The sequence below is a fragment of the Colwellia sp. 12G3 genome, from assembly GCF_002836775.1.
GTDB lineage: Bacteria > Pseudomonadota > Gammaproteobacteria > Enterobacterales > Alteromonadaceae > Colwellia.
This window is the reverse complement of sequence record NZ_PJAQ01000043.1, coordinates 230687-339961: the sequence shown is the minus strand read 5'-3', so window position 1 is coordinate 339961 and position 109275 is coordinate 230687. Positions and strand designations below refer to the sequence as shown.

Here is a 109275-nt window from a genome sequence, read left to right as displayed (position 1 = left end):
TGTCCAGTAAACTAGCACTGATATAAAGCCTTAATAAAAATATCAGCAGCAGTGCTCGCTGTTGCATTTGTTTTTGTTTCTAATGCCCATTTGATCTTTATAATGTGCCCTTAACCTCCATTAAGTAAGAAATAACGTAATAGATTGGGGATTAGTTTTCTATTGCTCTATAAAGCTAAGCTATAACAGCGTAGGATCAATCTACTTTAGATAAAAACTTAGGTTTGCACTTATACCCATGGGTATTCGGTGCACTAACATAAAAAATTATGCAACTAACAGCAAAAGCATCACTCACTAACGCTTTACTTATTTCTATTTGTACTCCTGATTTTAAAGGTGATGAGGCAACAGAATCACTGGCAGAGCTTGCGCGTTTAGTGACTACACTCGGCTTTAAAGTAGTCGGCACCCAGTCACAAAAGCAGAGTTCGACTAAAAAAGTGAATGTACTGGGTTTAGGTAAACTGGCAGAAATAGCACACCTTACCGGTAATCAAGGTGTGGTTGACGGCGAAGACGATGAAGACTTTTTTGAAGAATTAGTTGATGAAACAGACTTTAGTGATATCCAATCAGACAATCTTCCGTTTGCTTGTGCTGATGTGGTGGTCTTTGATTGTGATTTAAGCCCCTCTCAGCTGCGTAATGTTGAGAATCAATTAGGCGTAGAGGTTTTTGACCGTACCGGCATTATTATTGAAATATTTAGTCGCCATGCCCGTACCAAAACCGCGAAATTACAAGTCGAAATTGCTCGCCTTAATTATGTAGCGCCCCGACTTCGTGAGTCATCATGTGGTGATAAAGAACGTCAAATGGGTAAAGGTGCTGGCGAAACTACGCTAGAGCTAAATCGCCGTGCAGTGCGCGATCAATTAGCAGAACTTAAACGCGAGTTGGCAAGTGTTCAACATGAAATGAAAGGCCGACGTACCCAACGTTCTGAGCTTTTTTGTGTCGCTTTGGTTGGTTATACCAATGCAGGCAAGTCATCAATGATGCGCGCGATCACCGGAAGTGATGTTGAAGGTGAAAACAAACTTTTTGCGACACTTGATACTACGGTTCGTGCATTGTACCCAACGACTCAACCGCGAATATTAGTGTCAGACACGGTTGGTTTTATTAAAAAGCTACCCCATGATCTAGTCGCCTCATTTCATTCAACCCTAGCAGAGGCACATGATGCTTCATTACTATTATATGTAGTAGATGCCTCGGATCCTTCATTTCGTTCACAACTTGATGTAGTGCATGGGGTATTGGAAGAAGTGGGTGTTGAGGACAGTAAAAAATTGCTGATACTAAACAAATCAGATCAATTGAGTACAGAGCAACAACAAGCACTGATGGAAGAATTTCCTGAAGCGATGATGACATCAACGCGTAACCCTGATGATGTTAGCAAATTACACCAATATATCGTTGAAGTTGCGCACCAGGAGATGATTGAAGAAGAGATAATTGTCCCTTATACCGCTAAAGGCATCATAGGTGAAATTCGATCGAGCATGAGTGTTACTAAAGAAGAATATGAATACAGTCATATTAAAGTCACAGTACGCTCAAACGCAATTGATTTAGCACGATTGAAAAAGCGCATGCTGAGTTTATAAAAAAGTTTGCATGAGTTAAGTCTGAAAATATTGTAGGCCTACTATTTATCGATAGAGGGCCTTTTTTGTTATTGGCTGAAATTTAACTACATAGTTAGCCGAGGTAAACTTAAGAAGTCTTTAGCGCAATAGCCTCTCTTGGAGTGGACATACAAAGTCTTAGCCAAGTATTCGCACTCAGATTATCAAAGAAAAAACGATGTTCCACGCCAGCCTCAATGTAAGCTTTTGTACACATGTCCTGAGTGGCTGAGGGAGTATTGGCATACTGCAAGTTAATAGCAACAGCACGTACTTGCAGTGTTTTTAAATAGTTGGTGAAGTATGCCATCGCTTCAGGTGTCGCAAGTGCCTCATCGCGGAATATGACTAAACAGGTATAATTGTCGATGTTTAGCTGTGGCCTAAAAGACGCTAACCTCTTTGCCATAAGTTCAAAAAACTCAGTATTACACGGCCCTTCAATATCCATAGAAATCAGGTCATTATCTAGCTTGATATCGAGACTTCCGTGTGGATAAAAATGAGGTTTCAGCATGTCATTCTCAAAAAGAAATAAAAATCAGATACAGTAAATTTAATAATATCAACAATGAGTTAATGTTACTCTGAAGTTAATATACTACCGATCTTCATTAAGTTCTAATTTTAAATAATTATAGCTAAAACAGTACTATAGCCGTTATCAATCAAGATGCATGTTTGAGAGTGCTTGAGCAATTTACTTCTCATTGAAATCTTGCATCCTCAATGGTAACGGGTATACATAAGAAATGTTACTTACTCAAACCTATATTTTATCCTTTATCCTTTATCGTAAGGACTGATGGAAGATAAAGAGATGACTTGTCGATTAAAAACCTTACCATCAACTTCTTTTAAGCTCAGGGTGATTTTTGGATCGACTTGTTGCCAATCAATCAGTAATTCACCGTAATTTACTTTGCTAATAAAATCCCCTACACGATGTATATTGGGGCTTACTTCTTTCCATTCTTCAGTTAAACCAGAGCTAGTCACTTCCCATAGTGGGTAGTCTAGATCAGTTGTTACCTTAGACATTTCTCCCCAATGGGTATCGCCACTAATGATAATAACGCCATTGACCTGATATTTTTTAATTAAGGCAAAAAGACGCTCTCTGTCATGAGGGAAATTTGCCCAAGATTCCCAACCGGTAAATTCAGGCAATAACTGTAAACTTGACGCAATTATTTTAATTTTGGATGGTTTTTGTAATTCGATTTCTAGCCACTGCCATTGGGTTTCACCTAACATTGAGGCATTTTTTGCTAAGTTAGGACTGTAAGGTCCCATATTTTTAGCCTTTCGTTTTGTTTGGTAATCGTACTTACCTACAGTAGTGAGGGCATCTCTGTTCCAACGTAAGTCAGGTAAAATAACATGCACGCTATTATTTGATTCGCCATACAGGTAAGCGGTGTAAATACCGTGTTGTTGGGTATAGCGGGGAGAATTTTTTGGCTCTTGCCAAAAATCTAACATTAATTTTCTTGATTGTTCTTTTTGTGCGTACTCTTTCCCCGCATCATTTTCACCAAAGTCATGATCATCCCAAATGGCGATGGCTGCCGTACTTAAGCGTAATGCTTGAATATCTGGGTTGTCACCTAACCGTTGATATTTATTGGCCATGTCCTGCATGTTTTCAGTGTCACCATAAATATTATCACCCAGAAAAATGAATAAATCAGCAGCCTCATTATTGATAGACTTTAAAATGGGCATGTCTTTATCTTGATTTGAGCATGAGCCAAACAGAATTTTATGTGGCGTAATGTCTAATTGAGATAAGGATGTTGCTTGAGCTGTTATGGAAAGACTCAAAGTGGCGGTGATAATTAGTGAATTGATAGAATGCTTCATTAGAAAACCTCTTTGATAATTGAACCAGTTTGGGGGTTGAATGCTTTGGGATCTTCACCTAACAAGGTTAACGCGGTAGCTGCAATTTGTTTTTGTTTAACCTCTGTTGTGGTTTGTATTTCACCGCGGGCATTAACACCAGGTCCCATAGCAGCAAACCAAATGTTTTCAGATCCAATTATGCCATTGGGGAATGAATTAAGATTTTTCATAGTAGTTTGTACGGCTAACTTTGAGGCATGGTGTTGCCAATCATCGCTATTACTACCTCGGCCATGATCGGTCGTTATCATTAAAACTGTATTGTCTTTATAGCCAGATGTTGTTTGCAGTGTGTGCCATAAGTCAGCGATAAAACTATCGGTTTGATGTGCAGAGGTAAGGTAGCTATCGTAATGGCCATCATGGGCAAAGTCATCGGTTTCACCAAGAGAAATTATCATTACTTTAGGCTTAACGGTTAATAAATAGTCTTTAGCGTAACGATAAGTAAAGCTATCTAAACGGACATTATGCCAAGGGCTAGGAATTTCTTTTTGTAAGTTATTTAGCAGTTTTGCTTCGTCAGATAAAGGGTAACCCTTAGCAGAGTCAAATCCGGCGTTAATATGGAGCTGGCTACGTTCTTTATTTAAAATATAGGGAAATACATCCCAGCTACCAAATGCTGCCAGTTTTTGTTGATAACCGTCTTTGTTATTTAGCCATTCTAGAAAAGAAACTTGCGGGTTTAATATTTTGTCATTGCTGTTGATTGAGGTGTCGACCACACCGGTAAAAATTTCACTGTATCCCGGTGAAGAAAAATGCCAAGGGTTTGCAATAGAGATGTTTGAGCCGATATTACGGTTGCCAATGATCATACCTTCTTTGGCAAGCGTATTCCAAACAAAAGGCATCAATAATTGACGTCGTTTTTCTTCATTATTATGCCAAAATTTTTCTTTAACGTGATGACCATCACGAACAAATTTTTCATTATTCAGTAGAACAGGATCAGCGCCAGAAAACAGTTCTTGCCAGCGAAGTCCGTCTATTGTCACCAATATTAAATTTGTTTTTGTTGCAGCATTATTATCGGTATTGTCGGTATTGTTGGTATTAGCGTTTGCATTAACAGTGCAAGTTAAGCAGCTAAGCAATAGTATTATTTTAGAGTGGGTTTTAAGCATGTTTAGATCCATTATTGAGTAGTGTCAATGCAACAAGCCAAATAATTACCTGAACTATCGGTATTACTTGGCTTGTGCATCAATGGTTATTGTTAATACTTAGAAGTTTGCGGCAAAAGTCATCGATGCGGTGCGAGGAGCACCAATGAAGAAAGTTGTGCCGTTACCTGTTCCCGTTGATAAATAACTTTCATCGGTGATATTGGTAATAACAAAAGAGATATCAATAGAGCTAATTGTGTGTCCGCTAAATGGGATAAAGTAACCCGCATTAAAATCAAAAGTGGTGTATGACGGGGCATCACCACGTTCACCGGTATATTTACCCGAGGCACCAACACGGAAATCACCTTGGGTATAATCGCTTGACAGTACAAACATGTCGTCAACGGAATCTAGCACTTTATCACCCGCGCTAAATCCAGGGGCGTCACCTACATAACGCGAATCATTATTGGTGTATGATGAATACAAGTTCCACTGTTCATTTAAACGGTAGTTTACACTTATTTCAAAACCGTCTGACTCAATACCACCTACATTAAGGTATGAGCCATTGGTGCCTATGTTGTAATCAATGCCATCGGTATCACTACCGGGGGCAATGAAAGTAATTCTATTTTCAAAATCAATGGTGTAATAAGTTGCCGAGAAACTAATGTCATCATTATTATAACGTAGGCCTAAATCAATATTTTCAGCCGTTTCTGGTTCAATATCTTCAAGGGTTGAAGCATCTCGCTCTAACACACCGTCTTTAATCGCAGAGAAATTTTCACTATAACCGGCAAATAATTCAATGTTATTATTTACTTGGTAAATAGCACCGGTACTAAAGAGTACATCTGAGTCGCTGTTAACTTTTCCTGTTTGTTGACCGGTAAAACCATCAGTTTTTTCAATATCGACTAAATATTTTTGTACACCGAGATTCAGTGATAAAGCACCAAAATCTAGGGTATCTTGAAGATAGAACTTTAAGGTGTCGGTTTGAAATTCATTATTATATTGTGTCCAGTAAGGCGTAGCATCAAAGTGATGATAAACACGCGCATCAATAACTTTATGCCAATCTCGCGACTCAGTACGTTCATTTGATTCGGCCCATAAACCTAATTTAATATCGTTCATGGCAATAGACCATTGTCCATTTGCCGTAAAACCGACACGGTCTTTTTCATAATGGGTATGACGATATGACATTACGGGTACAGCGCTATCATTGTAGCAAGCAGGGTGCAAGGCTGAACCAGAATCCCATGGCCATGTAAAACTTTGCTCACATCCTGTTGCAGGAGCTAATGGCGTGCCATTTTGATCGGTAAATCCATAAGAAGAGTCTATTGAGCCGCCTTCAGTAACAGGGTTGCCTTCACTATCAACGGCAGAAACTAAATACGGAGGGATCCAATCACCTCGCCCTTTATTTTTATGAAAGTAGGGCGTGATCTGAAAAGAGGCATTGTCAGATAGCTGATAATCAAACTTTACATAAGCTAACGTATTCTCGCGTAATGTTGACCAACCCTCGGCAAACATTTGATCAAAATGAGGAGTACCTGTCCAGTTCCAGGTTAATTGATCCCAATCAGGTGTTTGATTAAACTGATCTATGCTAACTGAATTATAGTTATCTTCATCAGCATCATCATAAGATAAACGGCCAGTAATGCTTAAGTTACCTAGCTCAGTGATAAATTTGACTTCAGCGTGTTCTCTTTGCATACCCCCGTTTGAACCCTCACCAACCCAGCGACTTGTTGAGGTTGATGAATAGCTCATGTAAGCGTAGGTATTATCGAAAATTCGGCCGGTGTCATGGCGAATAAAATAACGTGAGGCGTCATGGTCGCCATCGGTATAAGCCATTTTTGTTGCTTGTTCAAACAAAGGGTCTGCACTAACAAAGTTAAATGTGCCGCCCAACGCTTCAAGTGACGCGGAAGAAATATCAGAAGTTCCTTGTGACACTTCAATGGTATTCATATTCTCGCTATCTAAATAACGGTTCGCTTTAGCACCACCACCATAGTTAGAACCACCATTTGGAATGCCATCAATCGTCATGCCAAGCTGTTGTTGATTACCATCAATGGTGAAGCCGCGCATGGTAATTGATGTTGACCAATCATCACCACCAAAGGCATCACCTTCATTGATACTAATACCCGGTAGGTTATCCATAATTGCAAGTATGCTACTAGCAGGCGATTGTTGTCTGACCATCGACGCTTCAATTACGTGGTTGGCATGTGACAGCTTTTTAGCAACTACAGTCACTTCTTCCATTGTCTTGTCGTTTTGCTGAGATTCAGCTGCTACGACAGGTAATGATAAAGCTGAAGCAATAGCTAAGGTAATAAGGTTTTTTGAATAGTGAAAAGTCATGTTGTCCCCGCAATATAGGTTTATTGTTTTAATTGCGGGGAAGTATGCTTAATGTTTATGACGAATTATCGATGAAATAATGACTTAATCATGACCGTTTGACTGATAATTTGTGACAGGCTTCATTAAACAAGTTTGTAAAAGTTAACTAATACCAAGTTGATTAAGTTCTTTCCCACTCAGCGAGAATTAAAAGGCTTAGAGGCAAGGCATTGATTGAAGAGAATGGTTATTCCCTTATCAAAATCAATAACGCAGCATGTAAACCTTTTAAACTCGCCCTCTGGGAGCTTTCTCGATGTTCACTAACATCGTTAAGTTTATTTGATTTAGAATGACTAAACCGAAACAAATTTGCCTTGTTATTGAACATCGAGCAGAGCTCTGAGTTGGGAAGAAATTTAATCAAATTGGTATAAGGTGTAAGTGAGTATTATTAGAAATTAAAAAATACGGAATACAGGATAATTTCGATGGGGGGCCGGTTTATTGGTTAAACACATTTAGCATCTAACTCAAATAATATCGTTAGCGATTAACGTAGAGAGTAGCGGATGATTGAACAGGGTGGTTGTAAAATGAGCGATAACTTGTATTGATAAGCGTTACTTTTGATACATCAAGGTTTAGCTACTATTTTCCAGACGACGACTTAACACGTCTTAACCCTTCATCAAGTAAACTCATCATTTCTTTGGTGTCATTTATTTTGCTAAAGGCAACATAAATATCGCTCTGATGATTTATCTGTCCTTGCTTAATTGATGAATGTTTCAGGCCCATATTGGTCATGGTATCTTTGGCAACTTCATCAAACATTATCGCCATATCTACTCTTTTTTTAAGAATAAGCTGAACAATTTGTTCCTGAGTTCCTACTCTTACTTCGTTGAATCTATGTCTGTTTTGTTGGAAAGTATCACCATATTCATAACCCAATATTAGAGCTATTGTTGTGCCATCAGGAATGTTGGTGGCAGATGAAAAGTCAAACACTGAGTCCTTATAATAATAATATGAAGCTTTTGCTTGTAATAGGTACTCTTCACCAAAGTTAAAAACACGCTCGGTGTTAGCTTGTTTGGTGACATTAAATGCACCATCGGCACTGCCAATTTTAACCATATGTAATGCTCTTGCATATGGAACGACTATAAATTTAACCTCAACATTTACCGCGTGATAAGCTTTTTTTATTATCTCTTTAGATATGCCATTTCCTTGGTTGTTAGAATATGGAGGCCAGCTGTTTTCAACCGCAAGAGTCACTTTACTGCTTGAATAACTACTAAAACTTATACTGGCAAAGATAAGGAAAAATACTAGACGTGCTATCATATTAATTTGAATGCCATAACTTATATACCCATTCCACTTGAAGATGCTCGTTGCAGGAAGTCTGAGCGATTCATAATCAAGGCACATTTTTTTATTAAGGGTCATTCCCTTAAAAACAAATGTAACGACGAGTATGATTTGCTCAGCCTTCCCCAAAGGGCAGGTTTATAAACGCTTTAAGCTGCGTTATTAATTTCGACAATAGAATAACTATTCTCTTCAATCAATGCCTTGCCTAAAGGCGTTTCTAATTCCAGCTGAATCATGCATCTTCAAGTGGAATGGGTATATATAGTGAAATGTAAAATTGGGAAAGATAATAGCGTTTAATTGCTTGAAGGTTAACATTTAATTACAGGAATATTACTTAAATGGAATATTACTTAAATGTTAACTTTATACAAGTTAGCCCTGTGTGCTGTTGTTTATTTACTTTAGTTACCTCTAATAGTGATGTAACTAAAGTAATTGGCAGCTAACAGTTTAGTCTGCACGCTTAGTACAAGCGGCAATAGGATGAATCACCGCTTTGGTAATTTTACCGTATTGAAGTTTAACGAGAGGTTGGTTGATATAACCGTTAAATTTTTGTTTTCTCCATTGAGGTAATAAGTCAGCTTGCGTGGTTAAGTTTGCGATTAGGCCTGTGGATTTTTGTACTTTCACCTTATTTTTACCATAGATATTATGAGTTATAGGCTCAGTTGGTAATTCATTAGCAAAGTTTTTTTCGCGACTGGCGGCGACAATGCAAATTCTATTTTCAGCAGCACGAGATAACAAACTATAGTCAACCTCGCATGGCTCTTGAATATCAAAAGGTACCAGTAATAAGTGAATGCCAGCTAAAGCGGCAACTTTGACTATTTCAGGTATGTTAGCGTCATCCGCTGTTAGCATAGCAAGACTAATTTTTCCTTGCTCTAAGGGCAATTCAATAATATTTAATTCATTACCAAGTTCAGTCCATTGATACCTTTGGCAAAAATGTAATTGCTGTTGTGTTGCTAATAAACCCTCTTTGTTTATTAGCACAGCCTGATGTTTTCCCTCAATGACTAAACTAGTACATAGGTATTGAAAAGGTCTAAGTACTGCGCTGACTTGCTCAATTAACTGCTGGCTCAATTTTGCGATATCGGCTCTCTGTGCAGAATCATTAATAATGGTTTTATCGGCGATAAAGAATAATTCAGGCAATTGGATAATGTCAGAGAGGTTGTTTTCAATGTACTGACAAACATCTTCAATGGCCTGCTCGTTAGACTTGTATGTGGCAAATATTGCAACATTGGCCGTTACTGGAACCTGATTAGCACTACTCTGGAGTGATACTTCATTTATCCGTTTCGTTTTCTTTATCACTGCGGTTAATGCTTGATAAAGTTGAGGACGTAATTGCGTAATAAGCGGTGTGCCATCTGGGCGGAATTTGTTGTTCAGTCCGCATTTTTTTCCGACTTCAGTCATTGAGTCAGTTTCAGATAAGTCTATGTCAGCATACACAAAACCTTCTTCATGGTTATTGAGCTGTGCTAGCACCTTACCATCGGGAGACACAATTTGGCTTTGACCCGAGCCAACATCAGTACTAGCAAGGAGGTCTTGTGGTTGTTCATGTGTTAAATCAAGGGGGATTAGTGCGCCAACTTTATTTGCTGTAGCTAAAAACACATTATTTTCGAACGCTCTGGCAGCATTATGTAAGTGACTTTGATCTAGTGCGAATGAATTTATTGAATTACACAGTAATTGTGCGCCGCCTAAGGCCAATACACGTGCTGCCTCAAAGGTCATGCTATCGCTGCCTATTAACAGTCCAAGTTTCCCCACGGGTGTTGTTATCACCTCAGGTACTTTACCCGCGCTAATGAAAAACTTACTTTCCAGTGCTGATAACGTTTGTTTGTCTTCTTGATGAATCAGTTTTCCAAGCGGAGAATATAAGCATGAGGTGACACTTATATTTGATTTATGATTTGACCGAGCTAGTGAGTCTTGCACATTTCTTCGTAAGGTTACATTGATGACAATGAAACAATCATGCTTTATCGCTTGCTCTGCGATGGCTTGTAAAAAGGGTCCATCAATAGCTACAGCCTCATCCCAGGCCTGATCATGATCGGCGTAACAAGGTTGAGTATGACCAATAGGAGTATTCGAAAAAAGGGTATTGCAATAGTGAGGTAGTACGATTAACGATGGTTGGCACGTTGCCGCCTCATTAATTATACGAATACAGCTTGCTAGATTGTTTTGTGTATTTGAAGAAGTGGCAAACTGAGAAACGGCTACACGCATTATTTATATTTCCAGGTAACTGATGGTTGTCGAATTTAGCAATGTAAACGTATTGCATTTATTGGTGAGATTTTACCTTAAAAATCTATTGGGAGGCTATTTAAATGGCCATTTTGTCGTTTAATATCAATATCAATATCGTTAAGTTTAATATCTTGTTGTTCATAGGAAATAATTAGAGGGTAGGTGCTTGATCGACCAATAGCAGGCTATTGGAATTGAGAGCAACGTAGACGTTGTAGATTAATACCATTTGAAGATAGGCAATTAATTAGTACAATTGGTATATACCCATTCCACTTGAAGATGCTCGTTTCAGGACGTCTGAGCGATTCATAATCAAGGCACATTTTTTTATTAAGGGTCATTCAGGAGAATGTGCTCCTGCATTCTCTAACAACACCATCCATGTAGCGTCCTTAAAAACAAATGTAACGACGAGTATGATTTGCTCAGCCTTCCCCAAAGGGCTGGTTTATAAACGCTTTAAGCTGCGTTATTGATTTCGACAATAGAATAACTATTCTCTTCAATCAATGCCTTGCCTAAAGGCGTTTCTAATTCCAGCTGAATCATGCATCTTCAAGTGGAACGGGTATAAGTAACGACAAGGATAATTAATACAAATTAGTTTATCCGTGTATTTTCAAGTAACGCGATAGAGAAAAACTCAAGCACAGCACTTGGCCATGCTTGATAAGCATCGCTTAACCGAAATGATTAAAAGCAATCTTATTACCATCAAAATCACGAAAATAGGCTCCATAGAAGACATCAGGAATACGTTGTCCGGGTTCTCCATCACAGCTTGCACCCAAAGCTATTGCCTTATGGTACATTGAATCACATAGTTCTTTTGAACCAGGAGCAATAGCTAACATATTACCATTACCACAGTTTTGTTCTTCTTCGTTATGTGGAATACAAATGGCCAGCATAGGCTCAGCCATGCTTTTACCAATAAATATAATGCGCTCCATTTTTACTAGGGTTTTCGCGCCAAGGGGTGCCAATAGTTCATTATAAAAGGCTTCTGACTTTTCTAAATTGGTTACACCTATAGTTGCATAGCTGAGCATATTTATTCCTTTTTATTATGATTAATGTTGTTTATGTTACAGAGATGATTTAACTACAACAGGTTAGTTAAATCATGTCAATAATCGTGGTCAAATTGCTACCATAGCTAATTATTTACCCCTGAGTTTTAGTGCATTACTGGCTATAATATTTGGGGATATTAAAACGAGAAGTATCAATCAATATCAAAAGAATAATAGACATCAGTTGATTGTTCAATGCCACTCACGATTTCTAACCATAATCGATTAAGTAAATAGAGTCTTACCGTTAATTCATTTACCGGCTCATATACGCCAACAGCATATTTTAAATAGACACGACTACCAATATAACCACTAATTGTTGCTTGTGTGGTATCGCCTTCGCCCTCAGTGTCTATGGCAATATTACTAATGAGGGGTAACTTCTCTAATTGATCAAATAAACCGACACTATTAGTGACTCCAAACCCAATCAGCATACTTGCTGCTGCAGTGCTATTGCCGCCACCAGAATCTAAACCACGTCCTCTGGCTAAATAAGACAACATTTCAGGTCCCTCCATCGTTGGTGTTGAGAACAGTTGCATATTTAATGTATTGGCTAAGCCCGTTATTTGAAGTCCAACTTCAATATCTTCTGCTTTTATATGTCTACTTGCGCGCAAATTATAATAAGGGTTAGTGATTGGACCGTTAAATGTTAATTCACCTTTGTCGATAGTTAGCTTTTGCCCATAAGCTTGGTATGTACCTTTGTCTGATTGAATACTACCGAAAAGTTGTAAAGGCTTTGTCTTATCCTGGCTTACTTGTAATTGGCCAAATAAGTGACTTTCTAGTCCTTGTCCAATGACTTTAAATGCTTTTTCGATATTAACTCTCACATTGGTTTCAATATCAAAACCAGATTTTTCTTTAAAAATTTCTTTACCTTGTTGATCAACAATAATTACATCATCACTAACAGTAATACTACCTTCAGGAACTTTTTCAATATTATATGTACCGTCTAGCACTTCTAGATTGCCAGTGATTTTAAGTGCTTTTTCTTTTAGTGAAAAATTTAATGTCGGTGATATGTTTACAACTAATTGTGGAGGAAATACCAGTGGTAGTTGCTTAGCGTTAAGATCTACATTGATAGTAAGATCATCTTGCCAAGCAAGCTGACCAATGAGCGTAGCCGGATTACCTTTTATTTCAAAACCACCAAGCATTGTTGCCTGATTATTATCAATTACAATATCAGCACTAATTTTCTCAAGTTTATTCGGGTTTTGGCTTAATAATAGCTCGCCACCATCCAGCGCTAAACTACCATTAATAAGTGGTTTTTTTAGCGTACCGTTAACCGTTAGCTTCGAGGTTAAATTACCCCGTAAATTAACTACGTTGCTAATTACGGCTTGAAACGGTTGTAAATCGAACTCATTGAGCTCTATTTCAGCTGAAATAGGGAAATCATCAACAAGGTTAACCTTTGAGTTGAGGTTAATGAGCACTAAGTCTTCAATATTATGTAACTGAAATTTACTTGTGAATTGCTTTTCGTTTAGGTTGAAAGAAAGCTCGCCTTGATGCCACTGAGTAATTTGTTGTTCACTATAATCGTCATATACTTTTATGTTACCGGCTGACAACAATAAATTAGCCTTTGCCGATATTGCTTGGTTAGGGGACCATAACGCCTTTACTTCACCTGAAATTTTACTCTTTAGTTGCATTTCCTTAGGTAAAATCAACTCGTCTATTAATGATAAATCGACATTTAGCGCTAAGGTTACATCACCAGTTTCACCTGCCCAAGTATCAAAAGGTAAACATATCTCAACACCTTTACCTTGCCAACAGTGTTTATCGATTAAAAGTTGCTGTTTTTCACCGTCAAAATTTATCGAAAAAGTGTCTTCATTACGCCAAGTTTCTTGTTGATACGTTAAGGCTGCGTGTTCAATAGTGCTTTGCCAATGGTTTAATGCTTCATGCCATTGACCAGATAATTTTAACTTTCCAGCAAGTTCACCTTGCCAATCAAGAAGTAATTGTTGCTGATAAAGATCACCAGACAAATTGAGCGCTATATCATCAATACTCTTTATGAAACTTTTCCCTGTTATCTCTAACAATTTATTATTTACAGATAATTGAGTTTTATGATGATTAAAAGGCTGATAAATTGCGTCTATTTTCAATAGTGGACTATAAAGTTGCTGCCAATGAATATTATTTAGCTTGGTATTAAGGGTAATAACGGGATCTTTTTTACTACCTTTTATCGTAAATTCACTGCTGATAGAGCCACTTGCCTCATGATACCAATGAGAGATATCAGCAATAAATAACTCGCCGTTAACTTGCCAGTTATTATCGTTAATTGTTTGCAGTGTTAATCGGTTCTTATTAAAGGCCATTAACAACTGACCTTGTGCTAGCTCACCAGATGAAAAGTAACCGGATTGATTTAAGGCTATATCACCTTGAATGAGTAACGCCGAATCATTAATGTGGCCAGAAATATCAGTATCACTTACAGAGAGCGACCAATGCGACTCTGACCAATTACCTGTGCTGGCTATTTTCCCTAGCACTCGACCATTGTTAACGTCAGGCAACATTGTTTCAAGAACGTTAGTTTGAGCTTCAGTGTTTATATCTTTGTTATCGTTAGTATTGAGAACAGTGCTTACCTGACTTTTTTCTGGAAAAACTAATGCTTTAAGGTTAATTTTGGGCAAGCTAAAGCCTGAAGAATCAGCAAATAACTGCCAACTTGTTTGTTCTGATTGAAAATCAATATTGCCGTTTACGCTCAATTGACTGTTAGAGTTTTTCTCATTGAATAGTAATTTTTTAAGGGTTATTAAACCTTGCTGGTGTTTAGCTGCAAAGTTTACTTGGGCATTTTTATAACCGTAGCTATTGATAAGGCTACTTACATTCATTGTTTGCTGAATTAAATCACCATTGACGTCTACGGAGAGTGATGTAGGCTCCCCATATTGTGATAAAGATAATGGTAGTGGTAATTTATCGGCTGATAATTGTACGCTAAAAGGTAGTTGAGGGTGCATTAAGTTAACGTGTGCTTGGCTGTTCAAAACGACGCTACCACTACTGGTAACATTCGCAGTTAAATCATCAAAGTCGCCTTGGAGTGATATATCTATTACGGAGTTATCCGCTTCAGACCAATGTGGTATTTTATGTAATTGTGCCGCTATGGTCGCATTTATTTTATAAGGCGGAATAAGTTGGCTGTTTAGGGCTACATGGTTTATTGCATAGTCGGGTGTTGAGGTTTGAAAGTTCGTTATATTAACCGTACTTTTCACCCAAGTACCACTAAGATGGTTTTGTTGATAGGGCCATTGTTCATTATTTTTTAGCGCGCTATTTATGTTTGTTTCATGATCGATAATGCGTAACTCATCAACGAACAATTGTTGAATGTTTAACGATATAGGTAAATAGATTGTAGGTAGCGAACTAAAAATAGTATGCACTGTATTTGCGGTATCTTTTACACTGTTTTTTACTGTAGTGCTTTGACTGTTGTCGCTATTTTCGAGTGCGATGGTTAACTTGCTAGCATTGGGGTGCAATATGCTAAATTGACTGGTTTTAATCGCGACTTGAGCGGTAAATTGCTCAATATCTAGCACCGTTTGATTAATCATCAAATGACTTTTTGTAAAATCTATTGCTTGCGCCTCAATAGCAAAGGGCATAACAAACAAACTAGCGTCATTATCTACTTTAGTTTTCTCTTCGGAATTTTCCTCGGCACTATTATCAGCATAAGTTAATGAAAAACTACTGACTTTCAAAGCATCAATACATAACGTTCTGCGCCAGCTGCAAGAAAAATCAATATTGGCGCTTAAATCGGTAACACTAAGCTCAAGATTGTCTAAGCTAAGATTAAATGAATGCAGTTCAATATCTCTAATTAATGCACCGGCCTTGTAGTCCAAACGAATGCCGTCAATGTTGTTCAGTAAACTAACTGTTAATCTTGTTCCCCAAGGGGTGGTCACTAAAATAGTGAATAAGCAAAGTAATAGGGTTAACCACTTTGTTATTTTAAAACTTACTCTTCGCCAGATCACAGTTCAGCGCCTAAGTTGATATGAAGTCGCCAACGATTTTTTTTGTCATCATAATCATTAATGCCATAAGCCGCATCAAGTTTTATCGCGCCCACAGGCGAAAGATAGTGTAAGCCTGTGCCAAAAGAATACACCGGCTCAAATTCGCCTTTATTGGCGGCACTACCTCCATCAGAAAACAAAGCAATTCGCCATTTATTGTTCAGGTAATATTGATATTCTAAACTTGCCACCATTAGTCGAGTACTACCGACAATAATAGGAACTGCTTGTTCGGGGTCGGAAGAGGAGGGGATTGTCGAACCAATAGATTGATATGAAAAGCCCCGAATACTTTGATCACCACCAGCATAAAAACGTAAGGATGGTGCTAATTCGGCATCCCTATCAACATAAATAGCCCCCAGCTCTGCACGTGCAACAAATCGATGGTTAGCGGCTAAGGTGGTAATATAATTCCATCGTCCATGTAAGCGAAAGAAACTATTATCTGATCCTGTTTTTAAATGAGCCCCTTCTATATTATACATTTGGCGAAAGCCTTCACTTGGATCTACTGGCGAACCTGAGCGTACTGTTTTTGACCATGTAATACCTGGAATAAGATAACTTGCAGCATCTAACTCGGACCAATCAATATTTGGGGCATTCTCATCAAGTTCATACTTCCAGACTTCTTTATGATAGCGAGTATAAAGTTGTCTTTGCCAATTATTGTTACTTACCAACCGACCAACTTGAGTTGAATAAAATTTAGTTTTTAGGTCTGCATAGTCTTCAGTTTCAATGTTAATTTGAAATTGCAGTAAATCACGGTTTGGGTGACTTAACGGAATGCTATAAATGAATTTACCCGTTGGATTTAATGGAGAATGTTCAAATTTAGTTTCTTGAAAGTGTCCATATTTATTAATTAAAGGAGTACGCCAAACCGCGGAAAGACGAAATTTGGTATCGGTGGCGTAACCAACACCAAAATCAAATTGATGGCTTTTAGCAGGCGTTAGTGAAACATTAATTGGAACAGAATATTTATGATGAATTTCATCTTCAATTTTGTCACCCGGCACTGCGATTATGCTGCTAAAATACTGAGTAGATTGCAGTTGATGTTGTAGTTGGTGAAAAGTGCTAGTGCTATAATATTCGTTGGGTTGAAAGGGAATTAATCTTGATAATAACTCAGGTTCCAAATCAAAATCATTAAAGTTAACGTCGCCAAATTGATACCGTGGTCCACTTTTATAACGCAAGGTAATATCAGCGTATTGAAATCTTTTTTTGACCGCTATTTTGTTATCAGTTAATTCACCATTGAAATAACCACGTTGTAAAGCTAACGAAAGTAAATCAGCTTTTAAAGCTTCATAATTGCCATGATGAAGCTGCTCTCCTTGTTTAATTTTATTATTTTTAAGTAACGTTTGAAAAGCTGGATCCTGACTGGCGTCACCATCAACGACAATAATCACTTTATCCAACAAGGTAGGGGAGTTTAACGTAATGTTAAGTGTAAGCTGCCAGGGGGCTTGCTTGCTTTTGTCAGGACTTGTTTGATCGTTAATAACATTGATATGAATATCGGCTTGATAATAGCCTAACGCCTGCAGTGCCTGCTCGGTATTATCTTTGGCGCTATAAATAAAAGCAGAACGCTCTAGGTCAGTATCGGGTAATTTACCTAAATGAGAGAGGACATTATTATGAACAACTTTTGGCAGTTGACCACTGAGGGTTACCACTAAATTATTTGCGTAAACACCATGACTTAATATAAAAAGAATAAAGCCGCTTGTTAATATCTTGAAAGATAACATTATGCGCTGAGCCAATAATAAGTGGATATCATAATTCTAAGGGGGCTATTTTTATGCAAATGATTAATTAACTGTATTTTTTAGTTATTATCGCATAAATATAAAAGCGACTATAGCTCAATGAATCTAATTACCTATCTGAAAATCTTCAAATTCTTCTATCTATTTTTATATGCTAGTTGTACGTCAATTTCTCTCCCTTCAAAAGAGCATAACTAACGTAATACGATGTTAATTTGGCAACCTTATTTGGTCGAGGGAATAACTAAATATAAATATATTTAACGTGCGTGTTATCACTCAAGCTGTTTTAAATTTAAAATAGCTAAAATCAAACTGTTAGCTATAATTTATTTGTTTTCATCTGAGAATTCTATAAAAATCGATCTTAATAGGAGCATCAACGTAAAAAGATTTTTTGCTTTTTTACAATATTGATTACATTTGAAGTGGATTTGACCTTGAATAGACACACTAATGAAGGATAAACAGACTTAACCTTTATTTTTACTCCAGCGATAACTTTATTTATCAGGGAAGTGGTTTGAAAAAGATTTTATTCGTAGTCATAGCCTTTTGCATACATTTCTCATTAGTGAAATTTGGCTCCCAGTTTACTATCCCATTTGGCTTTGCTAGTCTAATTTGGCCGGTATCAGGTGTAATGCTTGGCTTATACCTATTATATGGCCGGACAATATTAATAGGCTCGCTACTATCCTCTCTGTTGACCATATACCAAGAAAACTTAACATCACCTATTCCAGATTATTTAATCGCTATTTTAGCTATTGTAAGTGTTACTCAATTGGTCATTAGTAAAAAATTAATTTCACGTTTTATGACCTTTCCTCTGAAAACACATATTCCTAATGAAATTATTAAGTTTTTAATATTAACAGGTCCAGTGTCAGCCTTGATAACTAGCCTTATGGTAGTGATATCACTTTGGATATCACTTACTCTTCCTACTGAAGTACTCTATTACATATGGGCATCAAAATGGATTGGCGACTTTATAGGCATTATATTTTTAACACCGGTAATTTTATTTATTGGTAAAAATATTTATGTAAAGAAATCAAAAAATCAAACAGCAGCCATTTCAACGACCCTTTGTGTATTAGGTGTTATTAGCTTCATTTATATTTTATCAAGTCATTATAAATATATGGAAAAAGAACAGCAGTTTATTAACGCCATTGAACCATTCGTAGCAGATATGGATGTTATCCAATCTAATATAAAACATCATTTAATTGCTTTAGAGGGATTATTTCAAGCAAGCGAAAAGGTTACAAGATCAGAGTTCAAAACCTTTACTAAGACAATTAGTCAATTAAATCTTAATCTAAGGGCATTGGCTTGGAACCCAGTGATAACGGATAAAAATAGAAAAGCATTTGAACTAACACTTGCAAAAGAGAGCTTTACCCAGCCTTATATCAAAACATTAACAGACCAAGGCTTTCAACCCTCGCCAAAACAAAGCTATTACATTCCCATTGCCTTTACTGAACCCCTGGAAGCCAATAAATCCGCAGTAGGTTTAGATGTGTCCACTCACCCTGCCGTAAGGGAAAGTGTAAATAAAGCCATTAACCTTAAAACACATGTTATTACGCCTTTATTATCGTTAGTTCAGCAACAAAATAAATTTACTGGTGTTATCGTCTATTACCCTGTTTATACAAAAGACGCTGAAACTGAATCATTAAAGGGCTTAGTTGAAGCCGTTTTTGAGTTAGATCTTTTACTATCCAATGTGTATAAAAAAATTGATGCGCGTGATTTTACTTATCAATTAAGCTATGGCGAGAGTAATATTTTTACCCATTCATCCTATGATAATCAGAGATTATTTCATTATGATATAGAGGTCGATATATTCGATAAAAAGGGGAGGTTATCGTTTTCAAGTACTGAAATATTTGAGCAAGGTCTTATAGATTGGACAAGCCTTGTTATTATGCTTGTAGTTTGTATCATTGGCATTGTTTGTGTCATGTTTGTTTTTTTTATCGTCACTTTTAATTACTCTCTTAGAAAAAAAGTGAAAGTAAATACCGCAAAATTAATCAAAAAGAATGATGAACTTGTTTTAGCTAATAAAGCAAAAAATTTATTTTTAGCCAATATTAGTCATGAATATAGAACTCCCTTGAATGCAATTGTCGGTTTTACCGAAATAGCCCAACGTGAATCCAAAGACGAAGTGGCCATTGATTATTTATCTAAAATACATCATTCATCAAACATTTTACTCAATATTGTTAATGATGTTTTAGACATATCTAAAATGCAAACAGGTGAATTAAATCTTGAAAGTAGATCCTTTAGCCCTACAATAGAAACGTTATCAGTGATCGAAATGTTAAACGAAAAAGCGATTGAAAAATCAATTTCAATTAGCCACAGTTTCTCTACAAACTTTGAACAATGGGTCGCGGGAGATGACTTTAGGTTTAAACAAATACTGATCAATTTACTTAATAATGCTATTAAATTTACTCATCAGGGTGTTATTAGTATCAATGGTGATTGTCAAAACACTGAAAATGACACCAGAATATTAACGTTAGTCATGAAAGATAGTGGGATAGGAATTGATGAGGAACAACAAGGGCACATATTCAATGCTTTTTCCCAAGCAGAGATATCTACCACTAGAAAATACGGTGGCACTGGATTAGGTTTATCAATCGTCAAACAATTATGCGCGCTAATGGGAGGCGATATAAAATTAACCAGTAAGAAAGGAAAAGGTAGTACATTTACTTTAACGTTGGAGTTACCTAAATCAACAAAGCCTGCTGAAATAAAATCAGATAATGAGACTAAATTACCACAATCTAATTACGAAGGCGTAAATATTTTGGTCGTTGAAGACAACAAAATAAATCAAATTATTGCACAAAAACAATTATCATCGTTAGGTGTAACTTGCGATCTAGCCAGTGATGGGCAACAAGCACTAACCTATCTTGAACAGCATAAACCCAAGTTAATATTAATGGATTTACAAATGCCCATTATGGACGGGTTTACCGCTTCACGTTTGATTAAAGCAGATAGTAGGCTAAAAGATATTCCCATTATCATCTTAAGTGCGAGTGTTGGCAAAGAAGATAAAAAAAAGGCGGCGGATTTAGGCATTGAAGACTTCATTAACAAGCCATTTCAGCAAGCTGATTTACACTACGTACTAAATAAGTATGTGTTGAGTAGTGAAGTGCAGAGTTAGACGCTATTATTTAACCAGCAAGCAGAGCTTACGATTATATTTTGACTGTTGTAATGGAGCCAAGAACGCATTGTAATCACGTTCTTTAGACCCCACTTAACAACTTAGACAGTGTTAACCAAGTTACCAGTTTCTCATTGATACATCTTAACGATAAAACGCCTCAACAGTGCCTTTTATCTTCATCATTAATGGCTGGCCGCGACGGTCTAGCGCTTTTTTAGACGGAACTTTCACCCAACCTTCACTGATGCAATATTCCTCGACATCGAAACGCTCTTTGCTGTTAAGCAAAATACCAATTTCGTGCTCAAAAACTTCTGCCGAGTGATGTGGGCTGCGTGAATCACCCGAAAGACGATCGGGTAAAGCTGGTTGTGGTTTAGTGTCGCTCATGTTCTTGACCTGTAGTAAATAAAAAGTGCGCTATTGTAGGCAATATAGACCTAGCGCTCAAGATCTATAGTAATAAATGTTAGCCTCAGTTTCTATTTTAAGAGGTACTGCACTTTGGGTTATATGTTTATTTCGTGCTAATTAACTACGAATTTTTAAGATAAGTGCTAATTTCTGTAAATTTGTCTTAATTTATAGAAAAAATTGGCTAATGTTAGCTATGCTTATAGTGGAAGTCTAAGAATAAAAACAGCTTCAAAGTCCTTTACGTTTAAATTTATTATTAGAAACCTAAAATCGATATAATTAACTAATGGTGTGATATGGAGACAGTGAGATTAAGAAAACTACTATCTCATCAACAAGATATATTATCTAAAATTGCATTAGGCACGCCTATAAATGTAATTCTTAACGACATTTGTTTATCCATTGAAGAAATTATTGATGATGAATCAGCAAAATGCTCAATATTATCGTTAAAGGGCGATCAACTTTTTCACTGTGCTGCGCCAAATATTGATGATAAATATTGTCAGTTGATAAATGGGGTACATATAGGCCCAAGTGTAGGATCATGTGGAACTGCAGCGTATTTAAAGTCTCGTATAATAGTTGAAGACATAGACAATTCACCTTTATGGACAGATTTTAAAGAACTCGCTTTAAGCTTTGGTCTTAAATCATGTTGGTCAACACCAATTCTTTCAACACAATCCAATATTCTTGGTACATTTGCCATCTATCATACTTCACCTAAAACGCCATCTACAAAAGATTTAGAATTAATAGATTACTTCGTTCATTTTTCCAGTATAGCCTTAGAAAAAAATGTTGAATCACTTATAGTAAAACAGTTAATAATTGACTTACAGCAAAGTAATGAAAAATTTAAAGCTTTTACCAAAGTAATGCCTGATTTGACCATAATTATAAGTGAAGAGGGGGTGTATACTGATATTTATGGCTCATCCGATGAATTGTTATATAGTTCGATGTGTATGCTCATTAACAAAAATGTAAAGGACGTGTTACCTAAAAATGATGCACTGCCAATTATGTCAGTAATCAAGAAAACGTTACTGACTAATGAAGTTCAAATTTTTGAATATCAGCTTGAAGTTCAAAAAGGTAAAATTATTTTTGAAGGAAGAACTGCCCCTATTACTCACTATCTGCCAAACAACCCATCTAAAAGGCACGTAGTATGGATGGCTAGAGATATTACGCTGCGCAAGCAGGCAGAAAAAGAAGTGGAAAGATTAGCTTTTTTTGACCCATTAACCAACCTTCCCAACAGGAGAATGCTTACTGAAAGGTTAAATATGTGCGTAGAGCGAATAAAGCGTACACATAAAACAGGCGCCTTATTATTTTTAGATTTAGATAACTTTAAAAGAATTAATGATTCCTTTGGGCATAGTGCCGGTGATGAACTTTTAGTTGATGTTTCTAAAAGACTAAATGCAGTGACAAGAGCATCAGATACTTTAGCGAGGGTTGGCGGCGATGAGTTCATTCTTTTATTGGAATATGTTGGTGATGATAATGAACAAGCTATCATTGAAGCAGAAATAGTTGCTCAAAAAATACAAAAGATATTCAATGTACAATTTGAGGTAGGGCGATTAGCATTTCAAGTGAGTTGTAGTATTGGTATTTGCTTAGTCGACAATAGTAACTCAGGAACCGATAAAATATTGAAGTTTGCGGATTCTGCAATGTACCGCGCTAAAAATAATGGCGGTAATCGATATAGTTTTTATGATCCCGAATTACAAACATTGGTAGAAAAACAAACTGAACTGAAAAATGATATTGTTAGAGCGATAGCTTGTGATGAATTTTGTGCTTACTTTCAACCCCAGATAAGTACAATAGGGAAAGTTATTGGCGCGGAGGCTCTTATTCGGTGGAACCATCCAAGTAAAGGGTTAATAGCACCAAATGACTTTATCCCCATTGCCGAACAGTATGGCTTAATGAATAAATTACAGAATATAGTACTGCACGATATTTGTGTTTTAATTAATAGGCTTAGTGCCGAAAACATTATTGATGAGTCATTTAGTGTTTCAATAAACATAAGTCACTGCCAATTTTGCTCATCCAACTTAAAATCTGAGTTAATTAACACTATTAATGACTTCAATATACGACCCTCACAAATTAAGTTGGAAATTACTGAGTCAATGTTGTCAGCTAATATTGAGAGTTCAACACAACAGATGAATGAACTTAAAGAAGAGGGATTTACCTTCTCAATAGATGATTTTGGTACAGGGTATTCTTGCTTAACTCACTTAAGCGCTTTTCCAGTCAATGAATTAAAAATTGATAAAAGTTTTATTGATAACGTTTTAGATGATGGTAAAGGGTTTCGTATCGTTCAAGCCATAATTAAGTTAGCAAACAGCCTGAACATGTCAGTGGTAGCTGAAGGGGTTGAAGCGTCAGAACAATTTGAAATACTAAAAGCTATCCATATTGATTCGATTCAGGGGTATTTAATTGCAAAACCAATGATTCAAAATGATTATGTCAAATGGCACAACCATAACGTAGATTTCATAAAATAATAGATAGCATTTTGAATTAGCTATCTTCAAGTAATTAGTGAAGTGTCTCTGCTTTACAGGCGATATGATTCTAGTCGTTTTATTATCGAAATAGCCCTTTAATGAGAATAGCATGCCTTTTTAAGACCATCTACATACCACTGTGTTCCAAATGTTCCCTCTACTTTTTCTCTGCTCATACCAACTCCATTAAGTGTTTTATTTTGCTGTGTGCACGCAAAACAATTCATGCTAGGCGCTTGATTGAGCAATAGCTGGCAATTAGGGGTGAGAGCAACTCAACCGACTAAATAACCAACGGCGTTAGTGTTGCAGGTATTAAAAACGGCTAATGTTCTTGGCGCATAGCATGGGTATTCGCTAATGATTTTTATCAAAATCAGTCAATATATTGTTTGCACTCCTTTTTACCTAGAAAATGTTATAGTCTATTAAATAATTTAACTTAACGAGGAGTAATAATGCAAATCAAATTAACCCAAGACCTAGTATGTGGCCCTGACACTTGTTTAATAGGCGAGGAATACGAGGCGGTATTGATATTACCTCGATCAACAACGGTAGAATTTGTTGCCAATTCAGGTAGAAAAATCAGAGCATTTAGTTATGAATACGTGAAAGTGACTTCTGAAACTAGCTCTTAGACAAATGACGAAGAACGTTGAGTTAAGCCAAAAGCATTAACTTAGCTGGTGAGTCGATACCCATTACCATTCAAAGTGATTAAAAAACTTTATATTGATTGGTAATGGATATAAACCCGCTGATCCCAATCCTACAATTTTTTGTAGGATTGGGATAAATACAATTGACAGATCAAGGGATAACGTTAGATATGCTTTCAGTGTTGTACGTTTAGGCCTTATGTATTTCAACTAAGGTAACCCTCACGATGTTTATGGTCGTGATATTCTTGCGGAAACAATGGGTTAAAATAATAGCAATATTGCACTCTTATTTTAAGAATAAAATTTAATTGTTAGCTATGGATAATACAACACAGGAAAAAGCCAACTTTACTATCGCCAATGCCTTTGATGGTATTGAAATAGTTCACGCCGATTATAAAGGTCAAGCATTCTCTAAACATGTGCATGAAGGTTATACCATAGGTGTGATTGAAAAAGGCGCACAACGTTTTTATCGCAGTGGCGAGATCCATACGGCGGATACCAATTCGATTATCTTGGTTAATGCTGATGATGTACACACGGGAGAGACAGCTACACCTGAAGGCTGGCAGTATCGTGCTATGTATCCTCTACCTGAGCATTTTGAAAATGTTTGCCTTGATCTATATGAAGGGAAAAAATGTGCACCGTATTTCAGTTCATCTGTAATTAACGATCCTTTACTCACGGAACAATTAAGATTGTTGTTTAATCAAGTAGATAACAATGCTTCCAAGTTACTCACAGAAACAATTCTGTATAGCTTAATGCTACGGTTAACCCTACGGCATTCCTCACTTCGTCATACGCCAAAAGATATCTCAGGCAGTAAAGAAAAGCTCATTCGGGTAAAAGAATATTTAGACTGCTATCCAGCGGAAGATATATCGTTAAAACAGTTGGCGATTATCGCTGGCCTAAGTCAATATCACTTTATTCGCCAATTTAAAAAAATGTTCGATCTTGCTCCTCATGGTTACCAGATACAGGCGAGATTAAAAAAAGCCAAAACCTTACTTAAAGCTGGTGTCAGGCCAGCTATGGTTGCAACCGATTGTGGTTTTCATGATCAAAGTCATTTCAATAGACATTTCAAAAAAGCACTAGGCACCACGCCAAGCAAGTTTCAAAAACAAGCAATTTTGTACAAGAACTGATAAAGATTACCCTTTACACTCGTTAAATAAATTGAAGGAGTGTTATATGCCAAGTAAAAGTGTTGTCGCGACAGAACCCATCTCAAGCGATTTTAAAATAATGAATCAAGCCATCGTAGATATTTCTCCTCTTGCACTCGCTACCGTGCCTTGGGGAGTGCTTTGTGGTTCATTAGCAATCACTGTAGGTCTTACGCCTTTACAAGCTCAGTTAATGTCTTTGTTAATTTTTGCTGGCGCGGCGCAATTAGCTGCACTGACTATTATGGGCTCTGTCGGTTCTATATCTTCAATGTTTTCTTCAACATTTGTCATCAGTTCGCGACATTTACTTTATTCAGCCGTATTTAGAGAACACGTTAGAAAAAGTTCTTTAGGGCTGCGTTGCAGTATTGCCTTTTTTCTAACAGATGAAATGTTTGCAGTTACTTGTGCTTATATGGAAAAACATAAAAACTTTAGTGCTGTATATGCGCTCAGTTCAGGCATTACCTTTTACGTTATTTGGAATATTTCAACCTTTGCAGGCATCATTGCGGGTCAGCATATTCCCAATTTAGAGCATTTAGGGCTTGAATTCGCTATTGCGGCGACATTCATAGCTATAGTCATCCCGAACATTAAAAATAGATCTACTTTGGTATCTGTTGTTAGTAGTGGTTTAAGCGCAATTATACTTTCAATATTTATGGAAGAATATGCGCTGATCATAGCAACTTTTATCGGTATGTTTTGTGGATACTTAACTAAAGATAACGATAAAAATAAGGACATAATTAATGAATAACTTCTGGTTAGCTTTACTAGGCATGACATGTATCACATTTTTCTGTCGATTCTGCTTTTTTTCTAAAACCGTACCTTTTGAACTTGGCCCAAAAGTAAAAAGAGTACTCAGCTATACAGCACCTTCTGTTATGACCGCTATGTGGGTACCGATTGTTTTTCTTGGACATCAAGGGAGTAGTGGCGATTTTATCACTAGCCCCTTTTTAATCGCAGGTATCGCGACGGTAGCATTTAGTCTTTTAATGAAAAACACCTTAGCTGTTGTTGTGTTTGGTATGAGTATTTTTGGGTTGTTGACGTTTTTTTTCTAATTCAATGCAGTAAGTTACTAGTATTGGCAATAATGTAGATGCTTTAGTTTTAACTGCAACAAGCTGAAAGTGATGTTTTTAAGAACAACTTGCTTTTAAAATGCTCTTTTTGCATACGAGCATAAATTTATTTAACAAATAATGCATTTAACGCTTTACAAATAGGCCTCCACTATTTAGAATTCGCCCACTTTTGAGGAATAGCAAAATATTTCTCTAAAAGTAACTTGGTGAGATGGCTGAGTGGTCGAAAGCACCGGTCTTGAAAACCGGCAAGGGTTTGTAGCCCTTCTAGAGTTCAAATCTCTATCTCACCGCCACATTTAAAGAATCCGCTAATCGAAAGGTTAGCGGATTTTTGCTTTTATAGCATTTAAAATTAAAGAAAACTATTGAACTTTGTTAATACTTAAGGACTTGAGCGCGATTATTATGGAGATTAATATAAATTTAAATAAGGTAAAGACCAATCCGATGAAATGTATTGCTTTAGTCATATCACTCGTAACATCTTGTTTATTACCTGTTCAATCTTTCGCTCAAGAGACAAATCCCCAAGAGTCAAATACATCACAACAAACAGAAAGTGAAGTTAAACTTAGTCCTGTGATTACCATTGAAAATATTGATGAAATCTATCGAGAAATGGCGACTAATACCCGTTTTGAAAACTTAACGCCAACCGCTAATTTTTTTGAATCGCCCTATCAAATATCAATATTTTCGCCGCAAAATGGTGAAGACGGCGCAAGACTTTGGTCACAAACCAGCTCCATTTTTGCTTACGGTTTTGGTGTTATCGGTTTAATTGCTTTATTACCTGAAGACATCTCGAACTGGGACAAAGAGCAGGGCGTTTTTAATAAATGGACTGAAAACGTGAAAGCTGGGCCAGTTTGGGATAGAGACACAGGCATGTTAAACCTAGTCGGTCATCCTTATTTCGGTGGTGTTTATTATCAAGTAGCCCGTAAGTCAGGCTATCGCCAGTGGGACTCCTTTATATACGCAACCATTATGTCAACTTTCTACTGGGAATACGGCATTGAAGCCTTTGCTGAAGTACCCTCCATTCAAGATTTAGTTATTACTCCTGTTCTCGGTTGGGCATATGGTGAATGGGCCTTCAATACCGAGATGGATATTAGAGAAGATGGTGGTGATGTTTGGGGTTCAAGTATTCTTGGTAGCACCGCATTATTTTTTCTCGATCCCGTTGATAGTATGAGTGTTGGTATTAACAATTTGTTTAGTAAAGAAATCATAAGAGCGGGCACTGGCTTTGTTAGTTTTAACGAAATTCCTTATGGTGATACCGGTCAAACTGACAGTCAGGTAAACTTTAATATTTCATTACAGCTTGGTGATGGTGGTCATTACTCGCCAAGTAAAGCTAAAAGATCTTCAAGAGTCGATGATCCTATTGATACCGGCATCATTGGTGTCAGTTATGGTGTTGGCCATACGCAACTTGATGATTTATGGGAAGTTGAAGGTGATAGTACCTCAGAATACAGTTTAGGTTTATATTTTACTCGTCAATTTTCAAGTAGGGTAACTTACTCTAAAGGTAAGTTTACCGATGCTTTAAACCCTGAAGAAATTAACTATGAAAACTATAGCTTAGACAGTCAATTCTATTTCAATAGCACAAAGGACATTAGACCTTACCTCACGGCAGGTTTTGGTGAAACCTTATGGAAAAGAGACATAGAGACTAAAAAATTCCAAGTAAATGCCGGTTTAGGTGCACATTATAAAATCAATAGCAATTTTGCCTTACAATTAGACTGGCGCTTTTATCATAGCACTAACGCTAATACTTCAGATCATAATACCAGCTTACGCTTAGTCTATTTATTAGGTAATGGTGAAAGATAATAGCTTATGTTTCGTTACACGTTGACATATACCCGCTCTACTTCAAGATGCTGATTTCATCAAGTCGAGAAAGGGTTAGCTACCAGGAATTGATTGAAGAGAATAGTTGTTCTATTGTCGAAATCAATAACGCAGGAGATGGCCCTTTATCGGCTTGCCCGTAGGAGCTAAGCTATAAAACCAGTCCTGCGTTGTACTACTCGATAAGGGAATAACCATTATCAGCGTATCGCGCCTTGATCTTATTTCCTAGCTTCGCTCTGAAACTGCATCTTCAAGTGGAACGGGTATATAGGCTCTGTGATAAGTTAATAGAGATTTTACTGCATAAATTGTAATCAAATATGAATAGTTAGTTACCTTAGTAGCAAATTATTTATATTTGTCATAGGCTGAGATCAATCCTGTTTGTTTTGTTGGAGTGATCATGAATAGCAAAATTTATAGCCTTTTAGTCTATTTCCCGCTTTTAATTGCCTGTCAAAGTGGTCAAAACCTCCATGTTAGCCAAATTACCCCTCAAACAAATTTATACTTAGATAGTCAATTTATCTCATTAAATCTCGTTCCCATCGAAACTGAAGAAGAAATCTTTCAACTTAATGATGCTATGCGCGCTATGGTTCAGGATAAGTTAATTAATAACTTAACCGATCACCAAAAATCCTATATTTTACTTAAACATTTATTTAACAAAGAAAATATAGCGCTCAGCTATGATGGTAATGCCAATGTTACTGCAAGTCAGGCTTATCAAAGTAAAGTCGCTAATTGCATGTCACTAACCATTCTTGCGTATGCTTTAGCGGATGAAGCTGGTATGAATATCAGTTTCCAAGAAGTTGAAGTGCCAGAGTACTGGGTACGTAATGGTCAATATAATCTATTAACAGGTCATGTAAACTTATTAGTGAGAGAGAGTGATGATATTAATCTGCGTGTTGTGTGGGGAGAAAAAACAACAAAAATAGACTTTGACCCGTTTGTTGCTAAAAAACGATTTCCATCGCATATCATTACCAAGAAAACCTTATTAGCAATGTTTTATAACAATAAAGGTGCTGAGGCATTAGTAAATAATAATTTCCCGCTCGCCTACCAATATCTTAAAAAAGCAACACTAACGGATAACCAATTTGATTCCGCGTGGGGAAACTTGGGGATATTATATAAATTTTCAGGACAATTAGACATGGCCGAAAAAGCGTATAATCATGCTATTGGCTTAAACCGAGACAACTTGACTTCATTAGGAAATTTAGCCTTATTACTTAATAAACAAGGACGTACTAGTGAAGCTCTACCAATTGAAGAATACATTCACAACCTTCGTGTCAAAAACCCCTATTACCACGCTTTATTGGGTAATGAAGCATTTTTTAATAAGTTTTATCAACAAGCTTTACAGCATTATAAAAAAGCCATTTACCTTAATGATGAACAACATGAGTTTTACTTGGGCTTAGCAAAAGTTTATTACGAGCAGGGCAAGTTGCTCTCCTCTAAAAATGCAATGAAAAAAGCGCTAGCGCTCACCAAAACAAAAGACACTAAAAAACTGTATATTGCTAAGTTAAACTTTCTTCAAGATCAAGAGACAGCACACAATTGACAATAACTCCCTTTAAAATTTTACTTATATTGATCACTATTCTGCAGCTACCTTTGGTGTCGAGTGCTTCTGCACTGTTGTCATCCTCTATAGTAAATGAGGATGATTTATCCGTACTTGAACACTTAAAAATATTGTCTTCCAATGAATTTTTGGGTCGAAAATTTGCTAGCCAAGGTAGTATTAAAAGCCAGACCTATTTAGTTTCTACGCTTTGTGCTCTTAAAGTCCAAGCATTTAAAAATAAATATCGCCACACATTTACACAGCCTGGGTTTTTTCAAACAAAGCAGGGCACTAATATCATTGCCTATATACCAGGTACTCAACATGTTAATAAATATATAGTACTCAGTGCTCATTACGACCACTTAGGTACTAAACGTAATACAGTCTATAACGGGGCTGATGATAATGCCTCTGGTACGTCGGCTTTATTACACTACGCAAAATTGTTAGCGAAGAAACCATTAAAACACAGTGTTATTTTATTATTTACTGATGGGGAAGAAGTTAACTTATTAGGTGCTAAAGCTTTTATTACTCAACAGAAAAATATACTGAGTAATATTAAACTAAACATAAACCTCGATATGATTGCTGGTAGTAAACGCATCAAAAAACTGCATTTTATTTCAAGAGGTCTTCCGCAAATACTTTCAACTCAAAGCCTGGGTGAATTGATAAAACTTCAAGCACACTTTAAAACAAATTCAAGCGCTCATCTCAAGGCTGGTTTTAGCAATAGGGGAGGTGCTGGCACAAGTCTCAAAAGAACCAATTGGCTTATGGCCAGCGATCACGGCGTGTTCAATAAAGCGGCTGTTCCCTTCATATATTTTGGTGTGGGCACTCATAAAAACTACCACAGCGAGTTTGACGACTTCGTTAATATAAATCAGAATTTCTATTTAGCCGCTATTGATATTATTTTCAAACAACTCATCTACATAGATACTGCAATGAATAAGGAATCAATAGTTGAAAGTGTGATACCAAGCCTAAAAAAAACTCAGCGGTAAATTATTACCCGCGTCTATAAAGACTTCTAAAAAAGTCATCAAAATATTTATTATCCCATGGTGAAAATATTCATCGATATAACAATTAGCTACTGTATTTAGTGCACAAAAATCAGGTACAATTAGCATTCAAATCTATTGAACAGATAAGGGTAAATGAAGAATATTAAAACAGCAGACACTGAGAACAATCCAGCGTGGAATTTACTTTTTTTCGCATGGATATTAGCGACAAGTGGCACCTTAATTAGCCTGTTTTTCAGTGAAATAGTGCAGTTACCCGTTTGTGTATTGTGTTGGTATCAACGAATTTCGCTCTACCCCCTAGTGATTATGCTGCCTTTGGCACTTTTTCCTTTTGACGTTAGCATTATCCGCTACGCCATGCCCTTGGTTGTACTTGGCTGGATTGTCGCGTTATTTCATGTGTTAGTGATTGCTGAGATTATCCCTGAAGCGGCACAACCTTGCACGCTTGGTATTCCGTGTTCTGAAACCCACTTCACGTTATTCGGCTTTTTAAATATTCCGGTGATGTCGTTAATCGCCTTTTCTCTTTTAGGGTTGTTACTGGTATTTGCTAAAAAATCATTCATCAAAAAAACTAAACTAAACTAAACAATTAACATTTACTCGGAAAAATTATGAATAATAAAAACCTTTTTATCGGCGTTACGGCCTTTATAGCTATTATCTTTATTGCTGCGGTTGGGGTGTATAAAAGTAAATTACCCTCCACAATAGCGAACGAGCAGTTACCCGCATTAGAACGTATCAATGCGCCAACTAAAGGTGGTAAAAAAGCGAAAGTGACTATTGTCGAGTTCTTCGACCCAGCGTGTGGTACTTGTAGTCAGTTCTATCCATTACTTAACAACTTAGTTAAGAAGTATCAGGGTAAAGTGAATGTTGTTATGCGCTATGCACCATTGCATCAAGGCTCTGAGGATGTGGTTAAAATGCTAGAAGCTGCACACCTGCAAGGTAAGTTTTGGCCAGCACTTGAATTATTATTTGCTAACCAAGAGCGTTGGGTTGAGCATCATGTATCAAATCCTACTCGTGCCTTAGCGGGGATAAAAACGTTAGAACTAGATCATGAGCAACTTGATATAGATTGGAACAGCAGCAAAGTCGCTAAAGTTATCGCCCAAGATATTCAAGACGGTAAAACGTTACAAGTACGCGCCACTCCCCAGTTTTTTGTTAATGGAAAACCATTGGTTGTCTTCGGTTATCAAGAGCTTGTGAACTTAGTTGAAGAGGCGGTTGCAGAGGCTTATTAAACTGAATTATTTATAATTAAGCAGTGGGGTAGGTCATGTTGGCAAGTAAAGCTGATGCCGAAGATTGCTTACAAGATACAGTAAAAATTAATCAGACAATGGAAAGTATTATCAACAATGTTAATCAGGTGAGTGATATGACGGCTCAAATAGCGACAGCAGCTGAAGAACAAAGTGTTGTGCTAATCAAAAGAATCATGGTATTACCACAATAGATGGCATCTCGAAAAATAATGCTGATTTAGCTGAACAAGTAAATAATTGTGGTATTGAAGTCAATAAAAGCGCCGAGTTAATCGATGGTTTAAGTACTACATTAAATTAATCAATATTACTGACGTTAAAAAATATAACATTGTACGTACAATGAACTTATCCCTTGTTAATTTTGCGATAGTTGTAAATTAACAAGGATATTTTACCTATTCCCGCAACGCTCTTAGCAAATTAATTAAGAACGGTGGCTGCCATTAGCGTCCTTTTTTATCAGCTAATAAATCATTATGGCTTGAAATTTCGATCCCCCGTACCAAGATATCAGTAAAGATCATTATTTTAATACATTGGTATCATTTTGGTTCTTGAATTCGGGGCGTTATTTTGATTATTCTTCTGCCGCTCTTTATTGGCATCGCAATTATTGGCTATATGGTGGCTAAACCCTATGTGCGTGAATATAAACGTGATAAGGTTAGAAGCTTACCGTTCAAAAAAGAATGGCGAAAAATCATTCAGCAACGTATGCCTTATTTCAGGCAGATGCCTACTGATTTGCAGCTTCAGCTAAAACAACATATTCAAGTCTTTATCACAGAAAAAGAATTTGTCGGTTGCAATGGCGTTAAAATAACCGATGAAATAAAAATTACTATTGCTGCTCAAGCATGTTTACTGCTACTCAATCGGAAAACAGATTATTACCCTAAATTAAAAACGATTTTAGTTTACCCAAGCGCGTTCATTAAAGAGCAAAACCAACGTAGTGCTGATGGTGTTCAATCCATCAAAAAAGTTGCCTTAGCTGGAGAGTCTTGGGACTTTGGTAAAATTGTGTTGTCTTGGGAAGATAGTTTACACGGTGCGGAGCTGCCTAATGATGGTCATAATGTAGTAATTCACGAATTCGCTCATCAACTTGATCAAGAAAATGGTCGTGCCAACGGATCGCCTATTTTGGGTAAAGGGCAAAGTTATCAATGTTGGTCTGAAATTTTTTCACAGCAGTTCGATATATTAAGAAAACAAGCAACGGCAGGCATTCCCTCAATATTTGATTATTATGGCGCAACTGAGCCCGCTGAGTTCTTTGCTGTAGTGAGCGAAGTGTTTTTTGAAAAATCGAAACAATTTAACCATGAACACCCCGCACTTTATAAACAACTGACAAGTTATTACAAGGTGGATCCAATACATTGGTAAGGTGATTCTTTCAGGAGAAGTAATTGATTTTATGGAATGTTAAATGAATGGAACCTAATAAACATTAAGTAACTGCCATACATTTATTTCAACAATAGTTGTAATTGATTATACTAAGCTTGTTGAAATTTAAGAATAAACTTAAAGGATTAAGGATTAAGTATTAAATATGGAAGTTCATCAAATATCTTTTGCAAAAGTTTGTGTGTTGGGGCATGGTCTTGCTGAGATCACCGTTAATAGTGGCGTAGACATTAATCTTGAAATGGTTGATGAAATTCATCATTTTTTACTCTCACTTTTTAGTCACTCATTTTCATTACTTATTAATAAAAGTAATTCTTACTCCACACAACTTGATGCACTTATTCAATTCGGCACTTTAGCTGCAATAGATAAAATAGCCATTTTTACTCCCAATAAATTGGCTAAAATGAGTGCTGAATTTTCAGCAACTATTCCCAGCTCCACAGCATTAAATATTGAAATATTCACAGAGCGTGATGACGCACTTGATTGGTTAACATAGGTATAAGAACCTTATATGACACTTAAAGCAGCTATCTTTTTTGTATGAACAGTAAATTACGGGTTAGTTCGATTATATATCAACAGTTCGTAAATCATTAACGATCAAAGTTTTAGTGCATTAAGCAAATTAAGAAAGAAAAAGTTATGTTTTCCCAATCAGTAGTAGGAAAAGGTTAGTGCAGTAGAGCTAAACAGTAAAGCGTTTATACAAGCTGACTTATTTATACCCGATCACACTAATGGTAACTTACTGGAATCCTTATATAATTCAACCACGATTACGCAGGTAACACATTAAAATGGACTGTTGAAGGACATCATCAAAGGTGACAAATGCGACGATAATTTTTAAGGCCCTAATACACAAGCCAATGGCGAGACATTCCCAAAATACAACGCTGGTGTATTGTGTTCGGAATATAAGTGATAATTTTTTGTAATATTCAAACCTCAGGCTAATTATATTGATATATATAAAATAAGAACTTGAAATTTAAGGTCTTTAGGGTAAATTATTTAGTATTAAAGATCTTGATAGCTATTTAATGCTAATAGATCCACATGCGTAAAGCATAACAAGTTAATAATAAACAGGTAACCAAAAGTGGAACAAGATTTTAAATCGATTATTGAACAAATAGGTGAAGACTCAAACCGTGAAGGGTTAGTCGATACGCCCAAACGTGCTGCAAAAGCATTGAAGTTTCTGACTCAAGGCTACCAGCAAGATTTAGATACGGTTATTAACGGCGCCTTATTCACCTCAGATTGTGATTCTATGGTCGTCGTTAACAACATTGAATTATATTCGTTGTGCGAACATCACATGTTACCATTTACTGGCTTATGCCACATTGGCTATATCCCAAACGGCAAAGTATTAGGATTATCTAAACTAGCCCGTATTGTTGATATGTTCGCACGACGTTTGCAAATTCAAGAAAACCTAACGCAAGAAATTGCCAATGCCATTATGGATGTTACGGGTGCGAAGGGGGTTGGTGTCGTTATGTCTGCATCGCATTTATGTATGCGTATGCGTGGTGTTGAAAAACAAAACTCCGAAATGAAAACGTCATGTATGCTCGGTTCCTTCTTGAAATGCAAAGACACCCGTGCTGAGTTTTTACAGTTGATTAGAAATTGATGAATAGTACCGCTTGGGTATTAGTGACAGGGGGAGCAAAGCGCATCGGCGCGTTTCTCAATAAAGAATTTGCCAAAAATGGTAAGAATATTGTCCTGCATTACAATCAATCTGAAACTGCCGCAGTTGCATTAAAAGGTCAATTAGAAACGCTCAATGTCAAGGTTGTTTTATGGCAAGCGAATTTAGATGATCCTGCGACCATTGAGCAACGCTTTGAAGCACTGCTAACAAAAATACCTCATATTGAATTGTTGATAAATAATGCCTCAGTGTTTGAACCAGCATCATTACTTGAAACAACGTTAGCACAAATTCAAAGTAACCTTAATATCCACCTTACCAGCCCTTGGTTATTAATTCAGTCATTGGTAAAGCAAAACAAACCGTGTCAAATTATTAATATTTCAGATGCCAACTTGACACATAGGTACACCAGTAAATCGGCTTATTTTATCTCAAAGAAAGCCCAAGAAACGTTAACTGAATTGGCCGCTATAGAATGTGCACCCAATGTACGAGTTAATGCGATAGCACCTGGCTTTGTATTAGATGCGACAGATACGATTAATACTACGGTCGCGACTCAAATAGACAGTAAAGACATCAATATTTTACAGCGTAAAGTACCGTTAGCTGACTTATATTCAGCCATTGAATTTTTATCAAAAAACAATTCTATTACGGGACAAACATTACAAATAGACGGAGGGAGTCACTTAAAATGTCCACCATATATGTTGAAAAATTAGAGATTTATACCATTCTTGGCATCACAGCAGAAGAGCGCAAGAACAAACAAAAACTCATTATCGATTATTGGATAGATGCAGATATATCTAAAGCTATGTTGTCTGATGAAATAGAAGATTGCGTTAATTATCGCACCATCAATAAAGAAATTTTAGCGATAGTGCTGGACTCCAGTTATAACACCATTGAGCGATTACTGGGTGTACTATTAGACTTGATTCTCTCGTTTGATGGCGTATTACACGCCAAGTTGAAAGTCGCTAAACCTGGAGCATTACGCTACGCAAAAAGTGTCTCTATCACAGCAGAACGGACTGCTTAATGCCGTTTTACATTGTCGCTGCTGGCTCAAATATTGATGCGGAAAAGCACATATATCAAGCACTAGAACAGCTTAAAAAACTTGATGAACAAGTAAATATAGCCACATTGCTGCGTACAAAACCGGTCGGTTTTACTGAGCAGGCCGACTTTATTAATACCGCCTTTTCATTTACTTGTTCACTCAATGCAACAGACTTAGAAGTCCAGTTAAAAAACATAGAATCTCAATTGGGGCGAGTTCGGACCAATAACAAAAATGGCCCTCGCACCATTGACTTAGACATTGTAAAAATTGACCAGGATATTGTTGATGATGATTATCATCTATACGATTTTGTTAAAAATTCAGTGGACGAGCTTGTTGCTAAACACAATAAAAGTAAATAACCGATGTAAAATAGGAGATTTTTATATCAACAAATACGACACGAGACTATATAATTAAAGTGACTAAGATAACTAGGCTTAGAAATGAAGAAAACATACATTGCTCGACAAGCCATTCTTGACAGGCATTTAAAGACCATTGGCTATGAACTGTTTTTTAGAGATAGCTCAGATAACAATTTCCCCGAAGTTGACCAAGATATTGCCAGCTCTAAACTTATCATTCAAAACCATATTCAAGGTGACATTCAAACCTTGTGTATGGGAAAATTGGCCTTTATCAATTTTACCGAAAGTAATTTAATCCATAAATTCCCCTTAATGTTTGATAAAGAATTAATCGTTATTGAACTGGTAGGTAATATAAAACCATCAAAAAATTTAGTTAAAATTGTTAAATATTATCATGAACAGGGTTATAAAATAGCACTAACTGAGTATGATTTAGCCATTCATTGGGATGTACTCTTTCCATATATCAATATAGTTAAAGTAAATATAGAAGAAATCAATACTAAACGCTTAAAACCAGCGGTCACCCGAATGAAAGCTTTCAACATCAGCATTATTGCTGAGCACGTGGAAACAAAAAATCAACAGCAAACACTTGCCGAAGTAGGTTTTAATTATTTTCAGGGATATTTTTATCACCAAACTGAAATGATTGAAGGACAAACCTTAACAACAGTAAAAACAATGATGATACAGTTGCTTGCTGAAACGTCGAATAGCACACTCGACTTTGAAAAAATATCACATATTATTAGCCAAGACGTTAACTTAACCATAGGTTTATTAAAAATGGTTAATAATGTTTCAACGGGCACGAATATTGAAGTAGTGTGCTTAAAACAAGCCGCAACATATTTAGGTGAAGAAAAGTTAAGACAGTTAATCGCTATTTTAGCCTTATCAAATCTAACGTCAGATAAAGCTGATGAAGTATGTAAACAGTCATTAATTACTGCCAAGATGATGCAATCGCTTAGTACTCAACATGATTTTTCTTCCGTACACGAATTTTCATTCATTACAGGTTTACTCAGTTCTATCGACGTTATCCTATCTATGCCCGTTGTTGAAATTATTAAAACGATGCCATTGGCTAAGCCAATTGAAAAAGCATTAATGTCACATGAAGGTGTATTAGGTGACTTGTTAAAGTTAACCACTGCATTTATTTCAGACAAAAATGAGAATTCTCATCAACTTATTAATACTTCTGGTCTTAGTAAAGAGATACTCCAACAAGAATTTCTTAATGCATGTGAATGGTGCCAAGCATTAGAATTAAGCAGCTAAGCAGGATTACATAACGAGTAACTGCTACTGAGCTATAGGATTTAAATTACCATGTACAAAAAAAAACAAGATGCCAAGCCACAAGTCATTACTTATGATCGTGTCAAATCATATATGCAATGGATGATTGAACGATATGGGGATTACTCAGCTAAAGCATTGATGCAAAAGGCTAATGTATTATTTAAAGACGATACACAATACAATGAACAAGCATTAGATTATCTCATTGAACGTGATATTGTGAATGATCTTCGTTATGCGCAACGCTTAACAACAGGCCTGACAGAGAAAAATATTGGCGCTAATAAAATAAAAGAGAAGTTGTATGCGAAAGGTTTCTCATCCCAAACAATCAATGAATGTGTTAGCACAATAGCAACAACTGACGAAGACTATTTTGATAAAGCGCTAACACTAAAAATAAGAAAGTTTGGTGAAGAGCCCATAGAAGAGTTGAAGCTAAAGCAAAAGGCGTTACGACATTTAATATCAAAAGGCTTTTCCTATTCAATCGCCAATCAAGCAGTTAGCCATGCAAGTGATGAAGACTAAGAGTATTTTAAAAATAAGAAGAATAGGGCGTGGAAAAAACCATCATTAATACAGTGTATTTATTAGCACTTACGGTCTTTTCAAGTTTGTTTAAATGACATTTTTATTAGCTACAAGTCTTTATTATAAAGGCTTGCAGGCTACTTTGATTAAATAACAAGCTGATGCTACGTAAATTCTAATAAACTTTGGTGGTTATTCACCAAAGTTTATTAACGTAGCACACTGTTTTAGCTCGTATTTTGTTCAAATAAGTAACCGAAGTCTTAATCTACTTTTCTTCGTTTACCACTTTCAGCACGTTTCTTATTCTCACTTTGAACATAAACAGTGTCAGTCGTTGCCATACTTGCATGACCAAGATCTTCTGAAATATCTTTAAGAGGGCGCCCACGTTCAATTTCCATACTTGCACCAGTATGTCTCAACCAATGGGCAGAAGCTTCTTTCAATTTGAGCGCCTTATTTTCACCTTCCGATCTGCGCATATTGTCATGTGCTTGGTCGAAAACACTTTGAACTAAACGTCGTAAATGTCGAGATGTCATACCGCCTTGACCACGTACTTTTTCAACCAGAATCGAATTTTCATTGCTTGATGGCAAACCTAATAAACCTCGGGAAGCACGATAACGCTCTAAAAAAGGTAAAAAATCAATGGGCACAGTAATATCACGTATTTTACGGCTTTTACCAAAGACTTTAAGCCACCAATTTTCATCATCATCTTGCCAAAAATGTCCCATAGCAGGTGACCAATTAGGTCGTTCAGATAACTCAGAAATTCTTAAAAACAGCGTTTTTAAGGCAGCAATAACAAATAAATTACGTTCACACATGGGATCTTCATCAGCCATTTCAACCGCTGTATCTAAAACATATTGCCATTGACTAGCCGTTAAACGTTTAACTTCTTTAACTTGTGAGTCGATGATGAAATGTCGGCAATCTTTTTTAGCGATTTGTGCAGGGTTACCAATACAAAAATCCTCAGCCATTAAGTAGTTATAGAAAACGATGATTGCGGTAAACATCGATGAAAGTGTTTGTTGCGATGGACGATATTTTTTCTTATCAATAACGTATTCAGATTTTAAACTTTTAGGCGATTGAATTTTATATGGAAACCAAAGTTCATTTGCAGAAGAATAACCATTGGTAATTTTAAAACGTTCTTGATTAGATGTGCCAATCCAAGTCACTGGTGGTTGCCAACAAAAGTCAGCATACTCAAGCAAGTCTGATTTACGTAATTGGTCTATTGGTTTTTTCTTTTCAATGAATGACCATAATAAAAAACGTTCAACGTCATTTCTAAATCGCTCATAAGTATGAGCAGATTTGTTTCTACCTATATAGGTAAGGAAAATTTTTCCCCAGTTAAATTGTTCGAGCCACCAAGGTTCATTTGATGAGAATATTTTATCTAACTCAGGATAGTCATCAAAATCGAAATCACATAAATCGACATATGGTGGGTATAAAGGGACAGGTTTATTTAATAACATTATTTGTAAAACCAAGCAGATAGGACATATGAAGCTAGTTTAATTCATTATACCCACTATGTCCAATACTGAAGAGTATCGGACATAGTGAGCTTGTAACTCTATAGGGTGGTTATCCCTGTCGTTAATCTGATTAAGAAAATTTTAATAATGGCATCCGATCACCATTTCATTGTATCAATCTATTCGTATCAAAAAACAAATTAACTTTCTCCAGGTAAAAACAAATAAGTACCAAAAATAAGTTACCGGTTCAATGCCAGGATAAAACTTTGCTACTCTGTCAATACCATAAAGGCATAGCCCACTAGACAATTTAACGTCATAATTATCTTTAATAATTTTAATACCAATAATATTATAGCCACCAAAAAAAACACCTCCGTGTGGAAGTGTTTTTATAATTCTTTATTAAATCACGCTTACTTAGTTTTTAATCAACATTACTAGGCTGTAATGAATGATAATTATGCTTACAAAAGTCATTATCAATTAATGAATCAATCGTAGTTAAAGTAGTTTTAGCAAGACTCTAGTTCTTCAATTCGTTTATCGTAAGCTTCAGCTTCACTGGTATATTTTTCATATTCTTCGTTATTTTCCAGTGCAACACGAGCTTTATCATGATATTCGGAGCTTTTCTTTTTATAATAGTCGATCATACTCTTCCTCTGTTTTCTGATTGATAACAGCTAAATAAATTACAGGCTACTGAGACTTATTTCAATAGCTAATAATTTTAAATTGAAAAATCTCCTTATATTGTTAGTTATCTGTTTACCAAATAGGCACAACAATGATGAATATTCAGGGAAAAACTGAGCGATTGATCCGTTAGTTTATCCACCTAATTAATTTATTAAATTAAATCATGTCGACTCAATAAACCCACTAATATTTTTTAGCGACAATAAACAGTTTTATTTTCATAGACATTACCCCCTTAGAAATAATAGACTGCTCCAAATTAAGTTATATTAATAATAACAGGAGAGTTATGTGGCATCGTTCATAGAGTTTTTACAAGGTAATCCTTTATACATAGTTGGATTTGTTTGTTTAATCATTTTTTTCATTGTTAGTTTACTTAAGAAAGCGATTAAACTTTTAGTGATAGCGCTTATATTGTTCGTAGGCTACAGCTATTACCTGAATGATATCTTCGATGCATATCAGGGTTCACTTGGCAGTTTAGAGTTATTGGAAAGTAAAGCCGAAACGCTAATCAAAGAAACATTAGAGCAATAATTTAACCAAACAGATAAAAGGCGTGAAAACGGCAAACTGTTCCTTTCGAGGTTCACAGCTAGATAATGGAGTAAAATCACGCCTTTTGTATTCATTTTTAAGCTGTCTTATAGGTTAGGTTTTCCTATTTAAGCGCCCTGCTCATTAACTCTTTTTTGCTCTACGTGCTACGTTAGGTCGATTCAATAACGGTTAACTTAAAGCCTTAATATTTCATGATAATTAGCAACTTCAACCTCGAATTTAGTGTGTTGCATTAAATGATCGCGCATCGCTTCACTGGCTTCGGGCTCTCCGTGAACTAATCGAATTTTAGTTTTAGGATGTAATTTTGAAGACTGTAACCACTTTGTAATATCTTCATAATCACCGTGACCTGATAAACCATTCAACACTTCAACCCTTGCTTTAACAGGCCACCACTTACCATGTATTTTTACATTGTCTTTTCCCGCTAAAATTTTTGCTCCACGTGTACCACCAGAAAGATAGCCTGTGAATAACACCGTGGTACGATAATCACCTATCAAACGTTTCAGATGATGTAAAATCCGCCCACCCGTAGCCATGCCGCTACCGGCAATAATTATATGAGGCATAATCAAATCAGATAATGCTTTTGATTCATCGACTGTTTTAGTGAACGCAACAATATTACACATATCCTGACATTGTTTCTTGCTTAGGCGATTCAACTCAAAATGTTGACAATAAATATTGAATACATTGATTGCCATAGGACTATCCAAATAAATAGGTAGCTTTGGAATTAAATCGCGTTTTAGTAAGGTTGCCAGCATATGTTGCACCGCTTCGGTTCTGCCTACAGCAAAACTCGGTATCAACAGTACGCCGCCTAATTTAGCTGTTGAATTGACTATTTCAGCAAGCTGTTCATAAGCATCTTCTTTATCATGTAGTCTATTACCATAGGTTGACTCAAGCAGTAATAAGTCTAGGGGAGGAAGGGGTTTTGGAGGATACATAATAATGTCATCGGGACGACCAACATCTCCGGAAAAACCGACACGTTTGCCATCCGCTTCCAATATGACACTAGCCGCTCCGAGTATGTGCCCTGCACTTTGCAATACTAAATCGATGTCGCCAATGCGGAACGCTTTATTAAATTCGACAGCTTGAAAAAGTGATAAACAGGCCTCTGCCGTTTCTTTGTCATATAAAGGCTCAGGATTTTCATGTTTACTAATTTTATGTTTTTTATAAAAATTAGCATCATCTTCTTGTATATGACCACTATCGGGTAGCAAAATGGAGCATAAACTAATGGTTGCGGGATGGGTATAAATAGCACCACGAAAACCTTGTTTATAAAGAACGGGAATGAAACCAGAATGATCTAAGTGTGCATGGCTAAGTACTATGGCGTCTAAGCTTTTTAAATCAAGTGGTAATGGCTCTCGGTTTCGTGCGCGTAGCCATTTATAGCCTTGATATAATCCGCAATCAACCAAAATTTTAGTCGTATTTGTTTCTATAAAGTATTTTGATCCTGTTACGGTTCCTGTACCGCCTAAAAATGTAATATTCATCGAAAACACCTCACTAAGGATTGCTAAACGGTCGACTATTTTCACCATCAGTAACATGATTGCATCGGCAAACAATAATCGCAGTTAATACAGAGAACATTCAATAACTCATTGTATAATAGTAGGCATATGGAATTATTTCTGCTTGTCAGATAATAGAAAAAGAAGCGATCAAAAATCGCTTTGATTTTACCAGGCGTTTTTTGTTGATTTTCGGATCAAATATAACGTTTATGACACTAGAACAAGAGGCAGCCCAACCGTATACAGAACGGGTGATGTTTACAACCCACCCTATTAATAATTTATAGGATAAAGTAATGGTTTTAAGATTTCGTTTTTTATTTTTATTATTTATCCATTTTTTCAAACGAACCCTTGGTATCATGGATGAAAACACGCTTAAATTTCGCGTTTTATTTAATGATGTTGATATCAAGAGGATGAGCAGTGACAGATACTTGCCCATTATGGATCTTGGTCGCATTAACATTATTCTTCAAGCTGGTCTTCTGAGAAGTTTTATAAAAAGAAAATGGATTCCAGTTTCTAGGGTAGCAACTATACGTTATAAATATCCTCTTAAATTTTTTCAGCAATATACATTGAAGTCAAAAATAATTTATTGGGATGATGAGTGGGTTTGGACTGAGCACCTATTCCAAAGAAATGGAAACACAACGACTGTCGGGATCAGTAAAGTTACTTTTTTAGGACCAAATGGGATGGTGCCTATATCTGACGTTATAGAAGCTTATGGTCATCCCGTAGCGAGGGTTGAAATGCCCAATGTTATAAAAGAATTAATGAAGGTTGAACTAAGTATGAAGGATTAACGCTAAATGATATAAGTCCAACAGCTGCTTGAAGCTTACAACTTACCGTGGGGAATCCTCAAAATTTCAAATTATTACTTCTGTTCGTACTAAACTGTCAGTCTCCAACTATCTGGGTTTAATGAAATAGAATCAATACTAGAGGTAACTAAACATTCAGGATGATCTAAAAGGAGCTTGTCTGTAAATAACTTTTACCCAAACTGATGAGCGACCTTGATTACTTACGCAATTATGCTTTTAACTGCATCATTTCTTGCATCAGATAGAGGAGAAGGATACAGCCAAAATACTTGCTATTACTCTTTGAGGCTTATTAAGGTTAAGGCGAGTTTATGTTTAAGCATATGCTCTTGTTTCAGGGTTTTTCTGTGGTTTAAGAGCGTGTTAAAAACACCCTGCCAGCAAACATTTTCTGTTTCTTGGCTTATGTATTTCTTCATTTTATCAGATAAATAAGAAACCGATGCGCTCTGCTTATACCATTCTTGTTCATTACCCAATAATGGCATAGTGACGTCGTTTGTATTTTTAAGGGTTAGCCAAAAATCTGCATGACTGGTAAGCGCAATTTCAATGCCTTTAGGGTCAAGGTCACTAAAACAAATTAATGGGATGTTTCCTTTAAAATGGCGAAAAAATTGATAACTGGTAGTAGTTGTCTGTTGTGCTTTAACATCTCCACGATAAAGCCACAAAGCTTGGGTTAAATCTAGTGTATTATCGATGGAGGTTAAGTTGATTGAACTGAGGTTAGCCATCACGGCAAGGTTTTCAACTAAAACAACAGCACTGTGCTCAATAGATTGAATTTCCTCAGCTTTTATATAGGCACCTAACGAAGTTAAGGGTGATATTTTATAGCAGCTTTGGTTGATTTTCACTTCAGATAAACTATTAATTAAGACAAACTCTTTACTGACAGCATAACTATTCGCTTTTTCATTTCGAGATTTTTCTGACGTGGTTAACCTATCTTCGCTAGTAGGATAAGGATCTTGTCTTATATCAAGGCCAAGAACGCCGTTAATTTCTTCACTTAGAGCTAAAATATTGTCGAGACTAAAGGTTAACCATTGTTTATTAACATCAAATTGACCAAAATTATATTCTTCATACAGCTTTGTTGCTAAGGATGAGTTTTTTATTTGGCCACCCTGCCGATGTTTTTGTAATTTATCTTGGGTGAAATTATAAAGTTGTTTGTTGATTGTTACTTTCATTTTGCATTCCTTTGCTATCGGTGTAGAACGGATTAAACAGGCTCATGTATTCCCACCGTATTTTTGGAATACAAGCGAAGATAATGGATCTTCGATAGCAAATCGAAGACAACGTTTTCAATGACCTGTTAAGTACATAACGTAGCAAGTAACAGAGTAAGGTTAAAACCATAAGCGATTAACTTGCTCTCAGTTCAGCTCTCAACTCTGATCTTAATTCGATAACTACATCACTATAACCATAATTATCCGTTGTACCTTTAACAGCAACGCCTTTCATTTTTATATTCAATGCATTTTGTTGTGCGCTAGTTAACTTGCAGTAGCAACTAAACACTAACTCGATCCAAGATTTTGGTGCAATAGATTGTGATTTTTCAAGCCAAGTATTTTGAAACTCTTGGTAAAAACCTAATGCTGAGACTGCGCAGTTATTTATGATCACGCGCTCGAATAATAATTCTGTTTGTTGTTCAAAAAAGTCTTCTTCCGCAGCAATATTTTCGATGGGTTTAAAGCTAACTTCACTGGTTGTTCTGGCTTTAATCGGTGTTACAACGGCTTGCTTACGTAATGATTGCACCAATAAAAGTAAAGGTTGTTCAATACCGGTTTGCTTCGTATCTACATAACTTCGCAGCGGCATTGGCGGCGAATATTTTAGTGTTTCTGGTATGTTTGGTAGCTCAAATAGGTTTTCATCAAGATCAAATTCAGGATGTTTACGTAAAAAACGCGCCATATTTCGTAATTGACTGGCCTGTTTTTCATCTCTACGTAAGCGGAATAAGCTAATGCGCATGTTATCAATAATTAAACGCAGCTTAGGTAAAATTTGATTATACCAGTAGACAAAACCCGATATTTTACGGGCAAACTCATTCGGACATGCCCAATCTAGCCACTCGTAACAATCTTGTGGGTCAATTTGCTGAAGTTCATTGAGCAGTTTTTGTGCATGTGAAAGATAGCGTTCATTCTGGCGTATTTTGTTAGATAAACTATTCACAAAACCAAACTGACTAACAATGGCAAAATGCATATTGTCTAAATTATTGTTTAAACTGTCTTTGGTTTCGTAAAGTAAATCATCAAGTTGATCTAAATAATACTCGGCATCTTCCTGCTCTTTGGCCTGTATCGCCAGTTGATAGTCTTTTGCCACTTCATCAATTGCATCAATCACTTTCCCCATATCGGTAAGTTGTCGATAACTTGATTGTTTGCGCATTAGTCGATTTAACATGCGTTTAAGATCGGTAGTTACTCGATATTCACCAGGAGATTCATCGGGTCTGATCAAACCCGATTTATGTAACAAACTAATGGTGTTAGCATCTTGCTCATCACTCGCTATCGAGCCATAAACATAGGCACTAGCTAGTAAGTCATTATATGCGCCAATTTGTCTGAGCAAAGTGGCAACTTGTGAAGAATCAAAACCAGCCATTATAATTCTCCATTAAAGCTTTTATTAAAACTTTTCATTAGAATAATAGCTCGTCTTGTTGGCTTTTCTCTTGTTCAGGCAAACTGACAAGCTCGGCATCGTTTAAGAATTCTATCAGTAAATAAATCAAGTCAAAACGTGCTGTAGCGTAATATCTACTGCTGCCAGTATTTTTACGAACAAAATACTGCATTTCTTCAAGCTTTTGAAAAACCATTACGAGTTGTTCACGCGTTTCTGTTTTATTTGTCTTGAACGGTTTTATCGATGTTAACCGACGTAATTGTTCACTCAGCGTTTGATCATGTTCAAAGGGTTCGAATAATTCATTAATATTAAGTACTGATTTAGCTCGAATAGGTAAATCAGCTTGCGTGGCCGTTAACAATAAATCTAAAAACTCAACTAAAGGCCTAAAAGTATTACGCATTTCAGTAAATAGAATACTGAGATCGTGATGATTATTATCATCCACTTGATTAAAGGTACAGTAATAAGCATCAGCACTATCAAGATAGGTAAGTTTTCTATCCAAATTAGATAAAAAATCATTCACTTTATCGTTTTGACTTTCCGCTTTTAAGTAGAGATATTCAGCTTCATAAGCCGTTTGACAAATAACAGCGCCACAGAGTAGCTTTTGAATAGTTTGTTTAAACATTAACTTAACTCCCCTGCAGTCTCTTTTTCAGGATCTTGTCCTGGCTCTTGTTGTGTAATGTTTGCTGCCTTATTACGCTGCGCTAATAACTCATCTAAACGAGATTGCGGAATATCGGCATGATAAATTTTATTATCTTTTAATTTATAATGACGATTATATAAAGATAAAATATGACGGTCTGTTGATGGAGAAGCCGATAACATACTAATATGGTTGTCATTAAACATTTTTAGTAAAAGATCTATATTTTCAGCTGCGAGTTCACCTAATTCATCTACCGGTAGAATTATTTGGCTCGCATGTTTGCTGTCACCACGTAACATGGCTAACAAACCAGCAAATAAAGACAACATAGCTAAATAGGATAAGCCCGTTGAACTGACCTTTTTAAGTTGTTTCGCATTACGCGCATGTTTTACTTGCCCTTTTTCGACAATAGTAAACTCTAAATCAAACAAATTGTTGTGCGCTAAAACAAAGCCTTCATTGGGTAAATAACTTGCCAATTTTTGCATAGCGAAGACTAAATCATCGGGTACTTCGCCAAGTCCATCGCGTAATTGATCTTTATACAGCTCAAAAACTTCGGCAAATTTTTGCAATGGTCCCCAGTAATCGAGCTCTTCTTGCTTCATTACCGTAGTGACATTGATATCAGCCAACGCTTCAAAATGCGCTAATGCAGTAACTTTGGTTGATAATAATTTACCAATACGTTTTATATTACGACCAAAGTTTTCGATGTGCTGATAAAACTCGTTGATCATGGTGGCATTGACTGTCACCAGTTGATAAGTGCTTTGCTGCTTTTGATCGGCGCTATTTAATAACTCGCTAATGGGTTCACGATATTTAAAGAGTGCTTTTGCACCGGAATAGTTATCGTTGTCATGCAATAGCTTTTGCCAGTTTTCGAAAAGCTCACTACCCGAGTGATCTTTTCTAAAACGTTCACTAAAAGTATTTAGCTGACTAGCCAAGCGTTTTTCAATCGTCTTAAACTGTTGATAATAATCATGGAAAAAGTTAACGGTTAAATCTGCTTGGTTTGCGGGCTCTTGCTGACAAAACTCACTATTGATCGCAGACATTTCACTTAAACGTTTATTATCATTAAGTTGCACTAATAAATCATCAGTAGCTTGTTTTTCTTGATTGTTTTTTCTAATTAACTGTTTTAAATCGTTAATTTTAGTCGATAGTTCAATACGACTATCTTCATAATTTGTTTCTATATTACGTTTGATGATTTTTCGGTTTTGATTTTCTTCAGCTAAGGCATCACGATGACAATAACGCTCATTCATAAAGCTGTTATAGTCGCGCGCCTTTTGGGCAAAGACTGAACATTGCAGTAAGTCTTTTTCTAAGTTCACCCGTTTGGCAATGCGTTTATCTACTTCACCTTCAGGATCAAGTTTTTCAATATCAATAGCTTGCTGCTTTTTAAGGTCCGTTAAACGCTGTTTTGTATTACTGAGCAGTGTTGATAGTTGCTCAGACAATAGCGTTAACTGATTGTCTCTATCACTTTCAACCACCATACTTTTTTCTAACTTATCGTTTGTAAGTTCATGTAGTTGTTCCGTTTTATTCTCTTCAAAGTTAAGCTGCTTTTTCTCAAGGGCTTTTAATTGTTGAGTAAATGTTTGTAATTGTGTTTCTATGGTTTGGCGATGTGCTTTTATGGCGAGCTGTTTTTTAACCATCAAGCTTTCTTGCTGCGTTTTCAATTGCCCTAACGTTAGCTGTTGCTGATTCAAGCTTTGTGCTTGTTCAGTTACAGTAACTTTTAGCTGACTAATTTCTTTGGCAATAAATTTTAATTGCTCATCAAGCTGTGAAATTTTATCTGTTTGTGTTTGTAACTTATTTTCAATAACTTGGCGCTTTTCTCGCAGCTGAACTTCGTCTAAAAATAAAGAATCGTTACAAGGTAGTTGTTGTAAATCTATCGATAAACCATAAAGACTTGCTGGTGCGTTACTATCGGTGCTGTTTTCTAGCCACTGTGGATTTAGATCAGAGCGCGATAATTGATCGGTTGTTAGCAAACGACCAATAGTGTCTTGCCAATTAGTGGCTTGAGGTTCATTTATAAGATAATGATGTAAAGAGTCGGCTTGAGGCAATAGTTGTAATTCAACCTGGTGGTAATCTTGTCGTAATTGTTCCGCATATCGATTAACGTCACTGCGTTGTGTAAGCTGATGATCCTGCTGTTTTTCTAGTTGATATTGTTGTTTTTGTAATTCAGATGCCTGTTGTACCAGTTGATTAGTATTTTGCTGAGCGTGCGCTAATGCGTCAATGTTAGCTTCTATATCAATAGATAATTGCGCTGGTATTATTGGCTGGTTAAGTTGTTGATTAGCCGTATCTAATTGATGTTGTATGATTTGCTGATCTTTTTGCAGTTTAAGCTCTTCTTTATGCAACTGGGCATTAAGGGCATGCTCTTGCTGATGAAACACTTCATTAATGTGTGATAATTGTTCATTAGACTGAGTCGCAATTAGGGAATATTTTTCTTTGTTACTGTTGATAGCTTTAAGCTTTTCTACTTCCATTTGCTGAATAAGCTTATCGAATTTTTGCCCTATTTTACTGATATTCCCTTCAAATGCATCAATAACGGCTATCACTTCATTCAGTTCAGCTTGAATTTGGGGGGCTTGCTCGGCTTTTATTTGATAGCTACTGGCATCATCGTCATCAAAGTTAAGTTTATCTTCATCGAGTAAATCAATTTTACTTAAATCAGCTTCAATTTTCGCAATGAGATCAAACAAGGCTTTTTGATATTGTTCGGTTGTATTTGCTAATTCACTTTCAAGTTTACCGCGGGTTTCAATACTACTCTTTTTAAGTTCATCCCGTTGTTGCTGTTTAACTTCTAGGCGCTGTTGATGCGCTATTATCTCAGCATGAAGATGTTGTAACTTATTGACTAAACTTGCAAAGGCACTAAAGTCGTTTTGCCAAACAGATATTTTATCTGCTACTTTTTTTATAGCGCGACTCGCTTGAATATCAGCAAGCCAGTTAGTAATGTCGGCTTTATTTAAACTGAGCTGTTCTTTTTCATCAAGGGTGTCACGGGCAAGATGATCACTGGCAATGGCCACTAACATACGTTTAACCGCTTCAAAATCTAGATTTTTTTCTATGGTGCCGTTAATTACTTTATCAATATGCGGGCAGGCTTGCTCACTAAAAGAAAAACGGTTTTGTAGTAATCTTATTTCTTTGTGTTTACGACCACTGCGCAAATTTTGAATAACTTGACGGTATTTATCTATGCCTAAAAATTTGGAGCTTTCTTTACCCATATTACGATAGTTTTTTTCTATTTCGTTAAGTGTAAAAGGTTTAGCTTTGCTACCGGTAATACTGGCAATAAAATGCTGACTGTCGTAAGCAGCATCAATAAACTTAAAGTGCACACCCCTGCCATCACTGGTGGCTAACACTTGGCATTTTTGTCCAAAGGGTCTTGCGTATTCGTACACTAAAATACTGGACTCGCGTGGTAAGTAAAAGTCGGCAAAGTTTTTCGCTTGGTCAACCTTACTAACAATATCACTAGGTCGCATGCCATAAAAAAGAGGTAACAATCGCATGAGCGAGGTTTTACCTGCGCCGTTTGTTCCTTCAAGTTGAGTGTGACCCGTTAGATCAAGTTCGTTTACTTGTCCTTGCCAAAAACTATCAATAATAATAATGCGTAGCAGCGAGTAGCCATGTTCTGCCATAGTGTGACCTTAGAAAAGATTAATGAGTTGAGGTAAAGTTAATGAAGAGGTTGTATTTTTAGCACTAGTGCGGGGTCAATTTTTACATCGAACCAGTTAATGCGCCAATCTAAATGAGGTCCGGTTGCTCTGCCGCTTTTACCAACTGCTGCGACTACCTGCCCTTGTTTAATCTTATCACCTTGTTTTACATACGAGTTACTTAGGTGTAAAAAGGTGGAGCTCACGCCCTGACCATGATCAATAATCATGGTACCACCGGAGTAAAACATATCGGGTACCCACAGTAATACCGTACCCGATGCTGGAGCTTTTACCGGATCGCCCGTTTTACCAGCGTAATCTAAACCAAAGTGTGGATTTTTAGGCACGCCATTATAAACACGTTGGCTGCCATAAACGCCAGTGATTGTACCTTCAATGGGGGCAACAAAACCATGGGCAAAATAGTTAAGTGAGCTCGCTACTTTTCGAGCTGTTTTAACTTGCTTACTATCGAGTTGCGCTCGGGCAACAGCTTTAGGATCTGGCTGCATTATGCTTTTTTTAATGCCCTCAATACGCTGAATATTATAACTGCGTTTTTGTGGCGTTAATGTTTTCTCCACCCGATCACCATTAACTGATGTAATGACGAGTTGATAACTTTGTATATCATCACGAGAAAAGCCAAAGGTGAAATCACCCTTGTTTGAAACAGTGATTGTTTTGCCATTTAAGGTGACGGTATTTTGGGCAAGTGTTTTACCCACCATTAAACCGCCTTGCTTAACTTCACCGGTTAATGCTATCGCTTCTTTAGCGGCCGATACTTGATAACTAACAGTAAAACAACTCACCAGTGCCAATGCGATTAGCGTTTGGCTTAATTTATTACCTAAGTAACTCGTTAAGGAATTACGTAAATTATCTGTTAAAGAGTTAACCATGAACAATTGCCCCTTTAGCTACACCTTCATAGGCAATAACCTTTATTTCGTTATTTACTAGTTCAGGATGTTCGGCCTTGACTTGTCTTAAAATAAAATCAGCTAACAATTCTACCGTTGAATCACAATCAACGACATCAAGGACTTTGCGGTCAACGGCGATGTCAAATCGACCTTGCGGCGCATGGTAACTAAAATATTGATGATCGGGTGTTAAATTGTTTATTGCTTGAGCAGATAACTCAATATCGTCGACAGAAATTCTATCGGCTTCACTGGCAATATAAATATCTTGCCAGCGCTTGCACCATGCAGCTTCTAATGTAGCGTCTCTTTTATCATCAACTAAGATTTGAATTTTAGATCTATGGCCATGTGCGATACGTTGGCAATTGCCATCATGCAATTTTAAGCCATGGGTATAATGATAATAATCCGTAGGAATATTTTCAGGGCGCAACACTAAGGTCAAACCTTGCACATTATCTGGCAAGTGCGTCAAAATAATAGCCGTAAGGTGTTTAGTTACCGCGGGTACTGTGATGGTTAAACTGTCTATCGAGGCAAAAGCACATGCTGGAGATTGTAAATAATAACTAGCTGCATCACTGATAAAGTCAACCGTTTGATGGCCATCATTATGCGGCGAGTCAGCCAAGGTTAAGGCTTGCTCTTGAATAGGCAATAACAGTTTATGGTCAACGGCATCATCTATAATGGCTTTGATTTGCTTTTTAACCACGGCAAAATCTAGCACCATACTCATTTCATTTAACGACCCGTCGAGTAATACGTCAACAATCCAGCTCTCACCAACAATACCGCGCTCTTTGCACAGGTATGAAAAATCAATAACGGTAAGATCATCTACAAATAATTGCATTTTTTTACTTTATCCTTAATTTAAACAGAGCTTTACTTTCTAATCATGTCTACGGGGTAACTTATTCAGTTTCCAAGCTTTAGCTTCTTCTTTAATAAGATAAAAGTCTAAAGCTGAGGAACAAGTTAACCTTCTATTTGCCACAAAATATCTTCATTGGCACGAACAGGTACAACAACATCATCACCAAAGGTCATTGTTGCTGGTACTTGCCATGCTTTTTTAACTAACGTAATTGTATCTGTGTTTACCGGTAATTGATAAAAGTTTGCACCATTAAGGCTGGCAAACGCTTCTAATTTATCTAAAGCATTTTCTTGCTCGAATACTTCAGCATACAACTCAACAGCTGCATGGGCAGAATAAACACCAGCGCAACCACATGCTGACTCTTTGGCTTGTTGTGCATGTGGTGCAGAATCAGTACCTAAGAAGAATTTTTTGTCGCCGCTCGTCGCTGCTTCTATCAATGCCTGTTGATGTGTATTACGTTTTAAAATAGGTAAACAGAAGTAATGTGGACGAATACCACCGACTAACATGTGATTACGGTTGTACAATAAGTGGTGAACCGTAATTGTAGCGCCAACATTGTCACCCGCCGCTTTAACAAAATCTACCGCATTTTTAGTGGTGATATGCTCTAAAACAATTTTAAGATTTGGGTAGTTAGCAACTAACGGTTGTAAGATTGTATCGATGAACACTTGTTCTCTATCGAAGATATCAATATCACTAGCCGTTACTTCACCGTGAATTAATAGTGGCATACCCACTGATTGCATTGCTGCAAATACGTCAGTTAAGTTAGCAACATCCGTAACACCCGATGATGAGTTGGTCGTTGCACCAGCAGGATATAATTTTGCGGCATAAACTAAACCAGATTCTTTCGCTTCAATAATATCTTCTGCACTGGTTTTATCTGTTAGATATAACACCATTAATGGCTTGAAATGCGCGCTTGGTGCTGCAGCCATAATTCGCTCATAATAACTTTTTGCTAAGGCGGCATTCGTTACTGGTGGTACTAAATTTGGCATCACAATAGCTCTACCAAAATAACGACTAATATCAGCTACGGTGTTTTTTAATACGGCGCCATCGCGTAAATGTACGTGCCAATCATCCGGTCGAGCGATAGTTAAGGTGTTACTTAAGGTATGATTTGAGGTATTGCTTTCATTTGTCATGTTTGTATTTCCAATATTGTATGATCACAGCGAGTTAACTATTACTTAAGCCTAGACCGCTGTTTTATATGTATTTATTTTCATTAACTAGAGTCAGCATAAAAAGTAACGCGATACTTATAGGTAACACGTTACCCTGTTTTTTGCACTGTTAGTACGCGATGACTCTTCGTTGTTCTATTCACTCTCGACTTTTTCACTATCAAGCAGCGCCATTAACTGTTCTTTTAAATTCGGTGGTACTTTATAGATAACTAATGAGTCATTATGTGGATTATAAACGACGTCTTCACCAAAATGGCTACGTTCGAAACTTAAACTTATACCATTTCCATAACCTGAATATTTTGTGATTTTGTTAACCACAGCTTGTTCGTGCGGAAAAGAATCTTCAATAGGGTAAGATTGCGTTTGGCAGAACTGATAAAAGTCTTGTTCTGCACCTGCACTTTCAATAACGTTACCTACCTCTTGCAGTGACACATCTTGAGAACTCGCTTTTTGCTCTTTACAGTAGTTCAATAAATCTTTACGTGTTTTTTGCTTTTCGCTTGGGTCGAGTTGATTAACCGAAACATAATCTTCAACCGCTTGCACTAAGGTTTGTGTTTGCTCTTTAGCGTTTAAACCTTCTTCACAGCCTAAAAAGTCTAAAAAGAAGTCTGATACTTTACGACCTGCTCTACCTTTTATAAAAGAGATATAACGATTACCGTGAGTATTTTCTTTATAATCGAATAAATCAATACGAGCAGCGAGTTGCATTTTAGTGGTGTCTAAATGCTGCGCTGCTGAGATATTTAATTCTCCATCAACACTGTAATGCTCTGACACCGGGATAACCGCAACGAATAAGTAACGACCGCCCATGTATTCATAATGACATATAACAAAATAACCTGTCTCTTCAATGTCGTATTTTTCGATTTCATTTTTTAATACATTGCCCGCTTGCGTACTAAAATCATAAAAATTTTGCTGTTCCGTTAGGTAGCTTTCCATTAAATCAACAAAGCGGGCTGAATCACCCTCACCAGGCATCGCTGAAAAACTGCCATAGGCTTTATTGCCCTTGGTATTATAAATGGCATGTAAGCCATCAACAAAGTTAGACGTTTTTGTATCTTCTTGCGCGAAGTCAGCATTTTCTGGTCCTAGGCGTAATACAACTTCGCCGGTATCTTCTTTTTTAGACAAAAAATGTAGTGCAATGTTTTTAATTATTAAGCTCATATGATTCTTATCTTCAGTAACTGATGTAAATTAATGTTGTTGTTAAGTACTGCACTTATGTACTTTTTATATCTGGTATATATTAAAGTGTGCAGGCATTTGATAAACTAGGTAAATTAAATTTATCATTAACGAAAACTTTTTATTTAAGAAATTATTATGCCTATTGTATCTAAATATTCGAACGAACGTGTAGAAAAAATTATCCAAGATTTGTTAGATGTTCTTGTAAAAGAAGAAGCGACACCCGATCTAGCTTTAATGTGTTTAGGTAATGCTGTTACTAACATTATTGCTCAAGTACCTGAAAGCAAACGTGTTGCTGTTGCAAACAACTTTACTAAAGCATTAAAACAATCTGTTTAACCCCTTAATTGATGGGCTGTTGATCTTTCAGGATTAACATTTATTCTATTTAAAATAGTTTAATTACGGCACAAGCTTTTAACTATAGTTATGCTATATAAAAGGCGAACAACAATGAATAAAGCCGTTTAAATTACCCCTTAAGGTAGCATTTGTTTAATAATAATACGGCATTCGAGTAGTCCGCTACATTTTACCTACTTTATATTGCCTGAAATTTAAACAACTTACTGTTAAAGAAAGATAGAAAGATAAACAGCGCCTAATTTTATCAGCAAAAAGAAGAATTATTATCAATGGTTTCATTTGATACAAAAAGTTACAGCAAAAAACTATTACATTTGATCAGTTGGAGCCATTGGTTCACATTTTTCAATATATTAGCAGCTATTGCACTGTCCTCTTACTATTTATTTAGCGAAGCGGCGCCAACAACACTCTTTGGCCAGGTTTACTTAATTACGACCTGGGTCAGTCACATTGCTTTTCTAACCTTTATGAGTTTTGTTTTGGTGTTATTTCCATTAACACTGATCCTACCGCATACAAAGTTTATTAGAACGAGTGGCTCTATCATTTTTACCATTGGTTTATTACTTCTTGTCCTAGATGGCTTTATCTATAGTCGCCTGGGTTATCACTTAAATGCGTCATCTAGTGGGCAAATTATAAGTTTGCTACAAGATATAGCTAAAGATAACAGCTTGTTTTATACCATCAGTGGCTCATTGATTATTGTTATCTTAGGTTTCGAGTTCGTTGTTAGCAATTACGCTTGGAAACACTTAAAGCAATTACAAAAAACAGTCTTTGCCCGTTTTGTTATATTTGCTTTGGTATTGTCCTTCTTCTTTAGTCATGTCAGCCATATTTGGGCTGATGCTAACCTTGATTATGATATTTTGCGTCAAGATACGGCTTTACCCTTGTCTTATCCCGCTACAGCAAAAACGTTATTAACCAAATATGGTTTATTTAACATAGAAGATTATATAGAGCGTAAAAATAGCCCGCTATCATTTAGTCATGCTATCCCAAATTACCCGACTATTGATTCAGGTCTTTGCCCTAATGAATCAGCGGTTACAGCGCCTACTAACTCGACCTTTTTGATTCTAACTGAGCAGCAAATATCAACGACTCAGCTCAATCAATTTATTCGTCGCGCAAGTGCTACCAGCTTACATTTAACCAATAATATTGATACTGGCCTTAATGATGATGCATGGTTTAATCTGCTTTACTCTTTACCGAGTATTTATCAACAAGATATTTTAAAACAAAGTGTTAAACCGCTTTTATTTCAGCGTATAGAGCTACAGGCTCTAGCAACAAGCTTAACGGTTATCTCTGATGAGTTTTCAGCGACGGGCCAAGACGATGCAATAGAAGCAAATGTTGCTGTTATAGAACCACGCTGGTTCGAAGGGTTATTCAGTGAAAAAACTGAACTAGCAAATGTTTCTAGTTTACTGTTTGCTGAGAAATTAAATAATAAGGCCCCTGGTCTACATATTATTTACTTTAAAAATAGCCATGCGATTGATGCAAATAAAATAGTAAAAAATCAGAGCCAATATCAATTCGAGCTATTTGTTGATGCGTTACTACTGGCCCAGAAACAAAAAATAGACAAAGATATTATTTGGATTAGCTCTATTGGTAATCAAAGTAATGATACCCGTTTAAACACCAAACCTGCGTTATTCATTTACCCGCAACCTGTTAAGGCAACTAAGGACGTTACCTTTAATACCAGCAATATGGACTTACAACCAACGCTAATGAGCCAATGGTTATCATGTAATGTAAGTTCCCATAGTAATGGTAGTGATTTACCTAGCTTGAATAAAGACAGAGTCATTGCCAATACTACAGATAATGGCATTATTGTTTTTGATAAAGATAAATCTGTTTTCGTCGATCAAAACGGCAACTTTCAAAGTTATTCGCGTCAATTCTCTTCGCCAATAACGGTTAATGCTGACTTCCCATTAATGATTGATGGCGTACATTTTATTAAGAAGTTTACGCAACAAGAAAACCCGTAATAGCCCGAATTTGAGGCATATCGAGTAATAGTTAGCCGTTTAGCTCATCTAAGCTAACTATTCACTTGATTACCATTGCATTACCTTGATAAATCATTATTATACAGACGGTAAACTTGTTACTCCTCTAGAGTTTACATTGTCGGGGTATAGCGCAGCTTGGTAGCGCGCGCGCCTGGGGGGCGTGAGGTCGACAGTTCGAATCTGTCTACTCCGACCATATATAAGAATCAAGACGTCCTAGGGCGTCTTTTTTTGTGTCTGCAGACCTATAAAAATACCTAATCTAACGATTTACTCCATTTTTTCAAGACCTCTTGATATTTCACTAAAATCTAGACCTGATCACTTTGTTATTAATATTGCTCAAGCAAAGCAATAAGCACTTATTAGATATATTACAACAAGCTTCAAAAAACGTTTCACAATCATCAAGTTATTCTGAGGTATTGATAAAAATTAAAAGCAATACAGATACTTCCCAACTATCTATTTTGTCGCATTAGAGAGCGGTACAACCTATAACTCCTAATTCCCCCCCCTCATTGTCACCTACAGTTAGCAACGACCTTAAGTCGCGACGCATAGAAAAAACACCGCGGTAATTAGTAATTAATGATTTAACAGCTCAACATTTGTTGGGAATTCTTCTAGTAATTCGACAAGTTTCCTAGCGCCATCAATAGGTTTTAGACTAGTGAGCGCTCTTCGTATCAACCTTACTTTGTCGATATCTTTTGAATTGAGAAGAAGCTCTTCACGGCGCGTGCTACTTTTGGCAATATCAAAGGCAGGAAAAATACGTAGATTGGCCGCCTCACGTGATAAAACGATTTCCATATTACCGGTGCCTTTGAATTCTTCAAATATCACTTGGTCCATTCTGCTTCCGGTATCAACAAGTATGGTCGCTAGTATGGTAATAGAGCCTCCATTTTCAATATTTCTAGCAGTGCCAAACAGTTTTCGCGGTATTTCCATGGCTCTAGCGTCAATTCCGCCCGACATAGTGCGCCCGCTACTTTTTTGATTGGCATTATATACGCGTGTAAGTCTTGTGAGAGAATCAATAACTATCATGACATTGTGACCTTCTCCAGCTTCTTTACGTGCGATTTTAAGCAGGTCATTGGTTACACGTAGATGATGATCGTAATTTTCATCTGTGGATGAGGCGAATACTTTTGCAGGAACGCTGCGCTTAAAATCGGTAACTTCTTCCGGACGCTCATCAATGAGTAACGCATAAAGCTTTATCTCGGGATAAGCTTCGCCAACAGCTTGGCAAATATGTTTTAAAATGGTCGTTTTTCCGGATCCTGGTGGAGCAACAATTAAACCTCTCTGCCCCATGCCTATTGGCGTTAACAAATCCATGGCTCGCATGGAATGTTGTTTAGAGCCTAACTCAAGCTGAATACGCTGATCTGGATTAATGGCTACGCCATTTAAAAAACGTTTTTGTGGGTCTTCATGAACTACAGCCTTAACCACTTCTTCTTCGGGTTTGGGAGCTATTTTTCTTTTAACGTTCAATGATAATATTTTTCTTGTCATGATATTAGTTTATAACTCTGCAGAATGAAGTGATTTTTTACGTTGACCGTGCAAGGCTAGTTAGCTAGCTTGTAAGGTTATCTTTTATAAGAAATAGATAATAACGTATTCGAAAAAGTATTGATAAATATTTACACTTCTTGGTCTTTAAAGAGACAAAGAATATAAATTCTGACTCCATATAATTACAGGTTCGAAAGTAATGATTACTTATAACAAAGCATAAATCTTTTCTGATTTGTTCATTAATTTAACCCTCTGAACAGTGAAGCCTGACGCATAAATCTGGTCGAACTGCGACATTTTATAAACCGTGTTTAATCTAATATGTACTATTGTTTTTTCGTATAAAAATGATACGTAGTTAGTACTGTTAACGTAACGCATAACCACACAAGTCATTGTATTAAAGCATTTATGCATTTATTTTTGTTCTGGATAAGTTTCACGAGTTAAGGATGTCACAATCAGCACACTTCCAACATATTGAACTTAAGAACCGCCTGGTATACCCGCTTCAATATCATTGAAATAACTTTCGGGATGACCAAACCAATGTATCCTAGAATGTGTAAGACCTTAAATAAAAATGCATACGTATTCATTGCTACTTTTCGGATTATTCATTGAACAAAACTTACGGTTGATTGTAAATTGATCTCTCTGTCGTTGCTTAAACAAAGCTAAATGCAAAGCAGGACCACCGGATTGGTCAAACTATAATTATAACAATAACTATTCGGAAATACACAGTGACTAAAATAATCAAAGTAAACACCAAATCAACAAAAACTCGCCGTTTGAAATTTAATCCTAAAAAACATGCACTAACAACATTTGTTGCAGCAACTCTGGCCGGGCTCTCTGGCATAACACATGCCGACAATGGTGTGATGATGCAATATTTTCAATGGTACACCCCAAGTGATGGTTCCTTATGGAGCGAAGTACAACAAGAAGCGGCTAACTTATCTGCTGCGGGTGTTACTGCATTGTGGTTGCCGCCTGCATATAAAGGTGCTTCGGGCGCGCAGGATGTCGGTTATGGCGTTTATGACATGTACGATTTAGGCGAATTTAACCAAAAAAATTCGGTTCGTACTAAGTACGGCACTAAGGACGAATACCTCTCTGCGATTAATACCGCTCATGCAAATGGTATTAAAGTTTACGGTGACGTGGTCTTTAACCATCGTGGTGGTGCTGATGCGACTGAAGCCGTTAATGCTGTAAGGGTAAGTAGAGATAATCGTAACGTTGAATATGGTGATGATGTTGTTATTGACGCTTGGACCGCTTTCGATTTTACGGGCCGTAATAATACGTATTCTACCTTTAAATGGCGTTGGTACCATTTTGATGGTACCGATTGGGCACAAAATTTAGAAGAAAGTGCTATTTTTAAATTTCGTGGGACGGGTAAAGCATGGGATTGGGAAGTAGATAGTAATCATAGTAATTACGATTATTTAATGTTTGCCGATCTTGATATGGATCACCCAGATGTCGTGCAAGAGCTTAAAGACTGGGGTAAGTGGTATGTCGATTTTACTGGCGTTGACGGTTTTAGGTTAGATGCTGTTAAACACATTAAATTCGATTTCTTTAATGATTGGTTAGATACCGTACGCTCTGATACTGGAAAGTCATTGTTTACTGTTGGTGAATACTGGAGTTATAACAAAGAAGAGTTACATAACTTTATTTCAGCTACAGGTGGTCGTATGTCATTATTTGATGCACCACTGCATATGAATTTTTACAACGCGTCAACTAGCGGTGGTAATTATAATATGGCAACGTTAATGGATAATACCTTAATGAAAGAACAACCTGCCTTGGCTGTTACTTTAGTTGACAACCATGATACGCAACCTTGCCAAGCATTAGAGTCTAGAGTCCAAGATTGGTTTAAACCTATGGCTTACGCGTTTATCTTATTACGAGAAGAAGGCTACCCTAATCTATTTCATGCCGATTATTATGGTGCGTCTTATACCGCTTCAGATAATGGTTGTAATGCGACACCGATCACCATTAAGTCTCAAAAAGAAAATATCGATGAGCTATTAAATGCACGTAAAAAGTATGCTTACGGTACTCAAATTAGCTATATGGATCACCATGATGTTATTGGTTGGACAAGATTAGGTGATGCAGAGCATCCTCAAGCCATGGCAGTGATCATGACTGATGGCGCTAGTGGCAGTAAATGGATGAATGTGAATCGCGTCAATAGAGTATTTATTGATGTAACGGGTAATAACACGGCAGTAGTGACTACCAACGCTGATGGTTGGGGTGAATTTCCTGTCAACGGAGGTTCATACTCTGTTTGGGTTGAAGAGATCCCAACAGCAACTGTTAGCGTAAATTTTAGTTGTACCAATGCGACAACGTATTTAGGTCAAGATATTCGAGTAGTTGGTAACACGATTGAAACCGGCAACTGGGATCCAGCCAATGCAATTCGTTTGTCGCCAACAAGTTACCCTACTTGGACAACTACCATTATGCTTAATAGTTCACAAACAATTGAATGGAAATGTTTAAAAGTAAATGGTGAAAATGTTGATTGGCAAAGTGGAACTAACAATAGCTATTCGACAGGTGGCAGTACAAGTGGATCGTTTTAGTGAGTTATTACATTAATCGGTAATTAAGTAATCGATTAAATAATCTAGCAAGTTAGCTAAAGATAAAAAGCCTGTCGTTTATCATAAACGACAGGCTTTTGTGGTTTTATTGATTCAATTTCTTAGTGCTAATCAACATCAAGCATAGTTATTTTATTAGAATACGTTTGCAAAAAAAAATGAATACGATTAGAACGCCTTTTCGATAACATCACCCTAATACTTCCTGCAAGCATTGCATCGCTGCGTTTTACCTTGATTAAAGGCACAAAAGGTTTGTTATCAATACTGATAGTCGTCATGTGCTGACAGATGGCTTTTATTCTTGCTTGTTCGATATCCAAGGCTCAAATCCTGAGAGAAGTTATTTATGGGTATGATAACCACCACAAAATTTATAACTGCGCTAAGTTGTACTAAAACTGTGTTTATTTGTGCTCCCTTGCTGTATTAATCATAATAACTACAGTGAGATAACACGTTATTTACACCAAACTTTACCCCCAATAATTTTAAATGCTGGTGTGCCTCGAATTAAACAATCACGGGCAAATACCTTATGACATGTTGGGCATGTACAAGGGATGTCGGTAAAATCTTGACTGATACGCTCTTTGAAACATTTGAGTAAAGCGCCCTTACCTCCTTTACGGTATTTAAAGAGGAGAAAGTTACAGCCCTTGCAATAAATATCAACTGTTTTGCTAGGGCCTTTCTTATTAGGTTTTGACATTGTTTTGCTATTTCTTAGCAATACCAAGCGCAGCTAGATTATTAGCCATATCTTGAGCGGCAGATTTTGGCGTAATATCTTCATCAATTTTAACTATCTTACCTTGCTTAGAGATATAGAAAGTGACACGACTGGCTACTTTAAACATATTGAGTACTTGATATGCTTTTGCTGCTGATTTTGTTGGATCACTTAACATAGGAAAATCGGCACCGGTTTTTTCAGAAAAATCACGGTTGTCATCAATTGGGTCAACACTGGCCATTACATAGCTAACATCAAATTCTCTAATAAGATGCCCCTGCTCTGTTAACGATTTGCATTCAATAGTACAACCACGTGTGTTTGCCATAGGATACCAAGCTAATACCACAGCTTTTTTACCTTTATAGTCACTTAACTGGTAATAATCACCTGTGGTTGCTTGTAATTTAAAGTTGGGGGCGTCATCTCCTACTTTAAGATCAGTGGCAAAAACGGAAAAACCAACAAGGCTAACTAAACTACAAACAATTATGAGCGATTTTTTTAAGCTGCTTTTAAGCTTAGGGGTCATGTTAACTTTCATATTGGTCTCTTTATTTAAATGGGATGATACGATAAATAGCTACAGTGTAGGGGGTTAGGTGTTTGATTAAAAGCTATTAACTAATGTTCTTAAAACGGTCTCGATAATAAAAGCCTTGCACAAAATCACAGTTCAGCTGATTTGCCAATGCTAAATCTTCATACGTTTCTACCCCTTCGAGGATCACTTTTTTATTCGTACTGTGCGCATAATCAATAATAGATTTAACCAACAGCATAAAATTACGATTATTTTTGTTTTTTATTACAAACTTATCAAACTTAATGTAATTTACTAACTGTATAACAGAGGTAGAAATCATTGATTGAGGATTGCAGACATCATCTATAGCGGTATGAATATCACTTTTAGCTAAGTTATCAATCATGGCTAGACTCATTATGGCATCATTTATTTCTGAGTTTTCAATTAACTCGACGACAACATTCGACTTGGTATGTGATTTAAATAATTTTAGAAACGGATTACTTTGATCAATGACGCCACTCGCAAAGTAAGAGTCTTGGTCTAAGTTAACAAAAATATCATGACCAGTGATGGCATGAGATAATTGTAATTGCTTTTGTTGGTATTCAACTTGAAACAAACTCAGCGGACTTGTGTGCAGTGATTCATAAACAAGGTCTGGCCGAATTAGCGTGTTATCAGCAGAATAAAATCTAGCCAATGACTCATAAGCGAAAATATCTTGGCTTTTACAGCAAATTATTGGTTGGTACTCAACACCAAAACGTTTATTTTCGATTAGATCGATTAAACATTTAGGGCTGAGTAATTTCTTATCTTTCATTGACTTCAGTCGACAATTTCTTATCCGACCATTCCTAATACATAGATGGAATGACAAATGTAAACAAGAATGATTCTCATGTAAAGAGGTGATTCGTTAATTGCGATTGATTGCCATTAATTTACGCGTTATTGCTGGTATGTCAGTAATACTTTCACCTTGGTTGATAAAACTAAGCTCGTCATCTATATATACAGGCTCTGACGGCTCGAGGCTTTGTTCGAACGGTCCCGGCTCTCCTGCAATGATAATTGCTTCTTGTTTGTTCTTCGGTTTATCACTACATATACCTGAACCAATAATGAGTATCTCTATTTCTGAAGACAGGTTAGGTTCAAGGGTTACCCCTGGTACAATAAGAACAGAACGATTAGTTACCTTTGTGCGGATATGATCTATTAGGCCATTGTACGTCGATAGTTTAGGCTCCGACTTACAAAACAATTGAAATATTATGCCTTTGGCGGTATCTATATTAGCAATGGAAACAAGCGGGTTATTTAGTGCCTGTTCGAGGGCTTCGAACGCTTCTTCTTCAGAGTCAGCTTTACCTACACCTAAAACCGATTCCCCCTCAAATGACAAAATGGTTGAAAAATCATTTTTATCTACATTGACATAACCTGTTTCATTAAGCATATGAACCAAAGCAATCAATAAGTTTTTTAGCACTTCATTGCTTTGGTTAAAAGCAGAAAATAAGCCAACGCTTTCACCTAAGCCTGCAAGTAACAAATCGTTTGAAAGCGTTATATAAGCATGTATCGGCTCTTTAATTTCATCTATGCCTTGTAGAGCATAATCCATTCTCATTTGCCCTTCTGACTCAAAAGGTAAGGTCACAATGGCTAAACAGTTGATATTGAGTTCACGTGCTATTTTGGCCACTAAAGGGCTTGCACCTGTGCCAGTGCCACCACCAAAACCTGCGGTAATGATTACAATATCACTATCCATTACAGCACTACGAAGCAATTCTTCACTTTCTTGAGCCGCTTGATAGCCTATTGTTGGATCGGCACCTGCACCATAGCCATTTGTTAAGTTCTCACCAATGAGAATTTTATTTTCAACGTTAATGCTATTTAATGCAGCAAGATCTGTATTGACCGCAACTAAGTTAACTTGCCCAGATAAATTATTCTCATGAAGCATATTAACTGTATTACAACCACACCCACCTATGCCTACAACGGTAATCAATAATTCTGGGTTGCCGTTAAGAAGTTCTTTCATAGTATTCCTTGTTCAATCAATAATGCAATCGCCTAATCGGGCCTTAGCTTTTCATAAAACCCAAGGGAAATAGCCAAGAATTTCTTGCTAATGCTAGGTCATATTTTTGACGAATTTTACTGTGATTTCTTCTTTATTATAGAGATCAAATTCTTGATGATCCACATCAATGTATAACTCTAGCCACATAGTTTAATTATCAGTATTTAAAAAATAAATTACTTCTATATCAACTTATTTATAATAGCCATTTTTCGAGCTAGGTATTTTAGTTCCTTTATAAAAATAGTGCTAAGTCATAGTAAACGTTCACTCCAAGCCGATTACAGAGTTATCGGGGTTGCCTGTAGTAGTCCACCAAAGAGTTACCGGGGTTATTATTATGACCTACGTAGGGTTAGTAGGGTTATCTGTGTGTTGTATTTCTGGGTTATTGGGGTTATTATTAGTTTTAGAGGTTTTTGGTCGTGTTAGGAGTTAAAAATGAAGTACGCTGTAGTGTTTAATCAAGGTGAAAAAAACAGTGATTATCAAGTGTCAGTACCTGATCTTCCTGGCTGTGCAATTACGGAAAAAACGATTGATTTAGGTATGGAAAAAATCACTAAAGCGATAAAATCACATCTCGCGATTTTGGCAGAATATGGTGAAAAAGTACCTAATGCAAAGGGGTTAGACAGTCATCGAAAAAACTATATAGTAGAAAATCCATATACCTTTTCAAACGCTTTTTGGGCGATAATCAGTATTGATATTACGCCGTACTTAGGTAAGAGTCATAAAATAAACGTTACCCTACCCGAGTTACTCATTGCTCAAATTGATGACAAGGTAAGTAAATCTTCAGATTATAAAACGCGCTCAGGATTTATTGCCAGTGCTTGTTTTGCTGAATTAGAAAAGTAGTTTCATTTTCAAATTCAGTTTTCAAGAATATCACCGTTAAATTTGGGCCGGCGTTTAAATTTAAACTTAGATTGATCATTAACCTTCTAATGATCTACTAAAGGAAAAGTGGATACTTTTATTATTCACTCATTTAGGATGAGTTACTTAAATTTTATAAATATAAATCCACACAGCGTTATTGGAGCAACACTGCTAAATTAATTTTTTTTGCAGCAACATTAATTTTTTCATAAAAAGAAACGTCATTCCCCTCTTCATCTACATCTGCAATAAAATCAAACTGGGCGATTTTTGGTATAGGTAAAAGTTGTTCTAACTCAGCAATGTTTTCTGCCAAATTATTCATAGAACCGTTAGATGCACAATTTGCAATCCAAGCGATACACTCTACCCCATCAGCCTTAATTGTTTCATACGTTAACAACGCATGATTTAAACAACCTAACTTCATATTGACGATTAAAATAACGTCGAGGTTTGTAATTTTAACAAAGTCTGATAGAAATTGATAAGTCGGTTCTTTATTATCGATGCTAGCAGTTAGGGTTGATTTAATAGTTATAGGACCTAATGGTAATCGCCATCCACCAGCACCTTCCACTAAAGTAATATCTGCGTTCAGTGATTTAACTTGTTGATAATGATGATGTATATCAGCAAGAGTAATCTCTTGGTTTACTTTTTTAGCAGCAATATGAGGTGCAATCGGCTCTTCAAAGGAAATTGGATTGATATGACTGATACTTTGCGCGCAGTTAGCAAATTCACAGAGTAATTTTGCATCTTCATTAATAAGCTGACCATCGACTAATTCACAACCGGCAGAAATGGGTTTAAACGCCGCAACTTTTAGCCCTTCATTGGTAAGAGTATTATTGTGGTGAGTTAACGCATGAATTAAAGCGCAGCTAACAAACGTTTTACCTGCATCGGTATCTGTTGCCGTAATAAAAAATTGTTTCATATTTATTTCTTAATTAATGGTTTAGTAAACGGTTATTAAAAAAATTGTCTTGAATAATAGTTGGGAACTATTACATTGCCTTAGTTATATAACAAACTAACTAAGGCTAATAAAAATAGAGAATGCGGCGAAGTTTTACTTATCTGAATGATGTTAGTTGTAATATAAGTGACTAATTATTTAACTTAACCACTAAACCAGAAAATAAACGGTAGGTTGCAGGGTAAATACCGCTAGGCTCAAGAAAATCTTGATAGTGCTCTGTCATTTTAAACCATTTATCTTTTCCAGACAGACCTCTATTTTTTTTCTGTGCCAAATGATTAGCACCTAAACCTTTTAACTCGCGCGCTAAATGAATTACATTTTGATATTCTAAAATAATATCTTGGCACTTTTGTTCTATCAACTTACCCTTTTCATTATTGAATAACGTATTGAGTTCAGTCACCGTTTTAAAGTCAATCACGTGTTGATCATCATCGACTTGTTTCCAAGAAGATTTCAATTCGTGTAATGTACCATCAACTAAAGTGGTAAAAATAAGTAATCCACCTGGCTTTAATACCCTCAACATTTCGGTGATGGCATCATCGAGAGGGTCAAACCATTGAATCACTAAATTAGAATAAATAAAATCTATGCTGTTATTTTGCAGTGGTATTTTATGAGCATCGCCTTCTAACCATAATATTTTTTTATTACGGTGTTCTTGAGCAAAGTGAAGCATCTCATTTGAAATATCTAAACCAATAACTTGGTTATAAGAGCCGGCTAACAAGTCTGTAAAAAAACCCGTGCCTGAGCCTAAATCTAACACGGTCAGATCGTTACGGTTGGGTAACCAAGGCATTAAATGTTTACCCGAAAAACGTTGTAACCTTGCTGAAACGTCATAAGATTTACTGGCAGAGCCAAAGCTTTTACCAATTTTTACTCGGTTTACATTATCTTGTTCTGTTTGAACCATTAAGCGGTAGCCTTATTGATACATTCTGCTAAGTATTTAATATCTTTAGTATTATGGTTTGCGCAAATGGTAACGCGTAATCTTGAGCTGTTAATTGCAACCGTTGGCGGTCTTATTGCTGTTAACCAAATACCTTGTTTTTTGAGATTATCACTTATGCTAAGTGCTTTTTTCTCATCGCCGATTATTATGGCATGAATTGAAGATTGTGTGGCAACTAACTCAACTTCTTGACTTAGTTGTTCACTAAATAATGCGCTTAATTCACTGATTTTCTCTCTACGCCAATGCTCCTTTTGAATAAGTTCGATGCTTTTTCTGGTAGCCCAAGCGATGGCCGGAGATATTGCTGTAGAGTATATGTAATGGCGAGAAAAGTTAACTAAATATTCATGTAGGTCTTCATTACAAGTCAAAAATGCGCCACTGGTGCCAATGGCTTTACCCAATGTTGCCATAGTTATATCTATGTCTGCAAAGTAATTACTGCCCTGACCTTCATTACCAACGACACCAATACTGTGTGCATCATCTAAATAAAGCCAAGCCTGTTGAGATGTTGCTAAATGCGCAAGCTCTAACACTTTAGCTTGGCAACCATCCATACTAAATACACCTTCAGAGGCTATTAATTTATTAGGAGAGTCTGTTGCGTTTTCACCAGAACTGTTTAGTAATTTGGTTAAGTGGTCAATATTGTTATGGTTAAAACGTTTAACTTTTGCCTTGCTATGATAAGCGCCATCAATCATTGATGCATGACTCAATTTATCTAGATAGAAATGGCTTTCTTCACTTTTTCCTAGCGCTTGAAATAATGCTAAGTTAGCGGCGAAACCACTAGAGAAAAGCAGGCACTTAGGTTTGTTTAACCACTGACAAACATCATCTTCTAATGCTTGATGGGCATAATGGTAGCCAGTAACTAAACTAGAGCTACTGGAACAAACACCAAACTTGTCGGCCCCCTCTTGTAACGCTTTATTAATTTCAACATGATTATTCAAACCTAAATAATCGTTGGAAGAAAAATTAAGGTATGACTTTCCATTTACGATGATTTCTTTACCTTGGCTTGCGGTACGATTACAAACCAACTGACGGTATCGAGACTTAGTTTTTTGTTCTTTGACATCATGTCGAATAAAATCAAAGCTCATAAATGAAGTTCTACCTAAACGTTTGCGTTTAACAAGGTACTAGCGGATTTAACCACTAGCACTTTATCACGAGGGTTATTGTCTGGTTTTAGACTAAGTTACACTGATGCGTTGTAAAATAGGTCACTGTGTTGTTGGTCAGCAATGGCTGTTTTAACAATATTGTCTGAACGTTCAGTATCGCCGACGACAGTTTCAGTATTTATGCCAAGCTTTTCAAACAAAGCAATATCTTGATTAGTTTCAGGGTTTTCTGCAGTAAGTAGTTTACAACCATAGAATATTGAGTTTGCGCCAGCAAGGAAACACATGGCTTGCATCTGTTCGTTCATCGCCGTACGACCAGCAGATAATCTCACATGACTATGTGGCATCATGATACGAGCCACAGCGATACAACGGATAAAGTCAAAACTCTCTAAATCATCAATATTGGCTAAAGGTGTACCTTCAACTTTAACTAACATGTTAATTGGCACACTTTCAGGTTGTGGGCTTAAATTAGCAAGTTGTATTAATAATGATGCACGATCAACCGCTTTTTCACCTAAACCAACGATACCACCGCTACACACTTTCATGCCAGCACTGCGAACATTAGTCAATGTATCAAGTCTATCTTGGAAGGTACGCGTCGTGATAATTTGATTATAATGCTCAGGAGACGTATCTAAGTTATGGTTATAATAATCTAAGCCAGCACCATTTAACTGGTCAGCTTGATCTTCCGATAACATACCTAACGTCATACAGGTTTCCATACCAAGTGCTTTAACACTTTTGACCATATCAAGAACATAAGGCATATCACGTTCTTTAGGATTACGCCAAGCAGCGCCCATACAAAAACGAGTTGAACCCATTTCTTTAGCTCTTTGCGCCGCTTCAAGTACTTTTTCAACGGCTAATAAACTTTCTTTTTCTAAGTCAGTTTTATTTCGTGCACTTTGTGAACAGTATTTGCAATCTTCTGGGCAAGCACCGGTTTTAATCGATAATAAGGTACTGACTTGTACTTCATTAGGATTAAAGTTTTCTCTATGTATCGTTTGTGCTTTAAACATTAGATCACTAAAAGGCATAGCAAATAGTGCATTGACTTCTTTCAAATTCCAATTATGACGAAGGATAGAATTTAACGATTGTGCCTGTGACTGTACTGTTGATAAGTCGGCTGCTGTACTACTTAAATCTGACATAAAACCCAATTGCATCTAGTGAACTTAACGGGTAGTCTAGCCAGACTAAGCATGATGTCAACGATTAATGAGCACTTTAGTTAACAAATGAACAATAAACATACAGCCATAAGTCCGTCTGAGCAAAATTCACTCCTTCGTTTTGATAAAGCAAACGTTTGGCACCCTTATACTTCAATGTCAGAGCCACTACCAAGCTATTTGGTTGACAGTGCCCAAGGGGTAACAATCAATTTAGCCAGCGGTGAACAACTCATTGATGGTATGTCTTCATGGTGGTCTGTTTTACATGGCTATAATCACCCTAAGTTAAATGCTGCACTGCAAGAGCAAGCGGCAAAAATGTCCCATGTGATGTTTGGCGGCTTAACCCATAAAAGTGCAATTACCTTGTGTGAAAAGCTAGTTCGTTTAACGCCAGAAGGTTTAGATAAAGTATTCTTGTCTGATTCAGGTTCAGTTAGTGTTGAAGTAGCGATGAAAATGGCCTTGCAGTATCAACATGCTGTTGCTGAAAAAAATAAAACAACGCTAACCAAAACAAAGCTACTTACCGTTAAAAATGGTTATCATGGTGATACTTTCGCTGCCATGTCGGTTTGCGACCCTGTTACCGGTATGCATCAAATATTTGAACAGGTATTAATGCAGCACTTCTTTGCTCCCGCACCTTCTATAAAGTTCGGTGAAACATGGTCAAATGATGATGTTACCGAGCTATCTGCTTTATTTGCAGTGCATCATGAAGAAATAGCCGCGTTTATTATTGAGCCAATAGTGCAAGGTACCGGTGGTATGCGTTTTTATCACCCTGAGTATTTAAAGGCCTGTCGCTCACTCTGTGATAAATATGATGTCTTAATGATAGTCGATGAGATTGCTACTGGCTTTGGACGAACCGGTAAACTGTTTGCCTGTGAATGGGCAGGCATTAATCCCGATATCATGTGTCTGGGTAAAACCTTAACGGGTGGCTATATCACGCTAGCGGCAACCTTGTGTACTACACACATTGCACAAACTATTAGTGAAGGTGTCGCAGGTTGCTTTATGCATGGACCTACTTTTATGGGCAATGCTCTCGCTTGCGCTGTAGCGAATGCGAGCATTGATTTATTATTTGAAAATGATTGGCAATTTCAAGTTAAAGGCATTGAGAGTACGCTTAATAGGTTACTTAAACCTTTAACAACACATGCAAGGGTTAAAGATGCTCGTGTGCTTGGAAGCATTGGTGCAATTGAATGTAAAGAAAGCGTCAACGTAGCGCAGATACAAAAACGTTTCGTAGAATTAGGTGTTTGGATCAGACCCTTTGGCCAGTTAATCTATATTATTCCGCCATTAATCATTAATACGGAACAATTAACTACCTTGGTAAATGCCATCGCAACGGTATTAGATGAAGATGATTGCTTTAGCTAATTGTGCTTAGTGATTACTTTAATTTATTACCTTAATTGATCACGATAACAAATCCCGGGTTTTTATGGTTCTGATAATGCTTAATGTACCTTTACTAATATATACACTAACCAAAAAAGATTAATGGCCAATAAGAACATTAAATTGAAATGAGGATTGTCACTGCGGCGTCGACTGCGATATTTATCCGTCATGAGTGCTAAATAACTGCCCACAGCACTAAGCCATAAAAGAATATAGAGATAACCTGTTAATGGGGTTAACCAAAACTGACGGATTTCTACGTCATAATAACGTAATACCCCATAATCTTTATCAGGTGCGGCATAATAAGACATAATCAGAGCGATTAAAAAAAGCAACCAACTCGTTACTGCCAGCACTGTTTGGATATAACTCCACACGTCAGTAGTTTTTCTCCGGTCAACTTGTCGCTCTCCCTTGTTATGTTCACCACTCTTGTCTCTCATTACCGTTGTTTTCATCCATTTAAAGGTTATTTATTGCTATTGAGCACTATTTGTTATTTTTCATTGCAATTAAGCATTGCATTTACGCCTTGTCACGGTAACATATCACTCCATTTTTCGCATAATACCAATGAGTTTAACTTAATCCTTCACTTAGGGTGAATCAGGAATAGCTGAATTAACTTGGTATAGCGCAATTTCAATCAATTACATAAGAATAAGAGGTCATTAGATGTCAGTTATATCAATTACTGATGTATTAGCAGGTAACTTCCCTGTTAATGAGAGCATTACCATCCACGGTTGGATCAGAACACGTCGTGATTCGAAAGCTGGTATTTCATTTTTAGCATTGCATGATGGTTCATGTTTTGATGCTATTCAAGCCATTGTGCCTAATGAACTAGACAATTATCAAAGCGATGTTCTTAAACTAACCACTGGCTGTTCAGTAAAAGTAACTGGTATTTTGGTTGAATCTCCGGGTAAAGGACAAGCATTCGAAATTCAAGCAACTGAGGTTGAAGTGTTAGGTTTTGTTGAAGACCCTGATACTTATCCTATGGCTGCTAAGCGTCACAGTATTGAATTTTTACGCGAGCAGGCACATTTACGTCCACGTACCAATATGGGCGGTGCGGTAACACGCGTTCGTAACTGTTTAGCGCAAGCGGTTCATAGATTCTTGCATAGTAAAGGTTATTTCTGGATCAGTACTCCACTTATCACAGGTAGTGACTGTGAAGGGGCTGGCGAGATGTTCCGTGTAAGTACTCTAGATATGGAAAACTTACCACGTAATGACGAAGGTAAAGTTGACTACAACAAAGACTTCTTTGGTAAAGAGACGTTTTTAACGGTATCTGGTCAGTTAAACGTAGAGACATATTGTAACGCGTTATCAAAGGTTTATACTTTTGGTCCGACATTTAGAGCCGAAAACTCTAATACTACCCGTCACTTAGCTGAATTTTGGATGGTTGAGCCTGAAATCGCTTTTGCTGATTTATCAGACGCTGCTGACTTAGCAGAAGAAATGCTTAAATATGTATTTAAAGCGGTACTTGAAGAGCGTCCTGATGATATGGCTTTCTTCCAACAACGTGTAGATAAGACTGTTATTGACCGTTTAAACTCTGTAATCAATACCGACTTTGTTCGCCTTGATTACACTGATGCTATTACTATTTTAGAAAACTGTGGTAAGAAATTTGAAAACCAAGTGTCTTGGGGCGTAGATTTAAACTCTGAGCACGAACGTTACTTAGCTGAAGAGCACTTTAATGGACCGGTAGTTTTACAAAACTACCCTAAAGATATTAAGTCTTTCTACATGCGTTTAAATGATGACGGTAAAACGGTTGCTGCTATGGATATTTTAGCGCCAGGTATTGGCGAAATAATTGGTGGTAGCCAACGTGAAGAACGTCTTGATGTACTTGATAGCCGTTTAGAAGAAATGGGCTTAGATATTGCTGATTACGGTTGGTATAGAGACTTACGTCGTTACGGTACTGTTCCTCATTCTGGTTTTGGTTTAGGTTTTGAACGTTTAGTAGCGTATGCAACAGGTATGCAAAACGTACGTGACGTAATTCCATTCCCAAGAACACCAAATAACGCAGCATTTTAACACTCGGTTTATGTTAATACGTTAGACACAGAAAAGGCGACATAGAGTCGCCTTTTTTATTGCCTGTGATTTAACACTTAAAACAGTATATACCCGTTACCATTCAAAGTGCAGGATTTCAGTGGGAATTAAAATCACTTTAGGCAAGTAAAATAATTTAAACATAGTCATTCTATGGTTTGATTATTTAACGCGGTATAAAGTGATTTTAAACCCATCAAAGAAGCGCTTGAGCAACATCACTTCATCGTTGCTGTGATGAAATAAGGACGCTACATGGATGTAGCTTGTTAGAGAATGCAGGAGCAATTCTCCTGAATAACCATTATTTCATCACAGCGCCTTGAATTGAAATTGCTCAAGCACTCTGAAACATGCATCTTGATTGGTGACGGGTATATTATTTCCAATAAGTTACTTTATCTTGATAATCTTTCGCTGGCTTATTATTGGCAACTTTAGTGGGGGTACCTATATACAAAAATCCGGCGATAGCATTACCCTCAGCCATACCTAACCCCTTCTTAACCGTTTCATTGTATGCCAAAGTACCTGTACGCCACATGGCTCCATAACCCAATGCAAATGCAGCCATTTGCATTGATTGTGCACAACAACCAGCAGCAACTAGTTGCTCTTGCTGTGGTACTTTATTATGTTCAACATAGTCTGTTGAAATAACAATGATCATCGGCGCCCTAAATGGCATTTTAGCGACTTTAGCAATTTTATCATTTAAGGCATGCTCATCGATACTGGTACCTTCTATTAAACCAGCCATACTAGATAAATCTTCGGTTGTCGCTTCAACATAAAGTTCACTTAAACGCTGTAAGCCTTGTCCACTAATAACATGAAAATGCCAAGGCTTTAGTCCGCCATGATCGGGAACCCGCATGCCTGCTGACAATAAAATGTTCAGGTCTGCTGCTTTAGGTGCGGGATCACCTAAAACGGCTGTTGATTGTCGTTGTAATAATAATTCAATAGCGTCCATGAAATACTCCTAACAAGGGGTTATTACAGAAGTTTATCGTTAAGCTAACTTTTGTGCACGTTATATAATCCATAATATTAACTATCCCTTAAACTGAGTTAAGCTTAAATAACCTGAACTCTGGATAAGCAGCACTTGCTCAACATTCCCTTTTATCCCATTCTCAGCGTTAAAACGTCGATAAATAGCCAGCTATTCATAAACGTTTTGCCTTGATAATAGAATAGAATGAAACATTGATAGTGGATATAGCAACCTTGACCTTGTTATACCTTTGTTTTATAAGATAAATCAGTCTCTTCGCTTAAATATCAAGCACTCATTATCCAGAGTTCAGGTTAGTTAAATAAATTGATTGTTATCGAGATAGTTCATTAAACAGCATACTATTTCGCATTTTTATCTACTTAAACAGGTTTAAAACATTCACCTTGCCTTTGATTTCAACGTTCCCTTCTCCTACTACAAACGACAAATATTAATAAATTATTATTTCGCACATTGCAAAAAACATAACAAAAAGTGAACAAGATAAATTTACCCTATTGGTTTTTAACTATAAAAATAGCGGTACATGTTATACGAATAGATTGAGTGAACAAAGATGTACCATTATTTCTAGCCAATTCAGACCTTATTGGCATTCACTGAAATAAGGATAAATGATGACAAAACCTAGAATTTTGATGCTCATCCTAGTCTTAGCTTTACTCATGAACTGAGGTGGAGGTGGGAATAGTGACGAAAGTTCGGTGGATGTTCCTGAATCACCACCAATAGAAGCTTCCCCACAGATTAATGACGTGAACTACCCCGCGACTAAAGATCACTGGGTTTTCTCGACAATATTCGATAAAGCAAAAATTCCGCTAACCTTTAGAGTAGCGGAATTTTTGAATGTGGCGTGAATAGTATGACGAGCAAGGACTCAGGTATTATTCGATAAAATTTCCATCCAAGTAATCATGATATAAATCTAACGCTTAGTATGTTTATAGAAAAAAATCAATTTTTTTTTCAAATCAAGATACTAAAAATGAGAATATGTACTAGCATTAACAATTATGGAGTGCATTTAACACGCATAAATTAAGTTATATTTCATCACAAGAAAGGAGTCGTCGTGGACATACTTAAGATTTCATTGGTTAATCTGCCTGAACAATTTAGCGTTCCATTAACCAAAATTATCAAAAAAGAAAAATTAGGCTCATGCAAAGCTATTACCTGTAGTAGCTCCCTTAGTTATTTCATTGGTGATATTGAATGTACAGATTTTATTATTTTTTATGATTCAGATATTTCAGAAGAGCACATCATCCAGCTAAAAGCGCAAAATGACATCCCCGTAATATTAATCACAGACCAATCTAACTTCGAGATGGAACGAACAGCAAAGTCAAATAATATCGACTTGATAATTAATGCCTCAGATCCAAAATTAATTTCATTAATTTACGGTTTTATCAGCCAGTACCAAATTTATCAGTCTCAGCACGTGCTTGTAGTCGATGATTCTAGAGTTGATACCTCTATTATTACCCACAATTTGACGAAAGATTTTTTAAAAAACGATAACGAACACAATCCCGATAATGTTATTGCGTTTTTAACAAAATCAGAATCTATCAATATTATTATTCTAGATTATGAAATGCCCAATAAAAATGGTTGCCAATTAATGGAGGAAATTAAAAATACATTTCCAACTCGAGATTTTATTTTTATTGGTATAACAGGAAGTAGAAATGGTGCAATTAAATTTCTCCACGATGGCGCCGATGATGTTTTAATAAAGCCAATAGATCATGATATTTTTTCACTAAAATTAAAAAAGTTAATTTTTAATGATCATAAAATTAAACAAGAAAGAAAAGCATTAGATGACTATAAAACAATCATTAATAGTGTTGTTAACAATGTATACAACCCTATCTATGTGCTATCAACTATCAACGATATTTTATTAGAAAATGCAATAGCAACAGAGGAACATTCTCATTCAAGCATACTGTGCAAAAAGGCAAAAACCAAATTGACCAGTACGTTAAACTATGTGATGAGTTATTTAGAATTATCAAATCATTTACATGATTCATCACTAAAAAATCATTCTTTACATTCAATGATCTCAGGACAGCTTTTAATTGGCGCAAGTAAAGCTAAAATGAGTAATATCATCATAAAAGAGTCATTAAATCCCAATACAAAAGACCTATATGTTCCGAGCCAAATTGAACAAGTGATAATGTATCTCACAAAAAATGCAATTGACAATACCGCTGAAGGCTGTGATGTAAATATTCGACTGTATCATGATAAGTTCAATATAGTATTTGAAGTCGAGGATAGTCATACTGTAAATAGAAAAAATCAAGAAGAAGATAAAGCAATTGATTATGTTTTATGTTCAAAGATAATTGATTCTCTTGGTGGGGCAATGGGGAGGAAACAAGGAGGAAGTGGCGACATTTGTTACTTTAAGCTTCCATCTAATACACTAGCGTCAGGAGAACTACACTAATTATAAATACTCATCGCATAACCATATATTATGGATTTTTTCTAATAATATATGGTTAAAATTATTGGCTTATGCCTAACGTCTTATTAAGAGGCTAAAAATAGTTGGTTAAAATAAGCGTCGAAGTTACAAAAACCAATTGTTTTTTGTCCTTTTAAGTGACTTTGATTAATTATTCACTAACCTCTGATCCATATGCAAGCAGTAGTTATTAAACTACTTATTTAGAGAGCCTTATAGATTCGTTTCGTAATGTTTTCATGCCCACTTGTTCTCTTGATAAATATCAGCGAATAAACCTATGGCTTACTACTAGCTACATTTCATCACTTTTTGGTTCATCCTTTAGCTCGGATGCTAAAACGGATGCACTTGAAATAACTAATAATATTGTGATTAATGTTTACTTCATTGGTTACGCCTTATTTTATCAAAATAACTATTTGTAAAAAAAGTGAAGGCTTATTAAATAGACCTTAACTCTTCTATGTTACTTTATTGCTAGCTAATAATAGCCACTAGCACTGAGCACCATGTATTAACTATATAAGTGTTCAATCACTTTGCTTTTACTAAAGGTAATAAACGATAGCCATCATTTTTAACTCTATCTGACGGCATATAATGACGAACGGCTAAGTTAAATACCCCTGAAGGATTCGATGTTTTGATATTGTTAATGGCGTCACTACCACAACCAAAACTGAGCGTATAAGTTCCGTCAGCGTTTGTTGTCGCGGTATTTGTATTTAGGTTCGCTAAGTCGTTAAACATAAATCCTTTTTTGTTATATACCGTGAATGACCAAAAGGCTTTGTTTTTTGGATCTTCAAAAGTAGCTTGATAACATTTATCGGCAGGGTAATTACCTGATACTTCATAAATGTTGTCTTTCATTTGCGCGCCGCCCCAACCAACTGCCGCGCCAATTTGATACTTTTCTTGGGTAAATAATTCTTTAGAACTATCACGAGGGTCGGTAAACATACCCGTTAGAGCATTAATACCATCACGTTTTACCATGGGTCCCATTTGTGCTTTTAGTGCGTCTTCAACTTCTGTAAATGATTTTTTGTTTATCGGCGCTGCGGTAAATGCGTTGGTTGATTTTGCCGAAATAACCATTTTATCTTGAATGGCTCTTGCGTCTGTTGCTGATATCGATGAATCAAGTCTAATGACAACATAAAGATGAGTCCCGGTATGCGTTGATAGCGAATATTTACCAGCACCATAGCCCATAGCTTGAGTACGATGATCTTCTGTCACCGGTTGTACCGATACATATTTACCTTTTGGTATTTCAGGTATAGTTATTGTTGCCCCTTTAGATACATCAATAACAGCAAGAGAGTAATAAGTATCGCGGTTCATACGAACGACAGGTTGATTATCTGTAGGTGATAAGTCTCTTTTATGTAGAAATTTATTAACGCCAACCAAATCTTGATTCTTCAACATTTGATGTGATGTTTCATTCGTTGGGTAAGATTCAGGTGTTGTTACCTTGCCATTATCAGCAAAAAATTCAGCTGACGTGTCAGTCTGAACTGCATGAGTCGTGAATCCAACAAGCGCAGATGTTAAAGCGAGTGTACTAAAGGTTTTATGTAATGATAATTTCATATTTAAACTCCGGAATGTTTTATTTTAAATGGTTTATCTTGCAAATCAATTTCTTGTAATAAATTTTGTATTTACTTTACTTACTGGTATCGTCCAAATGAGAGTTTTCGTTTCGCGGCGAACTATTATTTGGTATTCAATATTATTATGATCAAATGCTACTACTAATGGAGTATTCGCAGCGCTATAATACTATTTTGACTACACGCTGTTGGCGAAAAACAACGATTAATACTAATAGGGGTTTAAAACTCAACTTCACTATTATGTCTACCTTAACGTTATCTTTTAATAACTGAAAAATTCATTTATTAGAGTTAACCACTGCAGACATTTGATCTAATCACCCTTTAGGGTGATTAGACGATAATTCTTCAATGATATGCTGATTTTGATGAAAAGAATGATCAAAAAAAAACTATTAAACGAGGTTGATATGGGATTATTTACAGGAAAAGTCGCTATTGTAACAGGTGCAGCAGGCGGTATAGGTCGTGAAAGTGCAATTCAATTTGCTCAAAATGGTGCAAAAGTAGGCTTAGCTGATATTAATGAAGCAGGATTAGCTGAAACCGCAAAACGTATAGCGGAGGCTGGCGGTGAATCCATTTCTATTATGACTAATGTTGCAGATTCGAAAGCTTGTGATGACATGGTAGCTAAAACTGTCTCAGCTTTTGGTAAGTTAGATATAATATTTAACAACGCTGGTATTTCTGGCGATAGAGCGGTAATAACAGACACCAGTAATGATATGTGGGATAAAGTTATTGCTATTAATTTAACCGGTGTTTTCAATTGTACTCGTTCTGCACTTCCTGAAATGGTTAAAAATGGCAGTGGGGTTATCGTTAACACTGCTTCAGTTGACGGTTTAGTCGGTATGGGAACTCTTTCACCTTATGTTGCAGCCAAACATGGTGTAACCGGGTTAACTAAAACGACTGCGTTAGAATATAGCCGCAAGGGTATTAGGTGTGTAGCAATATGCCCTGGTTATATTGTGACAGACATGACAAACAACGCGCTTGCTCAAGAAGAAGTTGATGGGTTTAACGCAATGATCCCACTAGGTAGAGGCGCTACTCCAGCAGAGGTCGCTAACTTTGTCATTTGGTTAGCATCAGATCAAGCATCCTATATGAATGGCTCAGTTCATCAAATTGATGGTGGGTTATTAAGTGGTATGGGCCTTATTACCTAGACCTATTTCATTTTATTTCAACGTTGAATGATAAAAAAGCGACTTACGTTATTGCGTAAGTCGCTTTTTTTTATGTAGAACTTTTGAAATGGCATTCAATTTTTAGTGACCTACGGCTAGTCATTATTCTTTATCAGTCTCTTATAACACGGGTGATAAAAACAACAAAAATACAAAAAACCACTTAATACAAAAATAAACACAAAGAATAAACTATTGAAAAAAAACATATAAAAAAATAATTTTAACTATTTTACCAATATCACCCTTTAGGGTGATATTGCACGGCAAACTTAAGCATAAGGTATAAACATAAAAAAAATTAGCTGCACTTAGAAAGATTAACGCTAATGCAATAGGTGAATATATGTTTAATATCGAAAAAGTTATGAACCCAAACCTTGGGTTAACAGGTTTTGATGCAGTAATGAGTGAAGAAGAGTTAGCTATACAAGATGTAGCTCACCGTTTTGCTGCTGAAGTTATGCGCCCTATTGGCGAAAACTTGGATAAAATGTCAGCTGAGGATGTTATCGCTCCAGAGTCTCCTTTATGGGATTACATAAAAAAAATGGATGAATCAGGCATCTTAGATTTAGAAGCTATTGGCGGTATGAGCGATGACGAAAAAGCACGTATTATCCCTATTATTTTTGAAGAATTAGCCTGGGGTGATTGCGGATTAGCATTAACATCCATGGTGTTAAAATTCCCAGCCTTTGCAGCCTATAATACTGGCAACCCTGAATTAATTGAACGCTTTGGTAAGTTAAGAGGCTGTTGGGTAGCAACACAACCTGATAAAGGCTCTGAAATAGTAGATATGGAAGGCACTGAAATCCATCCTGGGGGCAAACAAAACAAAGGAAATCTCGTAGCGAGAGTCGATGGTGATGAGTTAGTTATTACCGGTCAGTCTTCTGCTTGGGTCTCTGCCACACCCATTGCAGAATGTGGACTTTGTTATCTTCCTTGTGATTACGGCGACGGTGTATATAAAGAAAATGGTTCATTAAATCAAATCGCCGTACTCGTCCCTTTTGACTTACCAGGAGTATCAAAAGGTAAGCCTTTAGATAAAATGGGCATGCGTTCATTGTGTCAAGGCGAAGTGTTTTTCGATGAAGTTCGTGTACCGATGAGTTACGTTATTGCCGATAAAGAAAGTGCTTTCCCAAGTTTTATTGGCGCTTTAACCTTCGGTAACATGGAAATGGGAATTTCATTTACTGGTGTAGCCCGTGCAGCTTACGAACACGCTCTTGCTTATGCACATGAAAGAAAACAAGGGGGTGTAGCCATTATTGAACATCAAAGTGTTAAGTTACGTCTATTCAAAATGCAGCAAAAAGTAGAAGCTTGTCGTGCATTAGCACTGCGTGTTTTTGCTTATAACTACGGCCCCAAGGGCCCACACCTTTTAGCCTCTATTACCAGTAAAACGTTTGTTAGCGATACTTGTGTTGAAGTGACCAGCGAAGCGATTCAAATTCTTGGTGGTAATGGCTTAACCAAAGAATACCCCACCGAAAAATTATTCCGTGATGCACGAACCGCCCAAATTGCAGACGGTGAAAATAACATTCTAGGGTTGAAAGCTGCTAGATGGCTAAGTAAAGAATTTATAGCGCGTAATGGCTAAAAATAACACTCATATTAATAACAAACTATTTAAAATAGGATTAAGACAATGAACAAAAAACCAGTAATCGTATATGGCGCAAGTGGCTACACTGGCCGTTTAATTTGTGAATTTTTACGCGAATATCAAATTCCTTTCATTGCCGCTGGCCGTAACAGAGCCAAAATTGAAGAAGCAATGGCTAAAGTACCAGGCATTGAAACCGCTGATTATGAAATTCAAACTGTTGCGCATAACGTAGAATCATTAACTAATTTTTTCTCAGGCGCTAAAGTGGTTTGTAATACCGTAGGCCCATTTTCCCGTTTTGGAAGTACTGTGGTTGAAGCTTGTCTTGCCGCACAATGTCATTACCTTGACACCACAGGTGAACAAGCGTGGATGATGGAGATGCGTGATATTTATAGTGATTCATTTGCAGAAAAAGGCTTGGTATTAGCACCATCCACATCTTATATGCACGCAGTAGGTAATATTGCTGCTGAGTTCTGTTTAGAAGACTCTACGATTGATTCAATCAATGCGGCTTGTATTCCAACAGGTGTACCAACTGTGGGTTCAACACAAACCGTCATGGATATGTGTAGAAACAAACAGCATTGGCTTGAGAACAATCATCTTGTTGAGATTCAAGACCCTATGGCCCACGGTCATGAGGTTACTGTTCCGGGTTTTAATGCGACTATTATGGCTTTACCATGGGGCGGCGGTAGCCTTCCTCTTTGGTATGCCAACGATGTTCGTGTTCATACCGCTACTTCATTAACAGGTTTTACTAATCGCCCACTGATGCGCGCTGTTATGGATATAGCAGCCAATTACAACAGCAACATCAAAGACTTACCTCTTGAAGAACAAGAAGCACAATTAGATGCTATCGCCGCCAGTATCACTCCCAGTATGCCACCTCGTGAAAACCGCAATATTCATCGCTTAGTTGACCGTGTTTATGGTACAGGTCCTAAATCACAAGTGTGTTGCACCATTCTTGGCCACAGTGCTTATATCCAAACAGGATTAGTTCAAGCGTTTATCGCCAAAACGTTGATCGGTAAAGGTCCAAATAATGTGGGTTTCCAATCACCTTGTAAAGTCGTCGGTCATCGTGAACTTTACGGTGCTTTAGAAGGCTTTGGTTTCTGTTCAATGAAACTAGAAACAATTTAAGGACTAACCATGAGAGTTATTGATTTTTTTGACCAAGGTGCTACCCTATACCCTGACAATGTTGCTTTTCATGACTTAGCTGATGGTGCAAATACCACCTATGAAGAAGCGCTTGTAATTTCACATAAAGTAGCCAGCGCCCTTCATAAAAAGGGTTTTGGTAAAGGATCTAAAATTGGTATTTTAGGACCAAATTCAAATATTGCTTTTGAAGTACTTTTAGGTATCTTCAGAGCTGAAGCAATATGGTTACCTATCAACCCTCGTAACCCTATTGATATCAATGTTGACTTGCTAACCCGCTTTGATGGTGATTTATTATTATATCATTCAAATTATGAGAAAGAAGCACGTGCTATTGCTGCTGACACACCAAATTTACAACATATTGTCTGTATTAATAGCACAGATGTTGAAGGCGAAAAATTAGCAGATTGGATGTTCGACGCCGATGATTTTCATCAAATAGGTGATGAAATGCCTGACGATATCGCCGCGATATTCCCAACAGGTGGCACGACAGGTAAATCAAAAGGTGTGATCATGTCACACAAGGCGATTGAAACCATGTTTACTAATTTTTATAGTCATTTTAACTATTACGATAACACCTGTCATTTAGTGGTTGCACCTATGACCCACTCCGCAGGCTTAATTGGTGCCTTACATTTTGCCCGTGGTGGTAAAAACGTGATGATGGCAGCTGCTGATCCAGAAGGTATTTTAAACACCATTGAAGCTCAAAAAATCACCCATTTTTTCTTGCCTCCAACCGTTATGTATATGATGTTGGCTCATGAGAATGTGAGAAATTATAACTATTCATCACTACAACATTTCCTTGTTGGTGCGGCCCCTACGTCATTGTCTAAATTAAAAGAAGCAATTGACGTTTTCGGCCCAGTAATGACTGAAGCATTTGGACAATCTGAAGCGCCTGCGGCTATTTGTGCCAAAGCCCCTTGGGATTATATGAATGCAGATGGTTCAATTAACGAATCACGTTTAGCCAGTGTTGGTCGTCCTTGTGTAATGAACCAAGTCGCCATAATGGATGATAATAACCAAGCATTACCTAAAGGTGAAGCGGGTGAAATTTGTGTGAAAAGTAACTTAGTTAATCCGGGTTATTACAAAAATGACCAAGCAACAGCTGAAGTACAAATTGATGGCTGGCTTCACACTGGTGATGTAGGTGTTATGGACAAAGATGGCTATATCACTATTGTTGATCGAAAAAAAGACATGATCATTACCGGTGGTTTCAATGTTTTTCCTAATGAAATTGAACAATTCATCAACTCACAACCAGCCGTACAAGAGTGTGCTGTTGTTGGTATTCCCGACGAAAAATGGGGTGAAGCGGTTAAAGCAGTTATTCAGTTAAAACCTGGTGAGTTTCTTTCAGAAGAGGAAGTGATCACACTAACTAAAAAAGCGTTAGGTAGTGTTAAAGCACCTAAATCTGTTGATTTTGTTACTGACTTACCCCGTAGCACTGTAGGCAAAGTACTTAAAGCGGACATTCGCAAACAGTATTGGTCAACTTCTGCCCGTAACGTTAACTAATAACTATTAAATAGGAATTATTATGACTAGAAAAGTAGTGATTTGCGGCGTTGGAATGGTGCCATTTAAAAAACCTGGTCAAAGCGATAGCTATGATGTGATGGGGGCAAATGCCGCACAAGCCGCGCTAACTGATTCAGGTATTGGTTATGAAAAAATTGAACAAGCATTTGCCTCTTATGTTTACGGCGACAGTTGTTCGGGTCAAGCAGCACTTTATCGGGTAGGTATCACTGGCATTCCTATTACTAATGTCAATAACAACTGTGCTAGTGGCTCTACCGCGTTTGCTTTAGCGGTAAAAGCAGTGAAATACGGAGAATCTGAATGTGTGATGGCAGTAGGCTTTGAGCAAATGAACCCTGGTGCCATTGAAATGGTGTTTCCTGACCGCCCTAGCCCATTACTTCGTCATAATACTGCCTTAGCTGATTTAATGAATTTGCCAGCTGCTGAACGTGATTTACCCCCTGCAGTGCAAATGTTCGGCTGTCAAGCTGAATTATTAATGAATAACTATAATGTATCTGAACAAGCTCTAGCACGCATTACCATGAAATCTCGAGTGCATGCTGAGCATAACCCTATGGCAATATTTAGAACACCATTAACTGAAGACGATATTTTATCAAAGCCCCCTATTTACAAAGGTTTAAGGAAATTTTTTGCCTGTCCACCTAGTTGTGGTGCCGCTTCTGTCATTGTGTGTAGTGAAGATTTTGCTAAGAAAAACCACTTACCTATCCAAGTGGTTGTCAAAGGCATGGGCTGGTGTAGCGACAAAGCCGATTACTTTACTGGCGATCCACTCGATATAACCTTTAAAGCATTAAGCAAAAATGCAGCTGACCTTGCTTATGAAGATGCGGGTGTTGCACCAGGAGATATAGATGTAATTGAACTTCATGACTGTTTCACCAGTAATGAAGCAATCACCTATGCGGCACTGGGTTTATGTCGCGATGATGAAATTGAACAGTTTATATTTGATGGTAATAATACATACGGGGGTAACGTTGTTGTGTGTCCATCAGGAGGGCTACTAGCGAAAGGACATCCGTTAGGTGCAACGGGATTGGCACAAATTACAGAGTTAGTTCAACAACTACGAGGACAATCGGGGGTTCGACAAGTAGAAGGAGCAAGATTAGCTTTACAGCATAATGGCGGCTTAGGTAGCGCAGGTTTTGTCAATATTTTAGAAAAAATAAAATAAAATCTTCACATGAAAATGTGAGTAAATTAAATTTATCAAAAACAATAATAAAAAAACAATAATAAAATAACTTACTAGAGGATAAATATGAAAATTATTACAAATAAAAAAAGTTTACGTAAAAATAAATTAGCACTGGCTATTAGTGCCTCATTGTTACTCAGTGGTGGAGCTATCGCTGAAGAAGCAGCTAAAGACGCTAAAGTAGCTAAAGCATTAAAAATTGAAGTCATTGAAGTCACCGCACGTAAAAAAATCGAATCTATTCAAAACGTTCCTATGAGCGTAAACGCAATGACGGGCCAGAACATTAATGATCTGGGTATTAACGATTTAGACGATTTAAGTACCTTTGTCCCTGGCTTAGAACAGCCTACATTGGCGATTCAGAGTCGTTTATCCATACGTGGTGTTTCTTCAGGCGATAATGCTTCATTTGAACAATCAGTTGGTACATATGCTGATGGTGTTTATCGTGGTCGCATGAATCAACAACGCGCAGGTTTCTTTGATATGGAGCGTGTTGAAGTACTTAAAGGGCCACAAGTTACCCTTTATGGTAACAGCTCTGTTGGTGGTGCGATTAGCATGATCACAAAACGTCCTGAATTAGATTCTGAAGTCACGGGTGATATTACCGTTAAATACGGTATAGAATATGAACACAGCCAAGTTATGGGTGGTGTTAATATTCCTTTAGGTGATGAATTTGCCGTACGTATTGCAGGTAAATATCGTGATCAAGCGAGTGGAGCTGCGTATAATCACTACAATCAACAAGATTCAATACAAGCAAAAGATGATGCTTTTCGTATTGGCGCCATTTGGGAGCCTAGCGATAATTTAAGTATTTATTTACGATTCGAACAAGGTAACTTTAAAACCATTGGTAATAACCTTGACCCACTAATGCACCTTAATACTGACTTTACCAATAAAAACGACTCACCTTTAATAGCCTTAGGTATGGGGGATGATGAACTTAATATTGGTAATGGCGCACCTTTCACCAACGGACCTGATTTTAGTTTAGTTGAAAACGATGAAACCATGCTGGAAATTGTTTATAATATCAACGATAAAATCACACTAACCTCAATAACTGGTTCAAGTAATTATGATTTTACCCAAGCATATGATGTTGATATAACACCATTGAGTATTATTGATACCGGACAAGATGAAACCTATGAACAACTCTCACAAGAGTTACGTTTAGCAATTGATGTCACTGATAAATTAGACCTTTTAGTGGGTTTGTATTATCAAGACGATGAGTTTAAAAACGATTTTTATAGTGATTTTAATATGCCGCTTATTGTTGGTGGTGCACTAGCGCCAGCAGTAAAAGCAGGGTTAATGCCAGCAGAGTTTGCCGCAGGTTTAGCAGCTGATGTATCACCATTTTCTCGTCATGCTAATTTAGATCAAAATACTGAGGTCGCAGCTATTTTTGCTCAAATAGACTACGAATTTACAGATAAACTAAGCATGTCATTAGGCGCACGTTATACTGAAAGTGAAAAAACCGCAGACCAATCTATACGCTTAGCTGATGTTAAGCACGTTGATGATCCAGCAATGGGCGAGTTAAAAGATTACAGTACATTAGTAGGCATCGTAAAAGCTGGTGCACCCTATCCTCCTGGTACTGTTGTATTACCTGATTACTTCATGGGTTATCAATTAGTAGCGCCCGGTGGAACTCCTCATGCTTATACTGACATGCTACGTAAAGAAGAGCACTCCATGTTTCAAGCAAGTGTTCGTTATCAAGCTAATAATGAGATGATGGTCTACGCAAACTGGGCAAACGGTGCTAAAGCAGGCGGTTTTGATCTTCTCTATGAAGCTGTAGGTGGCACAGGTGAAGAAGGAGCTGAGTTTGAAGACGAAAGCGCTAATGCCTTTGAAGTGGGTGTTAAACTTGATTGGGAAACAGTACGCTTAAATATTGGTGCCTTCTATGGAACATATGACGACTTGCAAGTCTCTGTTTTCAACGGCAGTGTAGGTTTTAACGTCGGTAATGCGGCGAGTTCAATTCAACAAGGGGTTGATGTTGAGCTAATCTGGGTCGCTACTGATGATCTGAGAATCACCGCCAATGCTGAATATTTAGACTTTACTTATGATGAATTTAATAATGCCTCATGTAGTTTTTCAGAAAACCCATTGGGTACAGCCAACCCAGAAAACAACAGAAATGAGTGTGACTGGTCGGGTCAACAACTACCTTGGGTTGCAAAGTATACAAGCGTTATTGCCGCTGAACATACATGGGAAGTATCTAGTGATTACAATCTAACTAATATGCTAAGTGTTAGCTATAAATCAGAGCACACCACGTCATCTGATAATGAAATACTAACCAAACAAGATGGTTATGCTCTAGTTCACTATCGTGCCACATTGACTTCACTAGAAAACAATTGGCATGTTGCGCTAGTAGTCAGTAACGTTCTCGATGAAAGTTATGAACTTTACACTTCAAAAATACCTTTAAATTCTGGTGCGTTTGCTCATACGTTAAATGAAGGGCGTGAGATAACATTAGAACTGGGTTACAACTTTTAATAGTAAATCCTAAAGCTATTTATACTTAAGGCATACCCTTCCCGTATAAATAGTCTAAAAAGGCTTAATATTTATTAAGCCTTTTTAAATTTAGACAAAAACTACTCTTTATTAAGTTCTACCTTTACCCTCCCTAAAATTAATTGTATTCAAATTTAATAGCACAGGAATTCTAGTTATGCAGACTAAAAATAACAAAACAAAAGTATTGTTCTTAATTGCAGCAGTTTTTAATGTTTCTATAGGTGCCACCTTTTTGTTCGCTCACCAATGGTTGTTTTCATTCATCGGTTTTGAGCTAACAGATAAACCACAATATAACGTAATGGTAGAGTTTACAGGATTAGCCATCACAACCTTTGGGGTTGGTTATTATTTAGCCAGTAAAGATTTAAATAAATATCAAGCCATTGTTTGGTTAGGCATGATGGCTAAAATTGGCGTTTTTGTGCTATTTTCCTACCATCTTTTTTTAAATATAACTATTTTGCCATTATTTTTAGCTGGTAGCTGTGACTTAGTTTTTGCGGGGTTATTTTGGTTCGCACTCAAAAACAATCACAAAATAAACCTTAATCGATAATCACAATTCATTAAAGAATGTTCAAAAATAATTACAAGTACTAGGGGCAACAGCAATTGACCTATGACTTGATGTAACAAATGCATCTGCAATCAAACAGGCAGCTACACAAGTTTAACAAGGTTGTGGCTTTTAATATTGCGGATATTGCGGGTGGTTCTCACCATGCGGTGATGAAGATCCTACGTTAAGTGTTACGGTTCTCAATGGTGGGCATTTTTATGCCTATTATCAAACCCTTGATCGTCGCTACCTTGCGATTGGCCGTTTAGAACCAAAATTTGCGAACGCCTTTTTTGAAAGTATTGAACAACCACAATGGCTCAAAAGAAGTTTTTCAACAGACAAGGATCTGCAACAAACACTTATCAAAGATACAGCTGTACTATTAAAACAAAAATCTCTCGCAGATTGGATGGCTATTTTTGCCCCCTTAGATGCCTGCATTGAACCCGTTTTAACTATGACTGAATTGGCTAAATCACCATTGATGAAAGATAGAAATATGCTGGTAGATGTTACTACCTTAACAGGAAGAATTGTTAAACAAATAGCGCCAGCGATTAAATTTGACCACCAACAAAGTATTGACAATATGTTTGTTACTGAGCCTAACGGGCATGATTCGCAAAAGATCATCAGCCAATTGGGTTATAGCACTGAACAAATACACCAACTAATTAACGACAATGCCGTTAACTAAATTGTAGATAAACCTAACACTAGATAGAAAATAGATTGAGGAAATCACCATGAGATCAGAATTACAACAAGAATTAAATATTTTTAGAGAAACCGTTCTTCGGTTTATTGATAACGAAATTGCGCCACATTATGAACAATGGGAAAAAGATAAAATCATTCCTAAATCGGTTTGGCATCAAATGGGCGAAGAAGGTTTAATATGTTGTGATATTCCTGAAGAGTACGGTGGTTTTGGCGTTAGTGTAGATTTTAATTTTTTAGTGATTGAAGAAATCGCCAAAGCAGGCTATTTCTCTTTAGCTTGTAATTTATTAGTGCATGCCGATATTGCTGCTCACTATATTTTAAATTTAGGCACCGAATCACAAAAACAAAAATACCTACCGGGCATGGTAACTGGTCACTGTATTGGCGCAATTTGTATGACTGAACCTGGCGCAGGTAGTGACTTACAAGGCATTAAAACTACTGCATCAAAATCAAAAAATGGCTGGAGTATTAATGGTTCAAAGACCTTTATCACTAATGGTCAAAACTCGTCGGTTTATATTGTGGCGGCTAAAACTGATTTAACGGTAGCAGGCTCAAAAGGAACGTCACTCTTTTTAGTAGATGGTGATAAACAAGGCTTTAGCCGTGGTCAAAATCTTCATAAAATGGGTCAACATGCTGCAGATACCTCGGAATTATTCTTTGATAATATTGCCGTGACTGAAGATGATTTGTTAGGGACACTAGACCAAGGCTTCTTAGGCCTAATGCACGAATTACCGCGTGAACGTTTAGGTTGTGCTGCTATTGGAATTGCACATGCTGAAGGTGCTTTAAACCTAGCGCTTGACTACATAAAAGATCGACACGCCTTTGGTCAGCCCATAGCGAAATTACAGAGTATTCGCCATAAAATAGCTGATATGAAAACCCAAACTGAATTACATCGCATTATGCTTGAGCATTATAAAGAACTCTTAGCCAATAAAACATTAACGACAGAGCAAGCCAGTATCGCAAAATATTCTGCTTGTGAAATGGAGTGTAAAGTGATTGATGAAGCGCTACAGATGTTTGGCGGTTACGGTTATATGCAAGAATACCCAATTTCACGTTTTTATGTCGATGCACGTGTACAGCGTATTTATGGTGGTACCTCAGAGATAATGAAAGAAATTATCGGAAAGAGTGTCATTGCTCGCTTCGAGTAAAAACAATAAACAATCAAAGCTACTTAAGATGTTAAGTGGCTTTGATTTAGAGTAAAAAATATGGTTAATTTTGATAACTGCACTATCGGCCAAACATGGCAAGGCAATAGTTTTTACTTAAACGAAAAAGATATTGTGGAATTTTCGCTCATTTGGGATCCTCAACCTTTTCATGCAGACCCTATTGCCGCAAAAACAAGCTTTTACGGTGGTATTACCGCGCCAAGTGCTTATTTATTTTGTATTGCTTCGAAATTATTTAATGACACTAATGACTACGCTGGTATAGGTGGGATTAAACATGAATTTGAAATAGCAAAACCAGCGCGTGCAGGAGATACCCTGTCTTTCATGCTCACTTGTATTAAAAAAATCCCTTCAAAAAGTAAACCCGACCGTGGCATAGTTATATTTGAACTTAAACTAACCACTCAAAATGGCGATGTTGTTTTAAAACAACAGTCAATTATCATGCTCTATCGAGATGAAAGTATGATCTTGTAAAGTACTGCTTGAGTATCGTTAATATTTGCCAACAAGTGAGCGAAAATCACATCATCTAATGGTTAATATTGGTCTGACTTCTTGAATGCTTTGCAACAACCACATCAGTGAAGACTGATTGTTCTTCCGTTGCAATTTCAATTTGAGCGTTGATTGAACTAATACCAAGTCCATTAAGTTAGTTTCCACTCAGAGCTTGCCAGCGGTTTGAGAACAAATAGAATTTTTTTCACATTGTCACTCTATATGAAAGAAATTCTGTGCGGTTATCGAAGCGCTGGAAAGCTCCCGAAGGGCCAGTTTAAACAAAGCATTCTAAAGCTACTCAAAACTCAATTTTCGTAACCACTCTAAGATAAGTCTCACAAGGTCATGACCAGTCGATACTTGTTCTTCACGGTAAAAAGGTCAAATACAAAGAAGACTACACCGCTATATTTGCTCTTTTATTTTGTATTTAACTGGGCACATGCTCTTAAATAACTCAGTCACTACAATATTAATCCTATTAGTGTATGTCGTAATAAGGTTACCATAAAATAAACTTACTGAGATATTTTACGCTGCTACCGATAAAGGATAAATAGTAATAGTCCACAAACCCCAAGGCACCATCCATCCATAAACCAACGTAAGTAACGTGGGGCTGTTTTTATTTCCATGAAATTCATTAACACTATACGAACCTTAATAAAGCCAATAATCAGAATAATGATGGACAGTATCTTGGTATCAATGGCCGTAAAATCATGCCCTAAAATCCATGATAATAAGGTAAATAATACCAATACTAACCATAAGATAAGATCATGTTTGAATGATGTTTTTGATCTATACATTTATTTCACCAAATACAACAATGGAAATAAGACAAGCCACAGTAAGTCGACCATATGCCACACGGCACCGCCACTTTCTAAATGCTGAATAAAAGTGATATTGCAAGAAGGCTCCCTGCTTTTATCCCATAAATATAACAGTACGCCGATACCGATAATAACGTGTAACAAGTGTATTGCCGTTAACATAAAATAATACATGAAAAAGTCGTTGGTTAGTAAGCTATAACCGTCTTGTATTTTCCCAGTGTACTCAATCACTTTACTACCAATAAAACAGCAACCGCATATAATCGCGGCTAATAACATGTGAGTGACGGTTGTGCTCATGGCTTTTCTAGCAGAATGTAGAGCTAATACGACAAACAGCGAGCCAGTTAAAAGTAACAAAGTATTGATAACACCAAAGGTTTGATTCAACGCTTGTTGTGCATTTAAAAATACAAGTTGATCGTTGCTACGGTCCCAGCAATAACTGATAAAGAAAGTACTGAACAACATCATATCACCGATAATAAACCCCCAGACACCGGCTTCACCCGTCATTCTTATTTTTGGGTCATCACCGATGCTGGCATTATTATCACTCATTAAGGTGTCGGTCTCTGTTGATTGATTTTATGAGTACTATGGAAGTAACAATATACCAACCAAAGAAAGCGACGGCTGGGATCCAAAAGGCAAATAAGCCATCCCACGCAAAAGGCCCTGTTTTAAAGAACAATAAAATGGCACCACCGTATAGCATGAATCCCATCCAAAAATTCATAAAGCCAAACCAACGAGGAAACACAGGAATTGCTCTATTATCTGAAATAGTAGCAAAACCCAAAGCAAAATATGACATGGAAATAATTGACCCAGGCCAAATAATTAGCAGGAAGGCGAAATCATTAAATGCTTGAATTAACTCGGCAGAGCGATCAACCCGAAATGCCGCAGCAGCCCATGCAGTTATTACCACGAATATAACGGCCGTGATGGCGGCTGTAGCTATAGCAAATGTTGCGACCAAAGCAGGACTGCTATTGCCCATTTGCCGCATGCGTACCGTAATTGCGGCATAAAAAGGTGCCGCAAAAGAAAATCCTAACATCATTAAAACACACGCAGAACGAATGCCAATCGAATGCTCTGCATAAAATTCTGCAATGGCTTCAGCACTAGCTGCTGGTGATGGCGGCGGTAAAAAACCCGCAAGAAGAATGAAGGCAACAAGAAAGCATACGGTAAAAATAGGCCCTCCCCACGCACAAACTTTTAAATAGCTATTATTCATGTCAATTCTCATCATTGAAGTTTTCATAAAAATTAGTCGTCTAAGAATACAGGTTCTCTACGTTCACCTACTTCAGGCAGATCATGTTTGACCACCAGGTTTTTGGTGAGCATATGTTTTATTACTTTGAACACAATACGCGGCTTTAATAATGATTGCATCGGCGCCGTAAAGTTGGTTACTCGCAAAAAGGCAACGAAGGCCTCTTTATCGAACGCTGATATTTTCATGACATGATCAACGTAAAGGTTCATGGCTTTTTGGTAGAACGGTCTTTTACCTTCCACCCATGGAAAACGATAAATTTGCTCGCTCAATACAGACCATATTTCATCAAAAATCTTAGCAGCAGCTTGGTATTGCAGTTTAGGCACATCGGTAAGCGAATTACTTGGATTAGCTAATATTGATTCCAATGCTCTAGCTTCAAGAAAACATTTAGTCATACCTGCTGCCGAGACAGGGTCTGCAGATGCAAACGCATCCCCCATCACGAAAAATCCTGCTGGAATATTAGCTAGCTTTTCATAGTGGCGACGGAACATACGTGGGAATTTAAACACTTTCACATCAGTGACTGGTGTCGCTTTTTGAATTAAATCGTAAACATGAGGTTGCTGAAGAACACGCGACCACTCAATAAACTCTTCAATGGTTTTTGGCGAGTTGTCTCTGCCATAACTCGACATAGTCACTAAGAATGATGATTTATCTTCAGAGTAAAAGGCGGCATAGGTTACATCACGCTCATAGGGGCGATGATTGTAGATAGTCATTATTTCCCAATCTGCTGGGGCATCTTTTGGGTCAATCGTAAAAAACACTGACGAGTAAGTGACTTCAATAGCCATTTCACTTTCTTCAGGTTGCTCGTAGTCAAATTCACTCATTATATTTTGGAATTTAGCGTTTTTACCGCTGCTATCAACCACTAAATCAGCCGCTAAGGTAACTTCCCCATCGAGGGTCATATAACTCACACCACTAACGGCTTGTGTTTGATCATTGAGTAATAAACTATCAACGGTTGATTCGTAACGGTAATCAATATTATTGATGGTTTCTATGCGCTCTCTTAACACCCCTTCTAATAAACTCCGACGTAAAGCACAGGCTTTAACGCCAGAATCACAAACAACTTTCCAGCTACCATTTTGAAAAATACGGTAGCTTTTTGATGCGTCAATCACCTTGGCGCCTGCCGCTTTTAACTCTTCTAAAAAACCAGGAAATAGATGCTCTAACTCTACTTGACCTCTGTGTAAAAGGTGATGAGCATGGTTAGCTTGCGGCGTTTTTTCACGCGGGTCATCTAATTCATGCCCTATATCAGCATCAAGAATAATGACTTCGTCAAAATAATCACTCAGTACTTTCGCCGTACACATACCCGACATACTGCCGCCAACCACAACGGCTCTACCATAAGGTTTTAAACCGGCAACAATCGGTTCTTTCGATTTTGTGGTAATCGCCGCTGGCGCAAATATTTCTGTATGCACTTTGTAGCCTTCTAGCCCTGATTGATCAAACCAGTTTTTGACGGCATTAATCATCGGTGGTGGTCCACATAAATAGGCATCAATGGCACCAGCGAACATATCTTCTGGTTGCATTAAATCAGTGACAAATCCAACGGGACCCTGCCAATTATCATCCGTATTGACGGCGACAATATCATAGGTAAACTTAGGCATTTTCTCTTTAAGTGCTTCCAATACGTCAATGTAACAAACATCAACGGATGCCGTAACACCATAAATCATACGTACAGATTGTGAGCGATTTGGCCCTTGCGCCAATTCTTGTAACATCGAAACGATAGCTGATAAACCGGTACCACCGGCAATAAGTAATAATGGGCGAACAACGTTACGTAAACTAAAGCTCCCTTTGGGTGGTGTTAACGTAATAATGTCACCGTTTTTCGCTTGATCTCGAAGGTAGTTACTCATTAAACCATCGGGTAATATACGAATAATAAACTCAAGCTCGTTGGCTTCGTTGGGCAAATTAGCCATTGAATAAGAGCGTTTATCCGTGGTCCCGGGGAGAGTCATTGAAACAAACTGCCCACCTGAAAAATTAATGGTATGCGCGCAACTAGAGGCATCGAGTTTTACTAATGCCGTACTGTCAGAAATCATCTCAACAGATACTAATGATGTTTTAATAGAACCCTTTAATTGGGGCATACAAAGATCGATAGGGTAATCAAAATACAGCTCTATATCGCTTTGTGCGCGAAGGCTACAAGGTAATAGTTTACCTTTTTTTATTTCTCTGGTACTCAGTGCCGCTGATGAGTCCATTGAAGTAGTCCCCTTACCACCGTCGCACATACAGACGCCACAAGTTCCTTCACGGCAATCATTGATAAGATATACGCCTTGTTCTTCAGCTGCTTCCAACACCGTTTGGTTATTTTTGACCTCAATAGTTTTAACTTCACCATCGCTGAATTTTATCGTAGCATTAACATATGTCATAGGAGTATCTTGTGTGGTTGTTGTTCAATAAAGCCACTATAGACTGATTGAAATTGTCAGTATTTTATAAATAGACTGCAATTATTACAAAAAATGACTATTATCAATGGTACATAAATACTCAATAATAGATTGACCTATGCGAAGTAATATAGATGAAGCTAGACGATTGGCGGTTGATGTCATAAAAGCAGAGCCGGTTATGAGCCAATTTGTAGCCACACGGACGCCTTTTCATATCGAGCGTTTTATTTGTGCGGAACAGCCACCAAAAACCATTGCATTACCAGCTCTCGTATTTGGCTTACAGTTTGCGGGGACCAATGTCCAAGCTAATACCCTAGAGGTATCGTCATCCAGCTCAGTTACATTGTTTCCTTTGGGAGTGGATATTACTTATCAAATGAAAGGTAATGTTGATTTTTCTATAATTTATGTAGAGCCTATAACGAACGCGCTAACAAAAAAAATAGGTGAATTATTGATGAGTCTTATGGGGCCTATAGTGCTTCATGATGCGTTATTAGATGCTCTAATCAGGCAATTAATATCCAGCTGTAGTATGTATAAAGATGAAGATCTGGATTATTTGAACGCTATATCATCAGCTACGTTAATGCAAATTGATCGTATATTACATAATAAAAAATCTATCCTCTTAAATTCAAACTCGGCTCAACTACCAAGAATTCGAGAAAGCGTGACCTATATACATACCCATCTTGATGGTGACTTAAGCATTGCAAACTTATCTCAATTAGCCCACGTGAGTCCGTCTTACTTTAGGATTTTATTTTTAGAAGTCACTGGTAATACAGTGCATCAATTTATTATTAAAACACGTCTTGAGCGAGCAAGAGAGCTACTACTGCACAGTGATTTAGCCATTACTCACATTGCAGACAAATTAGGTTTCAACAGTCAAAGTCATCTGACAACGCAATTTGCAAAAGCAAACACACTAACTCCTGCGCAGTTTAGAAAAAAGTTGCATCGATAAGATTATCTAGTTTTTGCGTAATAAAACATAAGCTTGAAATTAGAAAGCCTGCACGTTCTGGCTATAAACGTTCTTTCATGTTCACTTGTGTTGAAAACCCCTTCAAAAAGTAAACCCGACCGTGGCATAGTTATATTTAAACTAACCACTCAAAATGGCGAGGTTGTTTTAAGTTAAAAATTGACCGTTTGGTTATATAAAGAAAAATAACTTTTAACTTTTGAGATAGTAAATTACCTACCACTACCAATAACACTCCCGGTTAAATATCTATAAAGTCAATTACTTGCATATCAATAAGTGCAGCAGCAACACCCGAATTTACCTAGTCAATTTCTTCTAACATCACCATAGTTGCTAAGGTTGTAAATTATAACCCAGCACCACCATATTTTTTCTCAAATGGTATAGCAAAAAGACCAGCTTCCCCCATTTGTTTAACTAACGGCCAAGGGAGTGTATTAAGAACTTCGGGTATATTATTTAATTGATGAGCAATAGAACATCAAACATAATCAGCAAATGCTCTTACTTTGGTACGTACTTCGATAGTTTCTGCGGGTAACCAAATATCGTCGTATATTGTATCGGTTAAACGTGTTGGGTAATTTGTCATTTTCTATTTTCTATTTTCTTAAATTTATTGAGATTATTGCGTTTATTGAACGTTGACTGCTTTATTTGGCTTCAGCTTTTGACTTTCACTTTTAACATAGCAAGCTCGAATTCTTCAGAGAGTTGATTAATTAGCTCTTTAATTGAAATTACGTGTTTAATCGCGCTAACCCCTTGACCAGCCGACCATATATCTTTCCATGGTTTAGCGGTTACAGTAGCGTTTTCATGATGTTTATTGTCATCAGACATTTCCGCGCCAATATCAAAACCATCAGGTATTGGTAAATTATTTAAATCGTAGCCCGCATTCTCGATACTTTTTTTGACGAAACTAGCAGGGATTCCTGAGATAGCATTGGTATAAATAATGTCTTCGGCACTAGATTCAATAAGCAGTTGTTTGTACTCATTCGCTATCTGACATTCTTGTGTCGCTAAAAAGCGAGTGCCCATATAAGCAAGGTCAGCCCCTAAACAAAGTGCTGCCGCAATTTCAGCTCCTGTTGAGATAGCCCCCGATAAAATAATCGTTTTATCAAAGAATTGCCTCAACTCCTGTATTAAGGCGAAAGGATGCAAGGTACCCGCATGACCTCCTGCGCCAGCAGCGACAGCTATAAGGCCATCAACACCTGCCTGCATAGCCTTACGCCCATGTCTTGCGTTGATAACATCATGAAAGACAACACCACCATAGGAATGAACAGCATCAACTACATCACTTACCGCCCCAAGGGAAGTGATCAATAAAGGTACTTTATGCTTAACCAGTAGCGCTAAATCGGCCTTCACTCTAGGATTGGTTTTATGGACAATTACATTAACGCCAAATGGTGCCGCTTGCTTTCCTGAAGCAATTTCATAAGCAATTAATGATTGTTTAATATCAATGACCCAACGCTCCAACCCTTCACTTGTTCGTTGATTAGCTGCAGGAAAAGTGCCGATGATGCCTTCTATACAACTGGCAACCACCATTTGAGGTGTCGAAGCTAAAAACATCGGCGCACTGACAACAGGTAAGGCTAACTTACCTGTGAATTGTTTTGGTAATGCCATAATGACTTCCATATAAAGTAAGAAGTGATCATTGTAGTATCATCAATAACCGCGTAATATCATTCAAAATGACAATTTTATGGGGAAAACAGCCAAAATGATCAGTTTTGCAATTGTTGCGATTGATGGGTGTTATGGGTCAAGTCTGCATGGGCTTGCTGACGTATTGGTTGTCGCTAATGCACATTTAAGAAAAGAGCTTAACGAACAGCAAGCCCTCCTCCATTGGCAGTTTTTCACCTCTGTACACAATGAAATAAAAACCAGTAATGGCTTACCTATGAACCATGAATTGGCAGAGCAAAGTAAACAACAATTTGATGTGATTTATATCCCGGGGATATTGTACGAAGGAGCTAAATCCTTTACAAAAAAATTATCGTGTTATCTAAGCTTATATCAATGGCTAATTAAGCAGCACCAAGGTGGCGCTATAATTTGTGCCAATTGTACTTCAACCTTTTTTTTGGCCGAAGCAGGCCTACTTACCAATAAGACAAGTACCACCGTGTGGTGGCTAGAACATTTATATAAAAAACGTTATCCGCTAACACAGTTAAAGTTTGATCGACTCATTATCGAGCAAGGAAATATAATTACCGCCAGCGCAGCAACTTCACACTTTCAATTAGGGCTTTTATTACTGAAAAGATTTATACCCGAACATATTCTACAACAAACAGCAAAAACGATGCTAATTGATACCAGGAAAATAAATATATCGCCAGAACAATTACTCAGCCAGGCAAGAGAACATAATAATAAACTCATTCAAGATGCCCAAGAGTGGATCAGTCAACACATCAATGAAGCCTTTACAGTCCAAGAACTCTCAAAAACATTAGCGACAAGTGAACGTACTTTAATCAGGAAATTCAAAGAAGTATTGGCGATAACACCACTTAAATATGTACAAAAATTAAGAATAAATAAAGCTAAATATCTACTCGAAACCAGTGACTTAAACCTTGATAGAATAATTGAAAAAGTGGGTTATAAAGACAGAAGTACCTTTTCAAAACTTTTTAGCCAGCACACAGGAATACCACCGATAAGTTATCGTCGACAATTTTCTAAAATAACAAATGATGATTAATCTCCCCCTACACTTTGTCATTATCAGAAAAATGTATTTGACTAAAGAGTATATTCGCTTGTATGCGATTGTTTACGCCCAACTTGGCATAAGATACTTTTAAGTGAGTTTTCACTGTATTGATTGATAATGATAATTTATCAGCAATTTGTTGATTAGAATAACCAAGCGCCAGTAACTCCATAACCTTTTGTTCACTCGACGTGAGTGGTTCAATATTTGCCGTAGAAAACGGCAACTTACTTTCCTGTGTTTCAAAACGCTGACAAACAAGGTCCATAAATGCTTTTCGCTTTGGTGACCATTCTGTTAATGACCACTCTGATAAATACCCAATAGCAGTGGCATCTAACCTGCCAAGATATTGAACAATATTATGCTTACTAGCAAAGGTAACAACCGTTTTTAATGTTTGTTTGGCTAATGAAGTTTTAGTATTTTTAATATACACATTCACTAACATAATTAAACACTTTAGCTGTTGCAGTACACGCCCTGACAATTCATATTGATGAGATAAATCCGTTAGTATTTTCCTAACCTTGCTATAACGTCCTTTACTTACCAAGACCAAACAGTCGATCATTTCTTCATTAAACAACAAATGACCGTTTTTAGGTGCTGATAATAACGCTAACTCATGCTTGAAACTATCGTACAGTGCGTAGGCATCATCATAATTATTTTGGTTCAAATAACAGTCAATGGCTTCATAAATTAAAGGTGTCCTTGATATAGGTATATGACGCGAGCGCGATAAATCCATAAGTTGTTCAACTAACATCTCACGCTGTTCTAGCAAACCTAAGTCAGTTAATAGTTGAATATGTGTGGGGAAATACCAGGCAAGAAAAGACGGATCAGCGAGATTGACCACCATTTCCCCTGACTCATCAAATAATGATTTGGCTTGTTCCAAATTACCTTCAACATAGGCCAACATACCACGAATAACATTAATGATATGGCCCAATCGACTATCGTGCTCTTGACTAGCAATAAAATCTTGTGCCTCGCAACACACCTCTCGGCATTTTTCAAAATCACCCAGTGCAAAATACATCATGGAAAAAGTGACTTTTAAATATACAGTGCTAAAAAATAAACTGCCTCCTTTGGCAAAAAATAACCCCTGTGTCGCGAGGTGCGTTAAACCTTCAAAGTTATCTGATTTGAGATAATCAAATGCGAGTATAGAGCGCAAGGAGTTTTCAACGTAAGGGATGGCTAACGGGCTCTTTTCAAGCTCAGCTTTAATCGCATCAATATGTTGATACAAAGAATCCGAAAAATGCGCTATAGCCCCTTTAACACCTAATATTTGCACACCAAATTGTTCAACCAAATCGGGATTATCTAACAACAGATTATCCATCGTTTGTACTGTCGATAAGGCACTAGTGTGTTGGAACGTTAATGCGTAATACCAACCTTGAGACGCCAACAAGCTTACATTGGAAATTAAGTATTCATAAGGCAATTGATGAATTAACTTTTTAAAGCGCGGAAAATATCCCCTTGCTATGATATTTATGCCTTTAGGCACTAATATATCAACTGCTTTTTGATATTGCTTCGCGTTAATGTAGTGCTCAACAGCTTCGACATATATTTTTTGCGCTAAAAACCAATCACCTACTCTTTCATGTAATATTCTTGCCAGTTCGTCATCAACACTGGTTAATTGATGATATAAATAATTTCTCAATAAGGGCTGCAACATAAACCAATCGAACCGATGTGATAGATGCTGATTTTCTAAATGTATAATGGGAACAGTTCCAGCTAAATTGACGAAGTAGTCATTTTCACCAATTAATATTTCAGCTAAGGGTTCACATAAATAATGACTTACCGATAATGAAATCAAGTTGAACCGCTCTTCTTCGGATATATTACAGATTACTTCTTGGTAAAAAAATTCAGATAAATTTGAATTCGCTTTGGCAAAAAGCTTATCGTGATCGGATTCAGTAAGATGAACATTTTTGATCGCTAAACTCACAATAGCTGGCCAACCTCCAGTTCGATTTAAAACTAAAACGGCATCATCATCACTTAACGGTTCAGGCTGAATAAGTTGTGCGAAATCTTTTATTTCATCCTTTGAAAATCCCAAATCATCATGGGTTATTTTAACAATTCTTTCATTAACATAAAATTTGGCCGCAGGAAAAGGTAATTCTAGCCGACTACTCACAACTATCTTTATATTGGTAGAGTTAACCAATAACAATTGCTGCATAAGATCGACCAGTACTTGATTATTTATATGTTGATAATTTTCGTAAAATAAGTAAACCGATTTATCGAATAATGAAACTTCTTCGATAAATCGGTCCATAAATCTCAGTAATGATATATTTTCATCATAAAAAAAACTCTCTCTTAATACCCCAATTTCCTTTAATTGCGTTATGGAATGAACAAAAAAAGCTTCTGGTGAATTATCATCTTCATCTAATGTTGTCCAAACAGGAATGCCCAACTTACCGCTAATATGATGGGCATAATCGATCATAAGATAGGTTTTACCGTAACCTGAAGGGGCTTTAATAAATGCCAATTTAGCATTGTCTTTCAAAGCATTATCAAGATGCTTTAATAAATAGTCTCTTTTAAGAGACCCTTCTGGCTTGCTTGGAACAAAATATTTTTGCATTGTTTTTACAGAGTAAAATTATAATAATAATGATTAAGGTAAGATAACAATAATTGTTAATTAATTCATTAAATCAATGAAATATTATACCTTTAATCACAGATAGAGTAATTTCGCTAAGGCGCAATGTGCCCCATAACGAGTTATAGCTAACCGTCACTTATGGCTAGCTGAAGAACTCTCTGATGAACACTGGCTTAATGCTAATAAATATACGAATATAGTTTCATGAATTAGTTGTTATGACTTTTATGTCCGCAAAAGGGAAGTAGTATTTTGAAATTTAGAGTGTTTATCGAGGTCAACTGAGCACTAGTTAGTTGACCTAAGGCATTCGACAGCAGAATTGAAAATCATTGGTAAAGCGGACGTTCCCAAAATCGTTTTTGAGACTAATTTTATTAAAAAAATATAATTATAGAACAAGCACAAGTTCTATGACGGCTGCAAGGCTATATTGCAGACGGAGGAGTTTCATATCAAATAGTGTTTAAACAAGCCACAACACATGCGTCTTGTTCTGTATGACCAGTGCAGTTTTAAACTATTGTAAATTTAAAATTAGGGTCCTGAATTTTTAAGCTATATTTAACAGATAGTATTTATTTCACTTAAAGTTGCCTATGTCTAATAGTTTATTTTCAACCGAAGAAGAATCCCCTACAAATGAAATTCAGTTAGCTCCTTGGCTAGTTTTGGTCGTCGATGACGAGGCAGATGTTCATACCATTACCAAAATGACAATGAGTGGTTTTACCGTCGATAATAAACCTATTGAAATTATCAGTGCATACTCCAAAGCAGAAGGGATGATAAAATTCAAGGATAACCCTGATATAGCTTTAGCCATAGTTGATGTTGTGATGGAGTCAGAGCATGCGGGTCTTGAACTAATTGATTTTGTAAGAAACGAACTAGAAAATCATAAAGTAAGACTGGTGTTAAGAACCGGACAGTCTGGACAAGCACCCGAGAGTGAAGTCATCAGTAAATATGACATTAATGATTACAAATCTAAAACAGAATTAACAACGCAAAAACTAAGAACTCTATTTTATTCCAGTATACGTTCTTATCGTGATATTGAAACCATAGAACGAAGCCGCCAAGGCATACATAATGTTCTAGAATCAACCTCTAATGTATTAAAAAGCTCGACACTTTCTAATTTTGCGAACGCTGTTTTAGAGCAAATTGTAGTATTACAAGGTTATAAATCGCAAGCTGTATATGCTTCAACTTTCCCGAACCCAGAAAACAATGAGAGACAACAATATTTTATGGCGTCAACGTCAGAATATAGAAATGAAAATAATTTAACGACTTACGACTCTTTACCCGATGAGATAAAGACTAAATTTGATGACGCATTGAATTCAGAGAAAAGTATTAAGTTTGAAAACGGATATATTGCTTATTTAAAAACCCCGTCTGGCCATCAAAACGTACTCGCTATTATCTCAGAACAAGACATTGATGACTATGATTTAGAATTATTAGAACTGTATTGTGCCAATGTATCACTCACCTATGAAATGCTACTCAAAAATGAGGATATGATTGATGTACAACGCCAACTTGTATACCTTTTAGGTGAAGCCGTTGAAAGTAGAAGTAAAGAAACAGGAGCACATGTTAAACGTGTGTCAATCATCAGTGAAGCATTGGCGTTATCTATAGGGTTATCTCCTGAACAAGCTGAAATAATCCGTTACGCTTCACCTCTTCATGATGTAGGGAAAATAGCAATTCCAGACCACATCCTTAATAAACCGGGCAAGCTTGAAGGTAACGATTGGGAAGTGATGAAAAGTCATGCACAAATAGGTGCTCAAATATTAGCTAAATCACCACAAACTATTTTTCAAGTTGCAGCAAAAATAGCTTGTGGCCATCATGAAAGATGGGACGGTACAGGTTATCCACAAGGTTTATCTGGTACAGATATTACTATCGAGGCTCGTATAGTTGCGCTAGCTGATGTATTTGATGCTTTGGGTTCTAAACGTTGTTATAAAGAAGCATGGAGCAATGATGCTATTAAAAACTTTATAATTGAACAAACAGGTCAAATGTTCGATCCAATGATTGCAGATGTTTTAATTGAACAATTTGATTTTTTCGTCAATATTAGAGTTGAAAATCCCGATCAGGAATAAAGCATGAATGAACAGTTAGAAGATATTTTACATCAAGTTTCTAAGTCGCCCTTAATTGATAATGGCGAACTAGAAAAAGCTTATAGATTGGTTATTAGTTCTTTACATAAAGGATTGAATATTCAACGAGCTGGTGTTTGGTTCGTAAAAGGTGATTATTCTGAAATAAATTGCCAGTTACTTATTGATACATACCATCAAACAGAAATAGAAGTCTTAACTATTTCTGCATTGGATTATCCTCAATATTTGTTAGCACTTAAAGGCGAACGAGCTATTTTAGCTAATGATGCCCATACAAATAACGCCACCAGTGAATTTAGTGAAGGCTATCTTACGCCCTTAGAAATAAGCTCAATGCTTGACGTACCCATTAGACATAAAGGAGAAATGATTGGCATTATTTGCTGTGAACATATCGGAAATAAAAGGCAATGGTCTGAAGACGAAGCGACTTTTGTAAGCAGTCTGGCGGACTTAATTGGTAGAGCTATTAATGCTCAGGCTTTGAAACAAAGTGAACAAAAACTTAACGATATTAATGATAAATTAGAGAAGACAATAAAAGAGCGAACAGCACAATTAGTTGAATCTGAAAAAATGGCGGCATTAGGAAATCTTGTCGCAGGTATTGCCCATGAAGTTAATACGCCTTTAGGGATAAGTATAACAGCAAGTTCGGCGATTACTGATTCCATAAAAAAATTAGAAAAAGCAATGAAAGATGGACGACTATCAGAAGGTCTATTTAAATCATTCCTTCAAGAGAGTTATAAACTGCTGTTTATGTTAGAGCACAATTTAGGCCGGGCAGCTGATTTAATTCATCATTTTAAACAAACGGCGGTTGATCATAGTGATCAAAATATCCACATATTTGATGTTGAAAAATCGCTTAGGTCTTTGGTATTAAGCCTCAAAACAGAGATGACTAAATATGGTGTAAATGTAAAACTTGATGTTGTAGAAAAACTAACCATCTATTCCTATCCAAGCGCATGGTCACAAATTTTTTCTAATTTAATACTTAATAGCTGTAATCATGCATTTGAAAATAATAACAATCCCGAAATTAATATAAAAGTTTCAACCACGCAAGATAATATTATTGCCGAATATATAGATAATGGTTGTGGTATTCCAGAAGAAAATATCGGTCAAATTATGTTACCCTTTTTCACAACAAAAAGAGGTCAAGGAGGAACAGGTTTGGGTATGTCTATCGTGTATAATTTAATAACTGAGCAACTTAAAGGTACAATAAAAATAAAGAGTGAATTGGGTAAAGGTATAAACATACTGATTGAATGCCCATTAACTACTCTACCTCAGTAATGTAAAACGGTTTATTCTGCATATTTAGAATGACTATATTGGTGGCATATTTCGCATTCAGATTAATAAAAAACCATCATCAAAAAACAGATATCCTTATCTGTGATGAACGTCAGCTATCAAGAAAGTGATAAGGCATCTTTCAGCCTATCGGGTTTGCCTGCTTCGCTGGGCAAACAAAAAACCCGTTAATTTTTCGATTAACGGGTTTTTCTTAATGTGGCGGTGAGATAGAGATTTGAACTCTAGAAGGGCTACAAACCCTTGCCGGTTTTCAAGACCGGTGCTTTCGACCACTCAGCCATCTCACCTGAAGTTAACAATTAAGCGAGTTAAACAATGCTTGCTTGAGAACGAGGCGAATACTAATGTCTCGCCAATAAGTTGTAAAGCACTATTTTAATATTTAAGTTTGTTTGCTAAAAAAACAAACAAATACACACTAAAAATGAAGCTAACGTACCTCGTTAGTAATAAAATTCACAAATACCCGTAAACTATTCTCTTAATTTTAACAGTGAGCTTACTTCTATCAACGGTCAGACACTTTTGAGACAACAAAGAATAAATTATGTGATACGTAGCCATTAACTCATATGACGTTGTTGTCGTTGTAATGAATTGTTCTTGCTATTTTTTTCAGTCTGTTCAACCGCATAAAGATTAAGCCCACTAAAAATACTTTTTAATTTCGATGCATCGTAGTCTAGTTCAATCTTTGAAATAACAAGCAGATGCTTTTCAGGAAATAAAGCTTCTACTGATTGTGCAATTAGCTCAAATAATTTTTTCAGGCTAATTTTATGAATTTGTCCCGTTTTATTAAAAATCCATTCGGTAATCGCCATAAAATCATCAAAAGGTTTATCAGACAGTATATGGGGTAATGAGTATTTAAAACGGCCAGAATTACCAATCATGTCCCAATATCGCGCAAAGCGGTTAATGCGTTGCATGGTGGTAAAGCTCACCCTGTCAGTACTTAATATATTAAATGGCGGCAATGGATTGAAACGCAGATCAAAGGCTTCTGTGTGTCTTATAATTGGACTACCTTTCAAACGTTTCAAAATACCCATTTGAATTTCATGAGGGCGACAGTGATAGAGTTGGTTGAAGCTGTCTTTAAACGTGTCGAATGTTTCTCCAGGTAAACCAAAAATAAGATCAGCATGAATATGTGCAGAGGTATTGTCTCTTAACCAGATTAAGTTATCTTTTGATTTGGCGTTATTTTGCTTACGGCTAATATTAGCCTGAACCTCTGTGTTAAAGGTTTGTATCCCTATTTCAAATTGTAAACTGCCTTCAGGAAACTGAGCTAACAAGGCTTTTAATTTTCTAGGTAAATGATCGGGTACTACTTCAAAATGCAGGTATAGATCGTCAGTCATTCTATCTAAGAAAAACTGCATAATTTGCATGGTGGTTGTTATGTTTAAATTAAAGGTTCTATCAATAAATTTAAAATTTCGTGCTCCACGTTCATAGAGTATTTCCATTTGCTCAAGAAATAATGTGAGATCAAAGGGAGTGGATGTTTTATCTAAAGACGATAAACAGAACTCACATTTAAAGGGGCAACCACGCGACGCTTCAACATAGAGCAGTCTGTTTTTTAAGTCTTCATCCGTATAATACTGATAAGGCAATGCTATTTCTTCTAACGCTACGGGCTTTGAGTTAAGAATTTTTCTGTCGGGAGGCGTTTCATTGAGTATATCTTTACACAGTTGATAAAAACTTATATCTGCTGGACCAGTTAATACATAATCGGCACTAGCTACAATAGCTTGCTGCTCAGTTTCATAACTGACTTCTGGCCCACCTAAAATAACCTTAATCTCTGGTGCTATTACTTTTAATAAGCTAACAACGTCCGTTGTTTCAACTATGTTCCAGATATAAACACCAAAACCTACAATATCGGGTTTTGATGCTAATATTTGTTCAACAATATCAATGGCGCGAGTTTGAATAATAAACTCTTTTATTACGCAATATTCCTGTAACTCTTTTAAATTTGCGTAAAGGTAACGTAAACCAAAACTGGTATGAAAGTACCTTGCGTTAAGTGTCGCAAGTACAATCTTAGGCGAGGCTTTATTAACTTTTCGACTACTTTGATCAGTAACAGATGCACTCTTGTTTATTAAATCTGGCTTTATTGGCGCTGGGTTTATTGAATCAAGCCTATTTTCTTCCGTGAGAGGAATTTGTATAACGGTTAATTCGGGATGATTTTGTTGCTCTGCCATACTAGATTTTAAAGACCTTGAATAATATTGCACTATTATACTGCGATTGCTGACGTTGTTCAGCAATCTTATTTAATGAGTGGTGAAATATGGATATGTTTTAGCTCGGTTTACGCGCCAATATAGTCGCAAACTGCAATTTCGCGCCATTGTGCATAGTACCTACATTTTCATTGTACTTAATCAGCTCCCACCCTTCATAAGCCTCACGCAACTGGCCAGCTTTTAGAGTATAAGGGAAAGGGACTGGGCATGGGTGTTCTTCAGTGCTCATAGCGCAAACAATCAGATTATAACCGCCAGCAAGAGTGTGCTTATGCATATCAGCAATAATAGTATCAACACGAGTGGGGTCGATGAACATTAAAGTGACAGTACAAGAAATAAAGCCATAATCTTCACCAAGACTCGCATTATTAATGTCATACACGTGAGCCTTAATATTATTCATATTTTCTTCAACACTAATATTTTTCAGCGTATCAATGGCACTAGGATTAGTATCTATGGCAGTAACGTTAAATCCGAGTTGGCCGAGATACACTGCATTACGTCCATTAGAACAACCCATATCTAACGTATCGCATGGCTCAACAATTTTACACGCCTCTACTACTTCACTATGCGCAGGATTTAAGCCGTAACGGCTATTTAGGTCAACTATCATGATAACTACTTAGTTTATTAATGAGGGCTATTATTTTACTACTGATCTTGCACTATTGAATATGAATAGACGTG

Annotated in this window: 86 protein-coding genes, 3 tRNA genes and 1 pseudogene; 46 read left to right on the top strand and 44 right to left on the bottom strand. The window is 36.8% G+C overall.

The features are described from left to right. The first annotated feature begins 269 nt into the window (after positions 1 to 269). On the top strand, positions 270 to 1619 hold the full coding sequence (gene hflX, locus CXF71_RS11535; RefSeq protein WP_101233090.1) for a GTPase HflX: 1350 nt from the start codon (positions 270 to 272) through the stop codon (positions 1617 to 1619). Positions 1620 to 1728: 109 nt separating this feature from the next. On the opposite strand, the gene CXF71_RS11530 is transcribed toward hflX, so the two are convergent. From CXF71_RS11530 to CXF71_RS11480, 9 genes are all read right to left on the bottom strand, one after another. Beyond that, the gene (locus CXF71_RS11530; RefSeq protein ID WP_101233089.1) at positions 1729 to 2157 is read right to left on the bottom strand and encodes a hypothetical protein; all 429 of its coding nucleotides are present in this window, start codon (positions 2155 to 2157) and stop codon (positions 1729 to 1731) included. A 266-nt stretch (positions 2158 to 2423) separates the two neighbouring features. Next, complete coding sequence (locus CXF71_RS11525; RefSeq protein WP_101233088.1) at positions 2424 to 3506, bottom strand: alkaline phosphatase D family protein; 1083 nt, start codon at positions 3504 to 3506, stop codon at positions 2424 to 2426. Then, complete coding sequence (locus CXF71_RS11520; RefSeq protein ID WP_101233087.1) at positions 3506 to 4678, bottom strand: sulfatase-like hydrolase/transferase; 1173 nt, start codon at positions 4676 to 4678, stop codon at positions 3506 to 3508. Before CXF71_RS11520 ends, CXF71_RS11525 begins: the two co-directional genes overlap by 1 nt. Before the next feature lie 99 nt (positions 4679 to 4777). Further along, positions 4778 to 7066: a TonB-dependent receptor domain-containing protein gene (locus tag CXF71_RS11515; RefSeq protein ID WP_101233086.1), complete on the bottom strand. Its 2289-nt coding sequence runs from the start codon at positions 7064 to 7066 to the stop codon at positions 4778 to 4780. 633 nt (positions 7067 to 7699) lie between these two features. Further along, positions 7700 to 8404, bottom strand: coding sequence for a substrate-binding periplasmic protein (locus tag CXF71_RS11510; protein ID WP_157826743.1), 705 nt, complete (start codon positions 8402 to 8404; stop codon positions 7700 to 7702). Positions 8405 to 8887: 483 nt separating this feature from the next. Then, positions 8888 to 10705: a nitrilase-related carbon-nitrogen hydrolase gene (locus tag CXF71_RS11500; protein ID WP_101233084.1), complete on the bottom strand. Its 1818-nt coding sequence runs from the start codon at positions 10703 to 10705 to the stop codon at positions 8888 to 8890. Between the two features lie 707 nt (positions 10706 to 11412). Then, positions 11413 to 11784, bottom strand: coding sequence for a VOC family protein (locus CXF71_RS11490; protein ID WP_101233083.1), 372 nt, complete (start codon positions 11782 to 11784; stop codon positions 11413 to 11415). 176 nt (positions 11785 to 11960) lie between these two features. Next, complete coding sequence (locus CXF71_RS11485) at positions 11961 to 15878, bottom strand: translocation/assembly module TamB domain-containing protein (RefSeq protein ID WP_101233082.1); 3918 nt, start codon at positions 15876 to 15878, stop codon at positions 11961 to 11963. Continuing rightward, positions 15875 to 17695, bottom strand: coding sequence for an autotransporter assembly complex protein TamA (locus CXF71_RS11480; protein WP_101233081.1), 1821 nt, complete (start codon positions 17693 to 17695; stop codon positions 15875 to 15877). The genes CXF71_RS11485 and CXF71_RS11480 overlap by 4 nt, the downstream gene beginning before the upstream one ends. A gap of 544 nt (positions 17696 to 18239) precedes the next feature. Here CXF71_RS11480 and CXF71_RS11475 point away from each other — a divergent pair. Next, on the top strand, positions 18240 to 20939 hold the full coding sequence (locus CXF71_RS11475) for a CHASE domain-containing protein (RefSeq protein WP_101233080.1): 2700 nt from the start codon (positions 18240 to 18242) through the stop codon (positions 20937 to 20939). 147 nt (positions 20940 to 21086) lie between these two features. Here the strand turns inward: CXF71_RS11475 and CXF71_RS11470 are convergent, their stop codons facing one another. Beyond that, entirely contained in the window at positions 21087 to 21335 is a 249-nt protein-coding gene (locus CXF71_RS11470; RefSeq protein WP_101233079.1) for a DUF3297 family protein, read from the bottom strand. A 323-nt stretch (positions 21336 to 21658) separates the two neighbouring features. Between CXF71_RS11470 and CXF71_RS11465 the strand changes: the two genes are divergently transcribed. The 20 genes from CXF71_RS11465 (at position 21659) to CXF71_RS11370 (ending at position 39061) form a co-directional block, all read left to right on the top strand. Continuing rightward, positions 21659 to 23914 carry a sensor domain-containing phosphodiesterase gene (locus CXF71_RS11465; protein ID WP_101233078.1) on the top strand — a complete coding sequence of 752 codons (2256 nt, stop codon included), beginning with the start codon at positions 21659 to 21661 and terminating at the stop codon, positions 23912 to 23914. Positions 23915 to 24375: 461 nt separating this feature from the next. Next, entirely contained in the window at positions 24376 to 24558 is a 183-nt protein-coding gene (locus CXF71_RS11460; RefSeq protein WP_101233077.1) for a hypothetical protein, read from the top strand. A gap of 341 nt (positions 24559 to 24899) precedes the next feature. Further along, positions 24900 to 25742: an AraC family transcriptional regulator gene (locus tag CXF71_RS11455; protein ID WP_101233076.1), complete on the top strand. Its 843-nt coding sequence runs from the start codon at positions 24900 to 24902 to the stop codon at positions 25740 to 25742. Between the two features lie 46 nt (positions 25743 to 25788). Next, complete coding sequence (locus CXF71_RS11450; protein ID WP_101233075.1) at positions 25789 to 26529, top strand: AzlC family ABC transporter permease; 741 nt, start codon at positions 25789 to 25791, stop codon at positions 26527 to 26529. Continuing rightward, entirely contained in the window at positions 26522 to 26842 is a 321-nt protein-coding gene (locus tag CXF71_RS11445) for an AzlD domain-containing protein (RefSeq protein WP_101233074.1), read from the top strand. Before CXF71_RS11450 ends, CXF71_RS11445 begins: the two co-directional genes overlap by 8 nt. Before the next feature lie 229 nt (positions 26843 to 27071). Further along, positions 27072 to 27162, top strand: a tRNA-Ser gene (locus CXF71_RS11440). A 154-nt stretch (positions 27163 to 27316) separates the two neighbouring features. Beyond that, the gene (locus tag CXF71_RS11435) at positions 27317 to 28723 is read left to right on the top strand and encodes an acyloxyacyl hydrolase (RefSeq protein ID WP_232771453.1); all 1407 of its coding nucleotides are present in this window, start codon (positions 27317 to 27319) and stop codon (positions 28721 to 28723) included. A 427-nt stretch (positions 28724 to 29150) separates the two neighbouring features. Continuing rightward, entirely contained in the window at positions 29151 to 30335 is a 1185-nt protein-coding gene (locus tag CXF71_RS11430; protein ID WP_101233072.1) for a tetratricopeptide repeat protein, read from the top strand. After that, the gene (locus tag CXF71_RS11425; protein ID WP_232771452.1) at positions 30332 to 31357 is read left to right on the top strand and encodes a M28 family peptidase; all 1026 of its coding nucleotides are present in this window, start codon (positions 30332 to 30334) and stop codon (positions 31355 to 31357) included. The genes CXF71_RS11430 and CXF71_RS11425 overlap by 4 nt, the downstream gene beginning before the upstream one ends. Positions 31358 to 31513: 156 nt before the next feature. Continuing rightward, positions 31514 to 31975 carry a disulfide bond formation protein B gene (locus tag CXF71_RS11420; RefSeq protein ID WP_101233071.1) on the top strand — a complete coding sequence of 154 codons (462 nt, stop codon included), beginning with the start codon at positions 31514 to 31516 and terminating at the stop codon, positions 31973 to 31975. A 26-nt stretch (positions 31976 to 32001) separates the two neighbouring features. Further along, positions 32002 to 32643 (top strand): DsbA family protein, encoded by a 642-nt coding sequence (locus CXF71_RS11415; RefSeq protein ID WP_101233070.1) that lies wholly within the window; start codon positions 32002 to 32004, stop codon positions 32641 to 32643. 35 nt (positions 32644 to 32678) lie between these two features. After that, on the top strand, positions 32679 to 32858 hold the full coding sequence (locus tag CXF71_RS21520; RefSeq protein WP_198559872.1) for a hypothetical protein: 180 nt from the start codon (positions 32679 to 32681) through the stop codon (positions 32856 to 32858). A gap of 382 nt (positions 32859 to 33240) precedes the next feature. Then, positions 33241 to 34062 carry a zinc-dependent peptidase gene (locus CXF71_RS11405; protein ID WP_101233069.1) on the top strand — a complete coding sequence of 274 codons (822 nt, stop codon included), beginning with the start codon at positions 33241 to 33243 and terminating at the stop codon, positions 34060 to 34062. A gap of 169 nt (positions 34063 to 34231) precedes the next feature. Beyond that, positions 34232 to 34591, top strand: a complete 360-nt coding sequence (locus CXF71_RS11400; RefSeq protein ID WP_101233068.1) for an STAS/SEC14 domain-containing protein — start codon at positions 34232 to 34234, stop codon at positions 34589 to 34591. A 606-nt stretch (positions 34592 to 35197) separates the two neighbouring features. Continuing rightward, positions 35198 to 35740 (top strand): GTP cyclohydrolase I FolE, encoded by a 543-nt coding sequence (gene folE, locus CXF71_RS11395; protein ID WP_101233067.1) that lies wholly within the window; start codon positions 35198 to 35200, stop codon positions 35738 to 35740. Then, the gene (locus CXF71_RS11390; RefSeq protein ID WP_101233066.1) at positions 35740 to 36492 is read left to right on the top strand and encodes an SDR family NAD(P)-dependent oxidoreductase; all 753 of its coding nucleotides are present in this window, start codon (positions 35740 to 35742) and stop codon (positions 36490 to 36492) included. Before folE ends, CXF71_RS11390 begins: the two co-directional genes overlap by 1 nt. Next, positions 36465 to 36815, top strand: a complete 351-nt coding sequence (locus CXF71_RS11385; protein ID WP_101233065.1) for a dihydroneopterin aldolase — start codon at positions 36465 to 36467, stop codon at positions 36813 to 36815. Before CXF71_RS11390 ends, CXF71_RS11385 begins: the two co-directional genes overlap by 28 nt. Next, positions 36815 to 37204 carry a 2-amino-4-hydroxy-6-hydroxymethyldihydropteridine diphosphokinase gene (folK, locus tag CXF71_RS11380; RefSeq protein WP_101233064.1) on the top strand — a complete coding sequence of 130 codons (390 nt, stop codon included), beginning with the start codon at positions 36815 to 36817 and terminating at the stop codon, positions 37202 to 37204. Before CXF71_RS11385 ends, folK begins: the two co-directional genes overlap by 1 nt. An 84-nt stretch (positions 37205 to 37288) precedes the next feature. Continuing rightward, on the top strand, positions 37289 to 38506 hold the full coding sequence (locus tag CXF71_RS11375; protein ID WP_101233063.1) for an EAL and HDOD domain-containing protein: 1218 nt from the start codon (positions 37289 to 37291) through the stop codon (positions 38504 to 38506). A gap of 51 nt (positions 38507 to 38557) precedes the next feature. After that, positions 38558 to 39061: a regulatory protein RecX gene (locus CXF71_RS11370; protein WP_101233062.1), complete on the top strand. Its 504-nt coding sequence runs from the start codon at positions 38558 to 38560 to the stop codon at positions 39059 to 39061. A gap of 266 nt (positions 39062 to 39327) precedes the next feature. Here the strand turns inward: CXF71_RS11370 and CXF71_RS11365 are convergent, their stop codons facing one another. Both CXF71_RS11365 and CXF71_RS21440 read right to left on the bottom strand, forming a co-directional pair. Next, positions 39328 to 40569 carry a tyrosine-type recombinase/integrase gene (locus tag CXF71_RS11365; protein ID WP_101233061.1) on the bottom strand — a complete coding sequence of 414 codons (1242 nt, stop codon included), beginning with the start codon at positions 40567 to 40569 and terminating at the stop codon, positions 39328 to 39330. A 521-nt stretch (positions 40570 to 41090) separates the two neighbouring features. Next, positions 41091 to 41231, bottom strand: coding sequence for a hypothetical protein (locus CXF71_RS21440; RefSeq protein ID WP_157826742.1), 141 nt, complete (start codon positions 41229 to 41231; stop codon positions 41091 to 41093). Positions 41232 to 41568: 337 nt separating this feature from the next. Here CXF71_RS21440 and CXF71_RS11360 point away from each other — a divergent pair, with 337 nt between their 5' ends. Then, positions 41569 to 41817, top strand: coding sequence for a hypothetical protein (locus tag CXF71_RS11360; RefSeq protein WP_101233060.1), 249 nt, complete (start codon positions 41569 to 41571; stop codon positions 41815 to 41817). 197 nt (positions 41818 to 42014) lie between these two features. Here the strand turns inward: CXF71_RS11360 and CXF71_RS11355 are convergent, their stop codons facing one another. Further along, entirely contained in the window at positions 42015 to 43370 is a 1356-nt protein-coding gene (locus tag CXF71_RS11355) for an MBL fold metallo-hydrolase RNA specificity domain-containing protein (protein ID WP_101233059.1), read from the bottom strand. Positions 43371 to 43690: 320 nt separating this feature from the next. Between CXF71_RS11355 and CXF71_RS11350 the strand changes: the two genes are divergently transcribed. Beyond that, the gene (locus CXF71_RS11350) at positions 43691 to 44206 is read left to right on the top strand and encodes a thioesterase family protein (protein ID WP_101233058.1); all 516 of its coding nucleotides are present in this window, start codon (positions 43691 to 43693) and stop codon (positions 44204 to 44206) included. A 299-nt stretch (positions 44207 to 44505) separates the two neighbouring features. Here the strand turns inward: CXF71_RS11350 and CXF71_RS11345 are convergent, their stop codons facing one another. The 8 genes from CXF71_RS11345 to yejK all read right to left on the bottom strand — a co-directional run bounded on the left by CXF71_RS11345 (position 44506) and on the right by yejK (position 55536). Next, a complete protein-coding gene (locus CXF71_RS11345; RefSeq protein ID WP_101233057.1) occupies positions 44506 to 45429 on the bottom strand; it encodes a DUF7281 domain-containing protein in 924 nt (307 codons plus the stop codon). A 178-nt stretch (positions 45430 to 45607) separates the two neighbouring features. After that, positions 45608 to 46879, bottom strand: a complete 1272-nt coding sequence (locus CXF71_RS11340) for a hypothetical protein (RefSeq protein ID WP_101233056.1) — start codon at positions 46877 to 46879, stop codon at positions 45608 to 45610. A 37-nt stretch (positions 46880 to 46916) separates the two neighbouring features. Continuing rightward, the gene (locus tag CXF71_RS11335; protein WP_101233055.1) at positions 46917 to 47540 is read right to left on the bottom strand and encodes a hypothetical protein; all 624 of its coding nucleotides are present in this window, start codon (positions 47538 to 47540) and stop codon (positions 46917 to 46919) included. Then, entirely contained in the window at positions 47540 to 51298 is a 3759-nt protein-coding gene (locus CXF71_RS11330) for an ATP-binding protein (protein ID WP_101233054.1), read from the bottom strand. Before CXF71_RS11330 ends, CXF71_RS11335 begins: the two co-directional genes overlap by 1 nt. Positions 51299 to 51336: 38 nt before the next feature. Further along, complete coding sequence (locus tag CXF71_RS11325) at positions 51337 to 52227, bottom strand: M23 family metallopeptidase (RefSeq protein WP_101233053.1); 891 nt, start codon at positions 52225 to 52227, stop codon at positions 51337 to 51339. Then, complete coding sequence (locus CXF71_RS11320; protein WP_101233052.1) at positions 52220 to 53110, bottom strand: 6-carboxytetrahydropterin synthase; 891 nt, start codon at positions 53108 to 53110, stop codon at positions 52220 to 52222. Before CXF71_RS11320 ends, CXF71_RS11325 begins: the two co-directional genes overlap by 8 nt. 125 nt (positions 53111 to 53235) lie before the next feature. Continuing rightward, positions 53236 to 54303 carry a dihydroorotase gene (gene pyrC, locus CXF71_RS11315; protein ID WP_101233051.1) on the bottom strand — a complete coding sequence of 356 codons (1068 nt, stop codon included), beginning with the start codon at positions 54301 to 54303 and terminating at the stop codon, positions 53236 to 53238. A gap of 177 nt (positions 54304 to 54480) precedes the next feature. After that, the gene (gene yejK, locus CXF71_RS11310) at positions 54481 to 55536 is read right to left on the bottom strand and encodes a nucleoid-associated protein YejK (protein WP_101233050.1); all 1056 of its coding nucleotides are present in this window, start codon (positions 55534 to 55536) and stop codon (positions 54481 to 54483) included. Positions 55537 to 55695: 159 nt separating this feature from the next. Between yejK and CXF71_RS11305 the strand changes: the two genes are divergently transcribed. From CXF71_RS11305 to CXF71_RS11295, 3 genes are all read left to right on the top strand, one after another. Next, entirely contained in the window at positions 55696 to 55902 is a 207-nt protein-coding gene (locus tag CXF71_RS11305; RefSeq protein WP_101233049.1) for a DUF1414 domain-containing protein, read from the top strand. Between the two features lie 296 nt (positions 55903 to 56198). Continuing rightward, positions 56199 to 57953, top strand: a complete 1755-nt coding sequence (locus tag CXF71_RS11300) for a DUF3413 domain-containing protein (protein WP_101233048.1) — start codon at positions 56199 to 56201, stop codon at positions 57951 to 57953. Positions 57954 to 58096: 143 nt separating this feature from the next. Then, a tRNA-Pro gene (locus CXF71_RS11295) sits at positions 58097 to 58173 on the top strand. A gap of 392 nt (positions 58174 to 58565) precedes the next feature. Here CXF71_RS11295 and rho read toward each other — a convergent pair. Continuing rightward, entirely contained in the window at positions 58566 to 59510 is a 945-nt protein-coding gene (gene rho, locus CXF71_RS11290; protein WP_101233047.1) for a transcription termination factor Rho, read from the bottom strand. A 752-nt stretch (positions 59511 to 60262) separates the two neighbouring features. Between rho and CXF71_RS11285 the strand changes: the two genes are divergently transcribed. Beyond that, positions 60263 to 62146: an alpha-amylase gene (locus CXF71_RS11285; protein WP_232771451.1), complete on the top strand. Its 1884-nt coding sequence runs from the start codon at positions 60263 to 60265 to the stop codon at positions 62144 to 62146. A 128-nt stretch (positions 62147 to 62274) separates the two neighbouring features. Here CXF71_RS11285 and CXF71_RS11280 read toward each other — a convergent pair whose 3' ends face one another. From CXF71_RS11280 to CXF71_RS11260, 5 genes are all read right to left on the bottom strand, one after another. Continuing rightward, entirely contained in the window at positions 62275 to 62490 is a 216-nt protein-coding gene (locus tag CXF71_RS11280) for a hypothetical protein (protein ID WP_101233046.1), read from the bottom strand. A gap of 137 nt (positions 62491 to 62627) precedes the next feature. Next, positions 62628 to 62879 (bottom strand): hypothetical protein, encoded by a 252-nt coding sequence (locus CXF71_RS21655; RefSeq protein ID WP_101233045.1) that lies wholly within the window; start codon positions 62877 to 62879, stop codon positions 62628 to 62630. A gap of 7 nt (positions 62880 to 62886) precedes the next feature. Further along, positions 62887 to 63447, bottom strand: coding sequence for a peroxiredoxin family protein (locus tag CXF71_RS11270; RefSeq protein WP_101233044.1), 561 nt, complete (start codon positions 63445 to 63447; stop codon positions 62887 to 62889). 76 nt (positions 63448 to 63523) lie between these two features. Then, positions 63524 to 64258, bottom strand: a complete 735-nt coding sequence (locus CXF71_RS11265; RefSeq protein ID WP_101233043.1) for an EAL domain-containing protein — start codon at positions 64256 to 64258, stop codon at positions 63524 to 63526. Between the two features lie 96 nt (positions 64259 to 64354). Beyond that, on the bottom strand, positions 64355 to 65494 hold the full coding sequence (locus CXF71_RS11260) for a cell division protein FtsZ (RefSeq protein WP_101233042.1): 1140 nt from the start codon (positions 65492 to 65494) through the stop codon (positions 64355 to 64357). Positions 65495 to 65977: 483 nt separating this feature from the next. On the opposite strand from CXF71_RS11260, the gene CXF71_RS11255 reads away from it, so the two are divergent. Further along, positions 65978 to 66400 carry a type II toxin-antitoxin system HicB family antitoxin gene (locus CXF71_RS11255; RefSeq protein WP_101233041.1) on the top strand — a complete coding sequence of 141 codons (423 nt, stop codon included), beginning with the start codon at positions 65978 to 65980 and terminating at the stop codon, positions 66398 to 66400. Positions 66401 to 66578: 178 nt separating this feature from the next. Here CXF71_RS11255 and bioD read toward each other — a convergent pair whose 3' ends face one another. From bioD to bioB, 4 genes are all read right to left on the bottom strand, one after another. Beyond that, positions 66579 to 67367, bottom strand: a complete 789-nt coding sequence (bioD, locus tag CXF71_RS11250; RefSeq protein ID WP_101233040.1) for a dethiobiotin synthase — start codon at positions 67365 to 67367, stop codon at positions 66579 to 66581. A gap of 172 nt (positions 67368 to 67539) precedes the next feature. Continuing rightward, the gene (bioC, locus tag CXF71_RS11245) at positions 67540 to 68337 is read right to left on the bottom strand and encodes a malonyl-ACP O-methyltransferase BioC (RefSeq protein WP_101233039.1); all 798 of its coding nucleotides are present in this window, start codon (positions 68335 to 68337) and stop codon (positions 67540 to 67542) included. Then, complete coding sequence (locus tag CXF71_RS11240; RefSeq protein WP_101233038.1) at positions 68337 to 69497, bottom strand: aminotransferase class I/II-fold pyridoxal phosphate-dependent enzyme; 1161 nt, start codon at positions 69495 to 69497, stop codon at positions 68337 to 68339. Before CXF71_RS11240 ends, bioC begins: the two co-directional genes overlap by 1 nt. 98 nt (positions 69498 to 69595) lie before the next feature. Continuing rightward, positions 69596 to 70579 carry a biotin synthase BioB gene (gene bioB, locus CXF71_RS11235; RefSeq protein WP_232771455.1) on the bottom strand — a complete coding sequence of 328 codons (984 nt, stop codon included), beginning with the start codon at positions 70577 to 70579 and terminating at the stop codon, positions 69596 to 69598. 204 nt (positions 70580 to 70783) lie between these two features. Between bioB and bioA the strand changes: the two genes are divergently transcribed. Then, on the top strand, positions 70784 to 72121 hold the full coding sequence (gene bioA, locus CXF71_RS11230) for an adenosylmethionine--8-amino-7-oxononanoate transaminase (protein WP_101233037.1): 1338 nt from the start codon (positions 70784 to 70786) through the stop codon (positions 72119 to 72121). Positions 72122 to 72201: 80 nt separating this feature from the next. On the opposite strand, the gene CXF71_RS11225 is transcribed toward bioA, so the two are convergent. Further along, positions 72202 to 72591, bottom strand: a complete 390-nt coding sequence (locus CXF71_RS11225; RefSeq protein ID WP_101233105.1) for a hypothetical protein — start codon at positions 72589 to 72591, stop codon at positions 72202 to 72204. 232 nt (positions 72592 to 72823) lie between these two features. Between CXF71_RS11225 and asnS the strand changes: the two genes are divergently transcribed. Continuing rightward, on the top strand, positions 72824 to 74224 hold the full coding sequence (asnS, locus tag CXF71_RS11220; RefSeq protein ID WP_101233036.1) for an asparagine--tRNA ligase: 1401 nt from the start codon (positions 72824 to 72826) through the stop codon (positions 74222 to 74224). Positions 74225 to 74624: 400 nt separating this feature from the next. Here asnS and CXF71_RS11215 read toward each other — a convergent pair whose 3' ends face one another. Next, a complete protein-coding gene (locus tag CXF71_RS11215; protein WP_101233035.1) occupies positions 74625 to 75221 on the bottom strand; it encodes a nitroreductase family protein in 597 nt (198 codons plus the stop codon). Between the two features lie 1123 nt (positions 75222 to 76344). On the opposite strand from CXF71_RS11215, the gene CXF71_RS11210 reads away from it, so the two are divergent. Next, positions 76345 to 77745, top strand: coding sequence for a response regulator (locus CXF71_RS11210; RefSeq protein WP_101233034.1), 1401 nt, complete (start codon positions 76345 to 76347; stop codon positions 77743 to 77745). Between the two features lie 558 nt (positions 77746 to 78303). Here CXF71_RS11210 and CXF71_RS11205 read toward each other — a convergent pair. Next, on the bottom strand, positions 78304 to 79371 hold the full coding sequence (locus CXF71_RS11205; protein ID WP_101233033.1) for a DUF1254 domain-containing protein: 1068 nt from the start codon (positions 79369 to 79371) through the stop codon (positions 78304 to 78306). A 403-nt stretch (positions 79372 to 79774) separates the two neighbouring features. On the opposite strand from CXF71_RS11205, the gene CXF71_RS11200 reads away from it, so the two are divergent. From CXF71_RS11200 to CXF71_RS11155, 10 genes and pseudogenes are all read left to right on the top strand, one after another. Beyond that, positions 79775 to 80575: an SDR family NAD(P)-dependent oxidoreductase gene (locus tag CXF71_RS11200; protein ID WP_157826741.1), complete on the top strand. Its 801-nt coding sequence runs from the start codon at positions 79775 to 79777 to the stop codon at positions 80573 to 80575. A gap of 367 nt (positions 80576 to 80942) precedes the next feature. Beyond that, positions 80943 to 82217 (top strand): acyl-CoA dehydrogenase family protein, encoded by a 1275-nt coding sequence (locus tag CXF71_RS11195; RefSeq protein ID WP_101233031.1) that lies wholly within the window; start codon positions 80943 to 80945, stop codon positions 82215 to 82217. Positions 82218 to 82265: 48 nt separating this feature from the next. Next, on the top strand, positions 82266 to 83384 hold the full coding sequence (locus tag CXF71_RS11190; protein WP_101233030.1) for a saccharopine dehydrogenase family protein: 1119 nt from the start codon (positions 82266 to 82268) through the stop codon (positions 83382 to 83384). Positions 83385 to 83393: 9 nt separating this feature from the next. Then, positions 83394 to 84953: a class I adenylate-forming enzyme family protein gene (locus tag CXF71_RS11185; protein ID WP_101233029.1), complete on the top strand. Its 1560-nt coding sequence runs from the start codon at positions 83394 to 83396 to the stop codon at positions 84951 to 84953. Positions 84954 to 84975: 22 nt separating this feature from the next. After that, on the top strand, positions 84976 to 86169 hold the full coding sequence (locus CXF71_RS11180) for a thiolase C-terminal domain-containing protein (RefSeq protein WP_101233028.1): 1194 nt from the start codon (positions 84976 to 84978) through the stop codon (positions 86167 to 86169). Between the two features lie 87 nt (positions 86170 to 86256). Then, positions 86257 to 88746 (top strand): TonB-dependent receptor, encoded by a 2490-nt coding sequence (locus CXF71_RS11175; protein WP_101233027.1) that lies wholly within the window; start codon positions 86257 to 86259, stop codon positions 88744 to 88746. A 178-nt stretch (positions 88747 to 88924) separates the two neighbouring features. Further along, positions 88925 to 89329, top strand: coding sequence for a hypothetical protein (locus tag CXF71_RS11170; RefSeq protein ID WP_101233026.1), 405 nt, complete (start codon positions 88925 to 88927; stop codon positions 89327 to 89329). Positions 89330 to 89552: 223 nt separating this feature from the next. Then, a pseudogene (locus CXF71_RS11165) lies at positions 89553 to 90032 on the top strand (CoA transferase); the annotation flags it as partial. A 49-nt stretch (positions 90033 to 90081) separates the two neighbouring features. Next, complete coding sequence (locus tag CXF71_RS11160; protein WP_101233024.1) at positions 90082 to 91236, top strand: acyl-CoA dehydrogenase family protein; 1155 nt, start codon at positions 90082 to 90084, stop codon at positions 91234 to 91236. Between the two features lie 60 nt (positions 91237 to 91296). Continuing rightward, positions 91297 to 91740, top strand: coding sequence for an FAS1-like dehydratase domain-containing protein (locus CXF71_RS11155; protein WP_101233023.1), 444 nt, complete (start codon positions 91297 to 91299; stop codon positions 91738 to 91740). A 566-nt stretch (positions 91741 to 92306) separates the two neighbouring features. Here the strand turns inward: CXF71_RS11155 and CXF71_RS21960 are convergent. Genes CXF71_RS21960 through CXF71_RS11135 form a run of 4 tightly spaced genes read right to left on the bottom strand, consistent with a single transcriptional unit; the run spans position 92307 to position 96347 of the window. Further along, positions 92307 to 92579, bottom strand: a complete 273-nt coding sequence (locus CXF71_RS21960; protein WP_101233022.1) for a cytochrome C oxidase subunit IV family protein — start codon at positions 92577 to 92579, stop codon at positions 92307 to 92309. Continuing rightward, on the bottom strand, positions 92580 to 93170 hold the full coding sequence (locus CXF71_RS11145; RefSeq protein ID WP_101233021.1) for a cytochrome c oxidase subunit 3: 591 nt from the start codon (positions 93168 to 93170) through the stop codon (positions 92580 to 92582). It lies immediately after the preceding gene. Continuing rightward, the gene (locus tag CXF71_RS11140) at positions 93163 to 93873 is read right to left on the bottom strand and encodes a hypothetical protein (RefSeq protein WP_157826740.1); all 711 of its coding nucleotides are present in this window, start codon (positions 93871 to 93873) and stop codon (positions 93163 to 93165) included. The genes CXF71_RS11145 and CXF71_RS11140 overlap by 8 nt, the downstream gene beginning before the upstream one ends. Before the next feature lie 17 nt (positions 93874 to 93890). Continuing rightward, positions 93891 to 96347, bottom strand: coding sequence for an FAD-binding oxidoreductase (locus CXF71_RS11135; protein ID WP_101233019.1), 2457 nt, complete (start codon positions 96345 to 96347; stop codon positions 93891 to 93893). Positions 96348 to 96486: 139 nt separating this feature from the next. On the opposite strand from CXF71_RS11135, the gene CXF71_RS11130 reads away from it, so the two are divergent. Then, positions 96487 to 97347, top strand: a complete 861-nt coding sequence (locus CXF71_RS11130; protein ID WP_101233018.1) for a helix-turn-helix domain-containing protein — start codon at positions 96487 to 96489, stop codon at positions 97345 to 97347. Positions 97348 to 97717: 370 nt separating this feature from the next. On the opposite strand, the gene CXF71_RS21955 is transcribed toward CXF71_RS11130, so the two are convergent. Both CXF71_RS21955 and CXF71_RS11120 read right to left on the bottom strand, forming a co-directional pair. Then, complete coding sequence (locus tag CXF71_RS21955) at positions 97718 to 97825, bottom strand: acyl-CoA dehydrogenase family protein (protein ID WP_442871931.1); 108 nt, start codon at positions 97823 to 97825, stop codon at positions 97718 to 97720. 209 nt (positions 97826 to 98034) lie between these two features. After that, positions 98035 to 99024, bottom strand: coding sequence for an NAD(P)H-dependent flavin oxidoreductase (locus CXF71_RS11120; RefSeq protein WP_101233017.1), 990 nt, complete (start codon positions 99022 to 99024; stop codon positions 98035 to 98037). Between the two features lie 97 nt (positions 99025 to 99121). Between CXF71_RS11120 and CXF71_RS11115 the strand changes: the two genes are divergently transcribed. After that, positions 99122 to 100120: a GlxA family transcriptional regulator gene (locus CXF71_RS11115; protein WP_198559871.1), complete on the top strand. Its 999-nt coding sequence runs from the start codon at positions 99122 to 99124 to the stop codon at positions 100118 to 100120. A gap of 7 nt (positions 100121 to 100127) precedes the next feature. Here CXF71_RS11115 and CXF71_RS11110 read toward each other — a convergent pair whose 3' ends face one another. After that, positions 100128 to 102782, bottom strand: coding sequence for a LuxR C-terminal-related transcriptional regulator (locus CXF71_RS11110; protein WP_101233015.1), 2655 nt, complete (start codon positions 102780 to 102782; stop codon positions 100128 to 100130). A gap of 623 nt (positions 102783 to 103405) precedes the next feature. Between CXF71_RS11110 and CXF71_RS11105 the strand changes: the two genes are divergently transcribed. Continuing rightward, positions 103406 to 104941: a DUF3369 domain-containing protein gene (locus CXF71_RS11105; protein WP_101233014.1), complete on the top strand. Its 1536-nt coding sequence runs from the start codon at positions 103406 to 103408 to the stop codon at positions 104939 to 104941. 3 nt (positions 104942 to 104944) lie between these two features. Next, positions 104945 to 106276, top strand: coding sequence for a sensor histidine kinase (locus CXF71_RS11100; RefSeq protein WP_101233013.1), 1332 nt, complete (start codon positions 104945 to 104947; stop codon positions 106274 to 106276). Between the two features lie 220 nt (positions 106277 to 106496). Here the strand turns inward: CXF71_RS11100 and CXF71_RS11095 are convergent. From CXF71_RS11095 to tehB, 3 genes are all read right to left on the bottom strand, one after another. Further along, positions 106497 to 106587 (bottom strand) — tRNA-Ser (locus tag CXF71_RS11095). Between the two features lie 276 nt (positions 106588 to 106863). Then, positions 106864 to 108534, bottom strand: coding sequence for a B12-binding domain-containing radical SAM protein (locus tag CXF71_RS11090; RefSeq protein WP_101233012.1), 1671 nt, complete (start codon positions 108532 to 108534; stop codon positions 106864 to 106866). A gap of 100 nt (positions 108535 to 108634) precedes the next feature. After that, the gene (tehB, locus tag CXF71_RS11085; protein ID WP_101233011.1) at positions 108635 to 109201 is read right to left on the bottom strand and encodes a tellurite resistance methyltransferase TehB; all 567 of its coding nucleotides are present in this window, start codon (positions 109199 to 109201) and stop codon (positions 108635 to 108637) included. Positions 109202 to 109275: the final 74 nt, after the last annotated feature.

Excerpts from the sequence above, each read along its gene's own strand:
- CXF71_RS11465 (WP_101233078.1), top strand. The coding sequence starts at position 21,659 with ATGGAGACAGTGAGATTAAGAAAACTACTATCTCATCAACAAGATATA.
- CXF71_RS11265 (WP_101233043.1), bottom strand. The coding sequence starts at position 64,258 with ATGAAAGATAAGAAATTACTCAGCCCTAAATGTTTAATCGATCTAATC.
- CXF71_RS11190 (WP_101233030.1), top strand. The coding sequence starts at position 82,266 with ATGAACAAAAAACCAGTAATCGTATATGGCGCAAGTGGCTACACTGGC.
- CXF71_RS11385 (WP_101233065.1), top strand. The coding sequence starts at position 36,465 with ATGTCCACCATATATGTTGAAAAATTAGAGATTTATACCATTCTTGGC.
- CXF71_RS11500 (WP_101233084.1), bottom strand. The coding sequence starts at position 10,705 with ATGCGTGTAGCCGTTTCTCAGTTTGCCACTTCTTCAAATACACAAAAC.
- CXF71_RS11160 (WP_101233024.1), top strand. The coding sequence starts at position 90,082 with ATGAGATCAGAATTACAACAAGAATTAAATATTTTTAGAGAAACCGTT.
- CXF71_RS11400 (WP_101233068.1), top strand. The coding sequence starts at position 34,232 with ATGGAAGTTCATCAAATATCTTTTGCAAAAGTTTGTGTGTTGGGGCAT.
- CXF71_RS11270 (WP_101233044.1), bottom strand. The coding sequence starts at position 63,447 with ATGAAAGTTAACATGACCCCTAAGCTTAAAAGCAGCTTAAAAAAATCG.
- CXF71_RS11365 (WP_101233061.1), bottom strand. The coding sequence starts at position 40,569 with ATGTTATTAAATAAACCTGTCCCTTTATACCCACCATATGTCGATTTA.
- CXF71_RS11135 (WP_101233019.1), bottom strand. The coding sequence starts at position 96,347 with ATGACATATGTTAATGCTACGATAAAATTCAGCGATGGTGAAGTTAAA.
- CXF71_RS11170 (WP_101233026.1), top strand. The coding sequence starts at position 88,925 with ATGCAGACTAAAAATAACAAAACAAAAGTATTGTTCTTAATTGCAGCA.
- CXF71_RS11320 (WP_101233052.1), bottom strand. The coding sequence starts at position 53,110 with ATGCAATTATTTGTAGATGATCTTACCGTTATTGATTTTTCATACCTG.
- CXF71_RS11340 (WP_101233056.1), bottom strand. The coding sequence starts at position 46,879 with ATGGCTGGTTTTGATTCTTCACAAGTTGCCACTTTGCTCAGACAAATT.
- CXF71_RS11515 (WP_101233086.1), bottom strand. The coding sequence starts at position 7,066 with ATGACTTTTCACTATTCAAAAAACCTTATTACCTTAGCTATTGCTTCA.
- bioC (WP_101233039.1), bottom strand. The coding sequence starts at position 68,337 with ATGGTTCAAACAGAACAAGATAATGTAAACCGAGTAAAAATTGGTAAA.
- CXF71_RS11480 (WP_101233081.1), bottom strand. The coding sequence starts at position 17,695 with ATGTTATCTTTCAAGATATTAACAAGCGGCTTTATTCTTTTTATATTA.
- CXF71_RS11115 (WP_198559871.1), top strand. The coding sequence starts at position 99,122 with ATGATCAGTTTTGCAATTGTTGCGATTGATGGGTGTTATGGGTCAAGT.
- CXF71_RS11240 (WP_101233038.1), bottom strand. The coding sequence starts at position 69,497 with ATGAGCTTTGATTTTATTCGACATGATGTCAAAGAACAAAAAACTAAG.
- CXF71_RS11225 (WP_101233105.1), bottom strand. The coding sequence starts at position 72,591 with ATGAGAGACAAGAGTGGTGAACATAACAAGGGAGAGCGACAAGTTGAC.
- CXF71_RS11355 (WP_101233059.1), bottom strand. The coding sequence starts at position 43,370 with ATGAATATTACATTTTTAGGCGGTACAGGAACCGTAACAGGATCAAAA.
- CXF71_RS21520 (WP_198559872.1), top strand. The coding sequence starts at position 32,679 with ATGTTGGCAAGTAAAGCTGATGCCGAAGATTGCTTACAAGATACAGTA.
- CXF71_RS11300 (WP_101233048.1), top strand. The coding sequence starts at position 56,199 with ATGGTTTCATTTGATACAAAAAGTTACAGCAAAAAACTATTACATTTG.
- asnS (WP_101233036.1), top strand. The coding sequence starts at position 72,824 with ATGTCAGTTATATCAATTACTGATGTATTAGCAGGTAACTTCCCTGTT.
- CXF71_RS11520 (WP_101233087.1), bottom strand. The coding sequence starts at position 4,678 with ATGCTTAAAACCCACTCTAAAATAATACTATTGCTTAGCTGCTTAACT.
- CXF71_RS11455 (WP_101233076.1), top strand. The coding sequence starts at position 24,900 with ATGGATAATACAACACAGGAAAAAGCCAACTTTACTATCGCCAATGCC.
- CXF71_RS11470 (WP_101233079.1), bottom strand. The coding sequence starts at position 21,335 with ATGAGCGACACTAAACCACAACCAGCTTTACCCGATCGTCTTTCGGGT.
- CXF71_RS11205 (WP_101233033.1), bottom strand. The coding sequence starts at position 79,371 with ATGAAATTATCATTACATAAAACCTTTAGTACACTCGCTTTAACATCT.
- CXF71_RS11305 (WP_101233049.1), top strand. The coding sequence starts at position 55,696 with ATGCCTATTGTATCTAAATATTCGAACGAACGTGTAGAAAAAATTATC.
- bioB (WP_232771455.1), bottom strand. The coding sequence starts at position 70,579 with ATGCCTTTTAGTGATCTAATGTTTAAAGCACAAACGATACATAGAGAA.
- CXF71_RS11460 (WP_101233077.1), top strand. The coding sequence starts at position 24,376 with ATGCAAATCAAATTAACCCAAGACCTAGTATGTGGCCCTGACACTTGT.
- bioA (WP_101233037.1), top strand. The coding sequence starts at position 70,784 with ATGAACAATAAACATACAGCCATAAGTCCGTCTGAGCAAAATTCACTC.
- CXF71_RS11255 (WP_101233041.1), top strand. The coding sequence starts at position 65,978 with ATGAAGTACGCTGTAGTGTTTAATCAAGGTGAAAAAAACAGTGATTAT.
- CXF71_RS11145 (WP_101233021.1), bottom strand. The coding sequence starts at position 93,170 with ATGAGTGATAATAATGCCAGCATCGGTGATGACCCAAAAATAAGAATG.
- CXF71_RS11185 (WP_101233029.1), top strand. The coding sequence starts at position 83,394 with ATGAGAGTTATTGATTTTTTTGACCAAGGTGCTACCCTATACCCTGAC.
- CXF71_RS11345 (WP_101233057.1), bottom strand. The coding sequence starts at position 45,429 with ATGAAAGTAACAATCAACAAACAACTTTATAATTTCACCCAAGATAAA.
- CXF71_RS11100 (WP_101233013.1), top strand. The coding sequence starts at position 104,945 with ATGAATGAACAGTTAGAAGATATTTTACATCAAGTTTCTAAGTCGCCC.
- folK (WP_101233064.1), top strand. The coding sequence starts at position 36,815 with ATGCCGTTTTACATTGTCGCTGCTGGCTCAAATATTGATGCGGAAAAG.
- CXF71_RS11375 (WP_101233063.1), top strand. The coding sequence starts at position 37,289 with ATGAAGAAAACATACATTGCTCGACAAGCCATTCTTGACAGGCATTTA.
- CXF71_RS11415 (WP_101233070.1), top strand. The coding sequence starts at position 32,002 with ATGAATAATAAAAACCTTTTTATCGGCGTTACGGCCTTTATAGCTATT.
- CXF71_RS21440 (WP_157826742.1), bottom strand. The coding sequence starts at position 41,231 with ATGATCGACTATTATAAAAAGAAAAGCTCCGAATATCATGATAAAGCT.
- CXF71_RS11510 (WP_157826743.1), bottom strand. The coding sequence starts at position 8,404 with ATGATAGCACGTCTAGTATTTTTCCTTATCTTTGCCAGTATAAGTTTT.
- CXF71_RS21960 (WP_101233022.1), bottom strand. The coding sequence starts at position 92,579 with ATGTATAGATCAAAAACATCATTCAAACATGATCTTATCTTATGGTTA.
- CXF71_RS11390 (WP_101233066.1), top strand. The coding sequence starts at position 35,740 with ATGAATAGTACCGCTTGGGTATTAGTGACAGGGGGAGCAAAGCGCATC.
- CXF71_RS11335 (WP_101233055.1), bottom strand. The coding sequence starts at position 47,540 with ATGTTTAAACAAACTATTCAAAAGCTACTCTGTGGCGCTGTTATTTGT.
- CXF71_RS11350 (WP_101233058.1), top strand. The coding sequence starts at position 43,691 with ATGGTTTTAAGATTTCGTTTTTTATTTTTATTATTTATCCATTTTTTC.
- hflX (WP_101233090.1), top strand. The coding sequence starts at position 270 with ATGCAACTAACAGCAAAAGCATCACTCACTAACGCTTTACTTATTTCT.
- pyrC (WP_101233051.1), bottom strand. The coding sequence starts at position 54,303 with ATGACAAATGAAAGCAATACCTCAAATCATACCTTAAGTAACACCTTA.
- CXF71_RS11175 (WP_101233027.1), top strand. The coding sequence starts at position 86,257 with ATGAAAATTATTACAAATAAAAAAAGTTTACGTAAAAATAAATTAGCA.
- CXF71_RS21655 (WP_101233045.1), bottom strand. The coding sequence starts at position 62,879 with ATGTCAAAACCTAATAAGAAAGGCCCTAGCAAAACAGTTGATATTTAT.
- CXF71_RS11435 (WP_232771453.1), top strand. The coding sequence starts at position 27,317 with ATGAAATGTATTGCTTTAGTCATATCACTCGTAACATCTTGTTTATTA.
- CXF71_RS11325 (WP_101233053.1), bottom strand. The coding sequence starts at position 52,227 with ATGGTTAACTCTTTAACAGATAATTTACGTAATTCCTTAACGAGTTAC.
- CXF71_RS11330 (WP_101233054.1), bottom strand. The coding sequence starts at position 51,298 with ATGGCAGAACATGGCTACTCGCTGCTACGCATTATTATTATTGATAGT.
- CXF71_RS11195 (WP_101233031.1), top strand. The coding sequence starts at position 80,943 with ATGTTTAATATCGAAAAAGTTATGAACCCAAACCTTGGGTTAACAGGT.
- CXF71_RS11110 (WP_101233015.1), bottom strand. The coding sequence starts at position 102,782 with ATGCAAAAATATTTTGTTCCAAGCAAGCCAGAAGGGTCTCTTAAAAGA.
- CXF71_RS11420 (WP_101233071.1), top strand. The coding sequence starts at position 31,514 with ATGAAGAATATTAAAACAGCAGACACTGAGAACAATCCAGCGTGGAAT.
- CXF71_RS11490 (WP_101233083.1), bottom strand. The coding sequence starts at position 11,784 with ATGCTCAGCTATGCAACTATAGGTGTAACCAATTTAGAAAAGTCAGAA.
- CXF71_RS11120 (WP_101233017.1), bottom strand. The coding sequence starts at position 99,024 with ATGGCATTACCAAAACAATTCACAGGTAAGTTAGCCTTACCTGTTGTC.
- CXF71_RS11525 (WP_101233088.1), bottom strand. The coding sequence starts at position 3,506 with ATGAAGCATTCTATCAATTCACTAATTATCACCGCCACTTTGAGTCTT.
- CXF71_RS11450 (WP_101233075.1), top strand. The coding sequence starts at position 25,789 with ATGCCAAGTAAAAGTGTTGTCGCGACAGAACCCATCTCAAGCGATTTT.
- CXF71_RS11105 (WP_101233014.1), top strand. The coding sequence starts at position 103,406 with ATGTCTAATAGTTTATTTTCAACCGAAGAAGAATCCCCTACAAATGAA.
- bioD (WP_101233040.1), bottom strand. The coding sequence starts at position 67,367 with ATGAAACAATTTTTTATTACGGCAACAGATACCGATGCAGGTAAAACG.
- CXF71_RS11140 (WP_157826740.1), bottom strand. The coding sequence starts at position 93,873 with ATGATGAGAATTGACATGAATAATAGCTATTTAAAAGTTTGTGCGTGG.
- tehB (WP_101233011.1), bottom strand. The coding sequence starts at position 109,201 with ATGATAGTTGACCTAAATAGCCGTTACGGCTTAAATCCTGCGCATAGT.
- CXF71_RS11370 (WP_101233062.1), top strand. The coding sequence starts at position 38,558 with ATGTACAAAAAAAAACAAGATGCCAAGCCACAAGTCATTACTTATGAT.
- CXF71_RS11215 (WP_101233035.1), bottom strand. The coding sequence starts at position 75,221 with ATGGACGCTATTGAATTATTATTACAACGACAATCAACAGCCGTTTTA.
- CXF71_RS11445 (WP_101233074.1), top strand. The coding sequence starts at position 26,522 with ATGAATAACTTCTGGTTAGCTTTACTAGGCATGACATGTATCACATTT.
- CXF71_RS11155 (WP_101233023.1), top strand. The coding sequence starts at position 91,297 with ATGGTTAATTTTGATAACTGCACTATCGGCCAAACATGGCAAGGCAAT.
- CXF71_RS11130 (WP_101233018.1), top strand. The coding sequence starts at position 96,487 with ATGCGAAGTAATATAGATGAAGCTAGACGATTGGCGGTTGATGTCATA.
- CXF71_RS11180 (WP_101233028.1), top strand. The coding sequence starts at position 84,976 with ATGACTAGAAAAGTAGTGATTTGCGGCGTTGGAATGGTGCCATTTAAA.
- rho (WP_101233047.1), bottom strand. The coding sequence starts at position 59,510 with ATGACAAGAAAAATATTATCATTGAACGTTAAAAGAAAAATAGCTCCC.
- CXF71_RS11260 (WP_101233042.1), bottom strand. The coding sequence starts at position 65,494 with ATGAAAGAACTTCTTAACGGCAACCCAGAATTATTGATTACCGTTGTA.
- CXF71_RS11430 (WP_101233072.1), top strand. The coding sequence starts at position 29,151 with ATGAATAGCAAAATTTATAGCCTTTTAGTCTATTTCCCGCTTTTAATT.
- CXF71_RS11090 (WP_101233012.1), bottom strand. The coding sequence starts at position 108,534 with ATGGCAGAGCAACAAAATCATCCCGAATTAACCGTTATACAAATTCCT.
- yejK (WP_101233050.1), bottom strand. The coding sequence starts at position 55,536 with ATGAGCTTAATAATTAAAAACATTGCACTACATTTTTTGTCTAAAAAA.
- CXF71_RS11530 (WP_101233089.1), bottom strand. The coding sequence starts at position 2,157 with ATGCTGAAACCTCATTTTTATCCACACGGAAGTCTCGATATCAAGCTA.
- CXF71_RS11200 (WP_157826741.1), top strand. The coding sequence starts at position 79,775 with ATGATCAAAAAAAAACTATTAAACGAGGTTGATATGGGATTATTTACA.